The sequence below is a fragment of the Burkholderia sp. Ac-20365 genome, assembly GCF_017104715.1.
GTDB lineage: Bacteria > Pseudomonadota > Gammaproteobacteria > Burkholderiales > Burkholderiaceae > Paraburkholderia.
On sequence record NZ_JAAGPI010000002.1, the window covers coordinates 1 to 115,343 of the forward strand.

Annotated in this window: 88 protein-coding genes, 3 tRNA genes and 1 pseudogene; 52 read left to right on the top strand and 40 right to left on the bottom strand. The window is 59.8% G+C overall.

Going from position 1 to position 115,343, the window contains the following annotated elements:
* The 3 genes from dnaA to gyrB form a co-directional block, all read left to right on the top strand.
* On the top strand, nt 1–1,205 hold a 1,205-nt coding region (gene dnaA, locus G3O01_RS03400; protein ID WP_241023638.1), incomplete at its 5' end, for a chromosomal replication initiator protein DnaA.
* Nucleotides 1,206–1,464: 259 nt separating this feature from the next.
* A complete protein-coding gene (dnaN, locus tag G3O01_RS03405) occupies nt 1,465–2,568 on the top strand; it encodes a DNA polymerase III subunit beta (protein ID WP_054918018.1) in 1,104 nt (367 codons plus the stop codon).
* A 113-nt stretch (nt 2,569–2,681) separates the two neighbouring features.
* Nucleotides 2,682–5,153: a DNA topoisomerase (ATP-hydrolyzing) subunit B gene (gyrB, locus tag G3O01_RS03410; RefSeq protein WP_205803124.1), complete on the top strand. Its 2,472-nt coding sequence runs from the start codon at nt 2,682–2,684 to the stop codon at nt 5,151–5,153.
* A 564-nt stretch (nt 5,154–5,717) separates the two neighbouring features.
* Here gyrB and G3O01_RS03415 read toward each other — a convergent pair.
* The 5 genes from G3O01_RS03415 to G3O01_RS03435 form a co-directional block, all read right to left on the bottom strand.
* Nucleotides 5,718–7,286, bottom strand: coding sequence for an integrase (locus G3O01_RS03415; protein WP_205803125.1), 1,569 nt, complete (start codon nt 7,284–7,286; stop codon nt 5,718–5,720).
* A gap of 220 nt (nt 7,287–7,506) precedes the next feature.
* Nucleotides 7,507–8,460, bottom strand: coding sequence for a sce7725 family protein (locus G3O01_RS03420; protein WP_205803126.1), 954 nt, complete (start codon nt 8,458–8,460; stop codon nt 7,507–7,509).
* A gap of 47 nt (nt 8,461–8,507) precedes the next feature.
* Nucleotides 8,508–9,386 carry a sce7726 family protein gene (locus G3O01_RS03425; protein ID WP_205803127.1) on the bottom strand — a complete coding sequence of 293 codons (879 nt, stop codon included), beginning with the start codon at nt 9,384–9,386 and terminating at the stop codon, nt 8,508–8,510.
* 100 nt (nt 9,387–9,486) lie between these two features.
* Nucleotides 9,487–10,731, bottom strand: coding sequence for a hypothetical protein (locus tag G3O01_RS03430; protein WP_205803128.1), 1,245 nt, complete (start codon nt 10,729–10,731; stop codon nt 9,487–9,489).
* Between the two features lies 1 nt (nt 10,732).
* Nucleotides 10,733–11,926 (bottom strand): nucleoid-associated protein, encoded by a 1,194-nt coding sequence (locus G3O01_RS03435; RefSeq protein WP_205803129.1) that lies wholly within the window; start codon nt 11,924–11,926, stop codon nt 10,733–10,735.
* A gap of 445 nt (nt 11,927–12,371) precedes the next feature.
* Between G3O01_RS03435 and G3O01_RS03440 the strand changes: the two genes are divergently transcribed.
* Genes G3O01_RS03440 through G3O01_RS03450 form a run of 3 tightly spaced genes read left to right on the top strand, consistent with a single transcriptional unit; the run spans nt 12,372 to nt 18,272 of the window.
* Complete coding sequence (locus G3O01_RS03440) at nt 12,372–13,931, top strand: class I SAM-dependent DNA methyltransferase (protein ID WP_205803130.1); 1,560 nt, start codon at nt 12,372–12,374, stop codon at nt 13,929–13,931.
* Complete coding sequence (locus tag G3O01_RS03445; RefSeq protein WP_205803131.1) at nt 13,921–15,177, top strand: restriction endonuclease subunit S; 1,257 nt, start codon at nt 13,921–13,923, stop codon at nt 15,175–15,177. The genes G3O01_RS03440 and G3O01_RS03445 overlap by 11 nt, the downstream gene beginning before the upstream one ends.
* Before the next feature lie 8 nt (nt 15,178–15,185).
* Entirely contained in the window at nt 15,186–18,272 is a 3,087-nt protein-coding gene (locus tag G3O01_RS03450) for a type I restriction endonuclease subunit R (protein ID WP_205803132.1), read from the top strand.
* 336 nt (nt 18,273–18,608) lie between these two features.
* Here G3O01_RS03450 and G3O01_RS03455 read toward each other — a convergent pair whose 3' ends face one another.
* Together G3O01_RS03455 and G3O01_RS03460 are read right to left on the bottom strand one after the other, a co-directional pair.
* Nucleotides 18,609–19,997, bottom strand: coding sequence for a DNA-processing protein DprA (locus G3O01_RS03455; RefSeq protein ID WP_205803133.1), 1,389 nt, complete (start codon nt 19,995–19,997; stop codon nt 18,609–18,611).
* Between the two features lie 12 nt (nt 19,998–20,009).
* The gene (locus tag G3O01_RS03460) at nt 20,010–22,067 is read right to left on the bottom strand and encodes a RecQ family ATP-dependent DNA helicase (RefSeq protein ID WP_241023640.1); all 2,058 of its coding nucleotides are present in this window, start codon (nt 22,065–22,067) and stop codon (nt 20,010–20,012) included.
* A gap of 812 nt (nt 22,068–22,879) precedes the next feature.
* On the opposite strand from G3O01_RS03460, the gene G3O01_RS03465 reads away from it, so the two are divergent.
* Nucleotides 22,880–24,538 (top strand): hypothetical protein, encoded by a 1,659-nt coding sequence (locus G3O01_RS03465; RefSeq protein ID WP_205803135.1) that lies wholly within the window; start codon nt 22,880–22,882, stop codon nt 24,536–24,538.
* Between the two features lie 88 nt (nt 24,539–24,626).
* Here the strand turns inward: G3O01_RS03465 and G3O01_RS03470 are convergent, their stop codons facing one another.
* Together G3O01_RS03470 and G3O01_RS03475 are read right to left on the bottom strand one after the other, a co-directional pair.
* Nucleotides 24,627–25,415: a CBS domain-containing protein gene (locus G3O01_RS03470; RefSeq protein ID WP_205803136.1), complete on the bottom strand. Its 789-nt coding sequence runs from the start codon at nt 25,413–25,415 to the stop codon at nt 24,627–24,629.
* Between the two features lie 624 nt (nt 25,416–26,039).
* Nucleotides 26,040–26,330: a DUF6471 domain-containing protein gene (locus G3O01_RS03475; RefSeq protein WP_205803137.1), complete on the bottom strand. Its 291-nt coding sequence runs from the start codon at nt 26,328–26,330 to the stop codon at nt 26,040–26,042.
* Nucleotides 26,331–26,578: 248 nt separating this feature from the next.
* On the opposite strand from G3O01_RS03475, the gene G3O01_RS03480 reads away from it, so the two are divergent.
* From G3O01_RS03480 to G3O01_RS03495, 4 genes are read left to right on the top strand one after another with little or no spacing between them, the layout of a single operon-like run.
* On the top strand, nt 26,579–27,349 hold the full coding sequence (locus tag G3O01_RS03480; protein WP_205803138.1) for a hypothetical protein: 771 nt from the start codon (nt 26,579–26,581) through the stop codon (nt 27,347–27,349).
* Nucleotides 27,346–29,379 carry a transposase family protein gene (locus G3O01_RS03485; protein ID WP_205803139.1) on the top strand — a complete coding sequence of 678 codons (2,034 nt, stop codon included), beginning with the start codon at nt 27,346–27,348 and terminating at the stop codon, nt 29,377–29,379. Before G3O01_RS03480 ends, G3O01_RS03485 begins: the two co-directional genes overlap by 4 nt.
* Nucleotides 29,376–30,362 carry a TniB family NTP-binding protein gene (locus G3O01_RS03490; protein ID WP_346779147.1) on the top strand — a complete coding sequence of 329 codons (987 nt, stop codon included), beginning with the start codon at nt 29,376–29,378 and terminating at the stop codon, nt 30,360–30,362. Before G3O01_RS03485 ends, G3O01_RS03490 begins: the two co-directional genes overlap by 4 nt.
* Nucleotides 30,359–32,230: a TniQ family protein gene (locus tag G3O01_RS03495; protein ID WP_205803140.1), complete on the top strand. Its 1,872-nt coding sequence runs from the start codon at nt 30,359–30,361 to the stop codon at nt 32,228–32,230. The genes G3O01_RS03490 and G3O01_RS03495 overlap by 4 nt, the downstream gene beginning before the upstream one ends.
* 258 nt (nt 32,231–32,488) lie before the next feature.
* On the opposite strand, the gene G3O01_RS03500 is transcribed toward G3O01_RS03495, so the two are convergent.
* The 6 genes from G3O01_RS03500 to G3O01_RS03520 all read right to left on the bottom strand — a co-directional run bounded on the left by G3O01_RS03500 (nt 32,489) and on the right by G3O01_RS03520 (nt 37,075).
* A complete protein-coding gene (locus tag G3O01_RS03500; protein WP_241023642.1) occupies nt 32,489–33,592 on the bottom strand; it encodes a hypothetical protein in 1,104 nt (367 codons plus the stop codon).
* A 1,153-nt stretch (nt 33,593–34,745) separates the two neighbouring features.
* A complete protein-coding gene (locus G3O01_RS03505) occupies nt 34,746–34,910 on the bottom strand; it encodes a hypothetical protein (RefSeq protein ID WP_205803141.1) in 165 nt (54 codons plus the stop codon).
* Between the two features lie 203 nt (nt 34,911–35,113).
* Nucleotides 35,114–35,677, bottom strand: coding sequence for a hypothetical protein (locus tag G3O01_RS03510; RefSeq protein WP_205803142.1), 564 nt, complete (start codon nt 35,675–35,677; stop codon nt 35,114–35,116).
* A gap of 90 nt (nt 35,678–35,767) precedes the next feature.
* Complete coding sequence (locus G3O01_RS45715; protein ID WP_346779148.1) at nt 35,768–36,139, bottom strand: BPSL0761 family protein; 372 nt, start codon at nt 36,137–36,139, stop codon at nt 35,768–35,770.
* On the bottom strand, nt 36,037–36,315 hold the full coding sequence (locus G3O01_RS03515) for a hypothetical protein (protein WP_241023644.1): 279 nt from the start codon (nt 36,313–36,315) through the stop codon (nt 36,037–36,039). The genes G3O01_RS45715 and G3O01_RS03515 overlap by 103 nt, the downstream gene beginning before the upstream one ends.
* 250 nt (nt 36,316–36,565) lie before the next feature.
* A complete protein-coding gene (locus G3O01_RS03520; RefSeq protein ID WP_346779149.1) occupies nt 36,566–37,075 on the bottom strand; it encodes a DUF6471 domain-containing protein in 510 nt (169 codons plus the stop codon).
* Nucleotides 37,076–37,640: 565 nt separating this feature from the next.
* On the opposite strand from G3O01_RS03520, the gene G3O01_RS03525 reads away from it, so the two are divergent.
* On the top strand, nt 37,641–39,764 hold the full coding sequence (locus tag G3O01_RS03525) for a DUF4357 domain-containing protein (protein ID WP_205803144.1): 2,124 nt from the start codon (nt 37,641–37,643) through the stop codon (nt 39,762–39,764).
* A gap of 280 nt (nt 39,765–40,044) precedes the next feature.
* Here G3O01_RS03525 and G3O01_RS45530 read toward each other — a convergent pair whose 3' ends face one another.
* Genes G3O01_RS45530 through zorA form a run of 4 tightly spaced genes read right to left on the bottom strand, consistent with a single transcriptional unit; the run spans nt 40,045 to nt 48,242 of the window.
* Nucleotides 40,045–43,803: an SNF2-related protein gene (locus G3O01_RS45530; protein WP_205803145.1), complete on the bottom strand. Its 3,759-nt coding sequence runs from the start codon at nt 43,801–43,803 to the stop codon at nt 40,045–40,047.
* Between the two features lie 9 nt (nt 43,804–43,812).
* Nucleotides 43,813–45,507 carry an EH signature domain-containing protein gene (locus tag G3O01_RS03535; protein ID WP_205803146.1) on the bottom strand — a complete coding sequence of 565 codons (1,695 nt, stop codon included), beginning with the start codon at nt 45,505–45,507 and terminating at the stop codon, nt 43,813–43,815.
* Entirely contained in the window at nt 45,504–46,214 is a 711-nt protein-coding gene (locus tag G3O01_RS03540) for an OmpA family protein (RefSeq protein WP_205803147.1), read from the bottom strand. The genes G3O01_RS03535 and G3O01_RS03540 overlap by 4 nt, the downstream gene beginning before the upstream one ends.
* Before the next feature lie 3 nt (nt 46,215–46,217).
* The gene (gene zorA / locus G3O01_RS03545) at nt 46,218–48,242 is read right to left on the bottom strand and encodes an anti-phage ZorAB system protein ZorA (RefSeq protein ID WP_205803148.1); all 2,025 of its coding nucleotides are present in this window, start codon (nt 48,240–48,242) and stop codon (nt 46,218–46,220) included.
* Between the two features lie 732 nt (nt 48,243–48,974).
* Between zorA and G3O01_RS03550 the strand changes: the two genes are divergently transcribed.
* The gene (locus G3O01_RS03550) at nt 48,975–50,135 is read left to right on the top strand and encodes a hypothetical protein (protein WP_205803149.1); all 1,161 of its coding nucleotides are present in this window, start codon (nt 48,975–48,977) and stop codon (nt 50,133–50,135) included.
* A gap of 226 nt (nt 50,136–50,361) precedes the next feature.
* On the opposite strand, the gene G3O01_RS03555 is transcribed toward G3O01_RS03550, so the two are convergent.
* From G3O01_RS03555 to G3O01_RS03560, 3 genes and pseudogenes are all read right to left on the bottom strand, one after another.
* Nucleotides 50,362–50,437: transfer RNA gene (locus tag G3O01_RS03555), tRNA-Ala, on the bottom strand.
* Between the two features lie 197 nt (nt 50,438–50,634).
* Nucleotides 50,635–50,860: pseudogene (locus G3O01_RS45110) on the bottom strand (recombinase family protein); the annotation flags it as partial.
* Nucleotides 50,847–51,596 carry a WYL domain-containing protein gene (locus G3O01_RS03560; RefSeq protein ID WP_309786831.1) on the bottom strand — a complete coding sequence of 250 codons (750 nt, stop codon included), beginning with the start codon at nt 51,594–51,596 and terminating at the stop codon, nt 50,847–50,849. The pseudogene G3O01_RS45110 and the gene G3O01_RS03560, both read right to left, overlap by 14 nt.
* Nucleotides 51,597–51,898: 302 nt before the next feature.
* On the opposite strand from G3O01_RS03560, the gene G3O01_RS03565 reads away from it, so the two are divergent.
* The 5 genes from G3O01_RS03565 (at nt 51,899) to G3O01_RS03585 (ending at nt 59,674) form a co-directional block, all read left to right on the top strand.
* Entirely contained in the window at nt 51,899–53,368 is a 1,470-nt protein-coding gene (locus G3O01_RS03565; RefSeq protein ID WP_241023646.1) for a DUF3375 domain-containing protein, read from the top strand.
* On the top strand, nt 53,352–54,089 hold the full coding sequence (locus G3O01_RS03570) for a DUF4194 domain-containing protein (protein ID WP_205803152.1): 738 nt from the start codon (nt 53,352–53,354) through the stop codon (nt 54,087–54,089). The genes G3O01_RS03565 and G3O01_RS03570 overlap by 17 nt, the downstream gene beginning before the upstream one ends.
* The gene (locus tag G3O01_RS03575) at nt 54,086–57,439 is read left to right on the top strand and encodes an SbcC/MukB-like Walker B domain-containing protein (RefSeq protein ID WP_205803153.1); all 3,354 of its coding nucleotides are present in this window, start codon (nt 54,086–54,088) and stop codon (nt 57,437–57,439) included. Before G3O01_RS03570 ends, G3O01_RS03575 begins: the two co-directional genes overlap by 4 nt.
* Nucleotides 57,414–58,649: a DUF3322 and DUF2220 domain-containing protein gene (locus tag G3O01_RS03580; RefSeq protein ID WP_205803154.1), complete on the top strand. Its 1,236-nt coding sequence runs from the start codon at nt 57,414–57,416 to the stop codon at nt 58,647–58,649. The genes G3O01_RS03575 and G3O01_RS03580 overlap by 26 nt, the downstream gene beginning before the upstream one ends.
* Nucleotides 58,650–58,717: 68 nt before the next feature.
* Nucleotides 58,718–59,674 carry a hypothetical protein gene (locus G3O01_RS03585; protein ID WP_205803155.1) on the top strand — a complete coding sequence of 319 codons (957 nt, stop codon included), beginning with the start codon at nt 58,718–58,720 and terminating at the stop codon, nt 59,672–59,674.
* A 45-nt stretch (nt 59,675–59,719) separates the two neighbouring features.
* Here G3O01_RS03585 and G3O01_RS03590 read toward each other — a convergent pair whose 3' ends face one another.
* From G3O01_RS03590 to G3O01_RS03615, 6 genes are all read right to left on the bottom strand, one after another.
* Nucleotides 59,720–60,622 carry a plasmid partitioning protein RepB C-terminal domain-containing protein gene (locus G3O01_RS03590; protein WP_205803156.1) on the bottom strand — a complete coding sequence of 301 codons (903 nt, stop codon included), beginning with the start codon at nt 60,620–60,622 and terminating at the stop codon, nt 59,720–59,722.
* On the bottom strand, nt 60,619–61,521 hold the full coding sequence (locus G3O01_RS03595) for a ParB/RepB/Spo0J family partition protein (protein ID WP_205803157.1): 903 nt from the start codon (nt 61,519–61,521) through the stop codon (nt 60,619–60,621). The genes G3O01_RS03590 and G3O01_RS03595 overlap by 4 nt, the downstream gene beginning before the upstream one ends.
* Nucleotides 61,518–63,083 carry a recombinase family protein gene (locus G3O01_RS03600; RefSeq protein ID WP_205803158.1) on the bottom strand — a complete coding sequence of 522 codons (1,566 nt, stop codon included), beginning with the start codon at nt 63,081–63,083 and terminating at the stop codon, nt 61,518–61,520. Before G3O01_RS03600 ends, G3O01_RS03595 begins: the two co-directional genes overlap by 4 nt.
* 155 nt (nt 63,084–63,238) lie before the next feature.
* Entirely contained in the window at nt 63,239–63,682 is a 444-nt protein-coding gene (locus tag G3O01_RS03605) for a hypothetical protein (RefSeq protein WP_205803159.1), read from the bottom strand.
* Nucleotides 63,683–64,475: 793 nt separating this feature from the next.
* Nucleotides 64,476–64,703, bottom strand: a complete 228-nt coding sequence (locus tag G3O01_RS03610) for a hypothetical protein (RefSeq protein WP_205803160.1) — start codon at nt 64,701–64,703, stop codon at nt 64,476–64,478.
* Between the two features lie 2 nt (nt 64,704–64,705).
* The gene (locus G3O01_RS03615; protein WP_205803161.1) at nt 64,706–65,572 is read right to left on the bottom strand and encodes an AraC family transcriptional regulator; all 867 of its coding nucleotides are present in this window, start codon (nt 65,570–65,572) and stop codon (nt 64,706–64,708) included.
* A 247-nt stretch (nt 65,573–65,819) separates the two neighbouring features.
* Between G3O01_RS03615 and eat the strand changes: the two genes are divergently transcribed.
* The 3 genes from eat to eutC all read left to right on the top strand — a co-directional run bounded on the left by eat (nt 65,820) and on the right by eutC (nt 69,475).
* The gene (gene eat / locus G3O01_RS03620) at nt 65,820–67,223 is read left to right on the top strand and encodes an ethanolamine permease (protein WP_205803162.1); all 1,404 of its coding nucleotides are present in this window, start codon (nt 65,820–65,822) and stop codon (nt 67,221–67,223) included.
* Nucleotides 67,224–67,292: 69 nt separating this feature from the next.
* Nucleotides 67,293–68,687 (top strand): ethanolamine ammonia-lyase subunit EutB, encoded by a 1,395-nt coding sequence (locus tag G3O01_RS03625; protein WP_205803163.1) that lies wholly within the window; start codon nt 67,293–67,295, stop codon nt 68,685–68,687.
* Entirely contained in the window at nt 68,684–69,475 is a 792-nt protein-coding gene (gene eutC, locus G3O01_RS03630; RefSeq protein WP_205803164.1) for an ethanolamine ammonia-lyase subunit EutC, read from the top strand. The genes G3O01_RS03625 and eutC overlap by 4 nt, the downstream gene beginning before the upstream one ends.
* 51 nt (nt 69,476–69,526) lie before the next feature.
* Here the strand turns inward: eutC and G3O01_RS03635 are convergent, their stop codons facing one another.
* Both G3O01_RS03635 and adh read right to left on the bottom strand, forming a co-directional pair.
* Nucleotides 69,527–69,922: a DUF779 domain-containing protein gene (locus G3O01_RS03635; protein ID WP_205803165.1), complete on the bottom strand. Its 396-nt coding sequence runs from the start codon at nt 69,920–69,922 to the stop codon at nt 69,527–69,529.
* A 78-nt stretch (nt 69,923–70,000) separates the two neighbouring features.
* Nucleotides 70,001–71,521, bottom strand: a complete 1,521-nt coding sequence (gene adh / locus G3O01_RS03640) for an aldehyde dehydrogenase (RefSeq protein WP_205803166.1) — start codon at nt 71,519–71,521, stop codon at nt 70,001–70,003.
* Nucleotides 71,522–71,878: 357 nt separating this feature from the next.
* Here adh and G3O01_RS03645 point away from each other — a divergent pair, with 357 nt between their 5' ends.
* The 10 genes from G3O01_RS03645 (at nt 71,879) to G3O01_RS03690 (ending at nt 80,943) form a co-directional block, all read left to right on the top strand.
* Nucleotides 71,879–72,886 (top strand): helix-turn-helix domain-containing protein, encoded by a 1,008-nt coding sequence (locus G3O01_RS03645; RefSeq protein WP_205803167.1) that lies wholly within the window; start codon nt 71,879–71,881, stop codon nt 72,884–72,886.
* 448 nt (nt 72,887–73,334) lie between these two features.
* Nucleotides 73,335–73,520: a hypothetical protein gene (locus tag G3O01_RS03650; RefSeq protein WP_205803168.1), complete on the top strand. Its 186-nt coding sequence runs from the start codon at nt 73,335–73,337 to the stop codon at nt 73,518–73,520.
* Nucleotides 73,521–73,538: 18 nt separating this feature from the next.
* Nucleotides 73,539–74,930, top strand: coding sequence for an ATP-dependent RNA helicase DbpA (dbpA, locus tag G3O01_RS03655; RefSeq protein ID WP_205803169.1), 1,392 nt, complete (start codon nt 73,539–73,541; stop codon nt 74,928–74,930).
* A gap of 315 nt (nt 74,931–75,245) precedes the next feature.
* Nucleotides 75,246–76,400 (top strand): pyridoxal phosphate-dependent aminotransferase, encoded by a 1,155-nt coding sequence (locus tag G3O01_RS03660; protein ID WP_205803170.1) that lies wholly within the window; start codon nt 75,246–75,248, stop codon nt 76,398–76,400.
* Nucleotides 76,401–76,410: 10 nt separating this feature from the next.
* The gene (locus G3O01_RS03665) at nt 76,411–77,253 is read left to right on the top strand and encodes a carbon-nitrogen hydrolase family protein (RefSeq protein WP_205803171.1); all 843 of its coding nucleotides are present in this window, start codon (nt 76,411–76,413) and stop codon (nt 77,251–77,253) included.
* Between the two features lie 32 nt (nt 77,254–77,285).
* The gene (locus G3O01_RS03670; protein WP_205803172.1) at nt 77,286–78,074 is read left to right on the top strand and encodes an ABC transporter substrate-binding protein; all 789 of its coding nucleotides are present in this window, start codon (nt 77,286–77,288) and stop codon (nt 78,072–78,074) included.
* Between the two features lie 176 nt (nt 78,075–78,250).
* A complete protein-coding gene (locus G3O01_RS03675; protein WP_205803173.1) occupies nt 78,251–78,988 on the top strand; it encodes an anti-sigma factor in 738 nt (245 codons plus the stop codon).
* A gap of 160 nt (nt 78,989–79,148) precedes the next feature.
* Nucleotides 79,149–79,667, top strand: coding sequence for an RNA polymerase sigma factor (locus G3O01_RS03680; protein WP_205803174.1), 519 nt, complete (start codon nt 79,149–79,151; stop codon nt 79,665–79,667).
* Nucleotides 79,664–80,506 carry an anti-sigma factor gene (locus G3O01_RS03685; RefSeq protein WP_205803175.1) on the top strand — a complete coding sequence of 281 codons (843 nt, stop codon included), beginning with the start codon at nt 79,664–79,666 and terminating at the stop codon, nt 80,504–80,506. The genes G3O01_RS03680 and G3O01_RS03685 overlap by 4 nt, the downstream gene beginning before the upstream one ends.
* Nucleotides 80,507–80,673: 167 nt before the next feature.
* Entirely contained in the window at nt 80,674–80,943 is a 270-nt protein-coding gene (locus G3O01_RS03690; RefSeq protein WP_205803176.1) for a DUF4148 domain-containing protein, read from the top strand.
* 77 nt (nt 80,944–81,020) lie between these two features.
* On the opposite strand, the gene G3O01_RS03695 is transcribed toward G3O01_RS03690, so the two are convergent.
* Nucleotides 81,021–81,096, bottom strand: a tRNA-Lys gene (locus G3O01_RS03695).
* 212 nt (nt 81,097–81,308) lie between these two features.
* Between G3O01_RS03695 and G3O01_RS03700 the strand changes: the two genes are divergently transcribed.
* Both G3O01_RS03700 and G3O01_RS03705 read left to right on the top strand, forming a co-directional pair.
* Nucleotides 81,309–81,713 (top strand): PaaI family thioesterase, encoded by a 405-nt coding sequence (locus tag G3O01_RS03700; RefSeq protein ID WP_205803688.1) that lies wholly within the window; start codon nt 81,309–81,311, stop codon nt 81,711–81,713.
* A gap of 58 nt (nt 81,714–81,771) precedes the next feature.
* Nucleotides 81,772–82,638 carry a patatin-like phospholipase family protein gene (locus tag G3O01_RS03705; RefSeq protein WP_205803177.1) on the top strand — a complete coding sequence of 289 codons (867 nt, stop codon included), beginning with the start codon at nt 81,772–81,774 and terminating at the stop codon, nt 82,636–82,638.
* A 72-nt stretch (nt 82,639–82,710) separates the two neighbouring features.
* Here G3O01_RS03705 and G3O01_RS03710 read toward each other — a convergent pair whose 3' ends face one another.
* The gene (locus G3O01_RS03710) at nt 82,711–83,724 is read right to left on the bottom strand and encodes a D-2-hydroxyacid dehydrogenase family protein (protein WP_205803178.1); all 1,014 of its coding nucleotides are present in this window, start codon (nt 83,722–83,724) and stop codon (nt 82,711–82,713) included.
* A gap of 351 nt (nt 83,725–84,075) precedes the next feature.
* On the opposite strand from G3O01_RS03710, the gene G3O01_RS03715 reads away from it, so the two are divergent.
* Complete coding sequence (locus tag G3O01_RS03715; RefSeq protein WP_205803179.1) at nt 84,076–85,932, top strand: phosphoenolpyruvate carboxykinase (GTP); 1,857 nt, start codon at nt 84,076–84,078, stop codon at nt 85,930–85,932.
* Nucleotides 85,933–86,265: 333 nt separating this feature from the next.
* Complete coding sequence (locus G3O01_RS03720; RefSeq protein WP_205803180.1) at nt 86,266–87,357, top strand: LysR family transcriptional regulator; 1,092 nt, start codon at nt 86,266–86,268, stop codon at nt 87,355–87,357.
* 117 nt (nt 87,358–87,474) lie between these two features.
* Here G3O01_RS03720 and G3O01_RS03725 read toward each other — a convergent pair whose 3' ends face one another.
* The 3 genes from G3O01_RS03725 to dprA all read right to left on the bottom strand — a co-directional run bounded on the left by G3O01_RS03725 (nt 87,475) and on the right by dprA (nt 92,046).
* A complete protein-coding gene (locus G3O01_RS03725; RefSeq protein WP_205803181.1) occupies nt 87,475–90,132 on the bottom strand; it encodes a DNA topoisomerase III in 2,658 nt (885 codons plus the stop codon).
* 304 nt (nt 90,133–90,436) lie between these two features.
* The gene (locus G3O01_RS03730) at nt 90,437–90,814 is read right to left on the bottom strand and encodes a thioredoxin family protein (RefSeq protein ID WP_205803182.1); all 378 of its coding nucleotides are present in this window, start codon (nt 90,812–90,814) and stop codon (nt 90,437–90,439) included.
* 53 nt (nt 90,815–90,867) lie between these two features.
* Nucleotides 90,868–92,046 carry a DNA-processing protein DprA gene (gene dprA / locus G3O01_RS03735; RefSeq protein ID WP_205803183.1) on the bottom strand — a complete coding sequence of 393 codons (1,179 nt, stop codon included), beginning with the start codon at nt 92,044–92,046 and terminating at the stop codon, nt 90,868–90,870.
* Between the two features lie 255 nt (nt 92,047–92,301).
* Here dprA and def point away from each other — a divergent pair, with 255 nt between their 5' ends.
* From def to G3O01_RS03805, 14 genes are all read left to right on the top strand, one after another.
* Nucleotides 92,302–92,805: a peptide deformylase gene (gene def, locus G3O01_RS03740; RefSeq protein WP_205803184.1), complete on the top strand. Its 504-nt coding sequence runs from the start codon at nt 92,302–92,304 to the stop codon at nt 92,803–92,805.
* 31 nt (nt 92,806–92,836) lie between these two features.
* Entirely contained in the window at nt 92,837–93,820 is a 984-nt protein-coding gene (fmt, locus tag G3O01_RS03745) for a methionyl-tRNA formyltransferase (RefSeq protein ID WP_205803185.1), read from the top strand.
* 100 nt (nt 93,821–93,920) lie between these two features.
* Nucleotides 93,921–94,562: a LysE family translocator gene (locus G3O01_RS03750; RefSeq protein WP_205803186.1), complete on the top strand. Its 642-nt coding sequence runs from the start codon at nt 93,921–93,923 to the stop codon at nt 94,560–94,562.
* Between the two features lie 104 nt (nt 94,563–94,666).
* A complete protein-coding gene (gene htpX / locus G3O01_RS03755) occupies nt 94,667–95,524 on the top strand; it encodes a zinc metalloprotease HtpX (RefSeq protein ID WP_205803187.1) in 858 nt (285 codons plus the stop codon).
* A gap of 191 nt (nt 95,525–95,715) precedes the next feature.
* Nucleotides 95,716–97,140 carry a 16S rRNA (cytosine(967)-C(5))-methyltransferase RsmB gene (rsmB, locus tag G3O01_RS03760; RefSeq protein WP_205803188.1) on the top strand — a complete coding sequence of 475 codons (1,425 nt, stop codon included), beginning with the start codon at nt 95,716–95,718 and terminating at the stop codon, nt 97,138–97,140.
* A complete protein-coding gene (locus G3O01_RS03765) occupies nt 97,137–97,727 on the top strand; it encodes a DUF4390 domain-containing protein (RefSeq protein ID WP_205803189.1) in 591 nt (196 codons plus the stop codon). The genes rsmB and G3O01_RS03765 overlap by 4 nt, the downstream gene beginning before the upstream one ends.
* The gene (locus tag G3O01_RS03770; RefSeq protein ID WP_205803190.1) at nt 97,717–100,140 is read left to right on the top strand and encodes a PAS domain-containing sensor histidine kinase; all 2,424 of its coding nucleotides are present in this window, start codon (nt 97,717–97,719) and stop codon (nt 100,138–100,140) included. Before G3O01_RS03765 ends, G3O01_RS03770 begins: the two co-directional genes overlap by 11 nt.
* On the top strand, nt 100,141–100,830 hold the full coding sequence (gene esaR, locus G3O01_RS03775; RefSeq protein ID WP_205803191.1) for a response regulator transcription factor EsaR: 690 nt from the start codon (nt 100,141–100,143) through the stop codon (nt 100,828–100,830). It abuts the gene before it with no gap.
* Nucleotides 100,831–100,902: 72 nt separating this feature from the next.
* A tRNA-Phe gene (locus G3O01_RS03780) sits at nt 100,903–100,978 on the top strand.
* 378 nt (nt 100,979–101,356) lie between these two features.
* On the top strand, nt 101,357–102,088 hold the full coding sequence (gene queC, locus G3O01_RS03785) for a 7-cyano-7-deazaguanine synthase QueC (RefSeq protein ID WP_205803192.1): 732 nt from the start codon (nt 101,357–101,359) through the stop codon (nt 102,086–102,088).
* A gap of 62 nt (nt 102,089–102,150) precedes the next feature.
* On the top strand, nt 102,151–102,783 hold the full coding sequence (queE, locus tag G3O01_RS03790; protein ID WP_205803193.1) for a 7-carboxy-7-deazaguanine synthase: 633 nt from the start codon (nt 102,151–102,153) through the stop codon (nt 102,781–102,783).
* A 9-nt stretch (nt 102,784–102,792) separates the two neighbouring features.
* Nucleotides 102,793–103,236 carry a 6-carboxytetrahydropterin synthase QueD gene (gene queD, locus G3O01_RS03795; protein ID WP_205803689.1) on the top strand — a complete coding sequence of 148 codons (444 nt, stop codon included), beginning with the start codon at nt 102,793–102,795 and terminating at the stop codon, nt 103,234–103,236.
* 184 nt (nt 103,237–103,420) lie between these two features.
* Nucleotides 103,421–104,203, top strand: a complete 783-nt coding sequence (locus G3O01_RS03800) for an aldolase/citrate lyase family protein (protein WP_205803194.1) — start codon at nt 103,421–103,423, stop codon at nt 104,201–104,203.
* Nucleotides 104,200–104,910 carry a tetratricopeptide repeat protein gene (locus tag G3O01_RS03805; protein ID WP_205803195.1) on the top strand — a complete coding sequence of 237 codons (711 nt, stop codon included), beginning with the start codon at nt 104,200–104,202 and terminating at the stop codon, nt 104,908–104,910. The genes G3O01_RS03800 and G3O01_RS03805 overlap by 4 nt, the downstream gene beginning before the upstream one ends.
* A 49-nt stretch (nt 104,911–104,959) precedes the next feature.
* Here G3O01_RS03805 and rodA read toward each other — a convergent pair whose 3' ends face one another.
* The 5 genes from rodA to G3O01_RS03830 all read right to left on the bottom strand — a co-directional run bounded on the left by rodA (nt 104,960) and on the right by G3O01_RS03830 (nt 111,493).
* Nucleotides 104,960–106,108: a rod shape-determining protein RodA gene (gene rodA, locus G3O01_RS03810; RefSeq protein ID WP_205803196.1), complete on the bottom strand. Its 1,149-nt coding sequence runs from the start codon at nt 106,106–106,108 to the stop codon at nt 104,960–104,962.
* Between the two features lie 10 nt (nt 106,109–106,118).
* Nucleotides 106,119–108,521, bottom strand: a complete 2,403-nt coding sequence (gene mrdA / locus G3O01_RS03815) for a penicillin-binding protein 2 (protein ID WP_205803197.1) — start codon at nt 108,519–108,521, stop codon at nt 106,119–106,121.
* 174 nt (nt 108,522–108,695) lie between these two features.
* The gene (gene mreD, locus G3O01_RS03820; protein WP_205803198.1) at nt 108,696–109,208 is read right to left on the bottom strand and encodes a rod shape-determining protein MreD; all 513 of its coding nucleotides are present in this window, start codon (nt 109,206–109,208) and stop codon (nt 108,696–108,698) included.
* On the bottom strand, nt 109,205–110,320 hold the full coding sequence (mreC, locus tag G3O01_RS03825; RefSeq protein WP_205803199.1) for a rod shape-determining protein MreC: 1,116 nt from the start codon (nt 110,318–110,320) through the stop codon (nt 109,205–109,207). Before mreC ends, mreD begins: the two co-directional genes overlap by 4 nt.
* Before the next feature lie 129 nt (nt 110,321–110,449).
* Nucleotides 110,450–111,493 carry a rod shape-determining protein gene (locus G3O01_RS03830; protein ID WP_004189550.1) on the bottom strand — a complete coding sequence of 348 codons (1,044 nt, stop codon included), beginning with the start codon at nt 111,491–111,493 and terminating at the stop codon, nt 110,450–110,452.
* 378 nt (nt 111,494–111,871) lie between these two features.
* Between G3O01_RS03830 and gatC the strand changes: the two genes are divergently transcribed.
* The 3 genes from gatC (at nt 111,872) to gatB (ending at nt 115,296) form a co-directional block, all read left to right on the top strand.
* Nucleotides 111,872–112,171: an Asp-tRNA(Asn)/Glu-tRNA(Gln) amidotransferase subunit GatC gene (gene gatC, locus G3O01_RS03835; RefSeq protein ID WP_205803200.1), complete on the top strand. Its 300-nt coding sequence runs from the start codon at nt 111,872–111,874 to the stop codon at nt 112,169–112,171.
* Between the two features lie 153 nt (nt 112,172–112,324).
* Nucleotides 112,325–113,818, top strand: a complete 1,494-nt coding sequence (gene gatA / locus G3O01_RS03840) for an Asp-tRNA(Asn)/Glu-tRNA(Gln) amidotransferase subunit GatA (RefSeq protein WP_205803201.1) — start codon at nt 112,325–112,327, stop codon at nt 113,816–113,818.
* Between the two features lie 2 nt (nt 113,819–113,820).
* Entirely contained in the window at nt 113,821–115,296 is a 1,476-nt protein-coding gene (gene gatB / locus G3O01_RS03845; RefSeq protein ID WP_205803202.1) for an Asp-tRNA(Asn)/Glu-tRNA(Gln) amidotransferase subunit GatB, read from the top strand.
* The last annotated feature ends 47 nt before the right edge of the window (nt 115,297–115,343 follow it).

Sequence of the window (115,343 nt, forward strand, 5' to 3'; positions counted from 1 at the left end):
GCATGGGCGCGGGCGGTGCGATGGCCAGGCTCGGCGCGTCCACGCACGCCGCGCAACTGACCGACGACGCAGCCGACCTCGATCTGCCCAGCCTCGACGCGAACGAAGCTGCGGCCGCACGCCGCACGTGGCGTCCGGGCGCGGCTGCGCAAGCCGCGAGCGGTGAAAACGACTCGATGTACGAGCGCTCGAAGCTGAACCCCGTGTTGACCTTCGACAATTTCGTGACCGGTAAGGCGAACCAGCTGGCTCGCGCAGCCGCGATCCAGGTCGCCGACAATCCCGGCATCTCGTACAACCCGCTGTTCCTGTACGGCGGTGTGGGCCTCGGGAAGACTCACCTGATTCACGCAATCGGCAACCAGCTGCTGATGGACAAGGCCGGCGCGCGCATCCGCTACATCCACGCGGAACAGTACGTGTCGGACGTGGTGAAGGCGTATCAGCGCAAGGCGTTCGACGACTTCAAGCGCTACTACCATTCGCTCGACCTGCTTCTCATCGACGATATTCAGTTCTTTTCGGGTAAATCCCGTACGCAGGAAGAATTCTTCTACGCGTTCGAGGCGCTCGTGGCGAACAAGGCGCAGGTGATCATCACCAGCGATACCTATCCGAAGGAAATCTCGGGTATCGACGACCGTCTGATCTCGCGCTTCGATTCCGGCCTGACAGTCGCAATCGAGCCGCCCGAGCTTGAGATGCGCGTCGCGATTCTGATGCGCAAGGCGCAATCGGAAGGCGTGAATCTGAATGAAGACGTGGCGTTTTTCGTCGCGAAGCATCTGCGTTCGAACGTCCGCGAACTCGAAGGCGCGCTGCGCAAGATCCTCGCGTACTCGAAGTTCCACGGCCGCGAAATCACGATCGAGCTGACCAAGGAAGCGCTCAAAGACCTGCTGACGGTGCAGAACCGGCAAATTTCGGTCGAAAACATCCAGAAAACGGTCGCGGACTTCTACAGCATCAAGGTCGCCGACATGTATTCGAAGAAGCGGCCGGCCAACATCGCGCGGCCGCGCCAGATCGCGATGTATCTGGCCAAGGAGCTGACGCAGAAGAGCCTGCCGGAAATCGGCGAGCTGTTCGGCGGGCGCGACCACACGACCGTGCTGCACGCGGTGCGCAAGATCGCCGATGAGCGCAGCAAGGACGCCCAGCTCAACCACGAGCTGCACGTGCTGGAGCAGACGCTGAAAGGCTAAAGCAGGGGTTGGGGCGCAGATAGAGTCGAAGGTTTCCTCGAACCTGTCGGAAAATTCGATCTGTTTATTGCGCAAGCCACCCCCAATTTAGGGAAGTGCTTCCATTTTCAGGCACAATACAGGTTTAACCGCCCGGCAAAAGCGGGCGGGATTCAAAACGCCGTGACCGGCGCAGCACGGCGCCGGCGGGGGGCCGGGGCCGCGCGCTTCAACATTGCCGGGTAAGGCGCGCAGGCCGTCACATCAACGAAGGAACTCTATGCAACTGGTCAAGACCGAACGCGATAACCTCCTCAGGCCGCTGCAAACCGTGAGCGGCATTGTCGAACGCCGTCATACGTTGCCGATCCTCGCCAATTTGCTGATTACCAAGAACGGCCCGGACGTCTCGTTCCTGTCCACCGACCTCGAACTGCAAATCACCACGCGCGCCGACTTTGGCGTTGGCGGCGAATCGGTGGCCACGACCGTGGCGGCACGCAAGCTGCTCGACATTCTGCGCGCCATGCCTGACGGGCAGGTCACGCTGACGCTGAACGACAAGCGTCTGACCGTCCAGTCCGGCAAGAGCCGCTTTGCACTGCAGACGCTGGCGGCCGACGAGTTCCCGACCGTCGCTCAGGCTAAAGACTTCGGCGCAAATCTCGCAGTTCCCCAAAAGACGTTCCGCCAGTTGCTCGGCATGGTCCACTTCGCGATGGCGCAGCAGGACATCCGTTACTACCTGAACGGCATGCTGCTGGTGGTGGACGGCGATCAGCTGATGGCGGTCGCAACGGACGGTCACCGTCTGGCGTTCTCGTCGATGAAGATCGAAGGCTCGTTCGCGCGCCAGGAAGTCATCATCCCGCGTAAGACGATTCTCGAACTGCAACGGCTGCTCGAAGACATCGACGACGTTCTTAAGATCGACATCGCGCCGACGCAGGTCAAGTTCACGTTCGGCGGCGTCGAGCTGGTCTCGAAGCTGGTTGAAGGCAAGTTCCCGGATTTCCAGCGCGTGATTCCGAAGTCGCACAAGAACACGTTCGTGATCGGCCGTGAAGAACTGCAGCGCTCGCTGCAACGCGCGGCCATTCTGACCTCGGATAAGTTCAAGGGCGTGCGCTGCATCGTCGAGCCGGGCCAGCTGAAGATCATGTCCACCAACGCGGACCAGGAAGAAGCGCAGGAAGAACTCGAAATCCCGTACCAGGGCGACAGCATCGACATCGGTTTCAACGTCACGTACCTGCTCGACGTGCTCGCGAACCTGAAGGTCGACATGCTGGAAGTGAGCCTCGGCGACGCCAGCTCGAGCGCGCTGATCACGATCCCCGAGAACGACGAGTTCAAATACGTGGTGATGCCGATGCGCATCTGACGCGTCCAACACGAAGAACACACCAAGGGGCGCAGCGCCCCTTTGGTGTTTTTATGGTGTTTTGAAAAGCTCCGAGCAGTAACGAAGCAGCAACGCAGAACCGGAAGAAATCCATGACTGATACGAACAATTCGCAACCCGATAACAGCTACGGCGCCTCGTCCATTCAGATCCTCGAAGGTCTGGAGGCCGTGCGCAAGCGGCCGGGTATGTACATCGGCGATACGTCGGACGGGACCGGTCTGCATCACCTCGTGTTCGAGGTGCTCGACAATTCGATCGACGAGGCGCTCGCCGGTCATTGCGACGACATTCAGGTCATCATCCACGCCGACAACTCGATTTCCGTGACCGACAACGGCCGCGGCATCCCGACGGGCATCAAGCGCGACGACAAGCACGATCCGAAGCGCAGCGCCGCTGAAATCGTGATGACGGAACTGCACGCGGGCGGCAAGTTCGACCAGAACAGCTACAAGGTGTCGGGCGGTCTGCACGGCGTGGGCGTGTCGTGCGTGAACGCGCTGTCGGCGTGGCTGCGCCTGACCGTGCGCCGCGACGGCAAGAAGCACTTCATGGAATTCCATCGTGGCGTGGTGCAGAACCGCGTGATCGAGGAAGTGGACGGCGAACGTCTGTCGCCGATCCCCGTCGTCGGCGATACGGAAAACCGCGGCACAGAAGTGCATTTCATGGCCGATGAGACGATCTTCGGCAATGTCGAGTATCACTACGACATTCTCGCGAAGCGTATCCGTGAACTCTCGTTCCTGAACAACGGCGTGCGGATTCGTCTCACCGATCAGCGTTCGGGCAAGGAAGACGATTTCGCGTTCGTCGGCGGCGTGAAGGGCTTCGTCGAGTACATCAACAAGACGAAGAGCGTGCTGCATCCGACCATTTTCCATATCGTCGGTGAGAAAGACGGCGTGGGCGTCGAAGTGGCGATGCAGTGGAACGACAGCTACAACGAAAACGTGCTGTGCTTCACCAACAACATTCCGCAGCGCGACGGCGGCACGCACATGACGGGTCTGCGCGCGGCCATGACACGCGTGATCAACAAGTACATCGTCGATCACGAAATCGCGAAGAAGGCGAAGGTCGAAACGTCGGGCGACGACATGCGTGAAGGTTTGTCGTGCGTGCTGTCCGTGAAGGTGCCGGAGCCGAAGTTCAGCTCGCAGACCAAGGACAAGCTGGTGTCGTCGGAAGTGCGCGCGCCGGTGGAAGAAGTGGTCGCGAAGGCGCTCGAAGAATTCCTGCTCGAAACGCCGAACGACGCGAAGATCATCTGCGGCAAGATCGTCGACGCAGCCCGTGCACGCGACGCAGCGCGCAAGGCGCGTGAAATGACGCGACGCAAGGGCGTGCTCGATGGCGTCGGTTTGCCTGGCAAGCTTGCAGACTGCCAGGAGAAAGATCCTGCCAAGTCCGAGATCTATATCGTCGAGGGCGACTCGGCAGGTGGTTCGGCAAAGCAGGGCCGTGACAGAAAATTCCAGGCCATTCTGCCGCTGCGCGGCAAGGTGCTGAACGTCGAGAAGGCGCGTTACGACAAGCTGCTGTCGTCGGAACAGATCGTCACGCTGATTACGGCGCTCGGTTGCGGTATCGGCAAGGAAGACTACAACCTCGACAAGCTGCGCTATCACCGCATCATCATCATGACCGACGCTGACGTCGACGGCGCGCACATCCGTACGCTGCTGCTGACGTTCTTCTACCGTCAGATGCCGGAGATGATCGAGCGCGGTTATATCTACATTGCGCAGCCGCCGCTGTACAAGGTGAAGGCGGGCAAGGACGAGCGTTATCTGAAGGACACGGCGGAGTTGAACGCGCACATGCTGCGTCTGGCTCTGAATGGGTCGGAACTGATTACGTCTGAAGGCGCGACGCCGATCGCTGGCGATGCGCTTGGTGAACTGGCTCGTTCCTATCTGTTGGCGCAGGCTGTCGTAGATCGTCTGAGCCGCTTGTACGACGAAGCGGCGCTTGGCGCGGTGATGGATGGCGTGACCATCGATCTGTCGAGCGAGCAGTCGACGGAAGCGTCGGCCCGCGCGCTCGAAGCGAAGCTTCGCGACGATCCGCTCAAGCCTGAAATCAATGTGGTCCCGATGTACGACCCGGTGCGCGAACTGCGTTCGCTGCGTGTCGAGCGTCGTCATCACGGCAACGTGAAGGTCTCGGTCATCGACGAAGAATTCCAGCTGACGGCCGATTACCAGCAACTCGTGAACACGGCGAATACGTTCAAGGGGCTGATCGGCGAGGGCGCTGTGATCAAGCGTGGCGAGCGCAGCATGGCTGTCGGCGACTTCAAGAGCGCGATGAAGTGGCTGATCGCGGATGCAGAACGCAACGTGTCGAAGCAGCGCTATAAGGGACTCGGTGAGATGAATCCCGAACAGCTCTGGGAAACGACGATGGATCCGAACGTGCGTCGCTTGCTGCGCGTGCAGATCGAAGACGCGATTGCAGCGGATGGCATCTTCACGACGCTGATGGGCGATGAAGTCGAACCGCGTCGCGCATTTATCGAAAGCAATGCGCTGCGGGCGGGGAATATCGACGTTTAAGCGTCTTGTAGCTGAACCCATAACCTGAGAATCTGGGACCCATAAGTTGAGAAACTTATGGGTCTTTTTTCTCGATAGCTCGAATTAACGCTTGTACGAAACGGAAATAGAAGCGTTTACAGATGTTTCTAGTTGGCTATGGGCAAGAGCAGCGGCAGCAGAGGCAGGCAGTCTGGCAGCAACCAATCCGCAGGCAAGCGGGTACGAAGGCGGGGAACGGCGGCCGCGGGCGGACGGCGAATGGTCTTGTCGGCGAGAACTGGCCAAGGCACCACCGGCGGTAAGTCCGGTGGTAACCGCGGCAACGCGACGTCTTCGGGCACCGAGAGGTAACCCGGCGTTGCGCGATTGCATCTCTCAAGTGCTTACCTCGCGTGCCATTACGGTAACCCTCCGGGGGCACCGCATCTGGCCGCGTTTCCTTCGTCCCGGCCGGAAACGGGCGGCGACTCCGACGCTGATTTCAGATAGTCGATGGCGAGCAGATTAGATGGACGGCCAAGGCGATGGGCAACTGCTCGCGGAGGATGGACCGGACTTTGCACTAGATACTCCAGTCGGGACTCATCCGTCGAGAAGGTCGACACAGTCTGCTGCGCGTCCCGGCGTGATTAACGCGACCCCGATTCGAGCTCGAGCGGCCAGCTCACGAGATTGAAGCCCCTGAACATAGAACCCGTGAGCGACACGGTCGATTCCAGCGCCCGCGAGCGGTGCCGCCGCTCGCAACGCGGAGCGAAGAGCAACACTGTTAGTCAGTCCACCGTGCAGAATCATGTTTCTTTGCCGGTAGAGCCGGTGGAAAACCTCCGAAACGGCAGCTTGAACAGCAGACAGCGTCGGTGATGGAGATTGAATTAAACCTCCCATTCGCGCTATGGCTGCTTGCTCTTTCACTTGCGTAAAGCCGAAGTTGGTGCCTCTTGCCACTTCTTCCGCCACCAGTGCCGCCCTGTCCCGGTTTGCGCCGACGTTCGCCCAAGCCTGGGCAACGTCAAGACGCATCTTCTGAGCGAGGTGGGAAAGATGGGTGAACTCTGCCCGTGGGTAGGAGCAAGCGACTAGATACGCCAAGCTATCTGCGGCGGCTGACCGGTCTCCCGATTCCCCAAGGAGTGATTCGATTGCAGCCCATCCGCCCGCGATTGCGGTGCTGGGAGAGCTGTTTTGAAGATGCGCGAGCAGTTCAATCGCCGAGTCGACATTACTACCGTCGGGTTCGGCAAAAATTTGGTCTTCTCGGTACAGGGCGCGCACCTTCACTCCTCGATGCTTGGCGCCAATCGGAAGAGCGACGGGATGCCCTTGGACCCAGAGGAACGGAAGCAATTGAAGCGGCCTGCCCGCGCCAATCGATGCGCGAGCGACATACCCATCAATCACCGCGGTTGCCGAGTCAACGGCCGCGAACACATCACGTGCCTTCGTAGGCAGAACGAGGCCCCCGCTTTGCCTGAGCTCGGTGGTTGCAAAACCGTTTTCTTTCAACCACGACGATACTTGGGCCGCGCTAAGCCATCCTCTTGGATACCCGGAGGCAGACTGCGGAGGCGTCACAAAAGCTAGCAAGACCTGGAACGTCTGGCTTTCCCGATTCGCGATTTCCTCGTGGGCATCGCGGAGCAACTGTGGAAGCGTCTGCCGCTCTGGCCGCCTATACAGGCGCTCAGCGAACCAATCGTGAAGAAACCGCTGCGAAAAGCCGGCGTCGAGGAAATACGACGCCAGACAGCGCGCCACTCTTTCGGGCGATTGCGGCGGTCTTGCCTGCAAAATGTCAGCCCAGCGCAGTAGATAATCGTCCCCAACCCGCTCTCGCAATTGCCTCAGTGTGTAATAAGCGACTCCATGGAGGCGAGGAACGTCTCGAAGCGCCTCGTTCAGCGTATTACGCTCGTGAGCCTGCAAAGCGAGGTCTTGCCCGGCGACACGCTTGCATAAACTCAGCAGCCTTTTGACGGACGGTTCCCCGAGAACGCCTGCTTGTGTCGCGGAACACGCCTCCATCAGCTCGTCTATAAGCAAGGGCAAGCTCACTGCCCATAGCGACCGATGCCACGGCGCCTGGGCCGAAAAAAATTCGGTGGTCCGCGCAGCGACGGTGCCATAGCCCGGATGGACAGCTTGGAGCATTTCAGTTATTCTCGTCGCAGCAAGTGGTACAGCAAAGTCTAAGGGGACACGTCCTGTAACGCCAAATTCGGTTTACCGTAACGCGGCCGCACGGTTCCACGTCCCCTCGAATGAAAGCAGTAGCTCCGTGTGGAGCTACTGCTTTTTTCTTTTTGGGCGCTCCGCTCCGTGCTACATCGGCCCAACTCAAACTATCTGCTTTCAAAGAGACTATCTGCTTTCAAAGAGCGCCCGTCAGAATTTGGTACATGAGGGCGGTATGATGATAAATCTGTCGCTCCTTGTTTTTCCCGAGCCCTGGATAATGTTCTTCGGCGGCATCCGCTGCGTATTCCTGAAGAGCCCGGTCGTTGCCGAATTCGCGCGGGCGCGCCATAGCAGCAGCCACCAGCTTCTCGGCCGCTTGTTGATACTTGCCGCCAACTGTCCCGACGTTACGCTCGGTGTCGTCAGATACAAAATGCTCAACCCAGATTTCGCTCGTACGCCGCGCTTTGTAGGTAGCGTGGATGGCAACCGCAGATGGCTGGCCACCGCCCGGAACAAAGGCTGAGCCAACAACCGAGTAGTCACCGAACCCAATGGCTACATCGCGAAACGTCAAATGGCGGTCTGTAAAGAACTCCGTGCCTCGATAGTCGGCGTTTTTCGGCTGAGCAACGAAGTCGTCACGGATGTCGACCGCCTTGGTCGACGGTAGCGCTGCGCGTTGCGCTGCGCTCATGCGCTCGTGCAAGTTGATGTGAAAGCGAACGCGATTGTGCGCAGCCAATGCTTGTACCTCCGCCTGCGTCAATCGCGCGTTCCAATACAGCAAGGCTACCGCCCGGCGGGGATATTCAGCGAGGAAGCGAGTCACATCGGCACGAGTCGTCGTTTGTGAGCAAAGATAGCCTGGAATAATCGACGGGTGCTCTTCAATCTTGGCAGACACTGCTTCCGCCCAATCTTCGTCGACTCCATTTCTAAATTCGTGCTGATACGGGTTCACAATCACCACCGCCCCAGCGCCGGCGCGTCCAAAAACATCTATGCCCGCCCGAATTAAGTCGCTCGGATTGCTGTTCACGGGCTCTAGGATAGGTACAACTACATCAGCTAGCTGATAGTCGTTGCAAAGCGCGCGAAGCGCATACAACTCCGAGCGACGGGCGTGAAAATATGGGAAATACAAGGTCGGCCTCTCTCTGTCCGCTTTTGTGAGCGGAGAGAGAGGCCGTTTTAAATCAAACGGTAATGGATGTCTTCTCTCAATGCAGAAAGTGCGGTTTCTCTCTGCCGCCCCGACAACGGAGTCGCATAGCCGAGAACGCGGAGGCTCTTAGGTAGCGAAGTGACAAAGCGCACAGTAGCCCCGTCGGTTTTTCGATTTCTTAATGCGTTGACGAAGATAGCATGCGCCTCATCGGGCGTAAACTGGCTAAAGACCGAGGCACAAAATGCTTGGATAACGGCGGTCGGTTTTTCAATCGTTGCGCATAACTTACTTTCGGCAGCCGCGACATATTCGGCCTTGTGAAGGCAACTAAATACCGCGGACGGCTGAACGTTATCCCGATTACCCATCGGCTCACGAAGCGTGCAGAGAGAGCCGCGCTCCGTCAGTGTCAGAATGCCGACGCGAGGGTCGGTTATTGTCATATAGTTATCGACGCATCGGGGGTGCGTAACCAGGCAGACGCGGTCAAACGCCGCAAGATAATCAGTCGTTTGAGTTGTTAGGCGACGAGGTGTATCAAATTCCGTCTTTATTTCGTAGGCGGTCGCCGTGCCATTGAAGACTGCAACATCAACAATCGACCGTCCAACCGGCAATTCAACGTGCATGCAGGATGTCCGTGGGCTATGGCGGCCGAATATGATTCGATTTGCGATTTCAGTCTTGTAGACGAACTCGTTCCGATACCCACGTCGAATCTCGTGCCATGCAGAGTCAAATAGGGCCGACAGCGGCTGGCGACCTGCCTTCCGAACCAGTCCGTGAGTCTCAAGAAAGGACAGGGGCTGGCGCCAGTGTCCTGTCCGCGCAACCTCCGAAAAAATAGGGCGCGCAAACATTCTGGCAAGGATACGCAGGCGCTCAGCGGCTGTTAGATTCATTTTTGCTACGATTTTTGGTAGTCAGGCACGCACAGTTTATCAAGGCAGGCCAGCAGCGGACATCTGCATTCAGCTGCCCGTCAGGAATCAATCGCGCAGCCTAGGCGATGACCGCGTACATTGAATCCGCCCATGTGTTGAAATGAACCGAAAGGGCTACGATTTCTGACCAGTAACGAGCGAGAACCTTCAGCGTGGCCCCAGCGGCAGGTAAGCATGCGAGCACATAAAACACGGCGAACGTCAGTTTCAAAAACCGCAGTTGGGTGTGCAGTGCTTTTTTTCGTGTCTCCAGAACGTTTCTGAGCACACTTGGATACGTCTCGAGCTTATTGAAGAAAGGAGAAAAAGCGAGCTCAAAGCTTGCCTTCAAACGGTCTGCCGCAAGCCAAAGGTTGCGCAAAATGATGAAGTAGACGACGGAGACAATAGCGAGTCCCAGACAACCGATGAAAAAGGCAGATGTTGTCTTGGCGTCGTCCAGAGCAATAAGGGCGACAAGAGAAAGAGGAAGAGCCAGTAGCTTACCCCCGATGTCGCCAAAGACTCCGCTAAGCTTTGACGCGTATTCAATCTCCGAGTCGGCTATCTTCTTTCGAATTTCGTCGAAAGCGAACTTGTTGATGTAGGACTGGAAATTGTGCCGATACTTCAGCAGGACCTCACGCCACTCCTTGCAGAGATGTGTCAGCCGGTTTGTATCGGCGCCAGCGCTCGCTAGCACATCACTGATTGCGCTTTTCATTACGAGACGACGTTCTTCGACATGCATCTTCTTGGCGTTGCTACCATCGACCAGCAGTTCGAGCAGATGCAGATGCGCCAACGTATTGTCGAGTGCCGCTTCTTCGGGAGAAACTTCGAGCACCAGAGTACGTTGCGGTTTACTACCATCGGACGGCAATACGAACAGCAGGCGATTCGCGCCCGAACCAAATGTGAGACGGTCCTCAGCGAACTCGGACAGCATGCGGATGAAGTCCACGAGCTTCTCTACCTCCTCCAATTTCGTTGGCTTGGTCGTGTCTCCAGAGTAATAGTCGAGGTCAGCAATATAGAAATCTGTAGGAAGAACCCCGAACGCAATTGAAGGTGTCCGAAAGAAGGCCGAAAAAGTATTATAAAAGTGTCCGTTGCTCCCCTGCGGCAACGAGACTTCGATGCGAAGTTGTCCATCGCCTTGTCGGAAATAATCGACCTCGCCGTAGGCTGCGTCCAGTTGATTGGATGCATCGACAAGCCGCTGCATTTCGGCGTCAACTGCGCCGACAAAAACGTACCTGCCGTTCTCGTCGACTTCAGGCCTCGCGAGCGCACGATAAAGTGCGACGACTTCAGCAAACATATCAGCCGCCCTTCAAGGCGCTGTCCAGACGCGCAAGGAATTCCTCGGGAAGGTTTCGATATGTGAGCGTCTTTTTGTCTTTGTCGTAAAACAGCGTGGAATTAGCATCGCTGCCCAGCATGCCGCGGTCGAACTTGATGCTGATGCGTTCGTTCTGCAGCAACACTTTGCTGAACCTCTTGACCACGTCCGCGTTAACTTCAAAGTGCTCTGGCACCTTGAATTTCTCCCCGTTCAAATACTCTTGAAGGTCGGCGACATACTCAGCTTTGTCTGCCGGCACGACACGAATCAGTTCCTCGTGGACACCATCGAGCGTCGCCGGCTCTCCTGCTGCCAGCCGTCCCTGCAGGTACTCTGACAGGCGTTCCTTGGCCTGTTTTCGAAGCGTATTGATTTCCTTCCTGTCATTGAAGTACGCATCTACAGCTTCAAACAGCTTGCTAGTGGCTCTCGTCGAAGATAAGCCAACCACACAACCGAGCGCGGTCACGAAGTAGGCAGACGAGTCGCGACTTGCCCGCTGCGACAGGAAAGAAAGATAGACTGCATCGTTATCCGCTCCGGCCTTTTGCGCTACCGGAGCTGCAGCAACGATTGCCACCTCAGGATTGTCTTCATCTGCTCCCTTATCGGCAGCAACAGGGTCTTTCTCGGCAGCCGCAACAGCCTCCAGAAAATCCGCGACCCGAATCTGTGCTGCTTGGTGGAGCTTCGACATATCGACCTCCACAATCCCCACAGGCACGTAATTCTCGTCCAGCAACACGCCGCCTTTTTGTTTAATCATCGCAATGATGACCGCGGTGTCGCCGGCTTCTGTGTCGTACATGGCGCACAAGATGTGGCCGCCGGTCGACAATGGCTCAGCCGCCGCCTGTTGTGTGACTTGGTCAACCACAAGGTGCGTCAGGGCAAGAAAGGCAGCGGCATCAGGAGTGTCTCCGATGGGCTGCGCGCTCACGCATTTGCCAAACGCCGCCGGGAACGGTCCTTCGCGACCGTCTGAGCCAAAACGCCCCCACACCTGGTTATTTTCCTTTTTCCCTAAGAGAACAGACATCCCTTTAACGAGAGAAATGACGCCAGGCAGCTTCGTATCGAGTAGCTGGTCCTTCTTTACGACTTGTGCGATGTCTTTCCGTGCCTCTTTAACGAAGCCGTGAATGACGCTATGGTGGATTTTGAATGGCATTTTTGAGCCCGGCGTTGTTGTAGTAGCAGTATTAAACGCCGGGGGTATCCCCGCGCGAGTTACTACTTTCTCTCACTCCTTGACCGCCGCCCCGCAATACGTTCTTCGCGCGGTGTGAGGGATTTCAGGAAAATGCGTAGTCTATCCTGCTGGCGTAGTTGCCGCTTACCACCAACCATCCTGTCTTTCCCGAATTATCGAGAGCACTTACCGAAAAGGTCGTCGATGCAACATCAATGGGCAACTTCGGTGGCAACGAGCTGAACAGCGAGCGGCGCAAGCAGTTTCGATGCGCGACCACGTGGACACCCCGCGCCGCCGTAATTAAGCCCGTTGGCGAGTCCATGCGTCATTCAAGATAGAATCGCTATCAATTTCTTGGTGACGAGATGCCGGGCTTTATGCTCGGATATACACCTGACTATGACCGGACGAACCAGTTCTGATGCTTGACGACATCAAAAAGACCCTCTGGGCAACCGCCGACAAGCAACGCGCCAATATGGACGCTGCCGAGTACAAACACATCGTGCTCGGCCTCATTTTCCTTAAGTACATCTCCGATACTTTTGCCGCCCGGCGAGTTGAGCTGACCCGCCGCTTTGCCGACGAAGGCGATGAATACTTCCTGCACGGCGGCGACGACGAGGCGCTCACCGACGAGCTTGAAGACCGTGACTACTACCGCGAGGTTAACGTATTCTGGGTGCCCGAAACTGCGCGTTGGGAGAGCCTGCGCAGCGCGGCCAAGCAGACCGACATCGGCAAGCGCATTGACGAGGCGCTGGCGGAAATCGAAGCCGAGAACCCCAAGCTCAAAGGCATCCTGGACAAGCGCTATGCCCGCTCGCAGTTGCAGGATGGCAAGCTGGGCGAGCTGGTCGACCTGATTTCGACCATCGGCTTTGGCGAGGACGCGAGCCAGGCGCGCGATGTGCTCGGGCAGGTGTACGAATACTTCCTCGGCCAGTTCGCCAGTGCCGAAGGCAAGAAGGGCGGGCAATTCTACACGCCGGCCTCCATCGTCAAGACGCTTGTGGCTGTACTTGCACCTCACCACGGCAAAGTCTACGACCCCTGCTGTGGCTCCGGAGGCATGTTTGTGCAGTCTGAAAAGTTCATCGAAGCTCACGGCGGCAAGCTGGGCGACGTATCCATCTACGGCCAGGAATCCAACCCCACCACCTGGAGGTTGGCGGCGATGAACCTCGCCATTCGGGGTATCGACTACAACCTCGGGCGAGAACCGGCCGACACCTTCGTGCGCAACCAGCACCCGGACCTGCGCGCCGACTTCGTACTGGCCAATCCGCCTTTCAACGTGAGCGACTGGTGGCACGGTAGCCTGGAAGGCGACCCGCGCTGGGTCTATGGCACGCCGCCGCAGGGCAACGCCAACTACGCCTGGCTGCAGCACATGCTGTATCACCTCAAACCCAATGGCCGCGCCGGTATCGTGCTCGCCAATGGCTCGATGAGCTCCAGCCAGAACTCCGAAGGCGACATCCGCCGCGCCATGGTTGACGCCGACGTGGTCGAAGTCATGGTGGCCCTGCCAGGTCAACTTTTCTTCAACACCCAGATTCCGGCCTGCCTGTGGTTCCTTGCCAAACAGAAAGCCAGCCGTCAAGGAGAAGTGCTGTTCATTGACGCCCGCAAGCTCGGCAGCATGATTAGCCGTGTACAGACGGAACTGACCGACGAGATTATTGAGCGCATTGCCGATACTGTTGCCGCCTGGCGCGGCGAGGCGATTGATGATGTCGGTGAATATGCGGACGTTCCCGGCTACTGCCGGAGTGTGAGTCTCGCCGAGATTGCAGAGCACGGCCATGTGCTGACGCCGGGGCGCTATGTCGGCGCCGAGGAAGTCGAGGACGACGACGAAGCCTTTGCCGAGAAGATGCAGAAGCTCACGGAAAAACTGGGCGAGCAGATGGCAAAAGGCGCGGAATTGGACCGGTTGATTCGGCAGAAACTGGGAGGGCTGGGGTATGAGTTTTGATTGGTCCAGCGGCAAGCTTGGTGATTTCATTGAACTGAAGCGGGGCTACGACCTTCCACAAGCCAAGCGCCAGCCAGGCGCGGTGCCACTGGTTTCTTCCTCTGGTGTCAGCGACCGGCATAACGTCGCGATGGTCAAAGGGCCCGGAGTCGTAACTGGTCGATACGGAACAATTGGTCAAGTGTTCTTCATCGAAGAGGATTTTTGGCCTCTGAATACGACTCTTTACGTGCGTAATTTCAAAGGAAATGACCCAAAGTTCATCCATTACTTCTTGAAAACAGTGGATTTCTTTGCGTATTCAGACAAGGCTGCGGTCCCGGGAGTTAACCGCAATCACTTGCACGAAGCTTTGGCGACTATTCCACCGCTAGCCGTGCAAAAGGGAATAGCAGGTATTCTTGGCTCTCTCGACGACCGCATCACCCTCCTGCGCGAAACCAATGCCTCGCTGGAATCCATCGCCCAAGCCCTGTTCAAGTCCTGGTTTGTCGATTTCGACCCCGTCCGCGCCAAGCAGGAAGGGCGCACGCCTCAAGGCATGGACGATGCCAAGGCTGCGCTGTTTCCGAACGGGTTCGACGACTCGGAGCTGGGGGTGGTGCCGAGGGGGTGGCGCGTCTCGACCTTAGCGGACGTATCGGCAAATTGTGGTGGCGCGATTCAAACGGGACCGTTCGGTAGCCAACTACACGCTTCCGATTATGTGGAATCCGGAATTCCAGTGGTCATGCCAAAGGATATTCAGCGGCGCAGAGTCGATGCCGGCACAACCGCCCGCATTCGGTCCGAGGACGCGGACCGGCTCGAACGGCACAAACTCAAGCCAGGCGATATTGTGTTCAGTCGTCGGGGCGATGTTGAACGACACGCGTTAATTGGCGAGCGTGAGGTTGGATGGTTGTGCGGGACCGGTTGCTTGCTTGTTCGTCCAGGTCCGTCATTTCAGTCATCTTCGTTTCTCTCTATGACGCTAGACGCTCCGCGTGCGCGACAATGGCTTGTCCGACATGCCGTTGGTGCAACGATGCCTAATCTGAACACTTCCATCCTCGGGTCCGTGCCCGTAGTGATTCCCGACACGAAGGTCTTGGAGGTATTTGAAGAGACGATTTCCACGACGGAAGCACGGCTCAGCCAAAATTCAGAGGTGGCAAACACGCTCAGCTCCATCCGTGACATGCTCATTCCTCGCCTGATTTCCGGCCAACTCCGCCTTTCCGAAGCCGAGGCGCTCGTCGCCTGAGAACGACCATGACCGAAGACCAACTCGAACAGGAAACGCTGGGCTGGCTTGCCGATGTCGGCTACACGCACCTTTTCGGCCCGGATATTGCGCCGGATGGTGCCAGCGCCGAGCGGGCCGACTATCGCCAGGTATTGTTGGTCGAACGTCTGCGAAGCGCCATCGCGCGCCTCAACCCGGGCATCCCGCCCCAGGCACGCGAGGATGCCGTGCAGCGGGTGCGGGACCTCGGCATCCCCGCGCTGCTCTCGGCCAACCGGGGGTTCCACCAGTTGCTGGTCGGTGGCGTACCGGTGGAATATCAACGCGACGGTGAGACACGCGGCGATTTCGTGCGGCTCATCGACTGGGCCAGGCCGGCGGGCAATGAGTGGCTGGCGGCCAATCAATTTGCCATCAAAGGCCCGCATCACACGCGACGGCCCGACGTGATGCTATTCGTCAATGGCTTTCCGCTGGTGCTGCTGGAGCTGAAAAACCCTGCCGACCAGAACGCCGACATCTGGAAGGCCTACGACCAGATTCAGACGTATAAGGCGCAGATTCCGGACGTCTTCCAGTACAACGAGGTCCTGGTGATTTCGGATGGGTCGCAGGCGCGCATGGGCTCGCTTTCAGCGAATGCGGAGCGCTTCATGCAATGGCGCACCATCGATGGTGTCACGCTTGACCCGCTCGGCCAGTTCAATGAGCTAGAAACATTGATACGCGGTGTGCTGGCACCGACATACCTGCTGGATTACCTACGCTTCTTCGTCTTGTTTGAGGACGACGGCGGCCTGGTCAAGAAGATTGCCGGCTACCACCAGTTTCACGCGGTGCGTGCAGCCATCCAGCAGGTGGTGACGGCATCACGCCCTGGCGCCAGCCACAAGGGCGGAGTGGTCTGGCACACGCAGGGCAGCGGCAAGAGCATCACCATGACCTGCTTCGCGGCGCGCGTGATGCAGGAAGCGGCGATGGAAAACCCGACCATTGTCGTCATCACCGACCGCAATGACCTCGACGGACAACTGTTCGGCGTGTTCTCGCTGGCGCAGGACCTGTTGCGCGAGCAGCCTGTGCAGGCCGACACCCGCCAGGACTTGCGCGCCAAACTCGCCAACCGGCCCTCGGGCGGCATCGTGTTCGCCACCATCCAGAAGTTCATGCCCGGCGAGGACGAAGACACGTTCCCCGTGCTCTCGGACCGGACCAACATCGTGGTCATCGCCGACGAAGCGCACCGCACCCAGTATGGGTTCGAGGCACAACTGAAGGGCAAACCGGGCCAGGAAAAGTATCAGGTCGGCTATGCGCAGCACCTGCGCGATGCACTCCCCAATGCCACCTTCGTAGCCTTTACCGGCACGCCGGTATCGAGCGAGGACCGTGACACGCGCGCTGTATTCGGGGAGTACATCCACGTCTACGACATGCAGCAGGCCAAGGAGGATGGCGCCACGGTCGCCATCTACTTCGAGTCGCGCCTGGCGAAACTGTCGCTCAAGGCCGGGGACCTGCCTCACATCGACGCGGAAGTTGACGAACTGGCCGAGGACGAAGAGGAAAGCCAGCAGGCCAAACTTAAGAGCCGCTGGGCCGCGCTCGAAAAGGTCGTCGGTGCAGAACCCCGCGTGACTGCTGTGGCGACCGACCTCGTGGCGCACTTCGAGGAACGCAACAAGGCTCAGAACGGCAAAGCCATGGTGGTTGCGATGAGCCGCGAGATTTGCGTTCACCTTTACGACGAAATCGTCAAACAGTGCCCCGACTGGCACGACCCGGACCCGGAGAAAGGCGCCATCAAAATTGTCATGACAGGCTCAGCGAGCGATAAGGCGCTGTTGCGGCCGCATATTTACAGTGGCCAAGTCAAGAAGCGGCTGGAAAAGCGTTTCAAGGACCCGGCTGACCCGTTGCGTATCGTCATCGTGCGCGACATGTGGCTGACTGGCTTCGATGCGCCTTGCGTACACACGTTGTACGTGGACAAGCCCATGAAAGGTCACAACCTGATGCAGGCGATTGCCCGGGTAAACCGCGTCTTCAAGGACAAGCAAGGCGGCCTCGTAGTCGACTACATCGGCATCGCCAACGAGCTGAAGACCGCCCTGAAGGAGTACACCGCCAGCAATGGGCGAGGTCGTCCGACGGTCGACGCGGCCGAGGCGTATTCCGTGCTGGCAGAAAAGCTCGACATCCTGCGCGGCATGCTCAACGGTTACGACTACAGCGGCTTTCTAATCGGCGGGCATAAGTGCCTCGCTGGTGCGGCCAATCACGTATTGGGCATTAAAGACGGCAAGAAACGCTTTGCCGACACGGCGCTCGCCATGAGCAAGGCCTTTACGCTGTGTTGCACGCTCGACGAGGCCAAAGACGTGCGCGAGGAAGTGGCTTTCATGCAGGCGGTGAAGGTCATTCTCACCAAGCGCGAGCTGAGCGACAAGAAGAAGACCAACGAGGAGCGCGAACTCGCCGTCAGGCAAATCATCAGTTCGGCCGTGGTGTCCGAGAAGGTGGTGGATGTGTTCGAGGCGGTCGGGCTCGAAAAACCGAACATCGGTATTCTCGATGAAGCCTTCCTCGCTGAAGTCCGTAACCTGCCTGAACGCAACCTCGCCGTGGAACTGCTAGAGCGCTTGCTGGAAGGCGAAATCAAGAGCCGATTTGCAAGCAATGTGGTGCAGGAAAAGAAGTTCTCTGAGATGCTCGCTAACGTCGTGACGCGTTACCAGAACCGGGCGATTGAAACAGCCCAGGTCATCGAAGAGCTTATCGACATGGCCAAGAAGTTCCGCGCTGCCGCGACACGGGGCGACGAACTGGGTCTGACGGAGGACGAAATCCGCTTCTATGACGCGCTGGCCAACAACGAGTCAGCCGTCCGTGAGCTGACCGACGAGACGCTCAAGAAAATTGCACACGAACTCACCGAAAACCTGCGCCAGAACATCACTGTGGACTGGTCGGAGCGGGAGAGCGTGCGAGCCAGGCTGCGGCTGATGGTCAAGCGTATCCTCCGCAAATACAAGTATCCGCCGGACCAGCAGGACGGAGCGGTGGAGCTGGTCCTGCAGCAGGCCCAGGCACTCGGAGAGGCGTGGAGCTAGCCAGGCCGCAACGTTTTCCGAAGCGCGCCAGTGGTCACTTCAGGACGCTCGTTTCATGGCGTCGCCGCCAACCGCTCTCCATGACTGACCTTATGGAGATAGAAGAGTTGCTGTGGCTGTCCCGTGTAACGGACCCTACATCCGGCTTCACGCTGGACACGATGTCAGCGTTCAGGTCACGCCTCCGAGAGGTGGCTTGAGCGAGAAGGAAGTGATAGTGCCGTCTCCGTCGGCACGATTATTTCTTAATTGACAATTGCTCTTATCACATAAGAATTTGTGAGGGTTTTCCGGTCACCTTGTCTGTGGGGAGTAGTTTCGGGCGAGTTGCTTGCGTCACGCTAGAAGCGATGATTGAATGCCGAGGGAATACCGTACAGGTTTTTTGAGCTTCTCAACGCGCTGCTCGCTCCAAGCTCTCGCGAGCCATGCCTTTGCTTGAGACTTCTCGAGACCTAGGCAAGTCGCAAGCTGGTCCTCAGTCAAGGGGGCTGACGCTAGTGCCAAAGAAACCTTCGCGAGGAAGTCTTGGTACATATCTAAGGAGTTTGCGGCCGATAGCGGCTCGGTTTGGGCTGTAACAGCTGGCTTACTCGGTTCTATCGGCGCTAATTCCACCATGGGACCGTCGGTCGCGCCCGGGGAGGCGATGTCCTCTCCACCTCGTTCAGTAATTTCTTGGTGGTCCTTTGTCTCGTTCGACTCCGGTGCGACGACTTCCTGCGCGGTATCCAAAAGAGATGACTGTGCAGCATCGGGCTCGGCGTGGCTCGAAATACTCGATTCTTCTCTGACAAAGACGTCTGATAACGAGATGCCTTGCCTGGGCACGTAGTTAAACGGAATGCCCCCGTTCGAAACTAGAGCGGCATTTCCCGCGCCGTGACCTGGGGTGCGTACGTAAAGCGGCACCCACTTCCGGTTGAGCGCTTCTGTCGCGCCCTCCCAAGTACCCCCGCTTCCCAAGGCGGAGTCAATCACCAACGCTCGGTCGGACAGCGCATATATGTACTTGTTCCGACCCATCGCGTTCCCGGCATTGAACGCCGCCTCCGGATAAAACGGCGAGATGAGCACCAACCGCCCGCTCTGTAGGCCCACCCGATTCTGTTTATGGACGCTAGCTTTGAGTAAATCGTTCGCAAGCACGCCTATGGCATAACCGCCGGCATCGACTGCACCTTGCATTGCCGCGGTATCAACGCCACGAGCTCCGCCGGAGACAACCGATAGCCCATCATGCGCGCATTGCGCCGCGACATCTCTCGTGAACTCGAGTGCGGATTCAGACGCGTCGCGCGAACCGATGATAGCGAGTCCCCCTCTGTTCAAGATGTCCTTACTCCCCGCCCCGTACAACAGCGGTGGCGCCGCATGCCTTAGATGGTGCTTCAAACGCTTCGGGAATTCCAAATCGCCGCGTGAAATCACCCACAGACCACTGCGATTCCACCGCTCCAACGCCAAGGCCATCGCGGTTCCCCGCGTCAGCAAAAACTCGAGACGTTTGCCATCTAACTTCGCCTGATGCACTTCCAGCAGTTGCGCCTGTCCCTCTGCCGTCATTAAGTCTGCAGGACGTAGGCCACGAGCATTCAGCCATTTGGCGAATTCACCGTAGTCCCGTGCCGACAACGGCTGAAACGGGTCTTGACGTTCACCACCAAACCGCCCACACAGCAGCAGGATTACCTCGGTATCGACGCTTAAAAGGGTTTGACTCATATCCTTTTCGTTTTACTTTGCTGCCGTGGTTGCGAGTGCAAAGGGGAATACGGCAGACGTCCCGGCTTGCCGTAGCAATGCCGCTGCCAGAGTCAACGTCCACGCAGAGTCGACCACGTCATCGATTAGCAAGACAGGCGATTCAGCCCCATCCGGCAGATGAACCTCAAATGCCCCATCTAAGTTGTGGCACTGATGGAAACGGTTTTCCATTCTTTTCTGTGGTTCGGTTTCTCGCGTCTTCTGAATGACCGGCAAAAAGGGAACGCCCAACGCATTAGCCAAGCGCGCCGCAAAATCTGGTACCAACTCAGGATGTCGACGGGACGGAATGCACGTGACCCATTCAATCCCTGCGACTTCGCGCCACCGATTCCGAAGCAGGTCGGCGGTTGCATCGACCAATTCGTCGTCGAAGCGACCCTCTGCCTTTCCGCTCGCCACAAGTTCTCCCCACACCGGTTCTCCCCACCGGGAAAGGATGCGCCCCTCTTCGCCTCGGAGTGCCGGTGGAATATTTTGCCTTGACCATCCATAAGCGACCTCGTAGTCTGGGAGCGCCTCAAGGTCCCATTGCTTCTTTAGCTCCAGTGGCATTTCGCTGTGTCTAACAAATCTTTGCGCAGCAATCTTCGTCGCGCGCTCAATTTCGACGGGAAGCACGGGGTTCCCTAAACAAACCGCACACCGCCCGCAAGCGTTCGCAGCTGGGTCATCCAGCGCGCCAGCCAAGAACCGCATCAGGCAAGACTCGTTTTCCAGATAGTCTTTCATCTGCTCCCATTCAGCTTCTCGCTGATGGGTGAGATGTTCGATACGTACACGGTCGAACTGGTATGGATTCGCCGTACGGTACCACGCACCGTCTATACGCATTACTGGAGAACGTGGCTCGACCACGAGGAGCTTTAACACTTTTTCAATCTGAGATTGGCGCAAGTTCACAGCGCGCTCGATTTCACGCACCTTCATGCCATCATCGGCGTTCTCGAGAGCTTCCAAAACTCGTTCTACCTGCCATTCTGGTGGGAAGGAAGAGTCCCGGAAGAATTCGTTGATGGCGTCCTCTTCCTCCCCTGACAACAGCACTCCATAGGCCATCGGGATGGCACGCCCAGCACGACCGACTTGCTGGTAGTAGGCGACGACATTGCCGGGCGTCTGATAGTGGATTACAAAGGTGAGGTCGGGCTTGTCGTACCCCATACCAAGTGCGTTAGTCGCAACTAGGCACTTGATGTCGTTCGCCAGTAGCGCGTGTTCCAAGGCCTGTCGCTCGCCATCTGACTTGCCGGAGTGGTACGCATGCGCGTCGACACCGTTCTGTTGAAGCCACTCTGCGACGCGGTCGGCATCACGAGTCGTCAGCACGTAAACGATGCCGCTGCCGGGCAGTTGAGGAATATGCACTGCAAGCCAGGCCAAGCGGTCGGCAGGGGTATGCAGCCGGATGTTCTGTAGAGCAAGGCTATTGCGAATCAAGGGGCCCCGTTGGACAGCGACGGCACCCCCGAGCTGCTCCGCGACGTCCTGTTCCACGCGCCGATTGGCAGTGGCCGTCGTGGCTAGAACCGCGATATTCCCCGGTAATCGCGCCAGCACTTGACCAATACGGCGATAGTCTGGACGGAAGTCGTGACCCCAGTCAGAGATGCAGTGCGCCTCATCAATTACCAGCAGCGCAATGCGGGCAGCAATCGGTTGCAAGGTCTGCGCTATAAACTCGTCGTTGGCTAGACGCTCCGGGGAAATCAACAGTAGGTCGACACGGTCGGCAAGCAACTCGTTCCGCACGTGGTCCCACTCCTCTCGGTTGGTCGAGTTGACCGTCAATGCCCGTAGACCTAGTCGCTCTGCCGCTTCAATCTGATTGCGCATCAAAGCCAGAAGTGGCGAAATGATGAGAGTCACGCCCGCTCCTTGGTCGCGCATCAGCTTGGCAGAAGCGAAATACACCATACTCTTGCCCCAGCCGGTGCGCTGGACGCACAACACCTTGCCTCGCTGATTGACTATATGGTCAATGGCTTCCCACTGACCATCTCGAAACTCAGCGCCACGGTTGTCCATAGCTACTTGCAAATACTGTAACGCGTTGGCTCTAGTCGCCATTTGCTGTGCCCCGTGAGTCTGACCAATTGTTTTTTTATCGTTTATCGAGTCGCACTCTTGCGGTGCGACGAACCGTGAACCATACCGCCTTCTAGCTCCGAGCCTATCCCCTCGTGGTTTGACCTGCGTGGTCTATCGTCAGGAAATTGTTGGTGATTTTATCTTGAATGCCCCCTCGGCTCGCTTAGCGACTTGAGCATAGCGCCTCGAGGCGTCCAAACATATGGTGACCGGTTGATTCCGCCAGTAAAACCGTCCAGCCACCGTCGAGGCAACGCAAAGCTCGGTTCCCGGTTTGCATCATTACCGGCGGCCGGTGCGGGGTAACACCGCACGTTGAACGGGGGGCTGGCCGTCATGTTCTTGAGAGGTTCGCCGAAGCGCGGAGCTGGCGGATTTGGAAGCCATGCCGCATTCGGCGGCTGAAGCTAACAGATTGCTTTCGTCGAAGTCGATGTCGTCTCAGCTTGAATTTCCAAATTCCGGGTGCTCAAAAAGATGTTTGCCACAGATTAAAAAATCATGTCATGATTTTAAGGTAAAACTCTGAGTTCCAAGAACATGAAAAATCTGACGCATGAAGAGTCAATAGCGCCCAGGTCGCGCCAGTCCCGGCGGTCGGCTTTCGTTGCTGTCGCCACGGTACTGGCGCTACACCCGGTGAACTTGCCGCCGGTGAAGCTAGATTTTCACGTTACGTTCGATACGCGTCCGTATCCCGAAGGCTTGGTCAGAGGCCCGCAAATGGCGCAACTAAGATGAATCGCCCTTTGAACCCGACCGACGAATTCCGGGACTTGGTGGTGACCCTGCGTGACCGCGGTGTTCCTGATGCATATCACGCAGCATTGTCGATGCTTGCTGGGGCACAAAGGGGCGATTTGCTCAAGTCAAATGCGGTGCCCGCCCTCCAGGCGGACGTGCGGGCAATACTAGAACAGGCGACGCCGCAACTTTCCGAAATTCTTGATTGGATTTCGGTTTCGGACACGGCAAGACGTCGTGGGGAGGCGTCGTTGACGCCGGATATTGCGCAGCTCTTGACGGACCTCGTTATGGAAGGGAAGCATGCGCGGGCTGTTGTCCTGCAAGACCCGCTTTGTCTTGTGGCATCTCGACTGAACGGCGCCGGCGTGTCGGTCGAACAGCATTGTCGCGGGTCCGACATTCCGGCGCTATGTGTCGCTATCACGCGTGCTACGACCTGGACTGTCATCGGAGGGGCCGAAGACGTGGTTGGCGTTAAGTCCAATGGTTTTTTGCAGTTTGAGCGCGTCTCGAAAGCGGATGCTAGTCACGATGTCGCGATAGCGGTGTTTCCACTAATTCCCGGCGTCTCGGGCGGTGCACATGCAAAACAGCTTCCTTATGCAGCCAGTGAGGACCTTCGCGGGGTTATTTCGGCCGTCGGTTCGAGCGTCAGGCGGCTAATTGCGCTCGTGCCGAGTTCCATGCTCTATCGCACCGGAAAGGCGGCGGATTTTCGGAATGAGCTTCTCTCATCGGGTCGCGTGGAAGCGGTACTCGAGCTTCCCAGTGGCGTGACGCCGCTCGCAACCCACCAATATTCTGTGCTGATTCTCCGACTCTCTGGAGAGCCATCTGCCGACGCTTCCGTGTTCGTCATGACTTTGCCTGAGCGCCCAACTACGGGCGCCAGGGGACGGGGTCGGAGAATTGAGGTCGAGTCGAGCCGAGCCCTCACCCACAGCATTTTCGATGGCATCGACGGCCGCGTCGAGAAGTCCGACACCAGTCGTAGACTGACCAGCGAAGAAATTGCGCGCAGCGGCTCGCTGCTCCCACGCAGGATACTCACAGGCTCATCGTCCGACGAGGAAGTGGCCGACAATGGCGTGTCATTGCGTGACCTCGTCCAGATTATTCGCCCATCGTCAATATCAATGGGCTCGGTTAGATTGGGCGCGAGCCTGAGCACCGAAAGCATAGTCCGCGCGTCCCCGTATGTTCGATTTATCGAAATAGTGCAAGACCAGACCTGCGAGACGGAACGTAAGAAGACTTCTGACACAGTTGCCGAGTTTCAACCTGGCGACCTAGTCATGGTGGCGAAAGGGGCGGTCGGTGCCATGGGGCTCGTTGGGGACGCTTACGGTGGTCCGGTATCCGTGCCGAACTCCTGCCTCATATTGCGTTCGAAATCTGCAAGTTACGCGGAAGCACTTTATCTCTTCTTCAAAAGCCGGACGGGAGCAGAGCGTCTCCGACAAATCGTCACCGGAAGTACGGTTCGTAACATCCGACTTTCTGACCTTGGAGGACTTGTCGTTCCCCTTCCTTCAGCGCGCTCTTGTGCCGCAGCCAAGCATGCACTTCGAGCTATCAACGAAAGGACGGTTGAAATTCAGCGGTTGGAAGAAGAACGTGTTCGCATTTTTACCAAGGCAATCGAAGCGATGTCCGAGTAACGCAGTCAAGTCCAACTGGTCGCCGGGGTGCTTTAGAGTCGCACAGTCACGCCAGCAACACTGCTGGCGCGTGATGGGTTCAACTGTCTTACAACAAGTCGAAGGGAGTGAAGACTCCTAACAGTCGCTCTGGAATGGCGCTGTCGACGACCAGCCAGAGCTTCGACGCATTATCTGCCGGAAGCATCGACAGCAAATCGTCGATTTTTGTGTCGGGCGCGACGGTCACCGCGTCGATGAGGTCCAGTTCTGCCGTTTGCAGTTGCCTTGCGGGAAAGCCGACGCGCTCATTCGGCGTTCGTGCAGAGCGAAGGTACCGGAGCAAACTCGTTTCGGACAGCAGCGTCCACTTGTCGCCATTCCACCATGGAAGGTACGAAATTGAATAGGTAAGCATGAGCTGGCGCGCTTGCGCCACGGGCTGCCATCCCTCAACGACGATGGGAGAGCGAACCATAAAGTGGGCGACAATTGCCTCGTCGTCCATGCGTCCGTTTGCCATGAGGGCGTCCTCCAAGCCGAGGCAAAGCTCGTTCGCCTTATGCGTGATGCTGCGAGCGTAAACGCCCGCGTGCATCGCGTCGTTACGTGCCCGACGAATTGCCTCGAACAGCGCATCAAACGGCATAAAAAGCTGCGGAAACTGTGCTGGTAGCTCGCTAAAAATTGTTGACTCGTTGGCGAGAATTCTGAGGGCTGGTCGGTAAGTTCCCATTGCCGCGACCTGGCGGTGTAGCCGCATACCCAAGCGCTCAATCGCAAAGCAAATCGATTCGAACCCCTCCGCGTCCGCAAGCGTCTCGTAGCGCGCGCTCCTCAACAAGTCTCGGTAGTGGAGCCGCTCGGCGGCCGTTAGGATGACCTGCATCTCGTTCAAGTTTTAACTCCAAACTCTCGTCGACCGACCCGGCACAGCGCCTAATGTTGAGCGTCGGTGCTATCGGCAGGAAGTGTGTTATCCAGAAGTAGACAGACTCCAAGAGAAAATCTTTCGACCACACGAAGCAGTCCACGGCCAAGAAGCGCAGTAGCCGGCGCGTCAAGAAATCGTCCGTTGACGATATTGCAGGCGAATCAACGTCGCGACATTGTCATGTTTTGCGCTTGAATTCTCAAGCCGACGGTTGCGGCTATAGACGCCACCTCTAATCTGGCGAAACACGTCTGACTGTCGAAACGGTAGCAAGCCAAGCTCACCTGACGCAGAGAGACAAGAAACGAACATCGGCTCGCCGTCAGCCGAACAGATGCGCGGATGCACGACGGCATTGATGCTCTCATTGTTGACGGAATCTCGGCAGCTTGAAAATTTCGTCACTATTACCTAGCTTAATAAACCTAAGCCGGTGCAATGCCGGCACGTAGTGCCAGTAATACGCCTTTATTCGTCGCATTGACCGCCCGCCAGGTCAGGCCCCCATTTTATGAGAGGGTATGGTGGGGGAAGGCGATGAAACTGGTCCGGCTGCGGGCGAATTCTGCGATGTGGGTAAGCAGTCGCCTACACCTCTTTATTCGGCTCCTGTTCGAACTGGTACAGCGCAATGGTCTCCACGCCCATGGCGCGCAGACAAGCTATGAGGAAGGCTGCCGAGAAGCGCTTACGATTGATTTTTCGGTTGAGCTGGTCGGGCGATTCGTAGACGCCCAGCTTTTCGAGCAGTCGGGAGAGTTGCTTGTAGCGGATGCCCCGACGCACCATTTCCTCTTCTATCAGTCCTTTTGCTTCTTCTTCCCACTCGCCATACGGCTCGAACTTCAGCCGGCCACGGTCGTTAGGCGTTTCTTCCATCGTTCCCTCTCGACGTCATTCGAGCCTTCACCTTTTTGCTGCTGGAATTTTCTCATAGCCAATTTCGGTCGTATACGACCGGTCTGCGGGCCGGTATCTCTACACGTTCTCAGCAAGCCATTTTTTTGCGAGAACAGAATGCTGACAATAACGTTACAACCAAATTTGACGTCCCGACGGAGCGTAACTGCATCCCGGGCCATTAGGCAGATGCACTGCCGACGGCAGGCTTCGGTCGGTGGTGCGAAATGAGAAGCGCACCGTCATATGGCGTCCGTAGTCGCCGGAGTGCTTCGAACGCCGGCGTTCGACAAACAGCGCGGACGTACGGCAAGGCTCGCATCGGCACATATGCCGAAAAAGCCGACGGACACATCACCGTTGAAGCCGACCCTGAACGCCTGGTAGCGCACATGCTGTGCGTCGACCCGCGCGTGCGCTCTTTCCGGCCGCAGCCGTTCACCGTTGACCTGGTTGCTGGACGGCTACTGTTCACAAGTGAGGAACTGTCGGAAGCGCGTAGGTTACGTGGCAGTCGCACCGGGGAGGCAGAGTACACGCCAGACTTTGCAACCGTTCAGGCGGACGGCCTGCAGCGCGCATACGAGGTCAAGCTTCAGGGCTTTGAGGGCGACGCCCGGTACTGGGCCAAAGTCGAGCGAGCGCGCGAAATTATGGAGGCGTACTGCTATCCGCTATTCACCGTAGTTGTGCCCAGGAATGAACGGCATCCGGTCCTAGTCAATGCGCAATTGTTAAAGCCTGCCGCAATGCGCGCCCGCGAATACCTAACGTCAGACATCATCAGCCGGGTCGAACGCTACTGCGAACCCGGCCCCGTGCTGCAGCGCGCGCTATGCGCCGACCTTCAGATTCCGACGGGTCTGATTCCTCCGCTACTCGCCACGGGTGTCTTGCAGGCCGACCTCGCGCATCACCATATCTGTGCCACGCTTCAACTCTCGGCCGCATATGGAGACCTAAGCCATCTCTGTCTGATTGAGGAGCTGCGGCCATGATGGCCAACCTGCGCGCCGGAGACAGGCTGGCTCTGCCCGGCAAACCTGAAAGTTACTTTGAGGTGCTGGATGCCCGCTTGCATGCTGGCTCCATCCATCTCTTCGACGCAGAAAAGCGTGCGGACAGGTACGAAGACTACGACGACATTCGGGCACGGATTTCGGATGGGACCTTGGTCCTGCATCGAAAAGGAATGCCGCGCGTCAGCATTGCTGCCCAGTACAACAATCCGGAATTGCACGACCACATCCGCCTTCTGACTTACGTTCTACGGCGTATTGATGAAATCCGTCAGCAACGCGGCCTATCGTTTAATGCGGCCATTCCGCTCGCTCGCGATGCCTATGCAAAAGAGCGGGTGGGTCAACTGCTGGTCCGCCCCTTTCCGTCGCGCGCTACCCTGTACAGGGCTCACAACAATCAACAGCTTGGCCTGCCAGTTCTCAAGGGCGATGAAAATAAAGGCAATAGAACAGCCAGGTATTCAGTAGAGCTTGTCGAATTCGTCCACGAGGTTATCAAGGACCAGTTTCTGGTCACGGAATCGAGGTGGACAGTTCTCGACCTGACGAATTACATCGACCGTGAAGCTCGTCGCCTTGGCTTGCATGTTGCCCCGCACTCAATTAGCCGCAAATTCGTATGCGCCAGGATTGCTGACCTGACCCCCGACGCCGATTACGAGCGGATGGACCCACTTAAACGGGTCGCAGGCAAATCGTTCGCGAAGAATCGCATTCGGGCGGCATTTCCGTTCGCCCGTGTTGAGCAGGATGCTGTGCACCTGCCATTCGTTGTAACCACGCCTCACGGAATCGCTCGGACCGTCTATCTGGTCCTCGCGATTGATGTCTGCACGGGCTATCCGGTGGGCTGGCGACTGGTCATTGGTTCGCCGCGCGAAATGGATTCTCTGTTGTGCCTCGAGATGTACCTGACGCCTGCCAAGGCTGCCCGCTTCAAGGCGCTCGGCATTACTCATGCACTGAACGTTTATGGCACGCCTGCACAGGTCATTTTTGACAACGGCCCGGAGACCAAGGGCGGGCGCATAGTCCGCCTTGAGCGGTTAGGAATGGACGTCAAGCATTGCAAAGCTAAGGAAGCACAAGGCAAGCCATTCATCGAGCGCCTGAACAGGTCGCTCAAGGAAGCACTGCAACGTCTCCAGGGATGCACCCGCTTTGAAGGAAAAGACGGGATGCGTGACCCGGAGGCGCTAGGCGACGAGTTGATGACTATCGATGCGCTCGAGAAGTGGATTGTCAGGTGGCTGTATGAGGACTGGGTCAACAGCCCCCTCGACCGGCTGCGCTGGGACGAATTGCTGGTCGACTCGATAAAGGGAAAGACGCCGCGTGAGCGTCTGACATACCAGACCGAAGAATTGGGACAGCCCATCACCATGCCGCCGCCGCGGCGCGAATGGATGGCTGCGCTTTTCGAACACAAGCCGTGCGTGTTGAGCGCGAAGACGGGCATCTCGCTTGAGCATGGGTTCAGGTACGGCGGCGATGCCAAGTCGTACCTGCTCAACAAGTATGGCGACCACGCGCAACTCCACGTGGTCTACAACCCCGACGATTTTCGCCAAGTTTACGTGTACGAGGGTGATGACTTTCCGCTCGTCACGCTAGTACACGAACACGTCCGGGACGACACGCCTGCATGGACCTTCGCGGAAGCCAAAGCCCGACTCGATTCGGGCATGAAGGACTGGACGACGCCGGATGAAAAGCGCCAGTTCGAGCAGGACATGGACGAGGCGGTCACCGCAAGCACGAAAGCCAGCAAGCGAAAGACCCGCGGCAAGCGCGACGAAAACAAGGAAACCGTGCGCCGCTCCAAAGATAACTCGGCCATCCAGCGCTCCATCGACCGACCGCTTTCGACGGTGGCGCCATTCGGGCCCGCGCCTTCGACCAATCCATCGTTGCCGACGGGAGGCCTTCAGTCCGAAGACATCTCGTATGACGACGCACCTTTGATGAACATTGTGAACAGAAACACTGGAGAAAAACTGCTGTGACGCCCGCTCAACAACTGCGCCGGGACATCGAAACTTGCGAGCTTCCGCATCCGATGTTCATGGAGCACCTTGATACGCTCAAAGAGCGCATTGATGACACGCTCGTGGGGTTTGCGCCCAAAATCGTTCGCGTTCCTGGTCCGAGTCGGGCGGGCAAATCGTCGCTCATCGCCAGTCTTTCTCGTGATTACCCCGCGAAACGCATCGACGGACGGCGCCATGTGCCCGTACTCGTTGTCGAGGTACCTCCCGGCGCCACGGCGAAAACCCTTCCTAAAAGTGTGCTCCGGGCGTTGGGCGTTCAGGTTCCCGGCAGCATGACGGCGGGCGCGATGTTCGACATGATGGTGACACAGTTGCGCCTGGCCGGTACAAAAGTCGTGATTTTCGACGAAATTTCGCACCTCGTCGATGACGGGGCACGCGTGCCTCCGCGCGCGGCAAGCGACTGGCTCAAGACTCTTTCGGACACGCTCAGCCTGACGCTGATTCTCTTCGGCATTCCGAAACTTGAGCGTCTTTTTTCGGCAAATGAGCAACTGCGTAACCGCGCCTGTCCCGCATTAAATTTTCTGCCGTACGACGCAACCGACGCTGACGAGATGACAGCCTACGCCTCGTGCGTCGTAAATTACGCTCGCCTGTTTTCGGCCGCAGGCTATCCCATTGATGTTCCCACGCGCGTGCTGACGCAGCAATGCTATTTGCTCACTGGTGGCCTGATTGGGCTGCTCGCTGACTTCATGCGGGAGCTAGCTCGCGTCATGCGAAACGAAGCACCGCGCGCAGTCACATATGCGGACTGCCAGAAGGCGATTAAATCCGTCAACCATGCCGGGTCACCTCACAGGCTGTCTTTCGAGGATGCTGGCATCGACGACGTGGGCGTGGAACCGGCGGCGCTGAAGCAGGCGTACGTTCATGTGCTGACCAGTAACGCGTCGTCAGTACCGGTTCGCAAAAAATCAGGAGGCAAACAATGAGCCTTGCTCTCACATACGCCCCTAAGGACGACGAGTCCGGAATGGGTTACTACCGACGCCTTGCGGCAGACAACGCACTGTTCAACTGGCGCGACCTCGCGAGTACCGCGGGTGTCGAGCGTAATCGTCGGGCCTTGCTTACACGCACAGACGATATGGCCCGTAACCTCGACCTTGAACTGGCGTGGACCGAATTTGCCCTGAAACAGGAAAATTTCTGTCAGGGTTGGGGACGTCTGCACCGCGGGCAATCTGATGCTGTATGCCCGGCGTGTCTGGCTGAATCACCTCACCTGCGACAATACTGGGGACACGCCTATGTCACGGCATGTGCGCACCATCGATTCCTGCTCATCGACCGGTGTGACGCCTGTGGAAAGCACCTGTCGCCGGAGCGGCTCTACATTGGTTTGTGTTCGTGCGGCCACGACCTGAGCTGCCTGCCGCGCGTGCCGGCGACATCGGCGCAGCATTGGCTGTCGACGCTGATTGCGAGTAACGGACACCAGTCGGGCAGCATGAAGCCGCCTGTGCGCGGCGTCGACATCAATGTGCTGGTGAAGGTCGTCCGAACGTTGTGCCAATACGCAGACCCGACGCGCCCGGGTTTGCCGCGCGGCGCGGCGTTGCCAAAATTCGTTACCGAAGCGGTCGAATTTCTTTCGCCGCTTGAATCCTTGCTCTCTGACTGGCCAACGGGTTTCCGCAATCACGTCGAGCAGCGCATTGCCTCCGGCCGAAAAGAAGCGCGTACGCTGAACACGTTGCTCGGTGACTGGTACGTGAGTCTTCGAAAGGCCTGCCAGGGCACGACCCTCGAGCCGTTGCTCGAAATCATCATCGACGTCGCTGCCAGGAAATCCGATTGTGTCTTGGGCCTGGATTCAGCCAAGGGAATTGCCGAGGACGCGAGTGGATACATGCGCGCGCCAGATGCGGCAAAAGCTATCGGCGTTAGCGTCTCACGTCTTCACGACTCCATTGCCGCGGGCGAGTGTGAGCACCGCGCACGACGTACCGGCACGCGTGGCCAGTTGTTCGAAATTCCGTGCCGCGAAGTTGAGCGCATCCAGAGACAACGTGCCGGGTGGATTTCCGACGTCGTCGCCTGCGAACTGGCGGGTGTTACCCCCGTCGTACTTGAGCGCATGAAAGCGGCCTGCGTAATACAGTCAGATATTCGCTGGCGCGAAGACCTGATGAAGGGCGGTCCGGTCAACCGCCAATCCATCCTCGATTTACATGAGTGCGTGGGGCGGTTGTCCCAGCACGCTGCGGTCATTGATGATGCAACGTGCACATGGGCGGCGCTAACCTGCCGGCGTATGGGGGAGCGCAAGGCTATCGAATCGCTGATGCTAGCCATCGCGAGCGGCAAGGTCAAAGCCGTCGCGCGTGGTCGGACACTGGGCGAAATGGCCTTCCTGAGGTCGGATGTGTCGCAGTATTTCGGCACACCGCTGCTCGAGGCCGGCATGTCAATTCAGCAGTTGGCCAAAGCGACCGGGTGGAAGTGGGAATCCATCCAGAACTGGGCGGACAAAGGACTGCTCGCGTCGGAGCTGATTCAGCGACGTGGTCAGCCTTGCCACGTCGTATTGCCGCACCAGTTGCTGGAATTCCGGCAACGCTATGTCCCGCTCGCGGACCTGGCCCGAGCCATGGGTACCAAGTCTTCGGCGCTTGCTCGCTTGCTGCCTGGCATCGAACTGGTTGGCGCTAAACAGCTTCCTGACGGCGCCACGCGCGGCGGGCTGATTCGTGTCGCCGACCTTGGCCGGCTGGCAGTTATCGGCGCGAGAGCCGGACACGACCTGTTCGTGCCCGCTTCCACCTCATCGCATGAAGTCACGGAACATGGCGATTGAGGCACGAAATGTCACACAGACAGCAGCACATTCTCGGACCACTGTACAGGCCACCGACCGATGGAACGCATCAGGTATCCGTACTTCCGCGGCGGGACGCGGAAAAGTCCCAGAGGGTTGTATCGACTGCCGTCATTCAATCACCGCGACCGCACGCACGCATACAGTTGTGGCGAGGAAAAAGTTATTCGCTCGCCCCTTCCGTGTGCTCCGTAGACTTTTCGATGACTGTGCATGAAGCGCCCCTGCAGTGGGATGTCAGTCGACCTGGCCAGTGCCCCATTCAGAACGGGTGACAAGAATCTTCATCCCGTCTTTGGAAAAGTGATAGGCGGCTACGCGACAACGGGTCGGTGTCTTTGGGTCCTTCAGCCTTTCGAGAGCGCGAATCAGGCTGGCCTTGAAATTGCGCGGGTGGGATTTGTAACCCGAGAGCTTGTGTAAGCTGCTAATCCCCAGCCACTGGGGGCCGGCGTGGCCTGCATAGAAGGTTGCGAGCCATCCTCGCAACCCATCATAGTTCATCACTTCATTGTCGACGGCGGTCCAGGCGCCCGGGCCAAACAATTCCGCCACAGGGGCGGTCACGCGAAGCAGCAGTGCATCGCTCGCCTTGAAATCGCCGCCGTCGTCACCGTCCTCGAACGTCACCGACAGAAGCTTCGGTACTTCGATATTCAGGCGGTTGTAGCGCACGCGCAGTTGAGCAAAGGAGAGACGAAGGAGGCTGGCCCGAACTGCCCTGTGGGCTTTAACGCTGTATTCGTTTCCCATGCGGCGGGCAAACTCGTAGAAGGTCGTCTGTTTATGCCGGGAACTATCTTCGAGGCAAAGCGGTGTCTCCCGGTAGTAGTCGAGACAGGTGGCGTAGACCAACTTGTCAAACTGGCACAACTCGTATCCGCTGAGAAGCAGAGTCAGGTTCTGAAACGACCCAATTTCCTTTTCCACGACGAGCAAGCTCGGGTCACCCGCCAGCACGCCCCCGTTGTCGGCCTGCACCCTTCGCCCGGCAGAAAACAGCGCCGAACGAAGAAATGCATTGGGCAACGCGCGTGCCATCGACGACCAGGCCGGCAGGAACACTTCGGCGCCGCGGCGGGTTGCCTGTCGTCGCCTCGCGGTCCGAACCTCCTCTATCGTCGCATTCGATGGGAGGTCGGCAATCGCCGGCTCAACGAGTGTCGCCTTTGCACGACGCTCGAGTCCGTCGGCGAAACGGTGAATTTGTTCCGCCGCATCGAAAACTGTACTTTGTTCACCGGGCAAGGCGGTACGCGCCGCTTCGGCCGTGCGGCTCGCGAGTTCGCGTAACTCAGCGACCTTGTTGCCGACCTGTTCTGACATGCGCAACTTAGTCATGGCGCGGCTCCGCGAGATGGGCGGCGCGCTGCGTTGGCGCCCACAGCACGACGGTGTCAACGAAGTCCGATGTCGCGGAATGGAGAGGGCGTGCATCCCGGACAACGCGGCTGCCGGGCGAGGAAGGTTGGTAGATAGCGGCCGCGTGAACGGAGGTTGCTGAAATGGCCATAGATAACATTTGCGAGTTGGAGATATATCGGTATATGTGCGAATGACGGCCGTTTAACGCGCAACACTGGTGGCGCAGACCCATATCCAGAAATATCAAAGCAAAGTAGCGTAGTTATTCTTGTGCCGCCTTTTTCCGCTCGACTTGTACTCCGCATCGGTTCCGCTTGTACCGTACATCGCCTGCACTTGTAATCCGCATCGCTCTAACTTGTACTCCACATCGCTGTCCCGAAAATCAGGCAGAGAACGGCCGGCGGCGCATCGCATTATTGTGAGTTGATGGCTTGCATAGTCTTGATAGACTCAGTAATCAATGTAGCCGAGCTAGCAGGGCTTGGAACTCGCAAACCTCATTAACGCGTAGTTTTCGATACCTCGTGAGCGCGCTGACACAACTGACCCGAATCGGCTGTGTTCGGATTGCGCTACCTCGACAGACTGCCTGGCGAAATTGCCAGGCGTGACATGTTGCCTGCGGAAGTTAATGTCAAACGTCGTTCCTTGGCCAGCCAGTCGCACCGCACTTCAAGAATTTTTTTCTGCGGCTATGTTGTCGCGTCTGGGCAACCAGGCGTTCGAAGTGTCTAGTTGGGTGTCTGCATCAGGAAAGCTCGCATCCTGCATCTGGCTGACCAGGGGGCGATGAGCACCGAAACGCACGGAGTTGCACTCTAGCCCGGCGTGCCATACCTGCCCTTTGTTCCGCTCAGCACCGGACGACAGTGCGACCGCCATTGGGTCGGGTGCTAGACACGCGGATGCATGACAGATTGGCGCCCGAGAACTCCGCAATGTTGCCTACCATGAATCGGCCCATAAAATGGTCTACGAACAATTCGGTGGCGCTGGCGACGCGCTCCTGTGGAAAAACGAGACCGCGAAGCCGGAGAAGGTGGCGCGGGTTGGGCAGTTTCGTCCTCGCATGTGTCTCGAGGCGGTGCGGACGGTTGGAATAGCGTCAGGCGTTTCTGTTCCTGACCTACCCGAGAAGTAGAAGGTACTCGTCGGCATCGCTCGCCGGGTGGCAGAGGAAATTCTCAGCGACGACACGGACGATGCTGATGCAATCGCCGATGCCCTTCTCTTCAAAATCTCGAATGGAGAAGCCTTTGCTTCCGACCTCGCTGATGAGCATCACGGACATCGATAATTGTGAGCTGAGCTACCAGGTCATCGAAGAGGCTGCGCGGATTTCGCGCGAAGGGTAGCTGGTCGTACAACAGGAGGCGGAGCATCTGATTGCGTCCGCCGCCGAGTAAATTTTCTTCCCCGGTCTTCGCCTCTAACTTTGTGACAGTGCTCAGGGTCTCAGGAACGCATGCTGGCGGCAGCGCCTCGTCTGCGAGGCTACTGTCGTTGCTCAACAAAAGCCGCGGCACTGCGCAGTACAAGCTTTGCATCGCCACGCATGAGTGCCTGTAGCGGTGTCGAACTGCCGAGCGACGCGTTCGGGGTCGTGAAGTAGCTCCACTTGCTCCAGCCGGTGAGGTCACCCAGCCGTCGCACTACGCTCGCCAGAGCCTTACGGTCGAGTTCGTTGACCAGAAAGAATGCTGGATAGTAGGCGTCCGCCCCAATGTCAACGTTGAAGATGCGACCGGCGGCGAGGTCCTTGGTCAATCTCTGCTCTGAGATACCTGATGCTGCAAGGAAATCTCCCGGCTGTAGAAGCTTTCCCTTGGCGATAAGGGCGTAACGTGCCGACTTACCGCGCTTCGAACCGATTTTGGGATTAGTCGAAGCCTGTTCGGTTTGACCGCGAATTGAACTGAGGTCCAGGTCTAAGGCTGTGGAAAGCCCCGCAATTCGCATTAGACGGATTTTGAAAAGCCTACCCAACTCTGCATCTGGAATCTCAAGAAGCGCTCGAGCGCCTGCGGGGTCAGACAAGATTGCTGCCACGGCGGCCATGTGTATAAGCCGCAAGGCCCGGGCGTCGTGATGCGGACTATCTCGGCTTCCATCACTCGCCATCCGAACCATCTTCGCTCCTTAGAAACGCTACTTCTTAACAGTCCATGTCTGATGCGCCAGGTTGAACTCGCTCGCGACCTGCTCGCCTTTGCCACCGGGCGCTGATGGCGGTGCCCAGACCGTCGGAAGCGCCGCTGCCGATAAATCGAGGTCGACTTTCAAAGGGTAGTGCCGTAGAAGACTCGCAGCGACCGACTGTACAAGGCCGTGAATCGTAACCTCGTCCGCGCGCGAGAGTATCTCCAGGAAATCGCGGGTACCGAGCACAGCTTTGGTTCGCTCAGCCGGCGTGGTCATCACGGCCTCTGCACGAGCGACTCGGCCGTGACATCTGTGTAGGACGTGATGTCGTTGACCTTGCACCACCGTTCCCAGAGATACCGACCGTTCTCGGACCATCCACGAGGTCCAACGAGCTGATAGACGCGCCCGGACGACGTGACGCCGCGTAGTACGGCCGGGTCGAACTCTTGAATGGCGGTGCTGACACGGCCGGTGAGGTTGCGCACATCGCAGCCCACGAAATGCCTGGAGCCAAGTTGCGTTTCCAGGATTTGCCAGTCGGAAATTGACATCTCAGGCTCAGCGCTCACATCCGCCACTCTCCAGACAGGCATGGTCACCTCCAGGTCTCAAGGCGCAGGGCGTTCCATCACGCAATATGATGCCGGTCCGCATTGCCGGAGCAGCCCGCGACGCACTCCGACGACCAACGTGTCTCCACCGGCCACCGTCACCGTGCGTTTTTACACGCGTTCCGCACAGGCGAAATATAGACTTGCCTTGAAGAAAATCAAGAAATTTTTGTCCGCGGCGGCGCTGAGCTTACCGAGCCGACGCTCCCGCGACGGCGGCGTCAATCATGTCTCGACCGTCGAGAAAGAAATGGAGGTCAGGGAATCGGCAGACCGTGGCACATTGAAGAAACAATGCAGTGGAAAGCGTTCCGTCCACTATCTGGCTCTTCAATGTCTCGGCGGCAACTTCGACGCCGATTTCGGCCAGGCGCTGAGAAAGCAGGATATGGTTCAGCCATGGCTGGGCCACGAGTTCCGCCTGAATGACGTCAGCAGCGCACTTTTCCCAGCTTGCGCCACTGCGCAGCGGAACAGTCCATTGCTCGGGGTATTGGCTTTCCGAGGCGGCCAAGGTTTGAAGGAAGAAGGAAAAGCGGAAGGTGCCGCGCTGGATTTTGCCTTCCACAGAACGCGACGACTCGGACAAGCCCATAGTATTCAGCGCGTCGGCAAGTTCCGCGTAGCTCACGTCCCGGCGCGCCAATGCGACCCGGATGGCGCGTGAGGCGAGTTTTGACCAAAGAGCGTCGACAGTCACTGGGTTCGCATGATTCCGCATAGCCATATACCATGAAATGCGTGTAAAAACACACGCGCACGTCGATTGTGAATGTTGCAGTGAGGTTCCGCAACCGTTGCGGCTGGACAGAATGCAGTGAGGACTGAAGCGACGCGGTCATCGCCGTCAGCAAACGTATAACGGGCAAGGGACTATTCGCCAAGCTTACTCACGCGTACTGGTCGCGCTACGGCGATTCGTTGCAGAGCCTAGGTCGCCCGTGCAATCCGACTCTGACTTTTGCTAGTGCATTGTTTCAGGCGACCATTCGCGCACGACGCACCACCGTTCCTGCGCACGCCTTTGCAATTCACCCCGCGCCACGGCATGACGCATTTGTTTCCGAACACCGGGAGAAGTCGGTTGGCCGAGCTACTAAAAGGACTTGAAAGTCCGGATGGCCGTCGGCGGAAACGGTGGTGTAATGCTCGATTTCTCGGCGTCGGAGGCGCCGCAACGGGAACCGCGACGCTAGCTCGAACCTTGGGAAAGCCGGTATATTTGCAATCTCAAAACGCTTCAAATTACTTCCCGGGGATTACAGGTGTCGCACACGCTCACGGCAAAAGAACAAACGCTGCAAAAAATCTTCAGCGACGAGTATGTATTTACCATCCCGGGCTATCAGCGCCCTTACTCCTGGGGAAACGACCAGGCGCAAGAGCTCCTGGACGACTTGCTGAGTGCGCTCGACGCGTCCCCGGAACAACTTGCCGACGGTGTGCCTTACTTCCTCGGAAGCATCGTTCTCATCAAAAGCGAAACGTCGCCTGACGCCACCGTAGTCGATGGTCAACAGCGCCTGACGACATTGACGCTGCTGCTTTCAGGCATCAGAGCCACAATCAGTGACCGTGCGGTGCAAGCCGGCATCACCAAGCGTATTTACGAGCACGGCGACGTTGTCTCAGCCACCGAGGCGAGCTACCGGCTTTCATTGCGCGAGCGAGACAGAGACTTCTTCCGTCAATATGTTCAACATGAGGACGGTCTCACTAAACTCATTGAACTCAATTCGACGCTGCCCAGTGCGCAGGCGCGCCTGCAGGCAAACGCCAAGGTTTTCATGAGCGGACTGGTGAACCTGGGAGAACCCAAGCTCATACGGCTCGTTCAGTTCATCATCACGCGTTGCTACCTCGTCACCGTAGCGACTCCCGACCTCGATTCGGCGTACCGCATCTTCGGTGTTCTCAACAGTCGCGGCCTGGATTTGAGCGCAACGGACATTTTGAAGGCAGAAATCATTGGGGGCATCGAATCTGGGCTTCGTGAGACGTACACGAAGAAATGGGAAGACGCCGAGGAGGACTTGGGGCGCGACGAGTTTGGCGACCTGTTCAGCCACATTCGCATGGTCTATCGCAAAGCCAAACCGCAAGGGACTTTGCTGAAGGAGTTCAAGGAGCACGTTACACAGGCGACCACGCCGCAGACCTTTGTTGACACGGTTTTGCTGCCGATGGCGCAAGCGCTTGCCGCACTCAGCGGCGCGGATTACGCAAGCACACAGCATGCGGAGCTGGTGAACGAGCATCTGCGTTGGCTCAACAAGCTGGAATTCAAGGACTGGCTGCCGCCTGCCTTGGCGTTTTACGTACGGCATGCCGAGCAACCGGCTACGATGCTGGCTTTCTTCCGTGACCTCGAACGCCTGGCGTATTCGATGCTCGCGCGAAAAACTGGCGTCAATGGTCGTGTTGAGCGTTTTTCTGCACTGACGGGGGCTATCGAAAATGGCCAGAATCTGTTCGCCGAGGCGTCACCGCTGCAACTGTCTCCGAGCGAGCAATACGACACCTATTCGGTGCTGAACGGCCCGCTGTATGACACCCATTCCGCACGGGCAGTGGCGCTGCTGCTTTTGCGGCTGGACCGTCTTTTGTCGGATGGCTCCGCTGTCTACGAGCATGACGTCGTCTCGGTGGAGCACGTGATGCCCCAACAGCCCGCTCCGAACAGTCAATGGGCAACATGGGTTCCCGACACGAAAATCTATCAAAGCTGGGTGCATCGGCTTGGTAACCTTGTTCTGTTGAGTCGCAAGAAAAATAGCTCCGCGAGCAACCGCGAGTTTTCCTGGAAGAAAAATTCGTATTTCACCAAAGGGGGTGTTTGCGGTTTCGCCCTTACCACTCAGGTGCTGCAGCATCCGGAGTGGACGGCCGACGTCATGCAAAACCAGCAGACGCTGATGATGAACGTGTTCGAGACGCACTGGCGTCTGGAAGACCGAAAAAGTAAGTCGGAAATCTCAAAGGAACTGCTCGCGGAGTTGTCGTCGGATGGCGACGGCATTTACTTCGAGCTCGAAAGTGCCAAGCATGGTCTCGTCGCACTCGCGCGGAAAAGTACCAGCTCATTTACCGTTCTCGCACGGTCGCAAGCGCGGTTGGGATGGTCGGGACAGCCACACTCATATCAGCAGTTGCGAGAAAGTCTGCAAAGTCTTGGCTCCTTGCAACAGTCGTCGGACGGCTCCCATCTGGTTTTCGCGCAGGATGTGGCGTTTGTCAGTCCCAGTGCAGCATCCGCTACGGTCCTGGGTAGAACGGACAATGGGCGCAATTCATGGCGACTCAAAGGAACGTCGATTACTTATGCCGCGTGGCACGACAACCTGCCGACCAGCCAGCCGTCAGCCGAGACCGAACCAGGTGACCAGTGACGTTGTGATGACGTCGGTTCGCCATGAACCAGTCGGTGAAGCTCATACGGTCCGGTCACTGGACACCCGAATCTTGTCGCGCCGGCCCAAACACCGGGTCGGTGTGACGGGCGGCGCAGACGTCAAGCTCTGCCGATAAGCACCGGGGCCGAGTGAGCCCCGGTCCGCTGCTACCGCAGGCTGCAAGGCGATACATTGCATAACAGCGGTCATCCATGTTCGGCAGCGAATCTGCCCACGATGCTTAAGACGGCAATATCCTGATGGTCATCTCATTGATTCAATCCGCAAGGTCCGCCGACTGCCATTCGACGAAGAGCATTCGTTCGACCTCAAGCATGGTCGTTTCGTGAGTCCGAAGCAGGTCGGCGAGATACGCCTGGTCAATCAACGCTACCGAGTTCAAAACCGCGTTCTCTTGTGCCTGCGCATTGAAGAATTGATTTGTGACGCAGACTTTTTCGAACGAGACATTCGGGTGCCTGCGTCGGTAGAACGCTTCACCCGCCACAACTTCTTTTACGGCGTCCCAGCCAAGTTTCGTACCATCAATTCCACTGGTTTTGGCCTGAATTAGCTGACCTCGTGCGCCGTCGATGGCTACGATGTCGACACCATTGTCATTCGTGCCCGGTGTTCTGTAGCAGTCGAATCCACGCTTACTCCAGAGCGCGCCGACAAGACACTCGAAATGCTGCCATCCCATCCGAAGCGCCATATCGAGAGTGATGCGTTCATCCAGGTCGCTGGCCTGTGAGTGCGGCACAACGTCTGCGATATTGAAGTCGCCCGGCGCTACGTCTCCCGCACCGTTAAGCATGTCCTCTGATAGCGCTCGCTTGTGGGCAAGCAACTGGTCAAGCTTGACATCGAACGTCGTGAAATCGTCCGCCCAAACAGTTGGGTAGTAGACGTACACCGGCTTCTTCTGATTGATGCGGTACGCGCGGTCGGTCGCCTGGTCTTCCTTGGCGGGATTCCAGGTGCGTGAGTAGTGAACAACATGGTTCGCCGCCTGGATGTTCACGCCGAATCCAACGGCCACAGGCGAAAGCACCAAAACGCCGAAGCCCGGCGCTTCTTGAAAGGCTTTGATTCTCTTCTGCCGACTGGCGACGTGAGTCGATGACGCACTCGTGTCCCCGTTGATGATGTCGGGTCGATAGCTGAACTCGGCTTCGATGTAGTGCTGCAGAAGTCGCTGAATCTCCCGGAACTCGCAAAAGACGATTGCCTTCTCGCCCTTCGCCCTGATTTCGGAGAGCTGCTTGAGCAGCCAGTCGAGCTTCGGAGATTTCGCGCGATAGTCGCCCATCGGCTCCGGCTTGAACACGCTCAAGCCATGCACTCTCGGGTCGGTACACACCAGCCTGAGATAATGAAGCAATCCAAGGTGATTTTTGAACGGCGTCGTATGGTCGGGCTCTTTTCGCCGTTTGAAGCCATCCACCGCCTTCGCATAAAGGTTGCGCTGAACGCTAGAAATGGGGAGCCGCCGACAGTCGTCGACCACGATTTTCGGTGGGAGTCCTGTATCGACCTCCGTCTTCAGGCGCCGGAGAATCTGGGGTGAAATGCGAGCGCGCAGCTCTTCAACACGGGACTTTTCTTCGTCGGTCTTTGCCTCAATTGGCTTGCGGTATCGCTCACCAAAATCGTTCAGTGCACCCAGCAAGCCCGGCTGCACGTAGTCGAAAAGACACCACATATCGGCCAGTGTGTTTTCGACCGGCGTGCCTGTGCAGGCAATCCTGAACGCCACGTTCTGCTTCTTGGCTGCCCGGGTCACCATTGCGGCCGGGTTCTTGATGCGCTGAGCCTCGTCGCACACCATCAACGACCACTTCTGCGCAGCGAACGAAAACTCCAGGTCGCGCAAAGTTTCATACGTCGTCAATACCACCTTGGCATCGCCAATCCAGTTGGGCTTCAAAAACTTCACCAGACCGTCCTCAGCCTGCAGACGCTGGTCTATCTGGCCGCGCGGTACGCGAAACTCGGCAAGGCTATCGCCATACGCAGTCAACATCGGCAATGCGCCCGGCTGAAAAAACTTGTTGGCTTCCTCAGCCCAGTTTTCCAGCAATGAGACAGGCGCGACCACCAGCATGGGATTCATGGCGGCGTCCTGCTCCAGCAACCAGGCCATGAGCGCCAGCAACTGGAAGGTCTTGCCCAGCCCCATGTCGTCGGCAAGGATAGCGCCGCGAACCTGGTAATCGGTTTGCAGACTGAAGAGATGCTGCATCCAGGCGAGGCCTGCCTGTTGATGCGGCAGCAAGGCGAGCCCCGGGCGAATGCTTTGCGGAAGCTTCGGACTTGCTGGTACCGACTGCAGCGCCTCCCGGCGCAATTCCTCGTATTCGAGTGCCTGGATGTTTGCGCGCAGAACAAGCTGCTTTTTGGTGGCCCGTTCGCCGGACCGTTTGCGGGTTTTTTCCGGGTCAAACTGCTTACCCGATTCCAGGTCGGAAAAAAGATTCTCGAACGTGGAGATGATTTCCTTCGCATCCGATAGCGAAATAGGGTCCTTGAGCCAGCCAACGTCGAGCTTTGCCGCGCCTTTCGCGTCGGCGTCCTGTACGTCATTCTTCAGCTTCTCGATGGCCGGCTTGTTGGTAGGCACCGCTACCGGCTCGCCACCGTCTTTTGGCTGGTAAACAATGACGGGCAGGATGTTCTCAGGAAACCAACCCTCACCTTCATCCTTCTTCGTTATATACGGCGAATGGTAGGGCTTTTCCACACCAATTGATTCGATGCGCGTCGAGTAGCCTCCCAGGTCATGGACCTGAGCGTAGGAGACCAGCGTGGGAGGAGTGCGCCGTTGTGCGAGTGCAGCCGACAATTCCTTGAGGTGCTGCTCCGAATCCCCCTGCAGAGCAAGGTCGTAACCCTGCCAGGCAAGCAGCTGGTGGCCAAGCGCGAGCGACCGCGAAAGAGCCGAGACGAACGTGGAAAGCTCGTTGTCGTCGAGCCAATGCGTCTTCGAGGAGGTCGGTCCACTCGCCACGGCCGATTCGACAAGCAGGCCGACGCGCAGTGCATAGCCCGCAGCATTGCGCTCGAACGTCGGTACAAAGCGTTCGTAGTCGAGACCGGCGTCTTCGCGAGCGCGCTCGAACTGCGACTCTTCGATGACGTCGACGGCATCCGCGCCCAGCGCCGCGTAAGGATTGAGCAAAAATGCCTGTGCCCGTGAGCCGGCGACGCGTCGTCCAGGCAAGCGCTTGATTTCACGAAGCACCGTCTTCACTTTCGGCGTGACCAGAACCTGGACGATTCCTTCTCGGGTCGTGATGTCGTATCGGTCACGAATCTCGCGAGCTCTGTCAAAGGTGTCGAGCCAGTCGTCTGGTGCGCCGTCGAAGGTTGGCTCGATTTCGACTACGTGGTCGTCCGCCACTTCGACCGACCGCCTCAGACCGATGTTGAGCTTTTCGGGACTCAACACCACCGAGCGGTAGAGAAAATCATCGAGTCCTGCTTCGGCTTCGAGCGCGAGCTTGCGAATTCGCCCCCAACCTTGCCGGTTGGCCAAATCAGAGCGGTCCTCGTCACCACGGCGCGAGAATGCAACCACCGCTTTGAAGAGCTTCCATTGCGCTGGGCGCATCAGCGTCTCTGCCGTGCCTTCCGACATCACCGGCCCCGTGAGAGTGCCTTGAAATTCGCGGCCACCATCGACGCGCCATCCATCTACCGCAATACCGAACTCGCGGTCGACCAGCGAATGGCCACTTCGCAGGTACGGACGGAAGTCGGTGAAAGGTGGAATTCGAAGAACGCCGCGCAGTTGCCCGTAGTCCTGCCGCTCGAGGATTTCATATACCGACTGCCAGTCCAACAAGAAGCCGCCCTCGACCGGATTGGCGAGGCCGTCATCGATGAGCTGCGTGATGTAGCCTCCGACGAGGTCTCCGTCGACCATCGCACCCGGGCCTTCAATTCGACGAGCCAGCACGATGCCCTTATCCGACCACTGCCGCTTCCAGGTGGCGACATCTTGCGCTTTTGCCTGCTTGAATAACTTGAACACAGTTTCGCCTTATCTCCACCAACCCTTGCCCGGCTTCACCTGGAAGCCCCAATCCGCGAGGACTTGACCGATACGCCCATCTTCCTCGTCTCCGCGTACCCACAAGTTTCCGCCGAGTGCAGTCCGGTCGTCGATTTGCAGACCATGCGTTGCTGCGAATCGCTTGAGCGCGACATGCGAGTAGGATTCGTGCGTTGCAGTGTGGTTTTGCGTCGAGCGAGTGTTCTCGCGAGACGAGCCCAGACTCGTCGGCCGCGTGCGTTCGTTAGTAGCTTGGCTTCTGGTAGATGAACGTGAAGTGTCGACAGAGGGGAGAATCTGAAAACTCTCGCGAAGCGTTGCCTCGAACATATCCTCCCAGCGATTCCAGCCATGGATGCCATCCCCATGCTTGAGCCAGAGTATGCGATTCGAACGCTTGAGCGAATTCCGCTCATCTTTCCCGAGCTTCAGTGTCTGACTTGTATTAAAGGGAAGCGAACGGCTGGCGTCATAGCCATAAAGCGCGTTTCCTAGGCCACTAAACTCCACCGCGACCAGCTTGCCCATCGTCATGATGAAAGCGTTATTGGCACCAGAGGCGTCGAGTTCGCGCGTCAGGCCCTTCATTTTCCTGCGCAGCGCGACGAGGTCAGGTTCACGCGAATTACGTGCGGTTGAACCCAATGCGAACTCGATGTCGTCAATGGACTTGACATATCGCTTCCAGAATTCCATTCGGCGACGGTCGGCGAGCCCGTCCTCTGCCAGCTTCGTAAAGAAGGTCTCGATAAATTCGAGCTTCAGCCAGTCAGAGACCATCGTTCGAGCCGCGGGCGCGACGCCACCCCATCGTGTCGCATTTGACGGCAGCCACGGATTGCCCCACCAGGTAACAGCATGGTCGCGAAGTCTGGGATGGAGCGGGCTGCCAGAGACCCGGGCGTATCGGTCAAGGGCCAGAATGGTCCCTCGGTCGCGGAGCACTTCGTTATGGGCCAGCAGGACGAGCAAGCGAGGTAGCAGGCTCACAAATTCGTCGTCACCGAGTTTCGTCGCGCCTTCAACCTGCGTTAGCACGAGCTGGCGCAGAAACCACGACTCTTTTCCGATTTGAAGCTGCTCGCAAATGCGGTCGATATGCGATTCGTCGCCGCGCAGCAGCTGGCTCACATAGGGAGTGCAGGGAGCTTCGCCGAAAAGTTGTCGATTCTCAATTGCTGTGTCGACCCATGCAGGGCCTGGTCTGCTGTCCCGTATCTCACGGTTGCGGTCGTGAAGGTAATCCCGCAAAGTCAACCAGTTCTTCTTTCCGGCGGGCGCTGCTTCAGGCGCGTCCACGTCATAAGTGAAGTAGCTCTTTGCGAGCCCTTGATAGCAGCGTCGGTATGACGCGGTCCTGGTTATATAGCCGTCAACACTGTCGAGGACACGCTGCAAGCGTGGTCGGTCCTCCATGACGCACTCACCCTGAGGGCGGTGCGGAATACATAAGCCAAAGGACAGTAGGTATGCATCGCGGAACGTGGGCACTTCCTGGCTGCTCCAGTACCGCCGGACCGCATCGAGCTGATGGTCGTGCACGGGTTCGCGGCCGCTACCTGATTTTGCACGCGCTTTCAGCTCTTCGAGAAGTGCGTCGATTTCGCCGCCCAGGCGAACCGGTTGCGTCTCCTCGATGACGGACGATTGCAGTAAGGACGCGAGGTAGTTCAGTGCATTCATCGCAGTGCGCAGTCGCCAAAGTTCCCCGATTGCACCGGGACCGCAGCTCTTTCTTCTCCAACCCCCAGGAACTCGAGACGCATCTCGACGCGGCGACTCTCCTCGTCCGTCTCCTTCGAGTCATTGAACGAATATCCGCCGACCAGGAACAGGTTACGTACGTCTTCCTTCTGGTCCTCGACGAGCAGACTCGCACCAGCCGTTGCAAACATGCTGCACAAGACCCGCTCGCTGCGTTGAAGGCTAAGGTTAAGGTTGCTCAGGTACGTACCGGTTCTATCTGTGTAGCCTTCGACAACCACGCGCTTAAGTACGCGCTTGCCCAGGTCACCGTTTGCCAAGGTCAGGATTTCAGGGACGAATTGACGCAACACGGCTTCCTGCTCGGGCGCCAGATTTGATTTCCCAAACGCGAAACGCGCACGGTCTCCAAAATCGATGACATGCCGGTCACGGTCTATCTTGATGCCGTTGTACCGCTTCGCTGCGGTTTGAAACCGGTCCAGAATAAGCTCTATGTCCTTCCGATGCTGTTCTTCACGTTTATCCCTCTCCGTTACATTCTTTGTCACGGCGAGCAAAGCGACGCCCATGACGACGAGAAAGAGGACCATCAGCGCCGTCATCAGGTCAGCAAAGGAAATCCAGAAGGGCTTTTCCGCCTCATCGCGGCCTCCACGCTTGACGACGATTTGAGTTCCGAACATCGTCTACCTCCTCGCAGGCGCCAAGGTTCCCATCGAGGCAAGCGTTACCTCCAGCTCACCGACTGCGGAGGAAAGCAATCCCACTGCCGAAGTCAGTTTTGTATGGAACTCGGCATTCGCCTTATCCAGCGTACGCTTGACTTCGGTCGCGAATGCGCCGTGTGCGTCTGCCAGAACGCGGCTCACACCAGCAAGGTATTCGTCGGCCTGCTTTTGCGCCGCGCCGAGATGGCCGGTAGATGTTTCGATTCGATTGAGAATGTCACCAGTCAATGCGGCCTCTCTTCGTGCGGACTCGACGGTGGCGCGCAACTCCGTGACAAGTTGGCCGATGCTGTCGCGATGAGCGCGATAGTCGCCCAGAAGTTCCTGGATGGCTCCCGCCCCGCTTGTCAGATTCCCAGCCGTCGCGGCGAGCTTGGTCGAGACATCGGCGGTTTGACCCATGACGCTGGCGACGCGCTCGCCAGCGGCGGCGAAGTTTCGCGACGCCGTACCCAATGCTTCAGCGCCAGCGTGCATACGGTCTACCGATGAAGCGGTGGTCTGGGTCAAGGTAGCGACGCTTTGCGCCATCTGCGTCGTCGCAACACCCAGTTCCTTGACAACGGCATCGACGGATTCGGACATTGCTGTAACAGCCCCAGTCGCACGCTCAGACATGGCGCTCTCGCGTGCCCGATTGTTCTCAAATACTTCTTTCTGCGCGCCACTCAGTGTGGTCAGCATCTCTCCCACATGCGTGCCAAGCGTTTCGAGCGTCGTCTGCAATTTCTGGCTCGTCTCCGACTGGGATGTCGCGACTAATTGGCGCAGTTGCTCGATGAATGCAGCCGATTGGGCGTTCATTGCCTCCTGTCGCGACTCCATCTTCTCGATGGCCTCCGCCATGCGCTGCGCCATCGCATCTGTCGAACGTTGGCTCGAAGCTTCGATGTTCGAGACCAGGGTGTGCAAGGTGGTAACGGCTTGCTGAATGCTCTGGGCGGTTTGCTGGTTAAGTTCGGTAAGCCCCGAAATCTGGCCGCCAAACAAGTCATTTAGACGTTGGCTGAAGCTCGTCATCACGTCCTGCAGCATCCGTCCGGCGCTTGCGCTCTGGTCGCCGCTGGCGCTTTTGACCGTTGCTGCAATTTCATCGAGCGGGCCTTTGAGACCCTGCTGGATGCTCTCCGCGATAACCTGTCCAAGAGCCGCATTGTTCTGGCGACCCGCCTCCGCGACCAGTGCGGTTTGTTCTTTGCTCGCCTCGATTTGCGCGTTAGTCAACTCACGCAGCAGCTCTCCCATCTCCTTGACGAGAGCGTCCTTCAATATTTTGGATTGGCTCGCCGACTCCTCCGATGCCTTGACCAGGCGCGCCAGGTATTCTTCGCCGGCCCCCGCCTCAAAGCGCGCGTCAATCGCATGAACGATTTCTTCTGTACGTCGGTACAGCGAGGCAAGGAGAAGCTTTTCGAAGAGCGTGGTTAGCATCGCCGCAGCGATTGCCGAGGCGGACACAAGAAACGCCTCTCCCACCGAATGCATAAGTGATTCGAGGCTGCCGCGCACGGTCGCCGCGTTATCGCTGATTTGGAAAGCGTGAAGGCCTTCTATCAGCCCGCTGAATGTCCCGATGATACCGATGCCAGTAAAAATCCCGGGAACATGCTTAAAAAATTCGGTGCGCAAGCGGCTGTCGACGACAACCTGGCTGTTGAAATACAGCTCGGCGGGCACGGTGGCGCGTACGGCGCGCACGACCATCTGTCCATCGCGCTCCTCACGCTGAACGTGCAACGATTCGGCATACTCGTTCCAGAGATGCGCGAGCCGACGGTCGCCAGCGAATACCGCCTCGAACTGTGAAGGGTAATTTCCGTCTTCAAACCTTTCAATGCGACGCTGAATAGAGCGCAGCCGAGCCAGATGCCTTATCGCCGGGCCGAAGAAAAACGCCATGACAGCAACCACGAGGGCGGCCAGAAATGCGCCCGTGACGAGTGCGGGCGTCGGTACGCCCGCAAGTAACGACTGGATGTTCAACTTCGGTCTCCCCGGTTAAGGGCTTATTTGTTAGCGTGTTTTCCTCGGCGCGTCCCTCTCCAGACGCGCTTCGGCAGCCAAACGACCGCCCCGGTCAAAATCGGCAGGTAGTCAGGCAATTTGCTCAATATTACGGCATATTCTTCCGAATATTAACGGAGAAGCGTCCAAATACTGCGAGCATGAGCTGATGTGCGAGGGGGCGGCGTCGTTGGACGGGTTAGACTCTCGAGCAATGTTCTAAATGCACCCAACATACTTGGCTTTGGCTGTTCGAAGAGCTTGCCCATCCGGTCAGTAAATGGACCGGAGTATTGCTTTCGGTCGGACCGTGGTGCTCGCTGAAAAATCTGGCGGTGAACAATGCTTTGCTGGCCCCGGCCGCCCTACCGCCAGCTTGTTCGATTGAGTCGACCCACGTCGCGAGCAGCCTCCGTTCCCTGACCGCGCACAGGCCCTTCCATTTCCAGTCACCAAACATCAGGTGCTCAGTCGAATTACGCATCTTCAGTGAGGACTGTGGGGCATTTCGTCTTCGAGTGGACATTTGGCTTCGTTCACGTTGGGACTAAAGTTGTCCGCTGAACTTCAGACCGCACCGGCCCGCGGTACATCGCAAGTCTGTGCTCCTAGCGAAACCACGATGCGCGCGCCTTCTGTAGTTCAAAATCGTCCGTGTCAGTATCTGTCGAGGATTACTACAGGACTCTGCCAAACACACCGTGTACTTATATGCCCTACGTCCATCAAGACTTTGAACGCGAGAAGTTGTATGAAGAAATCTGGTCGGAGCCAGTCAGCAAGGTGTCAAAAAGGTATCAAATGTCTGATGTGGGTCTTCGAAAGATTTGTCTGAGCCTGGATGTCCCAGTCCCACCCCGCGGCTACTGGGAAAAACTTGCTGCCGGCAAGGCCGTGAAAAAGCCATCGCTGCCGCCAACCAAGGGAGCCACAACTTACCGACGCTCGGTCTTCAGAAACCCACACGACGATGAGCTGTCACTGCGCACCCAGGCGCGAATCGATGAGGACGCCGCCAGTGCCCCGGATGCGCCGTCCATCAGCATGCGCACATCTATTGACGAATGCGTGCCCCTGGTCAAACGGATGGCGAAAAAACTCGAAGGTAGGCAGCGCGACTCCCGGACATGGCCATATTGCGAAGGAGCCGGACTGATGCGGGCCGCCGTGTCTCCGCAGAACTCGCTGCGTGCGCTTCTCGTGCTGAACATGCTTATCGAGACACTAACGGGTGCGGGCTATTCGCTTTCCTCTGGCGGAAAAGAGGACGAGCCCGCATATGTGACGCTGCTTGGCAGCAGGTTGACGTTTCGCGTGAGGGAGCGAGCCCGCCAGGAGAATATCCCATTGTCCCGGGAGCAACTGGCCGAAAACAAGCGCGCCGGGTACAACCTGCACAGCCAAGGCTACGTCTACCATCCCACGAATGAACTGGAAATATCAGCTTTCAGTGTCGGAAGCACCTATGCAGCGGCAACCGCTGCGGACAGTCGGAGCGCCTTGGTAGAAGCGAAGATGCAGGCGTTCGTTGGCAGGCTTCGACATCTGGTTATTCGTAATTCCGTACAAGCCGAGATGCGGATTGAACAACGGGCAGTCGCCGCTGTGCAAGAAGCCGAGCGCGCAAGGTTGGCGGCGGTTCGCCGAGCGGCATTTGAGCAACTCAAGCGGGTCGAAGAATGGGCCTCGAAGCTTGAGCGAGCGAATCGCCTGCGGACGCTCGCAAACGAATTCGACCTTAAGAAGCTGAAGTCGTCCGACGATGTTATCGATGCCACATGGCTGCGACGTGCTGCAGACTGGCTGGACCCAACTGTCGAATGCCGATGGGACGATATGGACAATGCGCCAGCTGGATACGGTGAGCTCTAACGGTCGGATGCCGGCCGTAGGTAGGCTCAGTCAGTGCCAATGGTATCCAAAACGCCGGCGAGCGTTTGCCGCGACGGTGCCCAGCGTAGTGACCAACCTAGTTCATCGATGTGAGGCACTAAAGTGTTCAGGGCGGCAACAGCGGAGCGCGCCAGATGGCGCAGGCCACATCGAAACACAAAGGAGCGCGTCACGGCACGGAGCGCGCTTTCAAAAGGCAAATTCTTGGTGGAGCGGAGGAGGCTCGAACTCCCGACCTTCGCATTGCGAACGCGACGCTCTCCCAGCTGAGCTACCGCCCCACGTCGTTGCAATATTAGCATGGCGGAATATTAATTTTCCATGCGATGTGTCGGGGCGTACCACGATAGTCTTTTTGAGACCAATGGCCTTGAGGTTGTCGACGATTTCCGAATACCCGCCCATTCCGTTCCCGCGGAGATGACTTCAATCCGGGAGACGGGGGCCATCTGGATTTCTCCAGGCTGTTGCCGCGCGTTCACGCCACTCTCCTTCGGCGGGTGCGCTCAGCCATGCCATAGTGGTAGTTCAGCATGTCAAAGCGATAACTCTCAAACTCGATGGGGTTCTGGTCGGCGAGGGATGCGAGGTTGCCGGCAATCCAAATGTGGCGGCAGGTTGTAGTCCGTCGTCGATGCATTCGTCCGGTCGAGCGGAACGGGAACACTGATGTCCGTCAGAAGGCGCGTATCAAAATGCACCTTCGTTCAACATGTACGTCTCAACTTCTAACCGGTTCTTTAGAGCAATCTGCTGCGCCTCCGGTTTGGCTTCGCCTTCGAGGTCCAGGCGCAGATGTCGCAGAGCGTAGAAGAGAAACGCCTGTCTGCAATGGAACTCGACTTGTCCGTTCTCCATCCCAAAATCAAGTTCAATGGCAAGTCTGTGCGACTTGCTCAGTTCGGGATGCGGAATCAATACTAAAGGCACTATGGTGTGCCACTTCACATCATCATCCGGACTTGCGGCGGCCGGCTCAAAGCTGTCAACCTCCAGCATGCGCGCAACAACGAAGTCCAGAAACTGGTTGCGCATGTGGCAGTAGGCGCGTGCGTGCCAGCGGAAGCCATCGTGAGCAAGTGCATGCGGAGAAATCGTACGCGGGGAAGGCTGTGGTCGTGTCATCGATTGGTACAACACGCGTATCGCACAGCGCTCGCGAATGGCTCGAAGAAGCGCGACCAATACATCGACACGGATGGTTCGACCTGGATGTGGCACTGTTGCGACCGGAGGCGCCCAAGTGATGAAGCTGCTTTCCTCTGAGTCCAGCCCGGAAGCGTGCGACAACAACTCGTTGAGATAGCGACCAGAGTCGCTCGACGGGTACAGCGGCTTAAAGTCGGCAGACGCTATGTAGACCCGGGAGCTGCGGTCGTAATTTAAGTTAGTCGACGCCAGTTCCGTATATTTAGCGATGTCTAGCGACGCTTGGGGCACGGAAATGCCAAAGAACTCTGTGAGGTCACTGCGGTTGAGACGGCCGTCCCACCGAAGTCGAAAGTCAATGAATTCCAGGCGACGGTCCTGGCTCCACCGACCAGGGGCGCGGCTACTGGATGACCCTGTTGGGTCCGATGTGGTGGGCAAGCGTTCGGGCATCGTCGGAATTCTCTCACGAGTAGTAAAAAAGATGTGCGAATAAAAACTAGACTCGTATAGAAAGTAGTCGTATAGTGGCTCCAGCAGATTGTCTCGGAGGTCCAAGTGGATAGCGTCACTGGTTACCGTTTCGTTGGGAGATGGGCGTGAAGGCGCTTCGGGGCGCAGCGGCCCTGCGCAATCTGCGCGACCAACCCCTCTGGCGCCTGTTGGCAGCCAACAAGGCACCCGTAATAATTGCCTTGTTCCAGTCGCTTTTCACGGGCACTGACAAGGCGTTGCCAAGTTCGGTGCTTCATGAGCGCCTCGCTCGTGACATCGATTCGCTTCGCTCGACCGGCGAAGACCTTCCCCAAACGTCCCAAGCGTACGTCTCTGAGTGGCTCAATCAAGGCTGGTTGACGCGCCGGTTTCCCCTCGGGGCTCCCGAAGAAGAGTACGAATTGTCGGCCGAAGCGCTTACTTCGGTGCGCTTTGTCACGGGACTCTTGACGCCGAGAACGACCGCCACAGAGAGCCGGCTTTCGGTGGTCATTCACCAACTGTCGCGACTGGCTGAAGAGACCAATACCAACCCCGAAGCACGCTTGGCAGCGCTGCGCGCTGAGCGCGAGCGTATCGACACGGCCATCGCTGATGTCGAGCGTGGCAGCGCGAAGGTGCTGCCCCCGGACCGCGCCATCGAGAGCGCGCGCGAAGTCATCGCTCTGGCCCAAGACCTTGCGGCCGACTTCCGAAGCGTCCGTGACGAGTTCGAGCGGTTGAACCGGGGGCTGCGGCAGAGCCTCATGGAGAACGAAGGTAGCCGTGGTGACGTGCTTGAACAGCTTTTTGCCGGCGTTGACCTTATCGGCGAGAGCGATGCTGGTCGCACTTTCAACGCGTTTTGGCGGTTGCTGACAGACAGCGAGCAAGCCGCCACTCTTCGAGAGTCGTTGGACGAAGTGACGAGCAGGCCCTTTGCGCGACAGTTGGAATCGCACGAACGCAAATTCCTGCATGGGCTAACGGGCGCGCTGTTGAACGAAGGACGAGCGGTACACGACGTGTCGCAGCACTTTGCACGGAGCCTCAAGAGCTTCGTGCAGAGCCGCGAGTTTCTTGAGCACCGGCGGCTGCACCGCCTACTGAAAGAAGCAACGCAGGCAGCGCTCACCGCCAAGAATGCAGTTCGCCCCAATGAGCAGGTTGGTTTCGAGCTCATGCAGTCTAGCAGCCGCATCCGGTCAGTATCACAGTGGGCGCTCTATGACCCCACGCAACGAGTGACGGATTCGTCAATGCGGGTTGCGGAACCCTCTGAGCTCGACCTGGAAACCGTGAGCGAGCTCGTGCGGCAGTCGGAAATCGACTTTCGAACGCTCAAAGCCCACTTGCGGACCATTCTCGAGCGCCAGTCGCAGGTCACCATTGCTCAAACACTAACCGAGTTTCCAGCGGAACAAGGTCTTGGTAGCGTTGTTGGCTATATGGCGTTGGGTGCCAGGCACGGCGAGGTCACGGACAGCACCGAGCTCGTCTCATGGGAAGGCGACGACGCGACCCAGCGTCGCGCCAAAATTCCAACCATCTATTTCATGAGGGAGCGCTATCTTGAACTCGTTGACTGACCCTACCGACGAAAGCGTCGCTGGCGAGCACGCGCCCGATACCCCAGTTGCTGAGACTGCGACGTTCCGAGGCGATACCGGTTCGCTTCCAATTGATACCAGGCGGGTGCTGGTACAACTGCTTCTGGGCCCTTCCGTGGACGCCCGGCGCCAGTCAAAGCTCTGGCCGGTGCTGCTTCGCGATGAAGCCGTCGTCCGCTCGCGCATGCATGACCTCTTTCTCGAGGTCGTCATTGACCACGAGCAGCGAGTCGCGTTCACGCGGCAGGTCGCCTCCGAGGACATCGATGTCCCCATCCTTCTTCGCAAGGCATCGCTCACCTTCCTGGATACAGCGTTGCTGCTCTTCTTGCGACAGCGCCTGACTCAAGCCGACGCGCAGGGCGAACGGGCTGTCGTGTCGCGCGATGACATGCAAGAACACCTGTCGGTGTTCGAACGGGGGAACAACCCCGACCACGCAAAATTTGAGAAGCAAATCGTCAACGCCGTCGACAAAGCCAAGAAGCTCAGCCTGCTGCAATTCGTTCGCGGCTCTGGCGAGAGGTACGAAGTCTCACCGACGCTCAAGCTCCTCTTCTCGGCTGAAGAAATTCAAGACCTGGCACGAACTTATGCCGCTCTGGCGTCCTCGCATTACGCGATAAACACCGGCGAAGGCAACGCCACTGAAGACGATGCATCGGCCAGCAGTGCCGAAAACGAGGAGGACTCGCTGTGAGCATCGACCAGCACGTGTTGTTGGACGGCAGCGATGACCAGTTCCGCCTTACGCGCATACAGACGTTCAATTGGGGAACCTTCTCCAACGTCTTCGACTTCCCCATCCCCAAGGAGGGCTACCTCTTCGTGGGGCCGTCTGGTTCGGGGAAGTCGACGGTTCTGGACGCTCACGCCGCGCTGCTGACGCCACCGAAGTGGTTGGATTTCAACGTTGCAGCGCGTGAAGCAGACCGACATGGACGCGACCGCAGCGCCATGACCTACATTAGGGGGGCTTGGGCCCAGCAAACGGGAGATGGTGGCGAGTATGTTTCACAATACCTTCGCGGCGGCACGACCTGGTCTGCCATCGCCGAGACCTACCGCGATGCACAAGGTCGGGTGGTCGTGCTCGCGCAAGTCCTATGGGTCAAGGGCAACACCACGGCGTCAAGCGACGCCAAGCGGCTGTACCTCACCCTCGAGCGTGAGTTCGAGATTCAGGAACTGGAGTTCTTCGCCAAGAACGAGTTCGACACCCGCCGCTTCAAACACGACTTGCTCGATGCGAAGGTGTACACCGAATTCAGCGCCTATCAGGAGCGCTTTCGTCGTCTGCTGGACATCGATAACGAGCGTGCCCTCCGCCTTCTGCATAAGACGCAGTCGGCGAAGAATCTCGGCGACCTCAACGTGTTCCTGCGGGACTTCATGCTGGATGAGCCTGAGGCGTTCGCCATCGCCACCAGCCTAATCAACGAGTTTGGCGAACTGAACGAGGCACACCAGGAGGTGGTGGCTGCTCGCAACCAAATCCAGATGCTCAAGCCGGCGCGGGAAGAGCACATGGAGCTTGAACGTGGCAACAACGACCGCAACGGGCTTCAGGCAATCCAGACTGCCATTGACCAGTATCGAGAGCACCGTCGCAAGGTCCTCGTGGACGAGCGGATTGCAGAGCTGGAGGTCGACGAGGAAGCATCGCGGCAGGAAGTCCAACGTCTCTCGCAGATTGCCGATGACGAGTCCGTCAAGCTGACGGACCTACAACGTCAGAAGCTCAAAGTCGGGGCTGATGTCTTGGTTCGTCTCGAAGAAAACATCAAGGCGGCGGAGGCAGATAAACTCGTCCGGATGAATAAGCGTGACCAGGCGGCTCTCGCGTGCAAAGTCATGGGATGGGCGATGCCTGACAGCGTGGTGTGGTTCGTCCAGCGAGTCGAAGCGGCCAAACAGCGAGTCCTCAGGGCTCACGACCTGACGAAGGAAGTAGAAGACCGAAAGGACCAGCTCAAGGCAGACCATCGGCAGGCCAGTGAAGAATTCGCCACAGCGGTGGCCGAGGTCAAAGCCCTGGAGCGTCAAAGGTCCAACCTTCCGGCACGGCTCGTGGACTTGCGTGAGCGCATGGCCCGTGACCTTTCGATACCCGAGGCGAAGCTGCCTTTCGCGGGTGAACTGGTGGAAGTGCGTTCTGATTCGACCGAATGGCGGGGCGCCATTGAGCGCGTCCTCGGCGGTTTCGCGCGCTCTATCCTCGTGGATGAGAAGCTCTACCCGGCGGTCTCGGCTTACCTGAACGAGCGCAACATTGGCGAGCGACTGGTGTACTTTCGGACTGTCCAGCAGGCATCCGGACGCACGCCTGGTCCCAATTCTCTGGTGCGAAAGCTGAACTTCGCGCAGGGAAGCTTTGGTGAATGGGTGCGGGAGGAGCTAAAGCACTCATACGACCTTGAGTGCACCGACACGCTACACGCGTTCCGCAATGCCCCTCGTGCCGTCACCCGAGAGGGCCTGGTCAAACACAACACGGTGCGGCACGAGAAGAACGACCGCCACTCAGTCAATGACCGCAGCCAGTGGGTACTGGGCTTTGACAATAAGGACAAGCTCACTCTGTACAGGAACAAGGCAGCAGAGCTTGGCGGACGCATCGCTGAACTGCGGATGGCGCTGGACAAGATTGGGGATGAAGAAGTCCTCCAGCAACAACAGCTCTTGCACTGCCAGAACCTGTCGAACCTGACGTGGAACGACGTCGACGTCGGCGCACTTCTGGCCCGCATCGACGACTTGACGACACGCCTCAACGCGGAGCGGGACGCCAGGCCAGACCTTGCCATCCTGGATGACCGCATCAAGACGCAGGAGGACGTTCACTCCAAGGCCGTTGGCAAGAAGAACGAAGAGGATGTCAAAGGTCGCTCCATCAAGTCCGACATCGAGAAGCTGAATGTCAAGCTGGCCGAGCTGGCTCGTTTGTGGCCCGCCTCTGACAGGCCACCGGCGTTCGCCGCCCAAATCGAAGCGCGGTATACGGCCACCGGCAAGCAGGTTACTCTCGACAACCTTGACCAGGTGAACGGGCAGGTGGACCGGGGCCTCAGCAATGAATTGCGTGCGATTGAGAGTCGCCTGGGCGACTTGCGTAATGCTATCGTCCAGCGTTTCGTAGAGTTCAACCGCTTGTGGCCTTCGGTTGCTGGTGGTCTGGACGCTACGCTGGCCAGCGCCGACGACTATCTGGCAAAGCTCAAGCGGCTGGAAGATGACAACCTTCCGGCGTTCGAAGACCGGTTCTTTGGGTTGCTACGCGAGCAGAGCGACCAGAACCTGACTCTTCTGGCTACCAAGCTCGACGAGGAGCGCTCGGCAATTCGCTCGCGCATGGAACTGGTCAATGAGAGCCTCGAGACGGCGCCGTTCAACCCGGGAACGCACCTCGTCATCGAAACGACCGACAAGTCGCTCGAGGATGTGCGGCTCTTCCGAGCGAGTTTGAGGGAGTCGCTCAGCCACTCGTTCTCGAACGACCGCGACCTGGCCGAAGAGCGCTTCAAGACGTTGGCTGCCTTGGTTAAGCGCCTCGCCAGCCAGGAAACTGTGGACAGGAACTGGCGAAATCTGGTGCTCGACGTCAGGCAGCACGTGGAGTTCGTTGCTCGCGAGCTTGACGAGGACGACGTCGAGGTGGAGGTCTACCGTAGTGGCGCAGGAAAGTCGGGGGGACAGCGCCAGAAGCTGGCAGCTACCTGCCTGGCGGCCGCCCTGCGCTATCAGCTTGGCGGCCAGGACCGCGCGCTTCCGAGTTACTCCACCGTGGTGCTCGACGAAGCTTTCGATAAAGCCGATGCAGAGTTCACTGCGATGGCGATGAACATCTTCAAGACATTCGGGTTTCAGATGATTGTGGCCACCCCTCTGAAATCCGTGATGACACTGGAACCTTTCATCGGGGGAGCATGCTTCGTGCATATAAAGGACCGCAAGAAATCTGCCGTCATACCCATCGAGTACGACAGCGAGTCCAATCGCTTGAAGTTGACTCAGGACGTACGCAATGCCGAAGAAACTGCTATCTCCTGAGTCGGCGCGCGAGTTCCTTGTTCGTCGCTTCAATAACCAGCACGAGAGCTGGCTTGCTGGGGAGGGAGCTTGGCCGCTGGTCGTCGCGCTGGGTGCTCCCACCGACAAGGACATCGCCGAGGATACTTCGGCGGTCCGCACATGGGCTTCCGCTTGGCAGTCGAGAACGGGTCCGGGTGAAGTTGTCTTCGAAGAGCGCCAATTTGCTCGGTTTGGAAGGCATCGCCTTCCTGTCAGCCTGAACTTCGCGAATGCGACTGCCGTTGCGACTGCCGTCGGTCAGACCAGGCGCTGGGAAACTGCAACGGAGCGCTATCAGCAGATGTTGAATCGCTGGCCGGTGCTTGCAAAAAACAAGGTCTTGGCATCGAGGTTCGATGTGCTAGCCGACTACCTTCCGGCAGATTTCGAGCGGCTGGTGACGCTGTTGACATGGCTGGAAGCGAATCCCGATTCCGGACTCTATCTTCGGCAACTTCCTGTCGAGGGGCTTGACACGAAGTGGTTGGAGAAGCGAACAGGCCTGGTGGCGGGGCTCCTTCGGTCGTTGCGCGGAGTCACTGTCGACGACACCGACTTCCATGCTTTGTCCGGCTTGAGGAAACCTGCGCACAGGGTCCGAATCCGACTCCTATGCCCAGTCCTGCGCGAACGGGTCGGTGGCCTCTGTGACATCGAGGCACCTATAGCTGAACTTGCGACGCTGCCTATTGAGCCCAAGGCAGTGGTTATCGTCGAGAATCTTGAGACGGGCATGGCACTCCCGGATGTTCCGGGTACAGTGGCAATCATGCGGCTTGGTAATGCGGTGAGTGCGTTGCATGTCCTGCGATGGTTGCGCGGGCCGCAGATTGTCTACTGGGGTGACATCGACACTCACGGTTTTGCAATTCTCGACCGCGCTCGCAGGGTCATGCCTCAGCTTCGGTCGGTACTTATGGACGAAGCAACACTGGTTTCACACCGCCCGCTGTGGGTGGAGGAATCTTCACTGTGTCCCAATGTCCCGTTTGATGAACTGACGGCTGAAGAGCGACGCGTCTACGACAACCTACGCGCTGGTAGCTGGGGGCAGCGCGTCCGTCTTGAGCAAGAGCGTCTGTACTGGGCTACGTCGATAGAAACGCTAGTGCATGCGCTTGAGGGTCGGACTAACGTCGAGGAAGGCGTGGGACTATCCGTTTCTCCGAACGGCCTCCAGCTGTCTTGAGGTCGGGAAGCTTGGTACGGAGTTTCTCAGCTTATGCGTCCGTTTTTGGGGATGAAAAGGGGAGCGATTTGAGTTCGCTTGGCATGGATAGGAACGGGGACGTCCGCAGCGCCTCCGAGTTCAAAGAAATCTTCGAGGAGACCGGTAACTCATACGGTCCGTACAAGTGCCCCTTCTGTGAAGTTCCGTTCGAAGACCGATGCATCGTGACGGAGTGTGTGAAGGCGCCACATTTCAAACTTCCGAACGGAACCGCCCACCGCAATGGTTGCAACGGCGAGGCGGGCGATGGTGTGACTGCTGGCGCGAACGCCCCGTCAGAGGCATCAAAGCGGACCGTCGTGGGGAGAATCGAAATACCCGAGGCTTTGGTGCGCCGACGAAAGGCGTCATCCGTACGCAACCCCGGCGACGATGGGCTTGGAGCACCGCCGGATGCGATTGAAATTGTCCGGCGTCGCAGATTAATTGACTCCGACAAGACCATTTCAAGTTGCTTCACCACTTCACAGCTCCGGCCCATTGTCCACGCATACAAGCGGCTACGGAAGCATGCATACGAGCAGGCTGTCGCAGCCGGGCTCGAGCGCGGAAGTGCCGCATACAACGCACGGTTCCGCGAAATTCTCGACGTCCATGACTTATCGCTTTACAAACAAAAACTGACGTACGGAAGCGCGTTTCAATGGAGCAGGTTGTCGCCTTGGCATGTAGAGCGCGTATATAACGGTTCAGGGAAGGTCCTTGCGGGGAATGACTGCCTGGTCATCAAAGATATGAATACGTGGCCGAGGCAGCTAAAAAGCAGGGACCTCATACCGTTCGAAATTAAGGTCAGTAAGGCGCTGGCATCAGATGCACCCACCAGTCTTTTGCGCGCGCTAGCAGAGCTGGAACACATTGCCGCATCGGGTGGCGAAGTCGAATGGTGGGCTTACGGCGTGCCGCTTCTTCAAGGTCAGAAATTTGAGCTCTCTGTAGATTCTTTGGACCATATCTACTGGATTGGCCAACATCAGCGTTGAAACTTGAGCTAGATGCCGGCTGGCGTCGCGCGGTTCAGAGTTCGGCTAGAGGGCCGCGCTGAATTGCTGCTGGTCGAGAGAAATGGCCGCAATGATGGACTCGAATTCCACCATTAAATCCGGATGGTGCTGGGCAACGTACTGACGTGCAGATTCGTTTTCGAGAAGCTTGGCGAGATACCCTTTGGCGAGCACCAGGTTGAGCACATCCTGGCCGTAGTTCTGCTCGACCAACTTGTATTGACCTTGGAGGTTGCTCATTTCCCGCTCCATTTTCGCCATCTGCTCCGGACTGACACCGGTCAGTTTTTGTGGCTTCTTACCCTCCACCAGAAGCGCTGCTGGCGTAGCAACCAGCAATGCCTCGGCGTAGGCAACGGACACATTGTTCGCGGCGACCATCAGCTCGACGCATTCAACTTGCCGCGTCGGCTTCATTTTGCGGATAGCGCGAACAAGTTCCGCCGAAAACTGCCGGTCGCCGAGAAGCTCGGCCGCTTCCGGGCACACGCCATCGAGGAGCGACATCTTCTTTAAGATTTGGGATACGTCGACGGAAAGAGCTTTCGCCAACCGCTCGGGCGATACGCCTCTCTCAATTACGCGCCGTATCATGTAGTGCTCCTGGATTGTCGACAGGCGATTGACACGGTTGTTATAGGTGTAGCTTTCGTCGTCGGTCGCGACAAGGCAGGCGGCACGCTCATGCTTCAGGTCCTGGATGGCGAGTAAGCGCAGATGGCCATCGAGAAGAACATGCTGCCCGGAAGACTGGTCCGCAGCCATTACAGAGAGCGGTTCAATCAGTCCCACCTCCTCAATGGAGGTTCTTATCTGCTTGAATTTACGCGACTCTACGACGGGTGCTGCAATCCTGCGCGATGGCAAGATACTGGAAACAGGCACCAACAATGGCTCGGGAATAAATCCAAGAGTGACGCCAGTCATGTAGCACTCCCGCTTGGCCAAACACGCTCGGCAAGGTACTTCGGCAGGCTGGCCAGTCCCTCCGCGCGTAAGAGGTTGATGAAGTTCTCATCAGAAAACAGCTGCCTCAATGCACCGACGACAAACAACAACCGCTGTTGTGCGAATTCAGCCTTTCTGACCATGGATTTCTGACGTTCTACTTCTCGCTCGTACGTTCGCACGAGGCTAGATGTCGTGACGGCGGCAGACTTGCTGGTCATATTGTGTGCGGTGCTTCGTCCGAGTGCCTTTCTTCGCTCAATGACACGACGGGCGCTCATCAGTTGCTTGCCCCGCAATTTTCCCGATTCGTACGCCTCCTGGAGCGCGGCCTGTATCTGGGTATCGTCGTCGCCGGCTCCGACGATGATGAGGGCGGCATTCAGGGGAACGAGGCCTTTCTCCACCGCAACAACAAGTCTTTCTTCACCCTGATGCAGCAGCGTAAGGATGCCGTGAACGTAGGTCGCGGTGAGCCCTGTCTTTTCGGCGATGACCTTTGGTGCATATCCCTGTTCCTGCAATTGCCGAATGCCAGCGAGCCGTTCGAGAGGGCGACACTGTCTGCGCGCGATGTTTTCAGTCAGACTCATGACGAACGCGTCCTCGTCGCTGACGCTGACAACGAGCGCGGGGATGGTCGCCTCTCCAAGCGAGCGGAATGCCTTCAATCGGCCTTCGCCGCACACAAGAAGATATTTCTCTATGCCGCTGGTCGTCGCTCGCGGCGTCACCACGATGGGCTTTTTGAGGCCAATGGTTTTGATGTTATCGACGATTTCTTTGAAAACTCGACCATTCCGCTCTCGCGGATTGATAACTTCAATCTGGGCGACGGGGACCATCCGGATTTCTCTGGGCTGCTGCCGCGAATTCACGCTACTCTCCTGAGACGGGCGCGTTCGGCCATGCCATACAAGTAATCCAGTGTATCGAAGCGATAGCTCTCAAACTCGATGGGATTTTGGTCCGCCAGATGAATGCGAGGCTGACAAAAATCCAGATGTGGCAACAGGTAGTAGTCCAGCGTCGATTCGTTGGTCTGGTCGAGGCGCACGGCAACCGTGATGTCCGGCAGAAGACTGGTATCGAAGCGCACCTTCCAGTGATTGCGACCATTGTCATGTGCCTGACAACGGGCGAGTACGATGCAGGCTGTGAACTCCTCGTTGACCGTCAGCAGGTCGGTTGCGGGGTCGCGTATCACTGAGCCACCCAAATCCGCGATTTTCGTTTCGGTTTGTGAGACGATTTGCGGATGGAGTTGCCGCAGGAAGCGGTTGGTTTCGATGTAACGGTAATCCCGGCCGGGTGTAAAACCAACGGTCTGATACGCGCGAATCAGACTGCCAAAACGGTACACGTAGACCGATGTGGATGGCATGCCATCGGTTTCATCAATCACGACACCAGAAAGAAATCCTCGACTTCGATACAGGCCGCGCAGCCGCTCGATTAATTCCTCGTTTGAATAGCGACGCGCCCGGGCTCTCATGATGCCTTGAGCAGTGTAGAACGTCTCGCTCGGAACAATTGCCTGAAACGCACCTTCTTTTCGAATCCACATATCAGGTGTGTTGGTCACACGCATCTTCTTCAGCTTGAATGACACACGGTTGTACACGTTATTGCCGATGTATTTCTCGTTGGTCAACACCTCGCGTACCGTGGCTCGTGTCCATTCCCGGTCGAGGTCAGTCCGAACGCGCATACCGTTCAGACGCGCGGCGATTTCGTGTTCGTCGAGCGACTCATCGATAAACCAGTCGTAAATCAGGTTGACCGTTCGCACCTCGCTTTCCGGCCCCGGCATGAGAATCACCCGGTCTGTCTGGAGGCTTTTATGTTCGCCGCGGTGCAATTCTGCTTTCATAAGGCCATGGTCATCGACTAACACGCGCCGCAATCCATAGCCTGCCGGCCCTCCTTGCCGGAACCCCATTTCAATCAAGCGGCACTGGCCTGCGAACACCTTAGCCGACAGCTCCCGGCTGTATTCGCCAGCCATGGCCCGCTTCACGCCTTTGACGATAGTCGAGACCGGTGAGCCGTCGTTCTCAAACTGCTCGGCGCAGTACGCGACCTGGATGCCGGCGCGGCGGCAGATGTACTCGTAATACGCGCTCTCGTCCGCATCCTGGAATCGCCCCCATCGACTCACGTCGTAAACAAGGATGACGCAAAAGTCAGCATTGCCATTGACGACATCAGAGATGAGATTTTGAAGCGCCTGCCGGCCGTCAATCCGTAGCCCGCTCTTACCCTCATCGGCATACGTACGGACAATTTGGAATCCGCGACGGGCAGCGTAGTCTCGAATCCGGTCGCGCTGATTCTCGGTGGAATACTGCTGGTGTTCGGTTGACATGCGTACGTATTCCGCTGCGCGCCCGGCAGAAGAACTGGCGCCGACCGGCGCATCCGCGCTATTGAATGACATGCTCCACCCCGTAACTCAGACACGGACAGGCCGCACGCATAGGACGCAAGTAGACGCCCGATGCGGACCATCGAATGGTCGCGGTCGAAAGCGAACGGCGACAAGGCAAAGGTAGCAGGCTCGAAACCGATGCGTATCAAGTCATCTATTTGCAATCACGTCGGCGGCGCAGTCGGCGCAGACAGCACGGCGATGTGAACGGTCCACGCGTCCATTTTTGCAACGCCGGCGTCAGCCGCGCGAGACAGCAGGTAGAAGCCAGAGTCCAGCGGCCGGGAAAGCTTGATGACATCCATATTTGCAATTGCGCTGGAGCCCCGCCGCGCATTGCGCGACCGCTGCATACTGCGGTTGCGCTCGCAATACGCTGGATGCGCACCCCGATACTCACGCCAGTAGCGCGAGTGGCCCGCGCGCCATTTCGCCTGAGCGCGAGCCTGGTTGTCGCGATAGTCACTGTCGTTACGGAGCCGGTTGCTCTGCCAGTCGCGTCGCCGGGCGCGCTGACAGGCCTCCGAGGAGCAATATCGTTGACGGGGGACATGCGGCAGCGGTGCAAACGCGTTGCCACAGGCAAGGCAAAAGCGGGTCGATTTCATGTGCCCCTCCAGGTCAGGTTGCAACGGGCGCACGCAGAGGTTCCGACCTGTCACGGCGGACTCTGGTGTGTTAGAGACATACATTTTTCGGACGAACTTGCCGGCGAATCACACACTTTTCGGACAGGTCACAGCCGTCGGTGCTTGGAATCGCACATGTTTCGGTCGGCCCGAAGTCATTGGTCAGGAGGAATCCGCGCACATACGGAAGCGCCGGGTAGATGTGACCCAATTCGCGCCGAAGTCAGAACGCGAATCGCGCAACCGCGGCTACGCTAGTAACACCGGCGGGCAAATAGCGGCGGCGGCGCGAACGCGTTGCCGCGAGCAAGGCAGAGGCGGGTCGATTTCAAGGGGCTCTCTAGGTCGCAGTGCAACGGGCGCATGCGGCCGTCTCGACCCGCCGGCGAAATCACTGGCGTGGGAACGGATGGAGAAGGGGCATCCGTGCGCATCCAGCGGATTCCCATCACTGGCGAAAATCGCTAGAATTTTCTTACTTCAAGCGCAGTTTTTCGAAAAACGCGCGCGTGCGCGACCGCCGTCTGCCGACGGGAGAGCTCGTTTCTGGGACTTCGAGCACAACGCATTTGACGTGGCCCGGGTTTGAATTTCTCGGCTTATGCGTCCGCTTTTCTCACGTTATGCGTTCGCACTGGCTGGAGCGCCTTCTCTGGCAAGGGCCAGTTTCTCGGGATATGCGACCGTCTACACGTCTCGCACGGAAGCAGCCAGGCATTAACAAAAACTCCAACCGTCACCGGTTGGAGTTTTTTTATTTGCCGAGCGGATCTCAAGACCACTTACGCGCATACCGGTCTTTCACGACTCGCGAGATATAAGTCGCGAGACCTTGTCCGGCCAAAGCCAGCCGCTTCATTTCCTCAACCTCACGTTGTCCCGTCGAGGAATAGTCATAGCGATACACATCACCGTCGCGAAACTTCACGGTGATCGCATCATTGGAAATGTCGTACGCAACGACACCCGACTGCCCGCTCAAATCCCGATACCGCTTCATTCCTAAACTACGGGCAAGCAGATATCGGTCAGCAAGTTCGCCGGGGCGGTCTCCTTAGGATTATTCAGATATTCCTCAAACACAGGCTCGTCCGCAGCCTCATGCTCCGAGTTGACGAGCCACTCGCCGTAGAGCCACTGATACGCCGCCGCCATATCCGCATACGGACCTTTGTGCCGCAACACGGCGTACCGTCCACCCTTAACCGAAGTCAAACCAACCAGCGGATCGCCCGAAACATCGATCTTACGCGGCAGCCAGACACCCGCCTTCGACTTCAACTCGCCTTCGGGCACGGCAGTAGGATCGTCGTAGTAAATCCCGATCATCCGCATCTCGTTCGACAGCAACCCCCGCGATGCGAGCCATCCCATCAGCGCATCGAACGCCTTGCCGATCTGCATATACGGCCCGACGTGATCGACCGTCAGCAAGTCGAAGCCTTCGATATCCCGAATCACCACATCTCTCATTGTCATTTGGCGACCTCCTGAATCTGTGGGTGACGGCCGGAACCGCCGATGCGTCCCGGCCTTCCGATATTGCGCGGGCGGCATGCCGAAGACGGCGCTGAACGTCCGCGAAAACGACTGCAAGCTGCTGTATCCCGACCGCTCGGCGATCTCGACAATCGGCATCGATCCGTTCGCAAGAAAACCTGCCGCACGATGCAGACGCAAGCGGCGCACGGTCGTCGCAACGGTTTCGCCGTACATCGCCTGATAAATGCGATGCCAGTGATACGGCGACAGACACGCAATCCCGGCAAGCCGTTCGATATCGAGCGGTTCGTCGAGGTGGTCGTAGATATGGTCGAGCACGCGGGCGAGCCGGGCGGCGTAACGCGCGCGATGGCCAATATCGTTCATGTCTGTGCCGAAGAGTCGGGAATGGATCGATAAAAACACGATAGCACGCGGCGATTTACCAAATCCTGCGGAATCGTCGCGCATATTCAGCATCGACTTAATCCAGATATCCCGGCCGAATCTTTGCCGATTTTCGATAACACATCGATTAATGGCTTCCTACCATCGCCAGATGCCGCCGGTAAAACACTCGCCGCGAACGCTTTCGTCGCGGGCAACCACCGGCAACTTCAAAAGGGAGCTTCCGATGAAAGCAGAGTCGACAACCCAGCATAAAGGCGCTGTCACGCATCACGAGCTGAAGCAGACGCTCGGCACATGGCAGCTTTGGGGCATTGCCGTCGGCCTCGTCATTTCCGGCGAATACTTCGGCTGGAGCTACGGCTGGGCGAGCGCCGGCACGCTCGGTTTCGTGATCACCGCGCTCTTCATCGCCGCGATGTACACGACGTTCATCTTCAGCTTCACCGAACTCACCACATCGATTCCGCATGCGGGCGGCCCGTTCGCCTATGCGCGCCACGCGTTCGGCCCGACGGGCGGCTATATCGCGGGCGCGGCGACGCTCGTCGAGTTCGTGTTCGCGCCACCCGCGATTGCCCTCGCGATCGGCGCGTATCTGCATGTGCAGTTTCCCGGCCTCGAACCGAAGCACGCGGCGATGGGCGCGTATCTCGTGTTCATGGCGCTGAATATCGTCGGCGTGCAGATCGCGGCGGCGTTCGAGCTGTGCGTGACGCTGCTCGCCATCTTCGAACTGCTGGTGTTCATGGGCGTCGTCTCGCCGGGCTTCCAGTGGGCGAACTTCACGAAGGGCGGCTGGTCGGGCTCCGATACGTTCAGCATGGGCTCGTTTCACGGCATGTTCGCGGCGATTCCGTTCGCGATCTGGTTCTTCCTCGCGATCGAAGGCGTTGCAATGGCCGCCGAGGAAGCGAAGAACCCGAAGCGCTCCATCCCGATCGCGTATATCACGGGCATTCTCACGCTCGTCATACTCGCTATCGGCGTCATGCTGTTTGCGGGCGCGGCAGGCGACTGGACCAAACTCTCGAACATCAACGACCCTCTGCCGCAAGCGATGAAATACATCGTCGGCGAAAACAGCGGCTGGATGCATATGCTGGTGTGGCTCGGCCTGTTCGGTCTCGTCGCTTCGTTCCACGGCATCATCCTTGGCTATTCGCGGCAAATCTTCGCGCTGGCGCGCGCGGGCTATCTGCCCGAGTGGCTGTCGAAGGTCCATCCGCGCTTCAAGACGCCGCATCGCGCGATTCTCGCGGGCGGCGTGGTCGGTATCGCTGCAATTTACAGCGACGAGCTGATCCAGTTCGGCGGCCAGACGCTGACGGCGAACATCGTGACGATGTCGGTATTTGGCGCTATCGTGATGTACATCATCAGCATGCTCGCGCTCTTCAAGCTGCGCCGCAGCGAGCCGAACATGGAGCGTCCGTTCCGCGCGCCGATGTTTCCGTATTTCCCGGCGTTTGCGCTGGTCGCTGCGGTGATTTCGCTCGCGACGATGATCTACTTCAATCTGCTCGTCGCGCTGGTGTTCGCCGCGTTCGTCGCGATCGGTTACGGTTACTTTCTGACGACGCGTCATCAGCGCGAAGTGGCGCCTGCCGACGTGCTGCTCGAAGAATGATCACGCTGTAGCAGCACCGACGCACTTGCAACAGGCCGCGCAAGCAGTCGCGGCGATGGAGTACATGAGATGAGCTACACGGAGACAATCGGCAGCCGCACGTATCGTTTTGCCGATCTGAAGACGTTGATGGCGAAGGCGAGCCCGCTGCGTTCCGGCGATCAGCTCGCCGGCATCGCGGCGGCGAGCGAGGAAGAGCGCGTCGCCGCGAAGATGGCGCTCGCGGACGTGCCGCTGCGCACGTTCCTCAACGAAGCGCTGATTCCATATGAGAGCGATGAAGTCACGCGGCTCGTCATCGATACGCACTCGGCCGAAGCGTTCGCCGAGATTGCGCATCTGACGGTCGGCGAGTTTCGCAACTGGCTGCTTTCCAGTTCAACCGATACGGCGGCGCTCACGCGTGTCACGAAAGGCCTCACGCCCGAAATGGTCGCGGCCGTCTCGAAGCTGATGCGCAATCAGGATCTGATTCTCGCCGCGCGCAAGCGGCCCGTCGTCACGCGCTTTCGCAACACGGTCGGCTTGCCGGGGCATATGTCGGTGCGTCTGCAGCCGAATCATCCGACGGATGACGTGAAGGGCATCGCTGCATCGATGATCGACGGTCTGATGTACGGTTGCGGCGACGCGATGATCGGCATCAATCCCGCCTCCGACAGTCTCGCGGCAATCACGAAGCTGCTGTTGATGATCGACGACTTTCGCACGCGCTACCAGGTGCCGACGCAATCGTGCGTGCTCACGCATGTGACCAGCACGATCAAGGCAATCGAAAAGGGCGCGCCCGTCGATCTCGTGTTCCAGTCGGTTGCGGGAACCGAGCAGGCGAACGCCGGCTTTGGCATCTCTCTCGCGCTGTTGCAGGAAGCGTATGAAGCAGGGTTGTCGCTCAAGCGCGGCACAGTGGGCGACAACCTGATGTACTTCGAGACGGGGCAGGGCAGCGCGCTGTCGGCAAACGCACATCATGGCGTCGATCAGCAGACTTGCGAAGTGCGTGCGTATGCTGTCGCGCGGCAGTTCAATCCGTTTCTGGTGAATACCGTGGTCGGTTTTATCGGCCCCGAGTATCTGTACGACGGCAAGCAGATCACGCGCGCAGGTCTCGAAGATCACTTCTGCGGCAAGCTGCTCGGCGTGCCGATGGGCTGCGATATCTGCTACACGAATCACGCGGAAGCCGATCAGGACGACATGGACAATCTGCTGACGCTGCTCGGCGCGGCAGGCATCAACTTCATCATGGGCATTCCTGGCGCTGACGACGTGATGCTGAATTATCAGAGCACGTCGTTTCATGATGCGCTGTATGTGCGTGAGGTGCTCGGCTTGCGTCGTGCGCCTGAGTTCGAAGAATGGCTGGAGTCGATGCAGATCACCGATCCACGCGGCGCGCTGCTCAACGCGCCGACGCGTCAGCCTTTGCTGGAAGGCGCGAACGAATGGATGGGCATCGCATGAGCGACTCCATCGAAAAAAATGCGTGGCAGGCGTTGCGTGCGTTCACGAATGCGCGCATTGCGTTGGGCCGCGCGGGCAACAGTCTGCCGACTGCGCCGTTGCTTGCGTTCAATCTGTCGCATGCGCAGGCCCGCGACGCCGTGCATCATCCTTTAGACGCCGATGTCCTGCATGAGCAGTTGCGTGCGAACGGCTTTGCCTCTTTGGACGCGCATAGCGCCGCGCCGGATCGAGCCCACTATTTGCGGCGACCGGATATGGGGCGGCGCTTATCCGACGAGAGCCGAGAAGCGCTGGGCAATCACGTAACCCATGAATCGCCCGACGTAGTGTTCGTCATCGCTGACGGACTCTCCGCATTCGCTGCATCGAAGCAGTCGATTCCCTTCCTGCAAGCGATCACAAAGCGTCTCGACGACTGGAAGATCGGACCCGTCGTGGTCGCACGTCAGTCGCGTGTCGCGTTGGGCGATGAGATCGGCGAGTTGTTGAAGGCGAAGCTCGTGGTGATGTTGATCGGCGAAAGACCGGGTTTGAGTTCGCCGGATAGTCTCGGCATCTATCTGACGTACGCGCCGAAAGTAGGATGCAACGACGCGCAGCGCAACTGCATTTCAAACGTGCGTCCCGAAGGACTCGATTACGAAGCCGCTGCGCACAAGCTGCATTATCTGTTGACGCATGCGCGTCGACTTGGATTGACGGGCGTCGGCCTGAAAGATGATAGCGATGCGCTGCTTCAAGCTGAAGAAGCGTCGAAAGTGATACCGGACGCTTCCAGCACATAACAAAAGTGCCCAGACACATACAGCGTCTGGGCATTTCTCGAAACATCGATATCAAACTGCGTCTGCCTTGCTCACCGGATGCTTTTCGAGCCACGCATTTTCTTCATCGCTGTAAAGACGTGAGCGCGTCAGGAACCGCAAACCTGTGGGACGCTCAAGTGAAAACATGCCGCCGTTGCCTGGCACGGCATCGATGATCAACTGCGTGTGCTGCCAGTACTCGAACTGCGATTCGCTCATATAGAACGGCACGCCAGCAATCTCTCCAAGCCGCACATCCGATCCGCCGACCATGAATTCGTTCGACGGAAAACACATCGGCGCGCTGCCGTCGCAACATCCGCCCGACTGGTGAAAAATAACCGGCCCGTGTTCGGCGCTCAACTGCTGGATCAGTTTGACCGCCGCATCCGTCGCCACGACGCGCGCAACGCCTTCTTCGTTCATCGCGCTTCCTCTCTCGTCTGGACCTGTGGAAAAAAGGGCGAACCGCGCCACGCGATCCGCCCAACAGGAGCACTACGCTCAGAAGAAGCCCAACGGTTTGTCGCTATAGCTGACGAGCAGATTCTTCGTTTGCTGATAGTGGTCGAGCATCATCTTGTGATTCTCGCGTCCGATACCCGACTGCTTGTAGCCGCCGAATGCCGCATGCGCCGGATAAGCGTGATAGCAATTCGTCCACACGCGGCCCGCCTGGATTGCACGGCCGAAGCGATACGCGCGCGTGCCATCGCGCGTCCATACCCCGGCGCCGAGACCGTAGAGCGTGTCGTTGGCAATCTCGAGCGCTTCGTCTTCGTTCTTGAACGTTGTGACAGACACCACCGGCCCGAAGATTTCTTCCTGGAAGATGCGCATCTTGTTGTGGCCGCGGAACACGGTCGGCTTCACGTAATAGCCCTTCGAAAGCTCACCGTCGAACTTGTTCTGCTCGCCGCCGATCAGGCATTGCGCGCCTTCCTGCTTGCCGAGATCGATATACGACAGGATCTTTTCCAGTTGTTCCTGCGAAGCCTGCGCGCCGATCATCGTCTTCGAATCGAGCGGATGTCCCTGCTGGATTGCAGCGACGCGCTTCACAGCGCGCTCCATGAAGCGGTCGTATACCGACTCTTCGATCAGCACGCGCGACGGGCACGTACACACTTCACCCTGATTCAGCGCGAACATCGCGAAGCCTTCGAGCGCCTTGTCGAAGAAGCTGTCGTCCTTGTCGAGCACGTCGGCGAAGAAGATGTTCGGGCTCTTGCCGCCCAGTTCCAGCGTGACAGGAATGATATTCTGGCTCGCGTACTGCATGATCAGACGGCCCGTCGTCGTTTCACCCGTGAAGGCGATCTTCGCGATGCGCTTGTTCGACGCGAGCGGCTTGCCTGCTTCAAGACCGAATCCATTGACCACGTTCACGACGCCCGCCGGCAGCAGATCGTGAATCAGTTCCATCAGCACGAGGATCGAAGCGGGTGTCTGTTCAGCAGGCTTGAGCACGACGCAGTTGCCTGCCGCGAGTGCGGGCGCGAGCTTCCACGTGGCCATCAGAATCGGGAAATTCCACGGGATGATCTGGCCGACCACGCCGAGCGGCTCATGAAAGTGATACGCGACCGTGTCGTGATCGATTTCCGAAATGCCGCCTTCCTGCGCGCGCACGGTGCCTGCGAAATAGCGGAAGTGATCGATGGCGAGCGGGATATCGGCGGCCATCGTTTCGCGCAGCGGCTTGCCGTTATCGATCGTCTCGGCGACAGCGAGACGTTGCAGGTTCGCCTCCATGCGGTCGGCGATCTTGTAGAGGATGTTCGCGCGATCCGCGACCGAGGTCTTGCCCCATGCCGCCTTCGCGCGATGCGCGGCGTCCAGCGCCAGTTCGATGTCGGCTTCGCGCGAGCGCGGAATCGACGTGAACGGTTCGCCCGTAATCGGCGAGATGTTGTCGAAGTACTCGCCGCCAACCGGCGCCACCCATTCCCCGCCGATGAAATTCGCGTATTGCTTCTTGTACGGGAACTCGGTGGTCAGAAACTTCATCTCTGCGTGATTCATCTGTGTGCTCCTCACATGTTGGATGTCGATGTATTCGGTTGGATATATCAGCCGGGTTGGCAGTATGTGCTGCTGCCTCGGGTGCTTATCGCCAGAAGCGTGCCAACATGCATGACGAGGCGGCCAATGCCGGTGCATGCGGCACTGTCGCGATGCACGTCGCTTTGCGAGCGCGCGTGTGCGTCCGGATGACGTTGCATCCATGAGCAGTTCGAACGACGAGTGTTCATCGATTGAACAGGGCGGCGCGCTTCACAGGCGCACAGTGTGATGATCCGTTCGGCATGGGACTTGCGTCGGTTGACGACCGCAAGTTCAATGTCACATGCAGGTGCATGTTCATCATCGACGCCACATATGACGACCAATCTGTCCACCTTGTCTCCGCCAACGGCCGCGTGCCGGGTCGAAACCAGCGTCGCGCACGATGCCGATGAGCAGGCGCGCAATCTTCATGGCTGGACACAGACCTACGATCAACTCACGGCTGGCCGTTTCGTCGGCAGGCTGACGGGCCTGCATCTCGACGACATGCACGTGTTCTGCGAGACGACCAGCCAGTCGCTGCGCCAAACCTGTGAAGTGCCGTCTGATGCCTACTGGTTCGGCATTCCCGCCGGCGACGAGGGCACAGGTCGTATCGGTCCGCAACCGATCGGGCGCGATTCGCTCGCGTTCCAGCGCGGCGGCGTCGAGTTCGAGCTGTTGACGCCGGGCGGCTACGGGATCTTCGGTGTCGTCGTGCGTGGCGAGGTGCTGCATCGGCATGCAGAAGCCGTCGAGCACGCGGATCTGATCGACCGTGCCGGGCAAACGGGCGTGATTCCCATCGATACAGACCACAAGGCGCGCTTCTGCGCGCTGCTCGCCGGCGTACTCGACGATACGGCGAACGCTGCGCTGTCGGAGCGTGCGCGGCGTAATCTGCAGACCTCGGTGCTGTCGTCGCTGTTCGATCTGTGCGCGTCGACGTCGCTCGAACCGGTTGCGATTCCGGCGCGTCCGCGCAGACAGTGGATCGTGTCCGAGGCGCGCGACTACGTGCTTGCCAATCGCGACCGTCCCGTCGGTGTGCCGGAGCTGTGCGAGCATCTGCACGTGAGCCGCCGCACGCTGCAGTACTGCTTTCAGGACGTGCTGGGCCTCGCGCCCGCGAATTATCTGCGCGCGATTCGCCTCAACGGCGCGCGCCGTGAACTGTGCGGCGCGGCGCCCGGCGAGCGTACCGTGCAGGATGTCGCAGCCGCCTGGGGCTTCTGGCATCTGAGCCAGTTCGCCACCGACTATCGCAAGCTGTTCGGCGTGCGTCCTTCCGAAACGCTGAAAACGGTTCACCCGCCCGCCAGCGCATTGCTGGCTCATTGACGACCCGCCAACCGCCCAACGCCCGGGCAAGGTTTACGCATCCGCTAGAATTGCGGCATGCGCGGCCTGTGTCGCCCCTCGATCCATCATGCTTGTTGAAAACCTGGCACGCGTGTCGGCGTGTCTTTGCCTGTCCACAGCAGGCTGTGGATAACCGCAAGGATAGGCGGGTGAAACGCGTGTGGAATCGATGTGGACGTAAACGGGGTAACTCGACGTTCGCGTTCAGGCCGCAAAAGTTGTTAGTCGAACGCCAACCGGTGCGCACACTCGCCACACGGGGTTATGCGTTCGGCAAAACGCTGATTCGTTTCGGTAAACCTGTGTTATCCACAGAAACGTAGTGCCTTTGTTAACTTCTACTACGTATATATACAGGTAAACCTATTGTCTATAAGCCACCGTGCGTGGGCAGACCGCGCACGGAGGAATCCAGCTGGAGAACACCGTGTTTACTTGCATCAACCAGAGCTGCGGAGCGCAGTGGGAAGTGTCCGACGTCGTCATCAAGAATGAAGGGCAAGGTCTTCTGTTTCGCTGCCCGATGTGCGGCGCGCGCAACTATGTCGAGCGCTTCGACGCCGACGACGGCACCATCGTCTACGAGCAGATCGAAGGCCGCCCGTACAACTAAGCTCACATCGATACCGACATGACAGACAAGGCTCATCCTTTTAGCGAACTGGCGCTCTCGCCGGCAGCGCTCGCCAATCTCACGCAACTCGGCTATGTCGAGATGACGCCCATTCAGGCTGCCAGCCTGCCGATCGCGCTGGCCGGTCACGATCTGATCGCGCAGGCCAAGACAGGCAGCGGCAAGACCGCGGCGTTCTCGCTGGCCTTGCTGGCGCGGCTCGACGCGCGCCGCTACGACGTGCAGGCGATGGTGCTGTGTCCGACCCGCGAACTCGCCGATCAGGTGACGCAGGAAATCCGCCGCCTCGCGCGCGCGGAAGAGAACATCAAGGTGCTGACGCTGTGCGGCGGCACACCGATGCGTCCACAGACCGCCAGCCTCGAGCACGGCGCGCATATCGTCGTCGGCACGCCGGGGCGCATCATGGACCACCTGGAGCGCGGCAGCCTGTCGCTCGACGCGCTCAACACGCTGGTGCTCGACGAAGCGGACCGCATGCTCGACATGGGCTTCTTCGACGATATCGCGAAGGTTGCGCGCCAGTGTCCGAAGGAGCGGCAGACGCTGCTGTTCTCCGCGACTTATCCGGAAGGCATCGCGAAGCTGAGCCAGCAGTTCCTGCGCAACCCGAAGGAAGTGAAGCTCGAAGAACGGCACGACGACAGCAAGATCCGCCAGCGCTTCTACGAAGTGACGGAAGACGAGCGTCTGCACGCCGTCGGCCTGTTGCTGAATCATTACCGGCCAGTGAGCACGATCGCGTTCTGCAACACGAAGAACCAGTGTCGCGATCTGCTCGACGTGCTGCGCGCGCAAGGTTTTCATGCGCTCGCGCTGCATGGCGAACTCGATCAGCGTGAACGCGATCAGGTGCTGATCCAGTTCGCGAATCGTAGCTGCTCGGTGCTCGTCGCGACTGACGTCGCCGCGCGCGGGCTCGATATCGCGCAACTCGAAGCGGTGATCAACGTCGATGTGACGCCCGATCCGGAAGTGCACACGCACCGTATCGGCCGCACGGGCCGCGCGGATCAGGAGGGCTGGGCGCTGAGTCTTGCGAGCATGAACGAGATGGGGCGCGTCGGTAACATTGAAGAGGTGCAGGGGCGCGATGTCGAATGGCATCCGCTCGGCGAGCTGAAGACGGCAAGCGACGAGCCGCTGCTGCCGCCGATGGAAACGCTGCAGATTCTCGGCGGCCGCAAGGAAAAGATCCGTCCCGGAGACGTGCTGGGCGCGCTGACGGGTGAGGCCGGTTTTACCGGCGCTCAGATCGGCAAGATCAACGTGACGGAGTTTTCGACTTATGTCGCGGTCGAGCGCAGCGTCGCGCGTGATGCGTTGCGCAAGCTCAACGCCGGCAAGGTCAAAGGCAAGAAGGTGAAAGTGCGTTTGATGGACGAGTGAGCGGTATGGACACGGCGGCGCGCGACGATGCGCATACCTCATACGAATGTGCGCGAGTCGCAGCGCCATCACTCGTTCTCATGGCTACGGAAATAGCATGTTTTCGTATGTCTCCCGCGTCGCTGGCAGGGCGCAGGCGCGCCAGCCACGAGCTTCCGACAGGCGCAGCGCGGCGACGCGCATGAGCTAAACGCATGCCGCGCATGACAAACTTTCGATTGTTCTCATGCGCGCCTTGTTGCCTAATCGTTCAAACTGAATGGGCCCGATGCGCGACGCACGGCCCGCCGATTTGCAGCGAGAAGGAGGAATCTCATGCAGAGCGCCTTGCAAGCCCGCTCGAAATTGCCCGACGTCGGCACGACGATCTTTACCGTCATCGGCCAACTGGCCGCTGAACACAATGCACTGAACCTGTCGCAGGGTGCGCCGAATTTCTCGCCCGACGAAGCGCTCGTCGATGGCGTGACCAAAGCCATGCGCGCCGGTCATAACCAGTACGCGCCAATGGCCGGCATCGGCGCGTTGCGCTCGGCGCTCGCGGCGAAGGTCGAAACGCTCTACGGCGTGCACTACGATCCGTCGACGGAAGTCACGGTGATCGCGAGCGCCAGCGAAGGCCTGTATTCGACCATCAGTGCGCTCGTGCATCCCGGCGACGAGGTGATCTACTTCGAGCCGTCGTTCGACAGCTACGCGCCCATTGTGCGGCTGCAGGGCGCAACGCCCATCGCGATCAAGCTGTCGTCGACCGATTTCCGCGTGAACTGGGACGAAGTGTCCGCGGCGATCACGCCGAAGACGCGGATGATTATTGTCAACACGCCGCACAATCCGACCGCGACGATTTTCAGCGACGCCGATATCGAGCGCCTGAAGGCGCTCACGCGCAACACGGATATCGTGATTCTCTCCGACGAAGTCTATGAGCACGTCGTGTTCGACGGCGCGAAGCATCACAGCATGGCGTGCCACCGCGAGCTGGCGGAACGCAGCGTGATCGTGTCGTCGTTCGGCAAGTCGTATCACGTGACGGGCTGGCGCGTCGGTTATTGCCTGGCTCCCGCCGAATTGATGGACGAGATCCGCAAGGTCCATCAGTTCATGGTGTTTTCCGCCGATACGCCGATGCAATACGCGTTCGTCGAAGCGCTGTCGAATCCGCGCAGCTATCTGGACCTGTCGGCGTTCTATCAGCACAAGCGCGATCTGCTGGCGCGCGAGCTGAGCGAATCGCGCTTCGAGCTGTTGCCGAGCGAGGGCAGCTTCTTCATGCTTGCTCGCTTCCGCGGCTTCTCGGACGAAAGCGACAGCGACTTCGTGCTGCGTCTGATCCGCGATGCGAAGGTCGCGACCATTCCGCTGTCGGCGTTCTACACGGACGGCACGGATTCCGGCCTGATCCGCCTGAGCTTTTCGAAGGACGACGAGACCTTGATCGAAGGCGCGCGCCGTCTTCGTTCCATCTGAGGACCACGCGATGATGCAGCAATCCATCAAGGCAGCCGTCGTGCAGATGAGCAGCAGCGCCGACGTCCAGCAGAATCTCGGCGAAGCACGCCGCTGGGTGCATCAGGCCGCGCGCGAAGGCGCGACGCTGATCTGCCTGCCCGAATATTTTTGCTGGATCGGCGACGACGAAATGCAGCGTGTCGCGCTGGCCGAAGCATTCGGCGATGGTCCGATTCAGCAGGCGCTAGCCGAACTCGCGCGCGAGACGGGCGCATGGCTGATCGGCGGCACGGTGCCGATCCGGCCGTCGCAAGGGCCGCAGGTCGGCACGCATGCGTACAACACGTCGCTCGTATTCGATCCTTCGGGACAGTGCTCGGCGCGCTACGACAAGATCCATCTGTTCAGCTTCAACCAGGGCGCGGAACAGCATGCGGAAGGCGACACGATGGTCGGCGGCGATAGCGTCGGCACGGCGCAAGGGCCGTTCGGCACGCTGCGTCTGTCGGTGTGCTACGACTTGCGCTTTCCCGAGCTGTATCGTGCGCAACCTGCCGCCGATGTGATCGCCGTACCCGCCGCCTTCACCTACACCACGGGCCTCGCGCATTGGGAATTGCTGCTGCGCGCGCGTGCCGTCGAGAACCAGGCGTTCGTACTCGCGTCCGGCCAGTGCGGCACGCACTCGAATGGCTGGCGGACTTTTGGTCACAGTATGATCGTCGGGCCGTGGGGCGAGGTGCTCGCGCGGCATGACGACGAACCCGGCATCGCACTCGCGACGCTGACACAAAGCGCGCTCGACGAAGCGCGCAACCGTCTGCCGGTGCTCACGCACCGGCGCATCGCCACGCCGTCTGACGTGCGTTGAACCGCATTGAACATAAGGGGAAGGAGATCGATATGAAGCTCGTGAAGAATCTGCTGATGCTGGCGTGCGCGTTCGCATCGGTGGCGACGGCATCGGCGATGGCCGCCGATGCAACGTCGCTGCGCTATGGCCTCGAGGCGCAATATCCGCCTTTCGAATCGAAGGGCTCGAATGGTGAGTTGCAGGGTTTCGATATCGATGTCGGCAATGCCGTCTGCAAGACGGCGAACCTGAAATGCAGCTGGGTCGAAACGTCGTTCGACGGCTTGATCCCTGCGCTGCAGGGCCGCAAGTTCGACGCGATCAACTCGGCGATGAACGCAACGGAAAAGCGCCGCCAGGCAATCGACTTCACCAACGTGATCTACCGCGTGCCGACCTCGCTGATCGCGCGCAAGGACAGCGGGTTGCAGCCGACGCCCGAATCGCTGAAGGGCAAGCGCATCGGCGTGCTGCAGGCGTCGATTCAGGAGACGTACGCAAAGGCGCATTGGGAAAACGCGGGCGTCACCGTCGTGCCGTATCAGGACCAGAATCAGGTCTATGCGGATCTCGTCGCGGGTCGACTCGATGCGACGCTGGTGCTTGCGCCGGCCGGGCAAGCGGGCTTCCTGTCGCGTCCTGACGGCAAGGATTTCGCTTTCGTCGGCCAGGTGCGCGACGACAAGATTCTCGGCAGCGGCGTCGCGTTCGGTATCCGCAAAGGCGACACCGCGTTGCGCAACCAGTTGAACGCAGCGATCACCAAAGTGCAGGCGGACGGCACGGTCAAGACGCTGGCGGAAAAGTACTTCGGCAATATCGACGTTTCGGCAAAGTAAGTTCTTTCGCTGCATAGCGCAACGCGCCGCATGATTTTCGCCATGCGGCGCGTTTCTTTTTTTGCGCGATTTCTGCCCGATACATCTGACGAATGAATCGTCGAAAGCGAATGGAATAAAGGCTGCAATGGTCCTGTTAGCGCAGCAGGAACCCGAATTTTGCACGACCTTTGACCATGTCCCGCACTCATCCACCGTCCGACGCGCCGCTCACCGAAGCGGACATGCAGGCATTCGCCGACGGCAATCTGCCGCCGGAGAGGGCGGCGCGCGTGCGGACCTATATCGGTTCACGGCCGGGCGAGGCGGACCGGATCGCGTTTTACCGGCAACTGAACATGGAGATGCGCAGCGCGTTCGAGGGCGCGTTTCCGCAGCGGTTCAACGGGCATGACGGCGACGGCGGGCGCACTTTCGATTTGCGTTCCGCGTTGCGCAAGTTTTTCGTGCGGCGCGTGGGTGTTGCGTTGCTCGGCATCGTGCTGGCCGTTGCGGCGGCGAGCGGGTGGTTCTTTGCGTCGCGCGTGTCGCCGGAAATGCTCGACGCCGCGGCCGTCATGGCGCTGATGCGCGAATCCGGGCAGCAAGCGGCCACGACTGTCGTGACCAGGCCCGACGACCCGCATGCAGTCGATCTGGCGCCTTTAGGTCTGAAGCTGGTCGGGACCAGGACGCGTCATCCGAACGCACTCGCAAGCATCGACATACTCGACTACCGGAATGCAGACGGTCAGGCGGTCGTGCTGCTGTCGGCACGCGCGCCGTTTGCGTTCGACCAGCCGCACTGGGCGGCGCAGCGTATCGGCGACGTGCGGCTTCTGACGTGGACGGTGAAGGGCAGACGTTACGTGCTCGCCGGGCACGCAACAACACACGGCCTGATGCGTGCAGCCGACGCGCTGACAATGCGCTAACGGCTCGCTGACAATCGAACGCACGTTTTGCCGATTCGCACGGCCTTGCGCGGATTCCGCGAAACAAAGCGGAATAAAATGAAAAAGGTTGTGTTCTCTGCTTCAAGAGGCGAGGCGCGCGGTGAAATGCGCGCGACGCGATATCCGATGGGTAGAGCAAATGGACATCCGTAACGAGTTGATGGATCACGTGCCGCGGCTGCGCCGCTATGCGCGTGCGCTGATCAGCAATCGCGATCTCGCGGACGATCTCGTGCAGGACACGCTCGAACGCGCGCTCACGCGCACGAAGATGTTCGAGGCAGGCACCGATCTGCGCGCGTGGCTCTTCACGATCATGCATAACGTATTCGTCAATCAGGTGCGGAAATCGTCGGCGCGCGCCGTGCATGTTTCGGTGGACGACGAGAGCATCGTCGAAAGTGAATTTGCGGTGTCGGGCGAGCAGACCCGTTCGCTCGAAGTGCGCGATCTCGATTACGCGTTGCAGCGATTGCCCGCCGATCAGCGTGAGGTCGTCCTGCTCGTCGGGCTGGAGGAAATGAGTTACGCGGAGGTTGCGATTGCACTCGATATCCCCGTCGGCACGGTGATGTCGAGGCTCTCGCGTGGACGCGAGCGTTTGCGCGCGTTGATGGCGGGCGCACAGCCCGGCGCGAAACTGAAGGTGGTGCGATGAGCGATCAACAGACTGCAGTCAGCGAAGAAGACATTCACGCGTACGTGGACGGCACGCTGTCCGACGAGCGTCGTGAACAGGTCGAGCGCGCGATCGAACTGAATCCCGCGCTGGCCGCGCGCGTCAGCGATTATTTTTCGCTGAACAACATGTTCCATGAGCGTTATGACCGCGTGCTCAACGAGCCCGTGCCGGCGCGCTTGCGCGTGCCGGAGAAGCGTCGCTGGATGAGCGCGGCGAACTGGCCGCAGTTCGCGGGCATGGCGGCGGCACTGGTGCTCGGTATCGGCATTGGTGTCGGCACGAATATGGGCAAGGACGTGGCGGCGCCGTGGGCGGCGGCGTCGGGTGCGGCTTCGGGTGAGTCCAATACGCGGCCTGTCAGCGCGGATGCGTCGGAAGTGTTCGCTCAGAAGGCGGCGCTGGCGCATGTCGTGTATATGCCTGCTGTCGATCGGCCGGCGCAGATCGGCGAGGATCATGAACAGGATTTCGTGCAGTACCTCGCGAACAAGCTGGGTACCGACGTGCATCCGCCGATGCTGACGAAAACCGGTTTCGAGCTGGCGGGTGGCCGTATCCTGCCCGGCGATGACGGACCTGTCGCGCAGTTCATGTATCACAACGCGAAGGGTGAGCGCGTGACGCTGTGCATTTCCCATCGCAAGGTGAACGCGAATACGACGGCGTTCAAGCTCTATCAGGAAGGACCCGTCAATGTGTTCTATTGGGTCGATGGCGATTTTGGCTATGCGGTGTCGGGCGGTATCGATCGCAAGGTGATGCTGCAGATTGCGCACGACGTGTATGCGCAACTGACGGGCGCGACGCCGGGTTGAGTTTCTTTTTTGCTTTGGGATTGGCGGCTGCATCTATCGATGCGGCCGTTTTTTTTGTTTCTGATAGTTAGATATCCGTATTTATTTTTATTGAAGCGAGTGGGAATAGATTGCGGCGTCGCGTGGTTCGTCATTGTGCGTACCGCACGATTTCAAAGGAGTTGGAAATGAAGATGCTCGCACTGCTGGCTGTGTCCGTCGCTGTACTCGGATCGACGAATGTATTCGCGCAAGGCAAGACGCGCGCGCAGGTGTATCAGGAGTTGATCGAGGCGCAACAGAACGGACTGAACTTCGTCACCGATGCATCGTATCCCGATGTGAGTCCGGCGTTTCAAAACACGGTTGAATATCTGAAGAAGCAGGCGCAGGCAAAAGCCGAAAGCGCGAACAAGATGGCGAAGGCAGCTTCGGATGCTGCGGTGCCTGGGAATTGAATCTCCTGGCGGCGCGCGACGTGGAAAGCGCAAAAGAAAAAGGCCGGTTAGCTTTCGCTAACCGGCCTTTAAATTCTTGGTGGGGCGTGAGTGACTCGAACACTCGACCTACGGATTAAGAGTCCGCTGCTCTACCAACTGAGCTAACGCCCCCAACAGAAGCGAAAGTATGCAGGAGTTTTTCTTGCTTGGCAAGCGTATCTCGCCAATTTCTTAAAAAAAGTTGTGGGGCCGATTTCGACCGACAGGATGCGGATCGGTGAAATCAAACGAAAGCACCATCGAAGCGCACGGGCGTTCGTCCCGGTATCATGTCGCGACACCACGCCGTGCGGCTATCCGCGCGGCTTCAACGGGAAATCATGATGGACGAAAACGAAGTCCGGGAACTGCTCGATCGCGTGCTCGCGCCGTGGGTGCGGGCGCTTTCGCTGACGCCCGTCAAGGTCGACGACGAAAGCGCGACGCTGCGTCTGCCGTTTTCGGGCGAGCTTCGGCACAGCGGTGGCGTGATCTGCGGACAGGTCTTCATGGCAGCCGCCGATACCGCGATGGTCGTCGCCATTTCGGCCGCGCTCGGCGGCTTCAAGCCGATGACCACCGTCTCGCTGAACATCAGCTTCATGCGCGCCGTCCGCAAAGGCGACGTGGTCATCACGGCGCGCGTGCTGCGCATGGGCCGCAATCTCGTATTCGGCGAAGTCGAACTGACCGACGAAGACGGCAAGATGGCCGTCCACGCTACCACCACATACGCGCTGCTCAACTGAGCGCACCCGCAAGCGGCCCAAGGCAAAACGGCGCCGCGGCAACAGAAGGATTCAACGGATGTTCGATCAGGTCGTATTCGCGGGCGGGGGCAATCGCTGCTGGTGGCAGGCAGGTTTCTGGGACGTGATCCAGCCGGAACTGGATATCCGGCCGCGCGTGATCACGGGCATCTCGGCGGGCGCCGCGACGGCCTGCATGCTCTACACGCGCGACGCCGACTGGGTGATGCGGTATTACGAGAACGCGCTGCGCCACAACACGAAGAACGCCTACTGGGGCAATCTGCTGCGTGGCGAATCGGTGTTTCCGCATTACCGGATCTACCGTCAGGCCTTGCTCGATATCTACGGGGAAAAGTTTTCGCAACTGGCAAACGCGCCGGAAATCCGCATCGGCGTGTCGCATGTGCCGCGCTGGCTCGGTGCGCGCAGCGCCGTGGCCGCCGGTCTGATCGCGTACAACATCGAAAAATACATCCGCAAGACGCTGCATCCGACGCTCGGTCAGTCGCTCGGGTTTCATCCGGAATTCGTGCGCGCGCAGGATTGCGCGAGCGTCGAGGATCTCGCGGATCTGATCCTGCAGTCGTCGTGTACGCCGCCTTTCACGCCCGTTCTAAGGCGCAATGGGCGGCCCGTGCTGGATGGCGGGATGGTCGACAACGTGCCCGTCGGCGCGCTCGATCCGGCGCCCGGCACGGTGCTCGTGATGGTGACGCGCATTTATCCGCGTCCGCAGATGTTCGTCGTGCCGCATGGCGCGCAGCAGCGGCTGTATGTGCAGCCGTCGCGCAAGGTGCCGATTTCGAGCTGGGACTACACGAGCCCGTCGCAGATGCAGCACGCATACAACCTCGGCCGGATGGACGGCGAGCAATTTCTACAACGCATGCCCGAACTGCTCGACGCCGCCGCGCACGACTGAAACGCGCACTTAAACGAAATGCGGCCCATGAAGGGCCGCATGCATCTGCTTAACCGCCAGGTGTGTATTCGCTTACTTCCGGCGGCCGCCTTGCAGCGCTTCCGGATTCGCGACACTCGACGTATCACCCTGATCGAACGCGAGAATGTTCTTGAACGCCGCGCTGAAATACAGCTCGTAGCTTTCCTTCTCGACATAGCCGATGTGCGGCGAGCAGATCACGTTTTCCATCCGCAGCAGGCTGTAGCCCTGCAGGATCGGCTCGCTTTCGTAGACGTCGATGGCGACCATGCCCGGACGGTTGTGCGACAGCGCGCCAACCAGCGCGTTCTCTTCCAGCAGTTCCGCGCGGCTCGTGTTGACGAACAGTGCAGTCGGCTTCATGCGCATCAGATCGTCCTGTTTGACGATGCCGCGCGTGTCGTCGTGCAGGCGCAGATGCAGCGACAGCACATCGCTCTGTTCGAACAGCGCTTCACGACTTTCCGCGACCTGATAGCCGTCGGCGATCGCGGCTTCGCGCGTATGGTCGCGGCCCCACACCAGCACGTTCATTCCGAACGCCTTGCCGTAGCCCGCCACCAGCCGGCCGATCTTGCCGTAGCCCCAGATACCGAGCGTCTGCCCGCGCAATACCTGACCAAGACCGAAGTTCGGCGGCAGCGCCGACGTCTTCAGGCCCGACTGCTGCCAGGCACCTTGCTTAAGGTTTGCTACGTATTGCGGAATGCGACGTTGCGCGGCCATGATTAGGGCCCACGTCAGTTCGGCGGGCGCGATCGGTGAGCCGACGCCTTCGAGCACGGCAATGCCGCGCTCCGTACAGGCGGGCATATCGATATGGCTTCCGGCGCGGCCTGTCTGACTGATCATGCGCAGATGCGGCAACTTATCGAGCAGTTGCGAGCTGATGCGGGTGCGTTCGCGAATCAGGACCAGTGCGTCGACTTCTGACAGGCGGCTGGCGAGCTGGCCCAGGCCGCGGACGGTGTTGTTGAAAACCTTGACCTCGTGGTCGGCGAGCATTTGGAAACAGTCGAGCTTGCGGACGGCGTCTTGATAGTCGTCAAGGATGGCAATCTTCATGGCGTATATGTTTTTCGACGCACCGTGGAGGTGCGGAACGGAGAGTCTTGTTCGGGTGTCCCATCATGTGACCTGGACCACATGATGCTTGTTGTGAATGCCTTACCGTACAAGGAGCCGCTATGACGGAGCCACGACGGCGCGGCAAGTTCCCTCGTTTTTAACAGTTTGTTGCATGTCCGCGCAAGCCGCTTTACAGACGGTTTCAACGTGTCGGCGACAGGCTGGAAGGGCCCTGATGACCTGCTCGATCGCGTGCGGAAGACCCGCTCGCACCGATTGTCGCCTCTCGCATGCAGCGTCGCTGGGCTAGCACCGTTTTTCTTTTTCTACCAAAACGGAGACAGCTCGATGAATCATCCCGCATTTGCAGGCCATTCGACCCTCGAAGCGCCTGCCTGGGTCAAACATCAAAAACTGATCGAGTGGGTCCAGCGCGTCGCGGCGCTGACCAAGCCGGAACGGATCGTCTGGTGTGACGGTTCGCAGGAGGAATACGACCGCCTGTGTGCGCAGATGGTCGCAGCCGGCACTCTCAAGAAGCTCAACCCGGCTAAACGGCCGAATTCCTATCTCGCGTGGTCGGATCCGTCGGACGTTGCGCGCGTCGAGGATCGCACGTTCATCTGCTCGCAACGCCCTGAGGACGCTGGCCCGACCAACAACTGGATCGCGCCGGCCGAGATGCGCACGACGCTCGACGGCCTGTTCGACGGCGCCATGCGCGGCCGCACGATGTATGTCGTGCCGTTCTCGATGGGCCCGCTCGGCTCGCCGATCGCGCATATCGGCGTCGAACTGAGCGACAGCCCGTACGTCGTCACCAACATGCGGATCATGACGCGCATGGGCCGCAAGGTGTACGACGTGCTCGGTGAGGACGGCGCATTCGTGCCGTGTGTGCATTCGGTAGGCGCGCCGCTCGCCGCGGGCCAGAAGGACGTCGCGTGGCCGTGCAGCGACACGAAATACATCGTCCACTTCCCGGAATCGCGCGAAATCTGGAGCTACGGTTCGGGCTACGGCGGCAACGCGCTGCTCGGGAAGAAGTGCTTCGCGCTGCGCATCGCGTCGACGATGGGCCGCGACGAAGGCTGGCTCGCCGAACACATGCTGGTGCTCGGCGTGACGTCGCCGGAAGGCAAGAAGCGCCATGTCGCGGCTGCGTTCCCGTCGGCGTGCGGCAAGACCAATTTCGCGATGCTGATTCCGCCGCAAGGCATGGACGGCTGGAAGATCACGACGATCGGCGACGATATCGCGTGGATCAAGCCGGGCAAGGACGGGCGTCTCTATGCGATCAACCCGGAAGCCGGTTATTTCGGCGTCGCGCCGGGCACGAGCGAAAAGACCAACTTCAACGCGATGGCGACGCTGAAGGAAAACGTGATCTTCACCAACGTCGCGCTCACCGACGACGGCGACGTCTGGTGGGAAGGCATGACGGACGAGTTGCCCGCGCATCTGATCGACTGGCAGGGCAAGGACTGGACGCCTGCAATCGCAAAGGAAACGGGCCGCAAGGCCGCGCACCCGAATGCGCGCTTCACGGCGCCGGCGTCGCAATGTCCGTCGATCGACGCAGACTGGGAGAATCCCGCTGGCGTACCGATCGACGCGTTCGTCTTCGGCGGCCGCCGTTCGACGACCGTACCGCTCGTGACGGAAGCGCGCGACTGGGTCGAGGGCGTGTACATGGCCGCGACGATGGGCTCGGAAACGACGGCTGCGGCCGCCGGGCAGCAGGGCGTCGTGCGGCGCGATCCGTTCGCGATGCTGCCGTTCTGCGGCTACAACATGAGCGACTACTTCGGCCATTGGCTAAACACGGGCGCAAAACTGGAGCAACTGAGCGCGCGCACGCCGAAGATCTTCTGCGTCAACTGGTTCCGCAAGGGCAACGACGGCAAATTCGCGTGGCCGGGCTTTGGCGAGAACATGCGCGTGCTGCGCTGGATGGTCGGCCGGATCGAAGGCAAGGCGCAGGGCGAGGAGCACGCGTTCGGCGTGTCGCCGCGTTACGAAGATATCGACTGGAACGGGCTGGATTTCAGCCGCGAGCAGTTCGAGCAGGTCATTTCCGTCGACGATGCCGCGTGGCGCGAGGAACTCGCGCTGCATAGCGAACTGTTCGACACGCTCCGGCACGGTCTGCCTGCCGCACTGCAAGATACGCGAAACGCGCTGGAGAAGAAGCTAGTCGCCTGATTTTGTGAGCGCTCACTAACGTAAGACAAAGCCGCCTTCGGGCGGCTTTTCCTTTGCGGCACCATTTTTGGGCGTGGCTTTCGGCCCCCATTCTGCCGCCGACGCGTCGCTTTCGCTGTTCGAGCTATCCGCCCGTTTCCGACGCGATGCAGCAAATTGTTTCGTGGACGGGAATAATCGATGCGTAGCTATTCCGTCCCCGAAGATATTGACTCAAATATTTAGAAAATTTCTGACTTTCTAGGCAACTTCTGCAGGATTTCCCTAGTCGTAGGAAAATCCCAAGTGTGCTTCCTGTTCGCTGAGGGAGCTGTAATACGGCAGGAGTTGTCCATGGATCATTTGCAGTCGATGCGAGTATTCGTCAAAGTGGCGGATCTCGGAAGTTTTGCCCGCGCAGCTAGCGCGATGGATATTTCAAACGCAGTCGCCACCCGCCACGTCGCCGATCTCGAAGGTCGCCTTGGCACCCGGCTGCTGAATCGCACCACACGTAGTCTTTCCCTGACCGAGTCCGGCCAGGTTTATCTCGAACGCGCCCGTCAGATTCTTGACGAGCTCGAAGACGTCGAACAGATGGTCGTCGCGCGCAATCACGAGCCTGTCGGCACGCTGCGCATCGTCGCGCCAGTGGTGTTCGGGCTGCACAATCTCGCGCCCGTGCTGCAGACGTACGCCGAGCGCTATCCGAAGGTGATTCCCGATGTGACGCTGGTCGACCGGCAAGTCGATCTCGTCGAAGAAGGTTTCGACGTCGGCGTGGTGATCGCGCGGCATATGCGTAGCGCGAGCATCGTCACGCGACGCCTGACGACGGGTTGCATGACCGTCTGCGCGACTCCCGCGTATCTGGAAAAGCACGGCACGCCGACGCGTCCGGAACAGCTGATCGAGCATCCAAGCCTGTCGCTGCCGTCCGAGTATTGGGGCGACGAGCGCGTATTCACCGGCCCGGAAGGCGAAGTGCGCGTGCGTCCGACGAACGTGATCGTCGCGAACAATACGGAAATGCTGCGTCAGTTCGCGATGCTCGGCATGGGCATCGCGATCCTGCCGAGCTATCTGATCGGGCGCGACACGACGCGCGGCAAGCTGGTGCGTCTCCTGAGCGACTACCGTCTGCCGCAGGTCGAGATCAACATTGCCTACCCAAGCCGTCGCCATTTGCCGGCCAAGGTGCGCACGTTCATCGATCACCTCGTCGAGCACTTCAACCAGACGCCGAACAGCCAGCTCGGCGAACAATGGGTGAAGGACGGCGTGGAGCGCGCGCCCTCGATGCTCGAGTCGACCGCGATGGCGATGCCGCCCGAAGCCTTCGATGGCGCCGAGCCGCTGTCGAGCCTGCTGGATGGCGAAATCCCCGCCAAGCCGACGACGCGCACGCTGAACCGCACGCGCAATCTCGCGACGCCGACGCACTAAGGCAATTGCCGCGACGCCCTGACGGGCGATCCGGTCAGACGAAAAAAAGCGCAGTCACCTTTGAAGGTGACTGCGCTTTTTGTTTGGCTGCAGTGCGCTGTGCGTCAGACGCCGCGCTTACGAGCCAGTCTTACGTGCCGTCGTTTTCGCCGCAGAGGTCTTTGCAGCGGCCTTCTTCGCCGGCGCTTTCTTGGCGGCTGCCGTCTTCGCAGCGGTCTTCTTTGCGGGCGCTTCGCTCACTGCCTCGTCGTTTGCAGATTCAGGCGCCGCCTTGGCTGCCGTCTTCGCAGCAGTCTTCTTCGCTGCGCCTTCCTTCGGCTCCTTCTTCTCGAACTCGAAGCCGATCTTGCCGTCGTTCTGCTTGACGAGGAAAGCCTTGAAGTTGCGGCCCGTGCGCGACGACTTGAAGTTCGTCAGCAGGTCGGTGCGGCCATCTTCCAGCAGCTTCGCCATCTGCTCACGCGTGATTTCCTGCTGCAGGATCACCTTGCCTGAACGGAAGTCGCAGGTCTTCGGATTCGCGACCGAGTTCTCGCAGACATAGCTCATGCCGTGCTCGAACACCTTGCCGCTGCACTTCGGACACGCGCCGACTGGCGTCTGTTCCGAGAAGTCCGGTGCCTCGCCGTCTTCGCCGCCCTGATCCTGGCCGAAGTCGAATTCGAGCTTGTAGTTCTTCGTTTCGTCGTCGAACGACAGCTTGAGAATTGCCGAGAACGGCCGGCCCATCTTGCTGCGGAAACCAGAAAGCGGACCGATCTGCTTCTGCTGCAACAGCTCTTCGACTTCCTCGATTTCGAACTGCCGGCCGCCCGGAATCTTCGAGATCGAGAACTCGCACTTCGTACACGCAAAGCGCCGATAGTTTTCCTTCACCTGACCGCCACAATTGGGGCAAGGCGTTTGCAGCGTCGCGTAGTCGCCCGGGATCGTATCGGAGTCGTACTCCTTCGCGCGCTTGACGATGGTCTGCGTCATGCGGGCGATTTCCTGCATGAACGCGTCGCGCGGCAGCTTGCCGCGTTCCATCTGCGACAGCTTGTATTCCCACTCGCCCGTCAGTTCCGGCGCGGTCAGTTCCTTCACGTCGAGGCCGCGCAAGAGCGTCATCAACTGGAAAGCCTTGGCGGTCGGGATCAGTTCGCGGCCTTCACGGACCAGATACTTTTCACCCAGCAAACCTTCGATGATCGCAGCGCGCGTGGCCGGCGTGCCCAGACCCTTCGCGGCCATGGCTTCGCGCAGTTCGTCGTCTTCGATGAGCTTGCCCGCGCCTTCCATCGCCGAGAGCAGCGTTGCTTCGTTGTAGCGTGCGGGCGGCTTCGTGACGAGTTGCTGCGCGGCGATCTTGTCCGTCTTGACCTTCTCGTTCTTCTGCACCGGGACGAGATTCGCGTCTTCGCCGCCCGATTCGCGGCCGTAGATCTGCAGCCAGCCCGGCTCGACTAGCACCTTGCCTTCCGTCTTGAAGTGATGGCCGACGACTTCCGTGATCCGCGTGGTCACGCGGTATTCGGCAGCCGGGAAGAACACGGCGAGGAAGCGCTTGACCACGAGGTCGTACAGCTTCTGCTCCGGCTCGGAGAGCGCCTTCGGCGCCTGCAGCGTCGGGATGATTGCAAAGTGGTCGCTGATCTTCGAGTTGTCGAAGATGCGCTTGTTCGGCTTCACCCAGCCCTTGTCGAGCACCTGCTTGGCGAACGGCAGATAGTTGTTGCTCTCCTTGAGCATCTCAAGCGTGTGCTTGACCGTCTCCTGGTAATCTTCCGGCAGCGCGCGCGCGTCGGTACGGGGATAGGTCAGCACCTTGTGCTTTTCGTACAGCGCCTGAGCGAGCCCGAGCGTGTTCTTCGCGGAGAAGCCGAAGCGGCCGTTGGCTTCACGCTGCAGGCTGGTCAGGTCGAACAGCGCCGGCGAAAGCTGCGTGGACGGTTTCGATTCTTCCGTCACCGTGCCGATCTGCCCGCGGCAGGCCGCGACGATCGTTTCGGCAGCCGGCAGGCTCCAGAGGCGCGAATCGCGCTTTTCCGGATCGAACTCGTCTTTCTTGAACTTCGGGTCGTACCAGCGGCCTTCGTAGAAACCCGCCGCGCAGACGAACTCCGCCTTCACTTCCCAGTAATCACGCGGGATGAAACGGCGAATCTTTTCTTCGCGCTCGACGACGATCGACAGCGTCGGCGTCTGCACGCGGCCGACGGTGGTCAGGAAGAAGCCGCCGCCCTTGCTGTTGAACGCGGTCATCGCCCGCGTGCCGTTGATGCCGACCAGCCAGTCGGCTTCCGAGCGGCAGCGCGCGGCGTCCGCGAGCGGTTGCATGTCGACGTCGGTGCGCAGTTGCGCAAAGCCGTCGCGGATCGCTGCGGGCGTCATCGACTGCAGCCACAGACGCTGCACCGGCTGTTTGGCCTTCGCGTGCTGTGCGATCAGGCGGAAAATCAGCTCGCCCTCGCGCCCCGCGTCACATGCGTTGATCAGACGGTCGACGTCTTTACGTTTGATCAGCTTGTTCAGCACCTTCAGGCGCGATTCGCTTTTGGCGATCGGGTGCAGATCGAAATGCGGCGGAATCACGGGGAGATTGGCGAAACTCCATTTTCCCCGCTTGACTTCATATTCTTCCGGCGCGGCGATCTCGACGAGATGGCCGACGGCCGACGACAGGACGAAATCGTCGCTTTCGAAGTACTCGTCATGCTTGGTAAAACCGCCCAAAGCCCGCGCGATGTCGTTCGCGACGGATGGCTTTTCGGCGATGATCAGTGCTTTGGACATGACTGAAAATAAATTGGTGGATTCGGGCCGGGACCTCGGGTTTTCTGCCCCGGGTTTGGCACCCATTAACGACCGCTTTATAGCACACGCCGCCGCAACGGCAACCGGTGGGCCCAAAAAAGCGGGTCATCATAATTGCGCGCAGATCGATTGGGCAACCGTGTGACGAGCGTCGCCAAAGGCGGTTTCACGCGTGATTCAAGCCATTTTTCCCGCATTGCCGAACGAATTCCGCAAATGCCGTACCGACATTTGCCTCAGATTAATAAATGGGGCGCGGACGACGGGCGTTTCAGCGCCGGTTTCAGGCGTCGAGCAAAGCTGGCCGCACTTTAGGCGCGCCTTTGACGCCGGGCAGGGCGGTCAGATCGACCAGCATCCGCTCGACAATCGATGCCTGGGGCAACACCGTGCCGAAGAAACGAGTGGTCGCGCCGTCTTCTATAAGAATTGTGGGGAAATTCTCAACATCAAGATCGTCGAAGCGGTCCGCATGCGTTTCGATATCGATCCACGCGAAGCAGATATCCGGGTGCCGGTCGGCGAGCGCGTCGAACGCGGCGCGGTATTCGCGGCAGGTTCCGCACCATTCCGCGCACAGACACGCCACGAAAAGCATCTCGCTGTCATTGACGAGCTCGGCGATCCGTTTCGAGTCGGTGTCCAGGTTCAGCGCGGGCATGGCGGGTTCCTTCGGTATTGCATGGTTATTTGGCGCGAATGTAGCACGACCCGTCAGCCGCTGCGCATCGCGCGAACGTACCGTCCACCGGGCAGCGCACAGAGTTCGCCCGCCAGTTCGAGCCGCAGCAGCGTGCTTTGCAGCAGCGTGTCGTCCATGTCGGTGCGCTCGGCGAGTATTTCAAGCGTGGCGGGCGCGTGGCCAAGCGCGTCGAGCAGGCGGCTGGCTTCCACCGATGCAGGCGTTTCGCGCTCCGGACGTGTCTCGCCTGCGGGAGACGCGTTCGCGGCCATCCGTAGCCGGGGTGCCTTCGCCGGCTCGGCTGCGGGCGGCTGAAGGGCAAATCCGAGCTCTTCGAGCACGTCTTCCGGTGTTTCGACCAGTTTCGCCCCCTGTTTGATCATCCGGTGACAACCGCGCGCGAGCGGCGCGTGGATCGAACCTGGAATCGCGAACACATCGCGCCCCATTTCGTTTGCGAAGCGCGCCGTGATCAGCGAGCCGGACCGCATGGCCGCCTCGACCACCAGCACGCCCCGGACGAGCCCCGCGATCAGCCGGTTGCGCTGCGGGAAATTCGCCGAGCGGGCGGGCGTGCCTAGCGGCCATTCCGACATGATCGCGCCTTGCGCGGCGATCTGGTGCGCAAGCGCGTGATGTGAGGACGGGTAGACGAGATCCGCGCCCGTGCCGATCACTGCAACCGTGTTGCCGCGCCCTTGAAGCGCACCGCGATGGGCCGCGCCGTCCACCCCCGACGCAAGCCCCGACACCACCGCTAGCCCTGCATCCGAGAAAGCGCGGGCGAAGCGCGTCGCGTCCTCGATGCCTTGTGGCGTCGCGCTGCGGCTCCCGACCACGGCAACGCTACGCGCGTGCAGCAGCTCGATCCGCCCCTTTACATATAGCAATGGCGGCGGATCGGGCATGGTCAGCAACAATGGCGGATAGGCGGGATCGTCGAGCGTAACGAGCGCGTTGCCGGTTGACTCGCGCCAAGTGCGAACCGCGTCGAGTTGCGCGGAGAAGTCGGCGGCTGGCGGCGCGAGCACAGCCCTCGCTGTGGCTTCGTCGGTGGCTTCGGCGAGCGCCGCGAAGCTCTGCGACACGACCGCTTCGGGCAAGCCGAAAGCCGCCAGCAGGCGACGCAGCGCAGCCGGGTTCAAACCCGGCGCCATCGAAAGCTGCAACCAGGCGGCAAGTTCCTGGTCTGTCAGGGGAAGCGTCTGCATGGCTCACGTCCTCGCACGGCAACCGGCCTTTCAGTCGCCATGCTAAAATTTTCATCATCCGAAATAACCCGAAACCACTGCTGCGCCGCGCTCGCGCGAGCCTGCGGATACGCGCTTGACGCGTCGAACTGGCGTTGAATCAACACGGTTCGGCCACTATCTATCCTGTGCGTGTCGAGGTCGGCGAACAACCTGGCCGAATGGCTAATCGCGCAACCTGTTCACTGGCGCTGGCGTCCAATCCATTTCAGAACCATGGCTTTACTCAACATCCTCAATTACCCGGACAAGCGTCTGCACAAGATCGCGAAGCCGGTCGACAAGGTCGATGACCGCATCCGCAAGCTCGTCGCCAACATGGCCGAGACGATGTACGCCGCGCCCGGCGTGGGTCTCGCGGCGACGCAGGTGGACGTGCACGAGCGCGTGATCGTGATCGACGTGTCCGATGCGCACGACGAACTGCGCGCGTTCATCAACCCGGAAATCATCTGGTCGAGCGACGAGCGCGAGATCCACGAAGAAGGTTGTCTGTCGGTACCGGGCATCTACGACAACGTCGAGCGCGCCGAGAAGGTGCGCGTACGTGCGCTGAACGAGAAGGGCGAAACCTTCGAACTGGATTGCGAAGGGCTGCTCGCCGTGTGCATTCAGCACGAAATGGATCACCTGATGGGCAAGGTGTTCGTCGAGTATCTGTCGCCGCTCAAGCAGACGCGCATCAAGAGCAAGATGAAAAAGCTCGCGCACGCGATGTGACGCGCTTTCGTACCGCTTTCGCTATCCGTACATGAGTCATTCGTTGCGCGTCATCTTCGCCGGCACGCCGGAATTCGCCGCTGCGGCGCTCGCCGCGATCCACGAGGCTGGTTTCCCCGTGCCGCTCGTCCTGACCCAGCCGGATCGCCCGGCCGGCCGCGGCATGAAGCTGCAGGCGAGCCCCGTCAAGCGCTATGCGCAGGAGCACGGCATCGAGGTCGCGCAGCCGCCTTCGCTGCGCCGTAGCGGCAAGTTCCCTGCGGAGGCCACGGCTGCTATCGAGCAACTGCGCGCTACGCCGCACGACGTGATGGTCGTGGCCGCCTATGGCCTGCTGCTGCCGCAGGAAGTGCTCGACATCGCGCCGCACGGCTGCATCAACATTCACGCTTCGCTGCTGCCGCGCTGGCGCGGCGCCGCGCCGATCCACCGCGCGATCGAAGCTGGCGACGCCGAAACGGGCATCACGCTGATGCAGATGGACGTCGGCCTCGACACGGGCGCGATGATTTCCGAAGTCCGCACGCCAATCCACGACACCGACACCACCGCGACACTGCACGACCGTCTGGCCGAAGCGGGCGCGAAGCTGATCGTCGAAGCGCTGGTCGAACTCGAGCGCAGCGGCAAGCTCGCTGCGACGCCGCAGCCGGCCGACGGCGCCAACTACGCCGAGAAAATCGGCAAACACGAGGCGGCGCTCGACTGGCGGCGTCCCGCGGCGGAACTGGCGCGCCAGGTTCGCGCATTCGATCCGTTCCCCGGCGGCGCGGCGACGCTAGACGGCACGGTGCTGAAAATCTGGTCCGCTATTGCAGGCGACGCTCCGCGCAACGCGGAACCCGGCACGATCGTCGATGTATCGCCCGAAGGCGTCGTTGTGGCGTGCGGTGAAGGCGCGCTGCGTCTTACGCAACTGCAAAAACCCGGTGGCAAGCGCCTGCCGGTGCGTGAATTCCTCGCCGGTTCCACACTCGCCGCCGGCCAGCGCTTCGATCTCGCGCAATCACAATAACGACGCTCGTTTCCCCGCACCATATGCCGTTCGGCCAGGGCGCGCCGCGTTCGCGCGGCGCGTTAGAATCTTTGGTGCAACTGCACGTGAAGAGGATTCCATGTTCGGCATTACCCATTTCGAGTTTTTCGTCGTCGCTGTCTTTCTGCTCAATGTCACGCCTGGGCCCGACACTGCGTATATCGTCGGTCGTAGCGTTGCGCAGGGGCGCGGCGCGGGGCTGATGTCGGCGCTGGGGATTTCGGCGGGGTGCTGCGTGCATTCGCTCGCGTGTGCGTTCGGACTGACGGCGCTGCTGGCGGCATCGGCCACGGCGTTCACCGTCATCAAGTTCGTCGGCGCGGTGTATCTGATGTACCTCGGCGTGCGCCTGATCCTGACCAAACCGGAAGCCGGTGAGGCCAAGGGCGAAACGCGCGCAGCTGGCGCGCCGAAGTCGCTGCGCCAGCTTTTCATGCAGGGCTTCTGGACCAACGTGCTGAATCCGAAAGTCGTGCTGTTCTTCGTGTCGTTTTTCCCGCAATTCGTGTCGACGGACAGCAGCAACAAGACGTTCGCGTTCCTCACGCTAGGCGTCGTGTTCGTCGTGATGAGCATGGCGTGGAACAGCTTTGTCGCGTGGATCGCGGGCAGCGTCACGCGCCGCTTCTCGGGCAAGCCGGGCGTCAGGAAGTGGCTGGACCGCACTGTCGGCAGCGCATTCGTAGGGCTTGGAATCAGGCTCGCCACGGCAACGCGGTGATTGAATTTTTCGCGCTCGTCCCTATCTAACAGTTCGCTTACAATCATTCGCCGCGACGATGCGGCACCAATAAAGAACCGCGTGACGGGCAAGGAGTCTTGGATATGTTCAACTGGGTGAAAACCGCGATGCTGATGGCCGCGATCACGGCACTCTTTATCGTGATCGGCGGCATGATCGGCGGCCAGCGCGGCATGATGCTCGCGTTGCTGATCGCGCTGGGCATGAATTTCTTCTCGTACTGGTTTTCAGACAAGATGGTTCTGCGCATGTACAACGCGCAGGAAGTCGACGAAACGAGTGCGCCGCAGTTCTACCGGATGGTGCGCGACCTCGCGACGCGCGCCAATCTGCCGATGCCACGCGTGTACCTGATCGACGAAGATCAGCCGAACGCGTTTGCGACCGGCCGCAACCCGGAACACGCGGCCGTCGCGGCCACGACGGGCATTCTGCGCGTGTTGTCCGAGCGTGAAATGCGCGGCGTGATGGCGCACGAACTCGCGCACGTGAAGCACCGCGACATCCTGATCTCGACCATTTCGGCGACGATGGCGGGCGCGATTTCGGCGCTGGCGAACTTCGCGATGTTCTTCGGCGGCCGTGACGAGAATGGCCGTCCGTCGAACCCGATTGCGAGCATCGCTGTCGCGCTGCTGGCGCCGATTGCAGGTGCGCTGATCCAGATGGCGATTTCCCGTGCGCGTGAATTCGAAGCGGATCGCGGCGGCGCGCAGATTTCGGGCGATCCTCAGGCGCTCGCGTCGGCGCTCGACAAGATCCATCGGTACGCGAACGGCATCCCGTTCCCGACGGCAGAAGCGCACCCGGCGACCGCGCAGATGATGATCATGAATCCGCTGTCGGCCGGCGGTATCCAGAATCTGTTCTCGACGCACCCGGCCACCGAAGAGCGCATTGCCCGCCTGATGGAAATGGCGCGCACGGGGCGTTTCGAGTAAGCATCGACGGGATTTCGGCCGTAGCAGTACAAGAGGGGCGAGTATGACTCGCCCCTTTTTCATTTCAGCATCGCTCGCGTTCGCGATGATCGCGGTCAGTTCGGGAACGGTACACCGGTCCGAAACCCGCATCACGCTACAATGTGGCGTTTGCGCGACACTTTCCGTGCGCGCCCGTTTCTCGCCTCTTCATGACCCGAAAGCATTCCCAGCGTCCGGCATCGCCGCCGCCATCGCGTGGCACCCGTCTGTCGACGCTGCATCTCGCACCTGAATCGCTCGGTTTCGCGCTGGACGGCGCTGCCCAGGCCGTCGGCGCCGTGCGCCACGGCGCGGCGCTGCCCGCCGCCTTGCACGCGATCTTCGTGTCGCAGCCGGAGGGCGTCGCGTCGGCTTCACGAGGCGCCGTGCAGGACATCGCGTACCGCACGATGCGCCGCCTGGGCACCGCAGAATGGCTGGTTGGAAAACTCGTGCGCAAGGCGCCGACACCGCACGTCGCGCATGTGCTCGCGTGCGCGCTGGCGTTGCTGGTCGATGAAGAGAGCAACGCGGCCTATGCGCCTTTCACGGTAGTCGATCAGGCCGTGAACGCGATTGGCGCGCGGCGCGAATTCGTGTTCGCGAAGGGTCTGGTCAACGCGGTGCTGCGCAACTTCCTGCGCGAACGCGACGCGTTGCTGGCCGAAGCGCAAGCCAACGCTGTCGCGCACTGGAACTATCCGGTCTGGTGGATCGACGCCGTCCGCAAGGCATGGCCCGATGCATGGCAAGACATGCTCGCTGCAGGCAACGGCCAGGGACCGCTCACGCTGCGCGTGAACGCCCGTCGTTCCACGGTCGACGCCTATCTGCAAACGTTGCGTGAGCATCAGATTACCGCGACGCAAGCGGGCGACAACGCCGTGCGGCTCGACACACCGATGCCCGTCGATCGCATTCCCGGCTTTGAAGAGGGCGTGGTCTCCGTGCAGGACGCGGGTGCGCAACTCGCCGCGCAGTTGCTCGGCGTGCGCGACGGCATGCGTGTGCTGGATGCGTGCGCGGCGCCCGGCGGCAAGACGGGCCATCTGCTCGAACTCGCGGACATCGACCTGATCGCGCTCGAAAGCGATGCGACACGTGCGCGGCGTATCGGCGAAAACCTGAAGCGTCTGGGGCTGCAAGCGCATGTGCGAGTGGGCGACGCGGGCGACCCGTCGCAGTGGCACGACGCGACGGATCAACCGTTCGACCGCATCCTCGCCGACGTGCCATGCTCGGCGTCGGGCATCGTGCGCCGTCATCCTGACATTCGCTGGCTGCGTCGCGCGTCGGACATTCCCGCGCTCGTCGAAGAGCAGCGCCGCATTCTCGAAGCGCTGTGGCCACTCGTCAAACCGGGTGGCGAATTGCTGTACGTTACGTGCTCGATCTTTCCGGAAGAAGGCGAGTTGCAGGCTCAGTGGTTTGGAAACCGACACGCGGATGCGGTACGATTGGACGCGCCGGGGCAACTGCTCCCAGCAGTCGCCCGCGCGCCCGCCGACGTATCGGCTGGTTCCCGCGCCGGACAAAGCACTGGTTCGAGCTTAGACCACGACGGATTCTTCTACGCGCGCTTTCAGAAACGGTGATCATCAAACGCTTTCTTCCGCTACGGCTCGTGGCCGCGCTCTGGATTGCGCTGGCCCTTTGCCTCACGGCAGCCGGGCCGGCGCGAGCCGAATCGATCGCCGTGCAGCGCGCGTCCCTGCAATCCGACGGCAGCGGCTGGGCGCTCGATGCGCGTTTCGAGTTCGAGCTGAACAGCAACCTCGAAGACGCCGTCAACAAGGGCATACCGCTTTACTTCACAACGGACTTCGAACTGAGCCGGCCACGCTGGTACTGGTTCGACGAACAGCCGGTGAGCGTATCGCAAAGCATTCGACTTTCGTTCCAGCCGCTCACGCGCGAGTACCGCGTGTCGACGGGCGGCTTGCAACTGGGCTTCGCTTCGCTGAACGAGGCGCTGGCCGTGATCAAGCATGTCACGTCGTGGCACGTGATCGATCGCAATCAGGTTCATCCGGGAGAAACGTACACTGCATCGGTGCGCATGCAGCTCGATATCGCATTGATGCCCAAGCCGTTCCAGATCGACGCGGTCAACAACCGCGACTGGAATCTCGCTTCCGACTGGAAGCGCTTTACCTTCACGGTGACCGAACGTGCTAAATAAAGTGCGCCGCGCCACCAGTGTCGGCAGCCTCGTGCTCAGGCTGCTCGTATCGACGGTGGCCGTGACGGCTGTCCTGCTGCTCGTGCTGCTCGCAGCCGCGAGCGCGAACACCGAATTCTTCGATCGTTACTACGGCTGGCTCTACGCAGCAAACGTGGCCGTCGCGCTGATCTTCATGCTGATCGTCGCGGTGCTGGTCGTGATCATTGTCACGCGATTGCGCAAGGGCAAGTTCGGCACGCGGCTATTGGCGAAGCTCGCGTTCTTCTTCGCGCTGGTCGGCGTGGTGCCGGGCGGCATTATCTACATCGTGTCGTATCAGTTCGTGTCGCGCAGTATCGAGTCGTGGTTCGACGTGAATGTCGAAACGGCACTGACGTCGGGCCTGAATCTCGGACGCGGCATGCTCGATGCGTCGCTCTCGGATCTGCAAACCAAAGGCCGCCTGATGGCCGAGCAGCTCGCGAGCGCCGATTCCGCCGGCACGACGCTCACGCTCTTGCGTCTGCGCGATCAGTTCGGCGTGCAGGACGCGACGATCGTCGAACCGTCGCGCAGTATTTCGGGCGCGTCGCCGGATATGCACGTGGTCGCGCAGGCAACGAGCAATTACGCGTCGCTCGTACCCGGCGATCTGCCGACGCCAATCATGATCGAGGCGGCGCGCGGACGCGGCTTTGCGTCGATCGAAGGAGAAGTGGACGGCGATCCGAAAGCGCGCGGCGCGAAGGGCGCATTGCGTCTGCGCATCGTGCAGCGTATTCCCGACGCCAACGCATCGCAGTTGCAGCCAACCGAGCGTTTCCTGCAACTCACGCAGCCCGTGTCGCAATCGCTCGCGCGTAACGCGGACGCCGTGCAGCGCGCGTATCGCGAGTATCAGGAGAAGGCGATCGGGCGCACGGGCTTGCGCAAGATGTATATCGGCACGCTGACGCTCGCGCTGTTCCTCGCCACTTTTATCGCGATGATGCTTGCGCTCGCGCTTGGCAATCAGCTCGCGCGACCGTTGTTCCTGCTCGCGCAAGGTACGAAGGAAGTGACGGAAGGCGACTACACGCCCAAACGCGAAATCAAGTCGCGCGACGAGCTCGGCTTCCTTACGCAGTCGTTCAATGCGATGACGCGGCAATTGTCGGAAGCGCGACTTGCTGTGGAAGCGAACCGCGTCGCGCTCGAACATTCGAAGGCGTATCTCGAAAGCATTCTGGCCAACCTGACCGCGGGCGTGTTCGTGTTCGACCGGCAATTCCGGTTGACCACCGCCAATCGCGGCGCGGAGCGTATCTTCCGTCAGCCGTTCGCGTCGGTGTTCGGTTCGTCGCTGGATCGTATCGGCGTGTTGAGCGAATTCGGCGTGATGGTGCGCAAGGCGTTCGCGGATCTCGAAGCAGCGAGCGGCGACGATCGAACCGATACAGGCCACTGGCAGCAGCAGATGCAGTTGCAGATTCCTGGCGAAGCCGATCCGCTGACCTTGCTCGTGCGCGGCGCGCGGCTAGTATCGGCGGCGGGCAACGATAGCGACGATGAGCAAACGTCCGGCTACGTCGTCGTATTCGACGATATCTCCGACGTGATCTCCGCGCAGCGTTCCGTCGCATGGGGCGAAGTCGCACGGCGTCTCGCGCATGAGATCAAGAATCCGCTTACGCCGATCCAGCTTTCGGCAGAGCGCTTGCAGATGAAGCTCGCCGACAAGCTTTCGCCATCGGATGCCGACGTATTGAAACGCGGCGCTACTACAATCGTGAATCAGGTCGCGGCGATGAAGCAGATGGTCGATGATTTCCGCGACTACGCGCGCACGCCACCTGCCGTGCTCGCGAATCTGCAACTGAACGAACTCGTCAGCGAAGTGCTGACGCTGTACGGAATTGAAGAGGGCAAGAGCCCGATTGTCGTCGAAATGGCGACCTTGCCCGTTATACGCGGTGACGCGACGCAATTGCGTCAGGTGATCCATAACCTGCTGCAGAATGCGCAGGACGCTGTCGCCGATGTTCAGCAACCGCGTGTGTTGCTCGAAACGAGGACAGTAGAATATGGCGATCCCGACGCAGACGGCAAAGTGAGCGTCGCGGTGCGATTGACCGTGTCGGACAACGGTCCGGGCTTCCCCGCGCGCATCCTGACGCGCGCGTTCGAACCTTACGTGACGACCAAGGCCAAAGGAACAGGTCTTGGCCTCGCCATGGTCAAGAAGATCGTCGATGAACACGGCGCACGAATCGACATTCGTAACCGCCTGAGAGCGGGCGATGTGATCGAGGGCGCGCAAATTTCGATCCTCTTCCTTCAACTCGCAGACAACAAGGCTGCGGCGCCCGGAAGCGGGCCGCAGGCGACGCATGGCAGCAGTAGTGCGTCGCAGGGAAAGACAAAAGCAACAGTGCAGACAAGGGCAGCTTAAATGGCAACCATCCTGGTGGTAGATGATGAAATGGGCATCCGGGAATTGCTCTCGGAGATCCTGAGCGACGAGGGGCATGTCGTGGAGGTCGCGGAGAACGCGCAGGAGGCGCGCGACTACCGGCAACGCCTGGCACCCGATCTGGTGCTGCTCGACATCTGGATGCCCGATACCGACGGCGTCACCTTGCTCAAGGAATGGGCCGCGCAGGCGCTACTCACGATGCCCGTCATCATGATGTCGGGCCACGCGACCATCGACACGGCGGTCGAAGCGACGAAGATCGGTGCGCTCAACTTCCTCGAAAAGCCGATCGCGCTGCAAAAGCTGCTGAAGGCGGTCGAGCAGGGTCTCGCGCGTGGCAGCGCGGCGCCGACGGCCGGCGGCATGGCAGCGAAGCCGGCGATGTCGGCGAATGCGTCGGCCGTTGCATCGGCCGCGGCGTTGCCGATGATGTCGGCGGACAGTCTTGGCGGCGGCATGTTGTCCGCGCAGACTGCGTCGATCTCATTCGACATTCCGCTGCGCGATGCCCGCGACGCCTTCGAGCGCGCGTACTTCGAGTATCACCTCGCGCGCGAGAACGGCAGCATGACGCGCGTCGCGGAAAAGACCGGGCTGGAGCGGACTCACCTGTATCGCAAGCTCAAGCAGCTGGGCGTCGATCTCGGCAAGAACAAGGGCGAATAAAGTCCGCTGAAGTTTTTTTCGCGAAAGGCTTGAGAAACGCAAAAGTGCTTGCTATACTCTCGCTTCTTCGTTGGCCCGGTAGCTCAGTTGGTAGAGCAGCGGATTGAAAATCCGCGTGTCGGTGGTTCGATTCCGCCCCAGGCCACCAGGATTCAGCCCCAGGAAATCGCAAGATTCCTGGGGCTTTTCCTATTTGCGGACGCGATACTGATGCGGTGCGAAATCCGGCTGGCGTAGCGGCTGCGAGCGGGTCCGGGCAGCGCATGATAAAATCCCGCCGTATCAAGGACTTGCCACGTGTTCTTCGCAAGTCCTTTTTCGTTTCAGGTCCGAGGCATTGCGTAGCGTGAAACGCTCTGACGGGCGATCAGCGGTATAAGCCGAAGCAGATTGGCGCGTGAAACCCGCCGCCTATACTGCTTGAGCCGGTGTTAGTCCCGGCCCGCGCCGAACGGGCGCGCAGCAAACCGCGAGTAGCCGCTCGCGCGGCCGCTGCATACGCAATCAACCTTCACGGAGTTTCACGGTGACCCGCAAAGACGCCAAGAGTAGCGCGCTGGTGCTGTTTTCCGGTGGCCAGGATTCGGCCACCTGTCTCGCCTGGGCGCTGGATCGATATGAAACGGTCGAAACGCTGGGCTTCGATTATGGCCAGCGGCATCGCGTCGAACTCGAGTGCCGCGATGGCTTTCGCAGCGCGGTAGCGCGCACGTTCCCCGAGTGGGGCGAACGGCTCGGCGACGATCACATGATCGATCTGTCCGTGCTCGGCTCGATCAGCGACACCGCGATGACGCGCGAGATCGAAATTCACGCTGCGTCGAATGGCCTGCCGAATACGTTCGTACCCGGCCGCAATCTGATGTTCATGACGATCGCCGCGGCGATTGCTTATCGGCGTGGATTGCGTGTGCTGGTCGGCGGCATGTGCGAGACGGATTTCTCCGGTTACCCGGATTGCCGCGACGACACGATGAAAGCGCTGCAAGTCGCGCTGAATCTCGGCATGGATAGCCGCTTCGTGCTGGAAACGCCGCTGATGTGGATCGACAAGGCCGACACATGGCGCCTCGCGCATGAGCTGGGCGGTGAGGAGCTGGTCGAACTGGTTCGCGTCGAGACGCACACGTGCTATCTCGGCGAGCGCGCAGAACTGCACGCGTGGGGCTTCGGTTGTGGCGAGTGCCCTGCGTGCCGGTTGCGCAAGCGCGGTTACGAGGCGTATCTGAAGGGCGAACAGGTCACGGAACCGGCCTGAGCGACATACCAAAGCATCGACCATATCAACAGAGCTTCACGGAGCATCGGGCAGAAAGCAGCATGACGTACGCGGTCAAGGAAATCTTCTACACGTTGCAGGGCGAGGGCGCGAACGCCGGGCGTCCGGCCGTGTTCTGCCGGTTCGCCGGATGCAACCTGTGGTCGGGCCGCGAAGAAGATCGCGCGGAAGCGGTGTGCAAGTTTTGCGATACCGATTTCGTCGGCACCGATGGCGAGAACGGCGGCAAATTCCGTACGCCCGAAGAACTCGCGGCGAAGATCGCTTCGCTGTGGCCGGAAGGCGAACAGCAACGCTTTGTCGTGTGTACTGGCGGTGAGCCGATGCTGCAGATCGATCAGCCGCTCGTCGATGCATTGCACGCGCAAGGCTTCGAAATCGCCATCGAAACGAACGGTTCGCTGCCCGTGCTTGATACGATCGACTGGATCTGCGTGAGCCCGAAGGCCGATGCGCCGCTCGTGCAGACCAAAGGCAACGAACTGAAAGTGGTCGTGCCGCAGGACAACCAGCGCCTTGCCGACTACGCGAAGCTCGACTTCGACTATTTCCTCGTCCAGCCGATGGACGGCCCGTCGCGCGATATCAATACGAAGCTCGCGATCGACTGGTGCAAGCGGCATCCGCAATGGCGGCTGTCGATGCAGACTCACAAGTACCTGAACATTCCCTGATTTGCCGTGCTGACGATTACACGAAAACTCGAATTCGACGCGGGTCACCGCATTCCCGATCACCGCAGCCAGTGCCGTAATCTGCACGGCCATCGCTATGTGCTCGAAATCACGCTGCAAGGCGATCTCGTCGAAACGGAAGGCGCGCCCGATCGCGGCATGGTGATGGATTTCGCCGACGTGAAAGCGCTCGCGAACGAACATCTCGTCGACAAATGGGATCACGCGTTTCTCGTCTACGAAGGCGATACGCAGGTGCGCGGTTTCCTCGACTCGATGGCCGGTCACAAGACGATCGTGCTCGATCGTATTCCGACGGTTGAGAATCTTGCCGCCGTCGCGTTCGACATTCTCGCGAACGTGTACGACGCGCACTACGGCATCAATTTGCGGCTGCACAAAGTGCGTCTGTACGAGACGCCGAATTGCTGGGCTGACGTCGTCCGCGACTAAACGGGTTATTGTCACGGTATGATCGTTTCGATAACCACACGGAGCGAGACATGCCGGTCACCGCGCTACGCTGCGGGCTCGACGCCCGCCATCAACATCATGTTGTACACGTCGGCCTTTCGGGCCGCGTCGTCTATTGCTCCAGCCTGTACATGGCTGCGCGTCACATCCACGGAGATGCGCAATGAGCACGTTCACGAATCCACTCAAGCTGCGTCTCAAGGACCCGGATCCGTTGTTCGGACTGTGGCTGTCGCTCGGCAGCGATAGCGCGGCCGAAGCCCTCGCGCACGCCGGTTTCGACTGGCTGCTGATCGACATGGAGCACGCGCCCAACGACAGCGTCGACGTCGCCGGTCAATTGCGCGCAATTGCTGCGGCGCATCTGCCGACCGAACCCGTCGTGCGTCTGCCTGCCGTCGAGCCATGGCTCATCAAGCGCGTGCTCGACGCGGGCGCGCGCACGCTGATGTTCCCGAACATCGAGACGGCGGAAGAAGCGGCCTATGCCGTTCGCCTGACGCAATACGCCACGGCTGATGCACCCGACGGCCTGCGCGGCGTAGCGGGCGCCGTGCGCGCGGCGGCTTACGGCATGCGGCGCGACTATCTGCAGAACGCGAACGCGCAGATCGCGAACATCGTGCAGATCGAATCGCAACGCGCGCTGTCGCAACTGGAAGAGATTGCGGCGACGCCGGGCGTCGATTGCCTGTTCGTCGGACCGGCGGATCTCGCGGCAAGCCTCGGCCATCTCGGCGATTCGAAGCACCCTGAAGTGCAGGACGCGATGAAGCACATTCTGGACGTCGCGCATCGCGCGCGCGTCGCGACGGGCATCTTTGCGATGGACGTGGCGAGCGCAAGGCAATACCGGTCGGAGGGCTTTCGCTTCATCGCGCTGGCCGCCGATGTGATGTGGCTGTTGCGCACCACGCGACAGGCACTGCAGGAGGTTCGGTCATGAAGCTGTTGTCGTTACGCGCGATGCGCATTGCAACCCGCGCTGTCGTGCTGACTGCATTGGCGGCGGGTGCGTCGGTGAATGCGCAGAGCAAGACGCCGCCCGCGTCGGATATGGAAACGCAGACGGCCGTCGCCGATTACAACGCGGGCAATTTCACGTCCGCGCTTGCCGAGTTTCGCAAGGCTGCGCAGCGCGGCAGCCGTCTTGCCGAGTTCAATCTGGCGATGATGCTGTTGAACGGTGAAGGCGGTCCTGCGAATGTCGAAGAGGGCAAGAAGTGGCTGCGCAAAGCCGCCGACGCAAACATGTCGCACGCGCAATACGTGTACGGCAAGATGTACGACGATGGTGAGTTCGTCGGGCGCGATCCGGCGGAGGCGCATCAATGGTTTCTGAAGGCCGCGCAGCAAGGGCATATTCAGGCTGAGCTTGCGCTGGCAAACCAGTTTCTCGATGGACGCGGCACTGCACGTGATAATCAGCAGGCGTTCTTCTGGTACAAAAAGGCAGCCGAAGGCGGCGACATGACCGCGCAGTATGTGACAGGCTCGTTCTACGAGCGCGGCGGAGACGGCGTGGCGCAGAATCTGAACGTCGCGCGCGCCTATTACGCGGCGGCGGCGGCGCAGGGTGATCCGGCGGCGCGGCTCAAGTATCAGCAACTCAGCACGCAGTTACGCGAATCGCACGAAGCGAAGCCACAATGAAAAACGGCGCCTGAATTCAGGCGCCGTTTTTTTGTATTGAGCAATCGAATCAGCTTTGCATCAGCCGCTTCTGTCGCGCGACGCTCATGATGAGGCCGATCGCGAAACCGAGCGTCGTCAGCGCAGTGCCGCCGTAGCTCATGAACGGCAATGGCACGCCCACCACGGGAAGAATCCCGCTCACCATGCCGATGTTCACGAACGCGTAGGTGAAGAACGCCATCGTCAGTGAGCCGGCCAGTAATCGGCCGAATAGCGTCGCGCCATTCGCCGCGATGTACAGGCCGCGCGCAATCAGCGCCATATAGAGCGTGAGCAGCACGATACCGCCCGCAAGGCCGAACTCCTCCGAGAACACCGCGAAGATGAAGTCGGTGTGCTTTTCGGGAATGAATTCGAGGTGCGCCTGCGTGCCCTTCAGCCAGCCCTTGCCAAGCGGGCCGCCCGAACCGATCGCAATCACCGCCTGAATCGTGTGGAAGCCTTTGCCGAGCGGATCGGACGTCGGATCGAGCAGCGTGCAGATGCGGTGCTTCTGGTAATCGTGCATCAGCGGCCATTGCACTTCGGGCTGACAGATCTTGTCCTGGAACGTCGCGATTGCGCCGACGGCAATCACACCTGCAACGAGCACAGGAACGATCAGCTTGAAGCTCAGGCCCGCGAAATAGATGACGAAGAAACCCGACGCGAACACGAGCACGGCAGTGCCCAGGTCCGGCTGTTTCGCGATCAGCCCGACGGGCACGGCGAGAATCACCAGCCCGACGATGTAGTCCCACCAGCGGATATTGCCTTCGCGCCGCTGGTAGTACCACGCGAGCATCAGTGGCGTCGCGATCTTAAGAATTTCCGATGGCTGGATCACCACGCCGACGTTGATCCAGCGCTTCGCGCCCTTGCGCGTGAGACCGAATAGCGCAACGGCGACAAGTAACGCGACCCCGAATGTATAGAGCGGGACTGCGAAGCGCATCAGTGTGGTAGGCGGGATATTGGCCAGCACCCACATCAGCGCGAACGTCAGGATGATGTTGCGCAACTGGTCTTCGACGCGGCCCGGCACGTCGAGACTCGCGCTATACAGCGTGACGATGCCAACGCACAGCAGCAGAAACACAATCAATGCGAGCGGGCGGTCGAAGCCCGCGAACATCTTCTTGAAGCGTTCGAGCCAGGCGCGCTTGTCGATTTGCATGCCTTTCTCCTTACTCGTCGATGCCGCCGGAAACGGGGCCACGCGGCGCAGCCTGCGAGTCCTCGTTGCGCGACGGCGCGGCGGCGACCGGCCGCGATTCGCTGGCCGGACGGGGTTTGCGTGGGGTTTTGCGGGCGTCGGACGCTTTGACGGGCGCCGTCGCCGTAGTCGCGCCTGCATCCGATGCAGCAGCCGACGTTGCGGCCGTTGCCGACGCGCCGCGCGGCGCTTTGGCTGACTTCGACGCCGAAGCGACTCGCGGCGCAGCCGCTGATGCAGCGACAGGCGCCGAAGCCGTAGCGGCTCCCGACGCTGCAACCGCACCCGATACATCCGATGCCGCCGCCGCATGCGGCGGCGTTGCGCCGGCGGGCAGCGGCAGCGCGGTGAAGCCTGCCGCGACCGCCACCGGTTGAATATCACCGTTGGGCGCCGTGGGCGCGCTGCCGATGACAGGCGCCGACGTTTCCTCCGTCGCCGAAGCCGCCGCCGTGACAGCAGCAGCTTCGACGCCCGGCTTCGCGCGATCGACGAGGTAATAGTCGAGCACGCGCCGCGCGATCGGGCCCGCCGCTTGCGCACCCCAGCCGCCGTTTTCGACGATCAGCGCGATGGCGATTTTCGGGTTGTCGGCGGGAGCGAACGCGATGAAGAGCGCGTGGTCGCGCAGATGTTCGGCAAGCGCGTGGCCGTGATACTTCGCGCCTTGCAGCGAGAACACCTGCGCCGTCCCCGTCTTGCCTGCCGACAGATACGCGGCATTGCGGAACACCTGATACGCGGTGCCCGACGGATTCATCGTCACGTTTTCCATGCCGCGCTTGACGACGTCGATATCGGATTGCTTTACGTCGATACGACCATCGTCTTTCGGCACGGTGGCGCGCAGTGCACGGGTAATCGGGTTCTCGATTTCCTTCACGAGGTGGGGCTTCATGACGGTGCCATTGTTCGCGAGCGTCGCCGTCGCGTGCGCGAGCTGGAGAATGGTGTACGAGTTATAGCCCTGACCGATACCGAGACTGATCGTCTCGCCTTCGTACCACTTCTGCTGTTCGGGCTTGCGATATGCGTGGCGCTTCCAGTCCGTCGACGGCAGGATGCCGCGCGCTTCACCCGCGATATCGATGCCGGTGATCTGTCCAAAGCCCCACGGTTTCATAAAGCCGGCGATCGCGTTCACGCCGAGATCGTGCGCGAGCATGTAGAAGTAGGTGTCGTTCGACACCATGATCGCGCGGTTCATGTCGACCCAGCCCTGACCCTGCGGCACGTCGTTGCGGAACGTGTGGCCGCCGAACGTGTACGAGCCCGGATCCTGGAAGCCCCATTGCGGCGTGCGCTTGTGCAGCGTCAGCGCGGCGAGCGCCATGAACGGCTTGTACGTCGAGCCCGGCGGATACGTGCCGTGCAACGGACGGTTCAGCAGCGGGTGATCGGGCGAGTTGTTCAGTTCGTCCCAGGTCTGCTGGTCGATGCCGTCGACGAACGAGTTCGGATCGAAGCTGGGCGCGGACACGAACGCGAGCACGTCACCCGTTGACGGCTCGATCGCGACGAGCGCGCCGCGGCGGCCCGCGAACGCCTGCTCGGCGACCTGCTGCAAACCGATATCCAGCGACAGCACGAGGTTGTTGCCCGGCGTGGCCTGCGTGCGCGACAGCGTGCGCACGGGGCGGCCGCCCGCCGTCACTTCGACTTCCTCGAAGCCCGTCAGACCGTGCAGTTCCGTCTCATAGCTCTGCTCGACACCGATCTTGCCAATGTAGTCGGTGCCCTTGTAGTTGTTCGCGTCCAGACGCGCATCGTAGTGCTCGGGATCGCTGTCGTTCTGGTCGCTGGCGTCGTCGATCTTGTCCTGGTCGCGCTGCGAAATGCGCCCGATATAGCCGATCACGTGCGCTGCGGTCGGCCCGAGCGGATATTGACGGAACAGCCGCGCGCGCACCTCGACGCCCGGAAAGCGGAAACGCTGCGCGGTGAAGCGCGCGACTTCGTCGTCGGTGAGACGCGTGCGGATCGGCAGGCTCTCGAAGTTCTTCGAGTCTTCCTGCAGCTTGCGGAAACGGCGGCGATCGCGCGCGTCGATACTGATGACGGTCGCGAGATTATCGATGACGTTGTCGAGTGTGTCGTTCAGCTTCGACGGCGTGATTTCGAGCGTATAGGCCGAGTAGTTCTTGGCGAGCACGACGCCGTTGCGGTCGGTGATGATGCCGCGGTTCGGCACGATCGGTGCGACCGAGATGCGGTTTTCATCGGCTTGCAGCGAGTATTTGCTGTAGTGCCAGACCTGCAGGAACAGGAAACGGAACGCGATCAGCCCGAAGCAGACGAACACGAACAGCCCCGCCGCCGCGACGCGCAGGCGGAATTTCGTGAGCTGTTGCTGGGTGTCCTTGAATTCGGTCATGCGGTTGGGCAGGGACTGCCGGTTATGCGGTTTGATTCAATTCGGCGACGACGCGCCGATGCGCTGCCACGTTTGGCGCTGCGTCGTCATGTTGCGCAGTGCTGTGCGCCGTCGAGCGCTCGTGAAGGCGGGGAAAGCTTGGCGCGTTCATGAGCGGACAGGCGGCGCGGGCGGTCAGATAGGCCGCGTATCGTCCGGATCGGCCGGACGGCGTTGCGGCATCAACAACAGGATGCTCGCGATGGGCCAGAGCGCCGCTTCGACGAACCCATCGATCAGATAACCCCAGCCCGGAAACGCAGCGCCCGTCAGCAGCCGGATCACGAACGGCACGAGCTGCGCGACGACGAGCAGCGGCATCACGGCAAAAAGCTGCACGCCGATCGACATCCACAGCACGCGGCGATGGATCGTGATCGCGCCGTACGACAGCAGCGTGTAGGCGAGCGCGTGTTCGCCGAGCAGACTGGCGTTATGCACGTCCATCAACAGGCCGAGCATGAACGCGATGCCCATGCCGACCTTGCGCGGCTGATGCACGTTCCAGAACAGCAGCACGAGCGCGACGAAGTCGGGCACGGCGATCAGACGGCCCCACGGCATCATGTTCAGCAGGAATGCGGCGGCCAGACTGAACGCGATGAAATAAGGATTGACGGGCTGCAGGATGTACTGCGGGCGATTCATTGCTTGGCCCCTTCAGTGGTCCCACGAGCGGCTTGCGGCTTTTTCTCGGCGGCCGGCTTCTTCTCTGCCGATGCCTTGCCGGCTGGTTTTGCCGACGACGCCGGCTTTGCGGGCGCAGCCGCAGCCGCGGGCGCCGAAGCCGCACCGGTCTTGGCGGGCTCCGCAGGCTTCGCGTCCTTATCGTTCGCTTTGCCCTTATCCGGCGTCTTCGCGTTCTTCTTTTTCGCTTCTTTGGCGACCGTGGCGGGATCGGGTTCGTCGGCGGGACGCGGCGGCACGTTGTTCAAATAGTGTAGGACAAGCAGGTCGCGCGCGCCGCGCACCGGTGCGATCGGCTGGCAGATCACCCGCGCGAACGCCGTGTCCGCCTGTTTGTCGACGCGCACCACCTTCGCGACCGGCAGCCCCGGCGGATACACGCCGTCCAGGCCGCTCGTCACGAGTTCGTCGCCGGCCACCACGTCGGCGCTGATCGGCACGAAACGCAGATCCAGCGCGTCGCCCTTCGGCGTGCCGTAGATCACGCTACGCAAACCCGTGCGGACGATCTGCACGGGCACGGCCTGATCCTTGTCGGTGAGCAGCGTCACTTCCGACTGCATCGGGAACACGCGCGTCACCTGGCCGATCACGCCGTCTTCGTTGACGACGGGCGAGCCATCCTTGATGCCTTGCTGCGAGCCACGCCCGATCACGACTTTTTGCGTGAACGGATCGCGCGTGTCGTACTGGATCTCGGCGGGGATCGATTGCGTGGTCATCCGTTGCGACAACTGCAGCAGATTGCGCAGATGCCTGTTTTCAGCGTCCAGTTGCGCGGCCTCGTTGGCCTGTTGCGACAGCTGCAGATTGCGCGCGTGCAACTTGTCGTTCTCGCCGCGCAGCGTCGCGCCGGTCACGGCCAGATCGGCGGCGCCCATGAAGATATCGCGCGGCACGAGCGCAGCGCGTTGCAACGGATAGAGCCCCGCGCCGAGCACGCCGCGAACGATTTCGAGCGTGCGGAAACGCGCGTCGGAAATGAGCAGGGCGAGCGCAACCAGCACGAAGAAAATCAGTCGTGCGAGTGCCGATGGGCCTTGCTTGAACAGGGGCGGCGGACTGTATTCCATGGTCGCCGGGAGCGTGAGCGAGTGGGTGAAACGGCGGCGCGCGCTAGGCGCACGCGCAATGCACAAAGCGCACAAAGGCTGGCGGAGCCAGCCTTTCAGTGCGCGCTGCAGACATGGAGACCAGCAACCTTACTCGTACGAGAAGATGCTGCCGAGCTTGTCCATGCGTTCGAGCGCCATGCCCGAACCACGTACGACGCACGTCAGCGGATCTTCGGCGACCAGCACGGGCAGGCCCGTTTCTTCCGCCAGCAGGCGGTCGAGGTCGCGCAGGAGTGCGCCGCCGCCCGTCAGCATCATGCCGCGCTCGGCGATGTCGGCGCCCAGTTCCGGCGGCGTCTGTTCCAGCGCGATCTTCACCGACGACACGATCTGGTTCAGCGGATCGGTCAATGCTTCAAGAATTTCGTTGCTCGAAATGGTGAAGCTGCGCGGAATGCCTTCCGACAGGTTGCGCCCCTTGACTTCCATTTCCTTGACTTCGGAGCCAGGGAACGCGGAGCCAATTTCCTTCTTGATGGCTTCGGCGGTTTGCTCGCCGATCAGCATGCCGTAGTTGCGGCGGATGTAGTTGACGATCGCTTCGTCGAACTTGTCGCCGCCGACGCGCACCGAACCCTTGTACACGATGCCGCCCAGCGAGATCACGCCGACTTCCGTCGTGCCGCCGCCGATGTCGACGACCATCGAGCCCGTTGCTTCCGAAACCGGCAGGCCTGCGCCGATTGCAGCCGCCATCGGCTCTTCGATCAGGTAGACCTGCGACGCGCCCGCGCCGTGTGCCGCTTCTTTAATGGCGCGGCGCTCGACCTGCGTCGAACCGCACGGCACACAGATGATGATGCGCGGCGACGGCGAGAACATGCGCGATTCGTGAGCCGTCTTGATGAACTGCTTGATCATCTGTTCGGTCACGGTGAAGTCGGCGATCACGCCGTCCTTCATCGGGCGGATCGCCTCGATGTTGCCCGGCACCTTGCCGAGCATCTGCTTTGCTTCCTTGCCGACTGCCTGAATGGTCTTCTTGCCGTTCGGGCCGCCTTCCTGGCGAATCGAGACGACGGACGGCTCGTCGAGAACGATACCCTTGCCACGCATATAGATGAGGGTGTTGGCCGTGCCGAGGTCAATGGCCAGATCGTTGGAGAAATAGCTGCGCAAAAAACCGAACATGCAAAATCCTGTCTCGCTGGGGGCCGGGCCTCGCATGGAAAGCGTAGGGCGGCAGCGGAAAAAAATTAGCAGCCTCATGTCCGGCCAGGTGCGCCGGGAGAAGCATGAAACTGCGAGGGAACGTACCGGAGGCTATAGCAAGGCAGCCGAGCTGTCGTTCAGCGATCTCTGAAAATGTCAGAAAGGCCTTGGTAAGACGGTCCGGGTTTGGGTCGAACGCGTAATGATACCTTATAATTTTGCTTGATTTAAAGGAAACGAATGGCACTTTTTGCCTTCGTTGGCCCCAATTTCGAGGGCTTGCTCCAATGACCTAACCTGCTGTCGCGACGTCGTTTTTTCATCGTTGCGGCAGACCGCCACTTTTCCGGTGACCGCATGGCCCTGACTCTGACCGATGTGAAACGCATCGCCCATCTCGCACGGCTCGAACTGCCCGAGGCCGACGCCGGGCACACCTTGACCCAGCTCAACGATTTCTTCGGCCTCGTCGAACAGATGCAGGCGGTCGATACGACGGGCATCGCACCGCTCGCGCATCCGATCGAGCAGATCGAAGACGTCGCGCTGCGCCTGCGCAACGACGCCGTCACCGAAATCGTGAATCGCGACGAATTCCAGCGTCCCGCGCCTGCTGTGCAGGACGGCCTGTATCTGGTGCCGAAGGTCATCGAGTAAGCGCCCGGTCCATGATTAAGCACCGGGTTGTGTGTCACGCGTGCGAAGCTTTGCGCGCAACACGGCCCGCACTTTTCGGCGCGGCCTGCCGGCGGGCGGCCGGATGCCTACACGGCGGCGCAGCGCGCCGTCGCGCTTTCCAGGAAAAACGCAATGCATGAAAAAAGCTTGACCGAACTGCGCGCCGCGCTCGACGCGAAGCAATGCTCCGCAGTCGAACTGGCGCAAACGTATCTGAAGCGGATCGACGATCACAAGGCGCTGAACGCGTTCGTGCACGTCGACGCACAGCAGACGCTCGCGCAGGCGCAAGCCGCCGACGCGCTGATCGCCGCCGGCAACGCCGGTCCGCTGACGGGCCTGCCCATCGCGCATAAAGATGTGTTCGTCACGCGCAACTGGCGTTCCACGGCCGGCTCGAAGATGCTCGAAAACTACACGAGCCCGTTCGATGCAACCGTCGTCGACCGTCTCGCGCAGGCGGGCATGGTGTGCGTCGGCAAAACAAATATGGACGAGTTCGCGATGGGCTCGTCGAACGAAAACTCGTACTTCGGCCCCGTGCAAAACCCGTGGGACCGCAAGTCGGTGCCGGGCGGTTCGTCGGGCGGTTCGGCGGCGGCTGTCGCTGCGCGCCTCGCGCCCGCCGCTACTGGCACGGACACGGGCGGCTCGATCCGTCAGCCGGCTTCGTTCTCGGGCATAACCGGCATCAAGCCGACGTACGGCCGCGTGTCGCGCTACGGGATGATCGCGTTCGCTTCGTCGCTCGATCAGGGCGGTCCGATGGCGCAGACGGCCGCCGATTGCGCGCTGCTGCTCAACGCGATGGCCGGTTTCGACGAGCGCGATTCGACCAGCCTCACGCACGCTCACGAAGATTACACGCGCTATCTCGGCCAGAACTGGTCGGGCGCGGGCGCTACCGCTGACAAGCCGCTCGCCGGCCTGCGCATCGGTTTGCCGAAGGAATACTTCGGCGCGGGCCTCGCCGACGACGTGCGCGCATCGATCGACGCAGCGTTGAAGCAATACGAAGCGCTCGGCGCGACGCTCGTCGAAGTGTCGCTTCCCAAGACCGAACTGTCGATTCCCGTCTACTACGTGATCGCACCGGCGGAAGCGTCGTCGAACCTGTCGCGTTTCGATGGCGTGCGCTACGGCCATCGCGCGGCCGAGTATCGCGATCTGCTCGACATGTACAAGAAGTCGCGCGCCGAAGGTTTCGGCCCCGAAGTGAAGCGCCGCATTCTGGTCGGCACGTATGTGTTGTCGCACGGTTACTACGACGCGTACTACCTGCAGGCGCAGAAAATCCGCCGCATCATCGCGCAGGATTTCCAGGAAGCGTTCAAGCAGTGCGACGTGATCATGGGGCCGGTCGCGCCGTCGGTGGCGTGGGATATCGGCGCGAAGGGCGACGATCCCGTGCAGATGTATCTCGCGGACATCTACACGCTGTCGGTGAGTCTGGCCGGTTTGCCGGGCATGAGCGTGCCGTGCGGTTTCGGCGCGGGCGCGAATGCACAGCGGCCCGTCGGCTTGCAGATCATCGGCAACTATTTCAACGAAGCACGCATGCTGCAGGTAGCGGACGCGTTCCAGCGCGCCACCGACTGGCATCGCAAGTCGCCGGCAGGGGTTTGAACATGGCAACACAATGGGAAGTCGTTATCGGTCTCGAGACCCACGCGCAACTGTCGACGGTCTCGAAGATTTTCTCGGGCGCAGCCACGCAGTTCGGCGCCGCGCCGAACACGCAAGCCTGCCCCGTCGATCTGGCGCTGCCGGGCGTATTGCCCGTGATGAACAGGGGCGCTGTCGAGCGCGCGATCCAGTTCGGTCTCGCGATCGACGCAACCATCGCGCCGCGCAGCATCTTCGCGCGCAAGAACTACTTCTACCCTGATCTGCCGAAGGGCTATCAGATCAGCCAGTACGAGATTCCTGTCGTGCAGGGCGGACAGATCACGATCCGGGTTCCGGCCAACGAAAAGGCCGGCAATCCAGCGTACGAGAAGACCGTCAACCTGACGCGCGCGCACCTCGAAGAAGATGCGGGCAAATCGCTGCACGAAGACTTCGCGGGCATGACGGGCATCGACCTGAACCGCGCGGGCACGCCGCTGCTCGAAATCGTCACCGAGCCGGAAATGCGCAGCGCGGCGGAAGCCGTGGCGTATGCGAAGGCGTTGCATGGTCTCGTCGTGTGGCTCGGCATTTGTGACGGCAACATGCAGGAAGGCTCGTTCCGCTGCGACGCGAACGTGTCGGTGCGTCCTGTCGGCCAGAAGGAATTCGGCACGCGTGCCGAGATCAAGAATCTGAACTCGTTCCGCTTCCTCGAAGAAGCGATCCAGTACGAAGTGCGTCGTCAGATCGAACTGATCGAAGATGGCGGCACGGTGGTGCAGGAAACGCGTCTGTACGATCCGGACAAGCGCGAAACGCGTTCGATGCGCAGCAAGGAAGACGCGCACGATTACCGCTATTTCCCCGATCCCGATCTGATGCCGCTCGTGATCGACGCGGCGTGGGTGGAGCGCGTGAAGGGCGAATTGCCGGAACTGCCGGCCGCGATGCAGACGCGTTTCGTCGAGCAATACGGCCTCACGTCGTACGATGCGGGCGTCGTGACGTCGAGCAAGGCGATGGCTGCTTACTACGAAGCTGTCCTCGCGAAGGTCGGTGCAGCGCAGGCGAAAGTCGCGGCAAACTGGCTGATGGGCGAAGTGTCGTCGCAACTGAACCGCGAAGGCCTCGACATCGCCGACAGCCCGGTCTCGGCTGCGCAACTCGCGCTGGTGCTGCAACGTATCGCCGACGGCACGATCTCGAACAAGATCGCGAAGGAAATTTTCCTCGCGATCTGGGAGGAGAAGGCCACGGACGAAGCCGCCGCTGATCGCATCATCGAAGCGAAGGGCCTCAAGCAGATTTCGGATACGGGCGCGCTCGAAGCGATCATCGACGAAGTGCTCGCCGCGAACCAGAAGTCGGTTGAGGAATTCCGCGCGGGCAAGGAAAAGGCGTTCAACGCGCTGATCGGCCAGGCGATGAAGGCGACCAAAGGCAAGGCGAATCCGCAGCAGGTCAACGAACTGTTGAAGAAGAAGCTGGGCTGAGTGTCGTAGCGGTATCGGCTTTCGCGTGCGGCATCTCTATACGCGAA

Bases quoted from the DNA above. Each gene is read 5' to 3' on its own strand.
- G3O01_RS03430 (WP_205803128.1), bottom strand. From the start codon at position 10,731: ATGTTTGCTGAAGTCGTCGCACTTTATCGTGCGCTCGCGAGGCCTGAA.
- G3O01_RS03610 (WP_205803160.1), bottom strand. From the start codon at position 64,703: ATGAAGCGGTATCGGGATTTGAGCGGGCAGTCGGGTGTCGTTGCGTAC.
- G3O01_RS03550 (WP_205803149.1), top strand. From the start codon at position 48,975: ATGCCCTACGTCCATCAAGACTTTGAACGCGAGAAGTTGTATGAAGAA.
- G3O01_RS45715 (WP_346779148.1), bottom strand. From the start codon at position 36,139: ATGGTCCGAGAACGGTCGGTATCTCTGGGAACGGTGGTGCAAGGTCAA.
- G3O01_RS03480 (WP_205803138.1), top strand. From the start codon at position 26,579: ATGAGAAGCGCACCGTCATATGGCGTCCGTAGTCGCCGGAGTGCTTCG.
- G3O01_RS03515 (WP_241023644.1), bottom strand. From the start codon at position 36,315: ATGTCAATTTCCGACTGGCAAATCCTGGAAACGCAACTTGGCTCCAGG.
- G3O01_RS03455 (WP_205803133.1), bottom strand. From the start codon at position 19,997: ATGAGTCAAACCCTTTTAAGCGTCGATACCGAGGTAATCCTGCTGCTG.
- G3O01_RS03425 (WP_205803127.1), bottom strand. From the start codon at position 9,386: ATGAATCTAACAGCCGCTGAGCGCCTGCGTATCCTTGCCAGAATGTTT.
- G3O01_RS03730 (WP_205803182.1), bottom strand. From the start codon at position 90,814: ATGCCCGCGCTGAACCTGGACACCGACTCGAAACGGATCGCCGAGCTC.
- eat (WP_205803162.1), top strand. From the start codon at position 65,820: ATGAAAGCAGAGTCGACAACCCAGCATAAAGGCGCTGTCACGCATCAC.
- G3O01_RS03800 (WP_205803194.1), top strand. From the start codon at position 103,421: ATGAGCACGTTCACGAATCCACTCAAGCTGCGTCTCAAGGACCCGGAT.
- G3O01_RS03830 (WP_004189550.1), bottom strand. From the start codon at position 111,493: ATGTTCGGTTTTTTGCGCAGCTATTTCTCCAACGATCTGGCCATTGAC.
- G3O01_RS03440 (WP_205803130.1), top strand. From the start codon at position 12,372: ATGCTTGACGACATCAAAAAGACCCTCTGGGCAACCGCCGACAAGCAA.
- G3O01_RS03590 (WP_205803156.1), bottom strand. From the start codon at position 60,622: ATGACTGGCGTCACTCTTGGATTTATTCCCGAGCCATTGTTGGTGCCT.
- G3O01_RS03485 (WP_205803139.1), top strand. From the start codon at position 27,346: ATGATGGCCAACCTGCGCGCCGGAGACAGGCTGGCTCTGCCCGGCAAA.
- G3O01_RS03750 (WP_205803186.1), top strand. From the start codon at position 93,921: ATGTTCGGCATTACCCATTTCGAGTTTTTCGTCGTCGCTGTCTTTCTG.
- G3O01_RS03715 (WP_205803179.1), top strand. From the start codon at position 84,076: ATGAATCATCCCGCATTTGCAGGCCATTCGACCCTCGAAGCGCCTGCC.
- mreD (WP_205803198.1), bottom strand. From the start codon at position 109,208: ATGAATCGCCCGCAGTACATCCTGCAGCCCGTCAATCCTTATTTCATC.
- rsmB (WP_205803188.1), top strand. From the start codon at position 95,716: ATGACCCGAAAGCATTCCCAGCGTCCGGCATCGCCGCCGCCATCGCGT.
- G3O01_RS03645 (WP_205803167.1), top strand. From the start codon at position 71,879: ATGACGACCAATCTGTCCACCTTGTCTCCGCCAACGGCCGCGTGCCGG.
- G3O01_RS03445 (WP_205803131.1), top strand. From the start codon at position 13,921: ATGAGTTTTGATTGGTCCAGCGGCAAGCTTGGTGATTTCATTGAACTG.
- G3O01_RS03725 (WP_205803181.1), bottom strand. From the start codon at position 90,132: ATGTCCAAAGCACTGATCATCGCCGAAAAGCCATCCGTCGCGAACGAC.
- G3O01_RS03665 (WP_205803171.1), top strand. From the start codon at position 76,411: ATGATGCAGCAATCCATCAAGGCAGCCGTCGTGCAGATGAGCAGCAGC.
- G3O01_RS03680 (WP_205803174.1), top strand. From the start codon at position 79,149: ATGGACATCCGTAACGAGTTGATGGATCACGTGCCGCGGCTGCGCCGC.
- G3O01_RS03535 (WP_205803146.1), bottom strand. From the start codon at position 45,507: ATGAATGCACTGAACTACCTCGCGTCCTTACTGCAATCGTCCGTCATC.
- fmt (WP_205803185.1), top strand. From the start codon at position 92,837: ATGAGTCATTCGTTGCGCGTCATCTTCGCCGGCACGCCGGAATTCGCC.
- G3O01_RS03635 (WP_205803165.1), bottom strand. From the start codon at position 69,922: ATGAACGAAGAAGGCGTTGCGCGCGTCGTGGCGACGGATGCGGCGGTC.
- G3O01_RS03700 (WP_205803688.1), top strand. From the start codon at position 81,309: ATGGACGAAAACGAAGTCCGGGAACTGCTCGATCGCGTGCTCGCGCCG.
- esaR (WP_205803191.1), top strand. From the start codon at position 100,141: ATGGCAACCATCCTGGTGGTAGATGATGAAATGGGCATCCGGGAATTG.
- rodA (WP_205803196.1), bottom strand. From the start codon at position 106,108: ATGCAAATCGACAAGCGCGCCTGGCTCGAACGCTTCAAGAAGATGTTC.
- G3O01_RS03675 (WP_205803173.1), top strand. From the start codon at position 78,251: ATGTCCCGCACTCATCCACCGTCCGACGCGCCGCTCACCGAAGCGGAC.
- G3O01_RS03540 (WP_205803147.1), bottom strand. From the start codon at position 46,214: ATGTTCGGAACTCAAATCGTCGTCAAGCGTGGAGGCCGCGATGAGGCG.
- G3O01_RS03670 (WP_205803172.1), top strand. From the start codon at position 77,286: ATGAAGCTCGTGAAGAATCTGCTGATGCTGGCGTGCGCGTTCGCATCG.
- gyrB (WP_205803124.1), top strand. From the start codon at position 2,682: ATGACTGATACGAACAATTCGCAACCCGATAACAGCTACGGCGCCTCG.
- dbpA (WP_205803169.1), top strand. From the start codon at position 73,539: ATGACAGACAAGGCTCATCCTTTTAGCGAACTGGCGCTCTCGCCGGCA.
- G3O01_RS03495 (WP_205803140.1), top strand. From the start codon at position 30,359: ATGAGCCTTGCTCTCACATACGCCCCTAAGGACGACGAGTCCGGAATG.
- dprA (WP_205803183.1), bottom strand. From the start codon at position 92,046: ATGCAGACGCTTCCCCTGACAGACCAGGAACTTGCCGCCTGGTTGCAG.
- G3O01_RS03705 (WP_205803177.1), top strand. From the start codon at position 81,772: ATGTTCGATCAGGTCGTATTCGCGGGCGGGGGCAATCGCTGCTGGTGG.
- G3O01_RS03710 (WP_205803178.1), bottom strand. From the start codon at position 83,724: ATGAAGATTGCCATCCTTGACGACTATCAAGACGCCGTCCGCAAGCTC.
- gatA (WP_205803201.1), top strand. From the start codon at position 112,325: ATGCATGAAAAAAGCTTGACCGAACTGCGCGCCGCGCTCGACGCGAAG.
- G3O01_RS03690 (WP_205803176.1), top strand. From the start codon at position 80,674: ATGAAGATGCTCGCACTGCTGGCTGTGTCCGTCGCTGTACTCGGATCG.
- G3O01_RS03805 (WP_205803195.1), top strand. From the start codon at position 104,200: ATGAAGCTGTTGTCGTTACGCGCGATGCGCATTGCAACCCGCGCTGTC.
- adh (WP_205803166.1), bottom strand. From the start codon at position 71,521: ATGAATCACGCAGAGATGAAGTTTCTGACCACCGAGTTCCCGTACAAG.
- G3O01_RS03505 (WP_205803141.1), bottom strand. From the start codon at position 34,910: ATGTCCGTGATGCTCATCAGCGAGGTCGGAAGCAAAGGCTTCTCCATT.
- eutC (WP_205803164.1), top strand. From the start codon at position 68,684: ATGAGCGACTCCATCGAAAAAAATGCGTGGCAGGCGTTGCGTGCGTTC.
- G3O01_RS03625 (WP_205803163.1), top strand. From the start codon at position 67,293: ATGAGCTACACGGAGACAATCGGCAGCCGCACGTATCGTTTTGCCGAT.
- G3O01_RS03605 (WP_205803159.1), bottom strand. From the start codon at position 63,682: ATGAAATCGACCCGCTTTTGCCTTGCCTGTGGCAACGCGTTTGCACCG.
- G3O01_RS03510 (WP_205803142.1), bottom strand. From the start codon at position 35,677: ATGGCCGCCGTGGCAGCAATCTTGTCTGACCCCGCAGGCGCTCGAGCG.
- G3O01_RS03660 (WP_205803170.1), top strand. From the start codon at position 75,246: ATGCAGAGCGCCTTGCAAGCCCGCTCGAAATTGCCCGACGTCGGCACG.
- def (WP_205803184.1), top strand. From the start codon at position 92,302: ATGGCTTTACTCAACATCCTCAATTACCCGGACAAGCGTCTGCACAAG.
- G3O01_RS03415 (WP_205803125.1), bottom strand. From the start codon at position 7,286: ATGCTCCAAGCTGTCCATCCGGGCTATGGCACCGTCGCTGCGCGGACC.
- G3O01_RS03500 (WP_241023642.1), bottom strand. From the start codon at position 33,592: ATGACTAAGTTGCGCATGTCAGAACAGGTCGGCAACAAGGTCGCTGAG.
- G3O01_RS03450 (WP_205803132.1), top strand. From the start codon at position 15,186: ATGACCGAAGACCAACTCGAACAGGAAACGCTGGGCTGGCTTGCCGAT.
- G3O01_RS03435 (WP_205803129.1), bottom strand. From the start codon at position 11,926: ATGCCATTCAAAATCCACCATAGCGTCATTCACGGCTTCGTTAAAGAG.
- G3O01_RS03615 (WP_205803161.1), bottom strand. From the start codon at position 65,572: ATGAACGATATTGGCCATCGCGCGCGTTACGCCGCCCGGCTCGCCCGC.
- G3O01_RS03685 (WP_205803175.1), top strand. From the start codon at position 79,664: ATGAGCGATCAACAGACTGCAGTCAGCGAAGAAGACATTCACGCGTAC.
- htpX (WP_205803187.1), top strand. From the start codon at position 94,667: ATGTTCAACTGGGTGAAAACCGCGATGCTGATGGCCGCGATCACGGCA.
- mrdA (WP_205803197.1), bottom strand. From the start codon at position 108,521: ATGACCGAATTCAAGGACACCCAGCAACAGCTCACGAAATTCCGCCTG.
- G3O01_RS03565 (WP_241023646.1), top strand. From the start codon at position 51,899: ATGGGCGTGAAGGCGCTTCGGGGCGCAGCGGCCCTGCGCAATCTGCGC.
- G3O01_RS03475 (WP_205803137.1), bottom strand. From the start codon at position 26,330: ATGGAAGAAACGCCTAACGACCGTGGCCGGCTGAAGTTCGAGCCGTAT.
- gatB (WP_205803202.1), top strand. From the start codon at position 113,821: ATGGCAACACAATGGGAAGTCGTTATCGGTCTCGAGACCCACGCGCAA.
- queE (WP_205803193.1), top strand. From the start codon at position 102,151: ATGACGTACGCGGTCAAGGAAATCTTCTACACGTTGCAGGGCGAGGGC.
- mreC (WP_205803199.1), bottom strand. From the start codon at position 110,320: ATGGAATACAGTCCGCCGCCCCTGTTCAAGCAAGGCCCATCGGCACTC.
- dnaN (WP_054918018.1), top strand. From the start codon at position 1,465: ATGCAACTGGTCAAGACCGAACGCGATAACCTCCTCAGGCCGCTGCAA.
- G3O01_RS03600 (WP_205803158.1), bottom strand. From the start codon at position 63,083: ATGTCATTCAATAGCGCGGATGCGCCGGTCGGCGCCAGTTCTTCTGCC.
- G3O01_RS03720 (WP_205803180.1), top strand. From the start codon at position 86,266: ATGGATCATTTGCAGTCGATGCGAGTATTCGTCAAAGTGGCGGATCTC.
- G3O01_RS03580 (WP_205803154.1), top strand. From the start codon at position 57,414: ATGCCGAAGAAACTGCTATCTCCTGAGTCGGCGCGCGAGTTCCTTGTT.
- gatC (WP_205803200.1), top strand. From the start codon at position 111,872: ATGGCCCTGACTCTGACCGATGTGAAACGCATCGCCCATCTCGCACGG.
- G3O01_RS03460 (WP_241023640.1), bottom strand. From the start codon at position 22,067: ATGGACAACCGTGGCGCTGAGTTTCGAGATGGTCAGTGGGAAGCCATT.